General features: G+C 66.0%; 94 protein-coding genes. 47 read left to right on the forward strand and 47 right to left on the reverse strand.

Annotated features, from left to right (window positions below):
- Positions 1 to 33 precede the first annotated feature (33 nt).
- Both UB43_RS05785 and cra read right to left on the reverse strand, forming a co-directional pair.
- Positions 34 to 813 (reverse strand): TatD family hydrolase, encoded by a 780-nt coding sequence (locus UB43_RS05785; RefSeq protein WP_045209507.1) that lies wholly within the window; start codon positions 811 to 813, stop codon positions 34 to 36.
- Positions 814 to 817: 4 nt separating this feature from the next.
- Complete coding sequence (cra, locus tag UB43_RS05790) at positions 818 to 1,810, reverse strand: catabolite repressor/activator (protein ID WP_045209508.1); 993 nt, start codon at positions 1,808 to 1,810, stop codon at positions 818 to 820.
- 203 nt (positions 1,811 to 2,013) lie between these two features.
- On the opposite strand from cra, the gene ptsP reads away from it, so the two are divergent.
- From ptsP to UB43_RS05805, 3 genes are read left to right on the forward strand one after another with little or no spacing between them, the layout of a single operon-like run.
- Positions 2,014 to 4,908, forward strand: coding sequence for a phosphoenolpyruvate--protein phosphotransferase (gene ptsP / locus UB43_RS05795; RefSeq protein ID WP_045209509.1), 2,895 nt, complete (start codon positions 2,014 to 2,016; stop codon positions 4,906 to 4,908).
- Complete coding sequence (gene pfkB / locus UB43_RS05800; RefSeq protein WP_045209510.1) at positions 4,908 to 5,855, forward strand: 1-phosphofructokinase; 948 nt, start codon at positions 4,908 to 4,910, stop codon at positions 5,853 to 5,855. The genes ptsP and pfkB overlap by 1 nt, the downstream gene beginning before the upstream one ends.
- 26 nt (positions 5,856 to 5,881) lie before the next feature.
- Positions 5,882 to 7,636 (forward strand): PTS fructose-like transporter subunit IIB, encoded by a 1,755-nt coding sequence (locus tag UB43_RS05805; protein ID WP_045209511.1) that lies wholly within the window; start codon positions 5,882 to 5,884, stop codon positions 7,634 to 7,636.
- Between the two features lie 99 nt (positions 7,637 to 7,735).
- Here UB43_RS05805 and UB43_RS05810 read toward each other — a convergent pair whose 3' ends face one another.
- Genes UB43_RS05810 through arnB form a run of 8 tightly spaced genes read right to left on the reverse strand, consistent with a single transcriptional unit; the run spans position 7,736 to position 16,621 of the window.
- On the reverse strand, positions 7,736 to 9,118 hold the full coding sequence (locus UB43_RS05810; RefSeq protein WP_045209512.1) for a UDP-glucose/GDP-mannose dehydrogenase family protein: 1,383 nt from the start codon (positions 9,116 to 9,118) through the stop codon (positions 7,736 to 7,738).
- Positions 9,119 to 9,158: 40 nt separating this feature from the next.
- A complete protein-coding gene (gene arnF / locus UB43_RS05815) occupies positions 9,159 to 9,524 on the reverse strand; it encodes a 4-amino-4-deoxy-L-arabinose-phosphoundecaprenol flippase subunit ArnF (protein ID WP_371318963.1) in 366 nt (121 codons plus the stop codon).
- Between the two features lie 59 nt (positions 9,525 to 9,583).
- A complete protein-coding gene (gene arnE / locus UB43_RS05820; protein WP_045209514.1) occupies positions 9,584 to 9,928 on the reverse strand; it encodes a 4-amino-4-deoxy-L-arabinose-phosphoundecaprenol flippase subunit ArnE in 345 nt (114 codons plus the stop codon).
- A complete protein-coding gene (gene arnT / locus UB43_RS05825) occupies positions 9,925 to 11,571 on the reverse strand; it encodes a lipid IV(A) 4-amino-4-deoxy-L-arabinosyltransferase (RefSeq protein ID WP_045209515.1) in 1,647 nt (548 codons plus the stop codon). The genes arnE and arnT overlap by 4 nt, the downstream gene beginning before the upstream one ends.
- Positions 11,568 to 12,452, reverse strand: coding sequence for a 4-deoxy-4-formamido-L-arabinose-phosphoundecaprenol deformylase (gene arnD, locus UB43_RS05830; RefSeq protein WP_045209516.1), 885 nt, complete (start codon positions 12,450 to 12,452; stop codon positions 11,568 to 11,570). Before arnD ends, arnT begins: the two co-directional genes overlap by 4 nt.
- Positions 12,449 to 14,473, reverse strand: coding sequence for a bifunctional UDP-4-amino-4-deoxy-L-arabinose formyltransferase/UDP-glucuronic acid oxidase ArnA (arnA, locus tag UB43_RS05835; RefSeq protein ID WP_045209517.1), 2,025 nt, complete (start codon positions 14,471 to 14,473; stop codon positions 12,449 to 12,451). The genes arnD and arnA overlap by 4 nt, the downstream gene beginning before the upstream one ends.
- A complete protein-coding gene (gene arnC / locus UB43_RS05840; RefSeq protein WP_045209518.1) occupies positions 14,470 to 15,474 on the reverse strand; it encodes an undecaprenyl-phosphate 4-deoxy-4-formamido-L-arabinose transferase in 1,005 nt (334 codons plus the stop codon). Before arnC ends, arnA begins: the two co-directional genes overlap by 4 nt.
- Positions 15,475 to 15,481: 7 nt before the next feature.
- The gene (arnB, locus tag UB43_RS05845; protein WP_045209519.1) at positions 15,482 to 16,621 is read right to left on the reverse strand and encodes a UDP-4-amino-4-deoxy-L-arabinose aminotransferase; all 1,140 of its coding nucleotides are present in this window, start codon (positions 16,619 to 16,621) and stop codon (positions 15,482 to 15,484) included.
- Between the two features lie 279 nt (positions 16,622 to 16,900).
- On the opposite strand from arnB, the gene UB43_RS30185 reads away from it, so the two are divergent.
- From UB43_RS30185 to UB43_RS05865, 4 genes are all read left to right on the forward strand, one after another.
- Positions 16,901 to 18,970, forward strand: a complete 2,070-nt coding sequence (locus UB43_RS30185; protein ID WP_045209520.1) for an aminotransferase class I/II-fold pyridoxal phosphate-dependent enzyme — start codon at positions 16,901 to 16,903, stop codon at positions 18,968 to 18,970.
- A 69-nt stretch (positions 18,971 to 19,039) separates the two neighbouring features.
- A complete protein-coding gene (locus UB43_RS05855) occupies positions 19,040 to 19,825 on the forward strand; it encodes a transporter substrate-binding domain-containing protein (protein WP_045210209.1) in 786 nt (261 codons plus the stop codon).
- A 73-nt stretch (positions 19,826 to 19,898) separates the two neighbouring features.
- Entirely contained in the window at positions 19,899 to 20,609 is a 711-nt protein-coding gene (locus UB43_RS05860; RefSeq protein ID WP_045209521.1) for an ABC transporter permease, read from the forward strand.
- A 13-nt stretch (positions 20,610 to 20,622) separates the two neighbouring features.
- Complete coding sequence (locus UB43_RS05865) at positions 20,623 to 21,372, forward strand: ABC transporter permease (RefSeq protein ID WP_045209522.1); 750 nt, start codon at positions 20,623 to 20,625, stop codon at positions 21,370 to 21,372.
- Positions 21,373 to 21,380: 8 nt separating this feature from the next.
- On the opposite strand, the gene UB43_RS05870 is transcribed toward UB43_RS05865, so the two are convergent.
- Positions 21,381 to 22,004 (reverse strand): TetR/AcrR family transcriptional regulator, encoded by a 624-nt coding sequence (locus tag UB43_RS05870; protein ID WP_045209523.1) that lies wholly within the window; start codon positions 22,002 to 22,004, stop codon positions 21,381 to 21,383.
- Positions 22,005 to 22,134: 130 nt separating this feature from the next.
- Between UB43_RS05870 and UB43_RS05875 the strand changes: the two genes are divergently transcribed.
- On the forward strand, positions 22,135 to 23,148 hold the full coding sequence (locus tag UB43_RS05875) for a succinylglutamate desuccinylase/aspartoacylase family protein (RefSeq protein WP_045209524.1): 1,014 nt from the start codon (positions 22,135 to 22,137) through the stop codon (positions 23,146 to 23,148).
- 93 nt (positions 23,149 to 23,241) lie between these two features.
- Here the strand turns inward: UB43_RS05875 and UB43_RS05880 are convergent, their stop codons facing one another.
- From UB43_RS05880 to UB43_RS05890, 3 genes are all read right to left on the reverse strand, one after another.
- The gene (locus tag UB43_RS05880) at positions 23,242 to 23,685 is read right to left on the reverse strand and encodes a transposase (RefSeq protein ID WP_045209525.1); all 444 of its coding nucleotides are present in this window, start codon (positions 23,683 to 23,685) and stop codon (positions 23,242 to 23,244) included.
- A 180-nt stretch (positions 23,686 to 23,865) separates the two neighbouring features.
- Positions 23,866 to 25,449, reverse strand: coding sequence for a peptide chain release factor 3 (locus UB43_RS05885; RefSeq protein WP_045209526.1), 1,584 nt, complete (start codon positions 25,447 to 25,449; stop codon positions 23,866 to 23,868).
- A gap of 128 nt (positions 25,450 to 25,577) precedes the next feature.
- Positions 25,578 to 26,849 (reverse strand): sodium:proton antiporter, encoded by a 1,272-nt coding sequence (locus UB43_RS05890; RefSeq protein WP_037014467.1) that lies wholly within the window; start codon positions 26,847 to 26,849, stop codon positions 25,578 to 25,580.
- Between the two features lie 449 nt (positions 26,850 to 27,298).
- Here UB43_RS05890 and UB43_RS05895 point away from each other — a divergent pair, with 449 nt between their 5' ends.
- From UB43_RS05895 to UB43_RS05915, 5 genes are all read left to right on the forward strand, one after another.
- Complete coding sequence (locus UB43_RS05895; protein WP_045209527.1) at positions 27,299 to 28,015, forward strand: ABC transporter permease; 717 nt, start codon at positions 27,299 to 27,301, stop codon at positions 28,013 to 28,015.
- Between the two features lie 11 nt (positions 28,016 to 28,026).
- Complete coding sequence (locus UB43_RS05900) at positions 28,027 to 28,962, forward strand: glycine betaine ABC transporter substrate-binding protein (protein WP_045209528.1); 936 nt, start codon at positions 28,027 to 28,029, stop codon at positions 28,960 to 28,962.
- 1 nt (position 28,963) lies between these two features.
- Positions 28,964 to 29,629 carry an ABC transporter permease gene (locus UB43_RS05905; RefSeq protein WP_045209529.1) on the forward strand — a complete coding sequence of 222 codons (666 nt, stop codon included), beginning with the start codon at positions 28,964 to 28,966 and terminating at the stop codon, positions 29,627 to 29,629.
- A gap of 2 nt (positions 29,630 to 29,631) precedes the next feature.
- Positions 29,632 to 30,798, forward strand: coding sequence for a betaine/proline/choline family ABC transporter ATP-binding protein (locus UB43_RS05910; protein ID WP_045209530.1), 1,167 nt, complete (start codon positions 29,632 to 29,634; stop codon positions 30,796 to 30,798).
- Positions 30,799 to 31,319: 521 nt separating this feature from the next.
- Complete coding sequence (locus tag UB43_RS05915) at positions 31,320 to 32,483, forward strand: type III PLP-dependent enzyme (protein ID WP_045209531.1); 1,164 nt, start codon at positions 31,320 to 31,322, stop codon at positions 32,481 to 32,483.
- 485 nt (positions 32,484 to 32,968) lie between these two features.
- On the opposite strand, the gene UB43_RS05920 is transcribed toward UB43_RS05915, so the two are convergent.
- From UB43_RS05920 to UB43_RS05930, 3 genes are all read right to left on the reverse strand, one after another.
- Positions 32,969 to 34,771 (reverse strand): phosphoethanolamine transferase CptA, encoded by a 1,803-nt coding sequence (locus tag UB43_RS05920; RefSeq protein WP_045209532.1) that lies wholly within the window; start codon positions 34,769 to 34,771, stop codon positions 32,969 to 32,971.
- Between the two features lie 97 nt (positions 34,772 to 34,868).
- The gene (locus UB43_RS05925; protein WP_045209533.1) at positions 34,869 to 35,663 is read right to left on the reverse strand and encodes a tetratricopeptide repeat protein; all 795 of its coding nucleotides are present in this window, start codon (positions 35,661 to 35,663) and stop codon (positions 34,869 to 34,871) included.
- 6 nt (positions 35,664 to 35,669) lie between these two features.
- The gene (locus UB43_RS05930; protein ID WP_045209534.1) at positions 35,670 to 36,350 is read right to left on the reverse strand and encodes a Fe2+-dependent dioxygenase; all 681 of its coding nucleotides are present in this window, start codon (positions 36,348 to 36,350) and stop codon (positions 35,670 to 35,672) included.
- A gap of 201 nt (positions 36,351 to 36,551) precedes the next feature.
- Here UB43_RS05930 and UB43_RS05935 point away from each other — a divergent pair, with 201 nt between their 5' ends.
- Positions 36,552 to 38,858 (forward strand): TonB-dependent siderophore receptor, encoded by a 2,307-nt coding sequence (locus UB43_RS05935; protein ID WP_045209535.1) that lies wholly within the window; start codon positions 36,552 to 36,554, stop codon positions 38,856 to 38,858.
- Positions 38,859 to 39,039: 181 nt separating this feature from the next.
- Positions 39,040 to 41,589 carry a sulfite reductase flavoprotein subunit alpha gene (locus UB43_RS05940; protein WP_045209536.1) on the forward strand — a complete coding sequence of 850 codons (2,550 nt, stop codon included), beginning with the start codon at positions 39,040 to 39,042 and terminating at the stop codon, positions 41,587 to 41,589.
- Between the two features lie 238 nt (positions 41,590 to 41,827).
- On the opposite strand, the gene lpxO is transcribed toward UB43_RS05940, so the two are convergent.
- Positions 41,828 to 42,727, reverse strand: coding sequence for a lipid A hydroxylase LpxO (lpxO, locus tag UB43_RS05945; RefSeq protein ID WP_045210210.1), 900 nt, complete (start codon positions 42,725 to 42,727; stop codon positions 41,828 to 41,830).
- 129 nt (positions 42,728 to 42,856) lie between these two features.
- Between lpxO and UB43_RS05950 the strand changes: the two genes are divergently transcribed.
- The 3 genes from UB43_RS05950 to UB43_RS05960 are packed head-to-tail and all read left to right on the forward strand — an operon-like array spanning position 42,857 to position 45,200.
- Complete coding sequence (locus UB43_RS05950; RefSeq protein WP_045209537.1) at positions 42,857 to 43,612, forward strand: 5-oxoprolinase subunit PxpA; 756 nt, start codon at positions 42,857 to 42,859, stop codon at positions 43,610 to 43,612.
- Positions 43,609 to 44,286: a 5-oxoprolinase subunit PxpB gene (pxpB, locus tag UB43_RS05955; RefSeq protein WP_045209538.1), complete on the forward strand. Its 678-nt coding sequence runs from the start codon at positions 43,609 to 43,611 to the stop codon at positions 44,284 to 44,286. The genes UB43_RS05950 and pxpB overlap by 4 nt, the downstream gene beginning before the upstream one ends.
- Positions 44,283 to 45,200, forward strand: a complete 918-nt coding sequence (locus tag UB43_RS05960; protein WP_045209539.1) for a biotin-dependent carboxyltransferase family protein — start codon at positions 44,283 to 44,285, stop codon at positions 45,198 to 45,200. The genes pxpB and UB43_RS05960 overlap by 4 nt, the downstream gene beginning before the upstream one ends.
- Positions 45,201 to 45,202: 2 nt before the next feature.
- Here the strand turns inward: UB43_RS05960 and prfH are convergent, their stop codons facing one another.
- From prfH to UB43_RS05975, 3 genes are all read right to left on the reverse strand, one after another.
- Positions 45,203 to 45,814, reverse strand: coding sequence for a peptide chain release factor H (gene prfH / locus UB43_RS05965; RefSeq protein WP_045210211.1), 612 nt, complete (start codon positions 45,812 to 45,814; stop codon positions 45,203 to 45,205).
- The gene (locus UB43_RS05970) at positions 45,814 to 46,950 is read right to left on the reverse strand and encodes an RNA ligase RtcB family protein (RefSeq protein ID WP_045209540.1); all 1,137 of its coding nucleotides are present in this window, start codon (positions 46,948 to 46,950) and stop codon (positions 45,814 to 45,816) included. Before UB43_RS05970 ends, prfH begins: the two co-directional genes overlap by 1 nt.
- A 209-nt stretch (positions 46,951 to 47,159) precedes the next feature.
- Positions 47,160 to 47,642: an Lrp/AsnC family transcriptional regulator gene (locus UB43_RS05975; RefSeq protein WP_045209541.1), complete on the reverse strand. Its 483-nt coding sequence runs from the start codon at positions 47,640 to 47,642 to the stop codon at positions 47,160 to 47,162.
- A gap of 135 nt (positions 47,643 to 47,777) precedes the next feature.
- Between UB43_RS05975 and UB43_RS05980 the strand changes: the two genes are divergently transcribed.
- Entirely contained in the window at positions 47,778 to 48,404 is a 627-nt protein-coding gene (locus UB43_RS05980; protein WP_082085786.1) for a LysE family translocator, read from the forward strand.
- A 164-nt stretch (positions 48,405 to 48,568) separates the two neighbouring features.
- Here the strand turns inward: UB43_RS05980 and UB43_RS05985 are convergent, their stop codons facing one another.
- The 10 genes from UB43_RS05985 to UB43_RS06025 form a co-directional block, all read right to left on the reverse strand.
- Positions 48,569 to 49,225, reverse strand: a complete 657-nt coding sequence (locus UB43_RS05985) for a hypothetical protein (RefSeq protein WP_045209542.1) — start codon at positions 49,223 to 49,225, stop codon at positions 48,569 to 48,571.
- A 162-nt stretch (positions 49,226 to 49,387) separates the two neighbouring features.
- Positions 49,388 to 50,359: a peptide ABC transporter ATP-binding protein gene (locus tag UB43_RS05990; RefSeq protein ID WP_045209543.1), complete on the reverse strand. Its 972-nt coding sequence runs from the start codon at positions 50,357 to 50,359 to the stop codon at positions 49,388 to 49,390.
- Entirely contained in the window at positions 50,356 to 51,333 is a 978-nt protein-coding gene (locus UB43_RS05995) for an ABC transporter ATP-binding protein (protein ID WP_045209544.1), read from the reverse strand. Before UB43_RS05995 ends, UB43_RS05990 begins: the two co-directional genes overlap by 4 nt.
- The gene (locus UB43_RS30025) at positions 51,330 to 51,455 is read right to left on the reverse strand and encodes a hypothetical protein (protein ID WP_256204902.1); all 126 of its coding nucleotides are present in this window, start codon (positions 51,453 to 51,455) and stop codon (positions 51,330 to 51,332) included. Before UB43_RS30025 ends, UB43_RS05995 begins: the two co-directional genes overlap by 4 nt.
- A gap of 11 nt (positions 51,456 to 51,466) precedes the next feature.
- Positions 51,467 to 52,378, reverse strand: a complete 912-nt coding sequence (locus tag UB43_RS06000) for an ABC transporter permease subunit (RefSeq protein WP_045209545.1) — start codon at positions 52,376 to 52,378, stop codon at positions 51,467 to 51,469.
- A 12-nt stretch (positions 52,379 to 52,390) separates the two neighbouring features.
- Positions 52,391 to 53,401: an ABC transporter permease subunit gene (locus tag UB43_RS06005; RefSeq protein WP_045209546.1), complete on the reverse strand. Its 1,011-nt coding sequence runs from the start codon at positions 53,399 to 53,401 to the stop codon at positions 52,391 to 52,393.
- Positions 53,402 to 53,465: 64 nt separating this feature from the next.
- Positions 53,466 to 55,049, reverse strand: coding sequence for an ABC transporter substrate-binding protein (locus tag UB43_RS06010; protein WP_045209547.1), 1,584 nt, complete (start codon positions 55,047 to 55,049; stop codon positions 53,466 to 53,468).
- A gap of 11 nt (positions 55,050 to 55,060) precedes the next feature.
- Positions 55,061 to 56,434 (reverse strand): OprD family porin, encoded by a 1,374-nt coding sequence (locus UB43_RS06015; protein WP_045209548.1) that lies wholly within the window; start codon positions 56,432 to 56,434, stop codon positions 55,061 to 55,063.
- Positions 56,435 to 56,596: 162 nt separating this feature from the next.
- Complete coding sequence (locus tag UB43_RS06020) at positions 56,597 to 58,204, reverse strand: ABC transporter substrate-binding protein (protein ID WP_156160357.1); 1,608 nt, start codon at positions 58,202 to 58,204, stop codon at positions 56,597 to 56,599.
- Between the two features lie 198 nt (positions 58,205 to 58,402).
- Entirely contained in the window at positions 58,403 to 58,966 is a 564-nt protein-coding gene (locus UB43_RS06025; protein ID WP_045209549.1) for a helix-turn-helix domain-containing protein, read from the reverse strand.
- Between the two features lie 178 nt (positions 58,967 to 59,144).
- Here UB43_RS06025 and UB43_RS06030 point away from each other — a divergent pair, with 178 nt between their 5' ends.
- Entirely contained in the window at positions 59,145 to 60,362 is a 1,218-nt protein-coding gene (locus UB43_RS06030; RefSeq protein WP_045209550.1) for a Xaa-Pro peptidase family protein, read from the forward strand.
- A gap of 56 nt (positions 60,363 to 60,418) precedes the next feature.
- Here UB43_RS06030 and UB43_RS06035 read toward each other — a convergent pair whose 3' ends face one another.
- From UB43_RS06035 to UB43_RS06045, 3 genes are all read right to left on the reverse strand, one after another.
- Positions 60,419 to 62,011: an ABC transporter substrate-binding protein gene (locus tag UB43_RS06035; protein WP_156160358.1), complete on the reverse strand. Its 1,593-nt coding sequence runs from the start codon at positions 62,009 to 62,011 to the stop codon at positions 60,419 to 60,421.
- A gap of 49 nt (positions 62,012 to 62,060) precedes the next feature.
- Positions 62,061 to 63,662 carry an ABC transporter substrate-binding protein gene (locus UB43_RS06040; protein WP_045209551.1) on the reverse strand — a complete coding sequence of 534 codons (1,602 nt, stop codon included), beginning with the start codon at positions 63,660 to 63,662 and terminating at the stop codon, positions 62,061 to 62,063.
- 222 nt (positions 63,663 to 63,884) lie between these two features.
- Positions 63,885 to 64,601, reverse strand: a complete 717-nt coding sequence (locus UB43_RS06045) for an SIMPL domain-containing protein (protein ID WP_045209552.1) — start codon at positions 64,599 to 64,601, stop codon at positions 63,885 to 63,887.
- A gap of 230 nt (positions 64,602 to 64,831) precedes the next feature.
- On the opposite strand from UB43_RS06045, the gene UB43_RS06050 reads away from it, so the two are divergent.
- The 6 genes from UB43_RS06050 (at position 64,832) to UB43_RS06075 (ending at position 70,446) form a co-directional block, all read left to right on the forward strand.
- Entirely contained in the window at positions 64,832 to 66,088 is a 1,257-nt protein-coding gene (locus UB43_RS06050) for an ATP-binding protein (protein WP_045209553.1), read from the forward strand.
- 24 nt (positions 66,089 to 66,112) lie between these two features.
- Positions 66,113 to 66,673: a response regulator transcription factor gene (locus UB43_RS06055; RefSeq protein ID WP_045209554.1), complete on the forward strand. Its 561-nt coding sequence runs from the start codon at positions 66,113 to 66,115 to the stop codon at positions 66,671 to 66,673.
- A 67-nt stretch (positions 66,674 to 66,740) separates the two neighbouring features.
- Positions 66,741 to 68,474, forward strand: coding sequence for an ABC transporter ATP-binding protein/permease (locus tag UB43_RS06060; RefSeq protein WP_045209555.1), 1,734 nt, complete (start codon positions 66,741 to 66,743; stop codon positions 68,472 to 68,474).
- Positions 68,475 to 68,666: 192 nt separating this feature from the next.
- Positions 68,667 to 69,635, forward strand: a complete 969-nt coding sequence (locus UB43_RS06065; protein WP_045209556.1) for a M23 family metallopeptidase — start codon at positions 68,667 to 68,669, stop codon at positions 69,633 to 69,635.
- Between the two features lie 91 nt (positions 69,636 to 69,726).
- Positions 69,727 to 69,993 (forward strand): hypothetical protein, encoded by a 267-nt coding sequence (locus tag UB43_RS06070; protein ID WP_256205098.1) that lies wholly within the window; start codon positions 69,727 to 69,729, stop codon positions 69,991 to 69,993.
- An 18-nt stretch (positions 69,994 to 70,011) separates the two neighbouring features.
- The gene (locus UB43_RS06075; protein ID WP_045209558.1) at positions 70,012 to 70,446 is read left to right on the forward strand and encodes a polymer-forming cytoskeletal protein; all 435 of its coding nucleotides are present in this window, start codon (positions 70,012 to 70,014) and stop codon (positions 70,444 to 70,446) included.
- 6 nt (positions 70,447 to 70,452) lie between these two features.
- Here UB43_RS06075 and pbpC read toward each other — a convergent pair whose 3' ends face one another.
- Complete coding sequence (pbpC, locus tag UB43_RS06080; protein ID WP_045209559.1) at positions 70,453 to 72,753, reverse strand: penicillin-binding protein 1C; 2,301 nt, start codon at positions 72,751 to 72,753, stop codon at positions 70,453 to 70,455.
- 15 nt (positions 72,754 to 72,768) lie between these two features.
- Positions 72,769 to 78,567 carry an alpha-2-macroglobulin gene (locus UB43_RS06085; protein ID WP_045209560.1) on the reverse strand — a complete coding sequence of 1,933 codons (5,799 nt, stop codon included), beginning with the start codon at positions 78,565 to 78,567 and terminating at the stop codon, positions 72,769 to 72,771.
- Positions 78,568 to 78,776: 209 nt separating this feature from the next.
- Here UB43_RS06085 and UB43_RS06090 point away from each other — a divergent pair, with 209 nt between their 5' ends.
- The 7 genes from UB43_RS06090 to UB43_RS06120 all read left to right on the forward strand — a co-directional run bounded on the left by UB43_RS06090 (position 78,777) and on the right by UB43_RS06120 (position 90,137).
- Positions 78,777 to 79,718, forward strand: a complete 942-nt coding sequence (locus UB43_RS06090; RefSeq protein ID WP_045209561.1) for an AEC family transporter — start codon at positions 78,777 to 78,779, stop codon at positions 79,716 to 79,718.
- Between the two features lie 187 nt (positions 79,719 to 79,905).
- A complete protein-coding gene (locus UB43_RS06095) occupies positions 79,906 to 80,700 on the forward strand; it encodes a YfaP family protein (protein ID WP_045210215.1) in 795 nt (264 codons plus the stop codon).
- Between the two features lie 38 nt (positions 80,701 to 80,738).
- On the forward strand, positions 80,739 to 82,490 hold the full coding sequence (locus tag UB43_RS06100) for a DUF2138 domain-containing protein (protein ID WP_045209562.1): 1,752 nt from the start codon (positions 80,739 to 80,741) through the stop codon (positions 82,488 to 82,490).
- Entirely contained in the window at positions 82,454 to 83,119 is a 666-nt protein-coding gene (locus tag UB43_RS06105) for a DUF1175 domain-containing protein (protein ID WP_045209563.1), read from the forward strand. The genes UB43_RS06100 and UB43_RS06105 overlap by 37 nt, the downstream gene beginning before the upstream one ends.
- On the forward strand, positions 83,116 to 87,669 hold the full coding sequence (locus UB43_RS06110; RefSeq protein WP_045209564.1) for an alpha-2-macroglobulin: 4,554 nt from the start codon (positions 83,116 to 83,118) through the stop codon (positions 87,667 to 87,669). The genes UB43_RS06105 and UB43_RS06110 overlap by 4 nt, the downstream gene beginning before the upstream one ends.
- A 3-nt stretch (positions 87,670 to 87,672) precedes the next feature.
- Complete coding sequence (locus UB43_RS06115) at positions 87,673 to 89,316, forward strand: DUF2300 domain-containing protein (protein WP_045209565.1); 1,644 nt, start codon at positions 87,673 to 87,675, stop codon at positions 89,314 to 89,316.
- A 5-nt stretch (positions 89,317 to 89,321) separates the two neighbouring features.
- Positions 89,322 to 90,137, forward strand: coding sequence for a YfaP family protein (locus UB43_RS06120; RefSeq protein ID WP_045210216.1), 816 nt, complete (start codon positions 89,322 to 89,324; stop codon positions 90,135 to 90,137).
- A 100-nt stretch (positions 90,138 to 90,237) separates the two neighbouring features.
- Here the strand turns inward: UB43_RS06120 and UB43_RS06125 are convergent, their stop codons facing one another.
- Genes UB43_RS06125 through gatC form a run of 5 tightly spaced genes read right to left on the reverse strand, consistent with a single transcriptional unit; the run spans position 90,238 to position 94,294 of the window.
- On the reverse strand, positions 90,238 to 90,627 hold the full coding sequence (locus UB43_RS06125; RefSeq protein WP_045209566.1) for a carboxymuconolactone decarboxylase family protein: 390 nt from the start codon (positions 90,625 to 90,627) through the stop codon (positions 90,238 to 90,240).
- 10 nt (positions 90,628 to 90,637) lie between these two features.
- Positions 90,638 to 91,021 carry a septal ring lytic transglycosylase RlpA family protein gene (locus UB43_RS06130; protein WP_045209567.1) on the reverse strand — a complete coding sequence of 128 codons (384 nt, stop codon included), beginning with the start codon at positions 91,019 to 91,021 and terminating at the stop codon, positions 90,638 to 90,640.
- Positions 91,022 to 91,075: 54 nt separating this feature from the next.
- Complete coding sequence (gene gatB / locus UB43_RS06135) at positions 91,076 to 92,521, reverse strand: Asp-tRNA(Asn)/Glu-tRNA(Gln) amidotransferase subunit GatB (RefSeq protein ID WP_045209568.1); 1,446 nt, start codon at positions 92,519 to 92,521, stop codon at positions 91,076 to 91,078.
- A gap of 11 nt (positions 92,522 to 92,532) precedes the next feature.
- Positions 92,533 to 93,987, reverse strand: coding sequence for an Asp-tRNA(Asn)/Glu-tRNA(Gln) amidotransferase subunit GatA (gene gatA / locus UB43_RS06140; RefSeq protein ID WP_156160360.1), 1,455 nt, complete (start codon positions 93,985 to 93,987; stop codon positions 92,533 to 92,535).
- 19 nt (positions 93,988 to 94,006) lie between these two features.
- Positions 94,007 to 94,294, reverse strand: a complete 288-nt coding sequence (gene gatC, locus UB43_RS06145) for an Asp-tRNA(Asn)/Glu-tRNA(Gln) amidotransferase subunit GatC (RefSeq protein ID WP_045209569.1) — start codon at positions 94,292 to 94,294, stop codon at positions 94,007 to 94,009.
- Between the two features lie 238 nt (positions 94,295 to 94,532).
- Between gatC and mreB the strand changes: the two genes are divergently transcribed.
- From mreB to tldD, 8 genes are all read left to right on the forward strand, one after another.
- Positions 94,533 to 95,570 (forward strand): rod shape-determining protein MreB, encoded by a 1,038-nt coding sequence (gene mreB / locus UB43_RS06150; protein ID WP_017518164.1) that lies wholly within the window; start codon positions 94,533 to 94,535, stop codon positions 95,568 to 95,570.
- 93 nt (positions 95,571 to 95,663) lie between these two features.
- Positions 95,664 to 96,725 carry a rod shape-determining protein MreC gene (mreC, locus tag UB43_RS06155; RefSeq protein ID WP_082085787.1) on the forward strand — a complete coding sequence of 354 codons (1,062 nt, stop codon included), beginning with the start codon at positions 95,664 to 95,666 and terminating at the stop codon, positions 96,723 to 96,725.
- Positions 96,725 to 97,213, forward strand: a complete 489-nt coding sequence (gene mreD, locus UB43_RS06160; RefSeq protein ID WP_045209571.1) for a rod shape-determining protein MreD — start codon at positions 96,725 to 96,727, stop codon at positions 97,211 to 97,213. Before mreC ends, mreD begins: the two co-directional genes overlap by 1 nt.
- Before the next feature lie 60 nt (positions 97,214 to 97,273).
- Entirely contained in the window at positions 97,274 to 97,858 is a 585-nt protein-coding gene (locus tag UB43_RS06165; protein ID WP_045209572.1) for a nucleoside triphosphate pyrophosphatase, read from the forward strand.
- A gap of 47 nt (positions 97,859 to 97,905) precedes the next feature.
- Positions 97,906 to 99,363, forward strand: a complete 1,458-nt coding sequence (gene rng, locus UB43_RS06170; RefSeq protein WP_045209573.1) for a ribonuclease G — start codon at positions 97,906 to 97,908, stop codon at positions 99,361 to 99,363.
- Between the two features lie 158 nt (positions 99,364 to 99,521).
- Positions 99,522 to 103,340, forward strand: coding sequence for a YhdP family protein (locus UB43_RS06175; protein ID WP_045209574.1), 3,819 nt, complete (start codon positions 99,522 to 99,524; stop codon positions 103,338 to 103,340).
- Positions 103,341 to 103,394: 54 nt separating this feature from the next.
- Positions 103,395 to 104,243: a carbon-nitrogen hydrolase family protein gene (locus UB43_RS06180; RefSeq protein WP_045209575.1), complete on the forward strand. Its 849-nt coding sequence runs from the start codon at positions 103,395 to 103,397 to the stop codon at positions 104,241 to 104,243.
- Between the two features lie 2 nt (positions 104,244 to 104,245).
- The gene (gene tldD, locus UB43_RS06185; protein ID WP_045209576.1) at positions 104,246 to 105,688 is read left to right on the forward strand and encodes a metalloprotease TldD; all 1,443 of its coding nucleotides are present in this window, start codon (positions 104,246 to 104,248) and stop codon (positions 105,686 to 105,688) included.
- Positions 105,689 to 105,728: 40 nt separating this feature from the next.
- Here tldD and yjgA read toward each other — a convergent pair whose 3' ends face one another.
- Positions 105,729 to 106,253 (reverse strand): ribosome biogenesis factor YjgA, encoded by a 525-nt coding sequence (gene yjgA, locus UB43_RS06190; protein WP_024766553.1) that lies wholly within the window; start codon positions 106,251 to 106,253, stop codon positions 105,729 to 105,731.
- Between the two features lie 116 nt (positions 106,254 to 106,369).
- On the opposite strand from yjgA, the gene pmbA reads away from it, so the two are divergent.
- The 6 genes from pmbA to UB43_RS06220 all read left to right on the forward strand — a co-directional run bounded on the left by pmbA (position 106,370) and on the right by UB43_RS06220 (position 111,674).
- Positions 106,370 to 107,719, forward strand: coding sequence for a metalloprotease PmbA (gene pmbA / locus UB43_RS06195; RefSeq protein ID WP_045209577.1), 1,350 nt, complete (start codon positions 106,370 to 106,372; stop codon positions 107,717 to 107,719).
- A 148-nt stretch (positions 107,720 to 107,867) separates the two neighbouring features.
- Positions 107,868 to 108,251 (forward strand): hypothetical protein, encoded by a 384-nt coding sequence (locus tag UB43_RS06200; RefSeq protein WP_045209578.1) that lies wholly within the window; start codon positions 107,868 to 107,870, stop codon positions 108,249 to 108,251.
- Positions 108,244 to 109,620 (forward strand): class II fumarate hydratase FumC, encoded by a 1,377-nt coding sequence (gene fumC, locus UB43_RS06205; protein WP_045209579.1) that lies wholly within the window; start codon positions 108,244 to 108,246, stop codon positions 109,618 to 109,620. The genes UB43_RS06200 and fumC overlap by 8 nt, the downstream gene beginning before the upstream one ends.
- A 29-nt stretch (positions 109,621 to 109,649) precedes the next feature.
- Entirely contained in the window at positions 109,650 to 110,099 is a 450-nt protein-coding gene (locus tag UB43_RS06210; protein WP_045209580.1) for a tetratricopeptide repeat-containing protein, read from the forward strand.
- A gap of 32 nt (positions 110,100 to 110,131) precedes the next feature.
- A complete protein-coding gene (locus UB43_RS06215; protein ID WP_045209581.1) occupies positions 110,132 to 110,758 on the forward strand; it encodes a superoxide dismutase in 627 nt (208 codons plus the stop codon).
- Between the two features lie 22 nt (positions 110,759 to 110,780).
- On the forward strand, positions 110,781 to 111,674 hold the full coding sequence (locus UB43_RS06220) for a ZIP family metal transporter (RefSeq protein ID WP_371318964.1): 894 nt from the start codon (positions 110,781 to 110,783) through the stop codon (positions 111,672 to 111,674).
- Between the two features lie 16 nt (positions 111,675 to 111,690).
- Here the strand turns inward: UB43_RS06220 and UB43_RS06225 are convergent, their stop codons facing one another.
- From UB43_RS06225 to UB43_RS06245, 5 genes are all read right to left on the reverse strand, one after another.
- Positions 111,691 to 111,963 (reverse strand): HPr family phosphocarrier protein, encoded by a 273-nt coding sequence (locus tag UB43_RS06225; RefSeq protein ID WP_045209583.1) that lies wholly within the window; start codon positions 111,961 to 111,963, stop codon positions 111,691 to 111,693.
- Positions 111,964 to 111,997: 34 nt separating this feature from the next.
- Positions 111,998 to 112,855, reverse strand: a complete 858-nt coding sequence (rapZ, locus tag UB43_RS06230; protein ID WP_045209584.1) for an RNase adapter RapZ — start codon at positions 112,853 to 112,855, stop codon at positions 111,998 to 112,000.
- A 2-nt stretch (positions 112,856 to 112,857) separates the two neighbouring features.
- Complete coding sequence (ptsN, locus tag UB43_RS06235; protein ID WP_037009823.1) at positions 112,858 to 113,325, reverse strand: PTS IIA-like nitrogen regulatory protein PtsN; 468 nt, start codon at positions 113,323 to 113,325, stop codon at positions 112,858 to 112,860.
- A 9-nt stretch (positions 113,326 to 113,334) separates the two neighbouring features.
- Entirely contained in the window at positions 113,335 to 113,643 is a 309-nt protein-coding gene (gene hpf, locus UB43_RS06240) for a ribosome hibernation-promoting factor, HPF/YfiA family (RefSeq protein ID WP_017518151.1), read from the reverse strand.
- Positions 113,644 to 113,721: 78 nt separating this feature from the next.
- Entirely contained in the window at positions 113,722 to 115,224 is a 1,503-nt protein-coding gene (locus UB43_RS06245) for an RNA polymerase factor sigma-54 (RefSeq protein ID WP_082085788.1), read from the reverse strand.
- Positions 115,225 to 115,343: the final 119 nt, after the last annotated feature.

Below are 115,343 nucleotides of genomic sequence, written 5' to 3' on the forward strand. Positions count from 1 at the left end.
TCGCGCCCATGGGGCGCTCCTACACGGTTAGGCTCAGCGCCAGCCGAACAATTCCATCGCGTTGCGCGTGCTGGCGCTGGCCAGATCCTCCGGGCTGATGCCCTTCAGTTCAGCCAGCGCCGTGCAGATCTCCGGCAGATGCTCCGGGCTGTTACGCACGCCGGGGTACATCGACGGCGCCATGTCCGGCGAGTCGGTCTCCAGCACGATGGACTCCAGCGGAATCTCCGGCACCACCTTGCGCAGGCGGTTGGCCTGCGGCCAGGTCGGCGCGCCGCCCAGGCCCAGGCGGAAACCCAGCTTGAGGTATTCGCGGGCTTCCTCGCGGCTGCCGGCGAAGGCGTGGATGATGCCCTGGCGGGCGGGTTTGTAGCGCTTGAGCGTGGCGATCATCGCCGCATGGGCGCGACGTACGTGCAGCAGCACCGGCAGCTCGAAATCGATGGCGATGCGCAGCTGTTCCTCGAAGATGGCCTGCTGGCCATCGCGGTCGAGTTCTTCCAGGTAATAGTCCAGCCCGATCTCGCCCACCGCGCAGAGCTTCGGGTGCCCGGCGAGGCGCTGCAGCCACTCGCGCAGCGCCGTCAGATGTTCCGGCCGGTGCCGCGCCAGGTAGATCGGGTGCAGGCCGAGGGCGGCGTACAGGTCCGGCTCGTTGTCCACCAGCGCCCAGACGTCCTCCCAGTTCTCGCGGAACACTCCCAGCAGCACCTGTCGCTCCACACCCCGCTCGCGGCTGCGTTGCAGCACGGCGGCGCGGTCCTGCTCGAAGTCCGGGCAGTCGAGGTGGTTGTGGGTGTCGATCAGGCGCATCGGCTCACTCCGTGCGCAGCTTGAGGTTGCGCGGGATCGGGTGCACGCCGGGGGTGTAGCTGTTCTGTTCGATGGCGGCCAGCGCCAGGTCCAGCGCGCGCTCGGCGATCAGCGCGTGTTGCTGGGAAATCGCGTTCACCTTCAGCGGGACGAAGTCCAGCAGCTGGGTGTCGCCGAAGGTGGCGATGCGCAGGTCCGCCGGCCAACCGTTGGGCAGCGCCTGGAGCACATCGAAGACGCCTTCGAGCAGCACGTAGGAGGTGGTGATCAGCGCGTCGGGCAACTGCCCCTGGCCGGCCAGCAACTCTTCCATCAGGCGGCGGCCACAGGGGCGGCTGAAAGTCTCGCCGTGTTCGATCAGCACCTGGCCCTGATAGTCGCGCAGGGCGCTGCGGAACCCCGCGGCGCGCTCCTGGGAAATGATCAGCTCCGGCCGCGCGCCGAGCAGGGCGATGCTGCGCGGCGCCGGCTTCAGCAGGCTGGCGGTGAGGCGCTGGCTGGCGTCGCGGTCGTCGCTGACCACCGAGCAGAAGCGTTGCGGGTCGAGCTGGCGGTCCACCGCGATGATCGGCACGCCGTCGGCTTGCAGGCGCGCGTGACTGTCGTCGCCGGCGGGCAGGCAACTGGCGACGATCAGTGCGTCGCAACGTCGCGCGCGGAACAGGTTGAGCACCTGGCGCTCGGTGTCCGGCTCGTCGTCGGAGCAGGCGATCAGCAGCTGGTAGCCACGCGCCCGCGCTCCCTGTTCGAGCAGCTTGGCGAGCTTGGCGTAGCTGGGGTTCTCCAGGTCCGGCAGGACGAAGCCCAGGGTGCGGGTCTGCCCGCGGCGCAGGCTGGCGGCCTGCTGGTCCGGGTGGTAGCCGTGCTCCTCGATCACCGCGCGCACGCGCTCCACCGTGGCGGCGCTGATGCGGCGCTGGACGGCCTTGCCATTGATCACATAGCTGGCGGTGGTGACCGAAACACCGGCCAGGCGGGCGATATCACTGAGTTTCAACGCGGGATGCTGCCGACAATTGGGGGCTTCAAGGATCACGCATTATCGAGTAACGTGCCAGTCTCAAAAGGTGAAACGATTCAGCATTGCGCACGCAGTATTGCCTGAACCCTGTTCCTGCGCCGCAACCTCTAAGCTGATCACCGTACAAGCGGATAACCGCCCCAGCGCCGGCGCGCGCGAACGCCGGTGAGGAGAACGCGATGCTCGAATTCAACGCGCAGCAGGTCCGCATGGGCCAGCGCGCTGCCGACAAGCAGGCCGCCCTGGCCATGCTCGGCTCCGCCCTCGAAGACGACGGCCTGGTTGCTCCGGGCTACCTCGCCGGGATACAGGCCCGCGAGGCGCAGGGCTCCACTTACCTCGGACAGGGCATCGCCATTCCCCACGGCACACCGGAAACCCGGCACCTGGTGCAACGCACCGGCGTGCGCCTGATGCACTTCCCCGAGGGCGTGCACTGGGGCGACGGGCAGACCGTGCACCTGGCAATTGCCATTGCCGCCAAGTCCGACGAACACCTGCGCCTGCTGCAACTGCTGACCCGCGCACTGGGCGACCGTGAAGTGGGGGCGGCGTTGCGTGCAGCGGAGAAACCCGAAGACCTGCTGCAGTTGCTGCAAGGCGGAGCGCCGCAGCCGCTGCTGTTCGACGAGCACCTGGTCGGGCTCGGCGTCGCGGCCGAGGATTTCGACGAACTCGCGCTGGTCGGCGCGCGCCGTCTGAAGAAGGCCAGTTGCGTCGTTCCCGGTTTCGCCGCCGCACTGCACGACCAGGAGGCCCTGCCGTTGGGCGGTGGGCTCTGGTGGCAGGACAGCGAGCAATGCGTCACGCGTCCCGGCCTCGTCTTTGTCACCCCCGCGCGCGAGCTGAGCCACGCCGGCCAGCCGGTGCGCGGCCTGTTCTGCCTGGCCCGCCAGGGCAATGCCCATGAAACGGTGTTTGCGCGCCTGTGCGACCTGCTGGTGGAGGGGCGTGCCGGCGAGCTGGCGAGCGCCACTTCCATTCGCGTGGTACTGGAAGCCCTGGGTGGCGAATTGCCGGTGGACTGGCCGAGCCTCCGTGTTCCGCTGGCCAACCCCCACGGCCTTCACGCGCGCCCGGCGCAGGTACTGATGTTGTTGGCGCGGGACTTCAGCGGGGAAATCCGCGTGCGTATCGCCGAGGGCGACAGCGCCCCGGTGTCGATCCGCAGCCTGAGCAAGCTGCTCAGCCTCGGCGCGCGGCGCGGGCAGATGCTGGAATTCTTCGCCGAGCCGGAGATCGCCGAAGCCGCGCTGGCTGCCGTCCGCCTGGCGGTGGAGCAGGGCCTGGGCGAAGAGGTCGAACCGCTGCCGGAGGTCCCCGAGCCGATCGCCGAAAGCGCTCACCTGGATGAGCAGGAACTGCAGGCCGTGCGGGCCCCGGAAGCCGGGGCTCAGCTTCAGGCCATCCCGGCATCGCCAGGCATTGCCCACGGGCCAGCCTACGTGCAGGTCGCCCGCGCGTTCGAGTTTTCCGCGCGTGGCGAGTCGGCCGAGGCTGAACGCCTGCGCCTGGACGAGGCGCGTACGGGCATCAGCCGGGAGATCGAAACCCTGGTGGAGCGCAGCCAGGTCAAGGCGATCCGTGACATCTTCGTTACCCACCAGGCGCTGCTGGATGACCCCGAATTGCTCGACGAGGTGCAGGCGCGACTGGTCGAAGGCGCCAGCGCCGAAGCGGCCTGGAGCCAGGTGATCGAGCGCGTGGCCGGTGAGCAGGAGGCACTGCGCGATGCGCTGCTGGCCGAGCGCGCGGCGGACCTGCGCGACGTTGGCCGGCGTGTGCTGGCGCGCCTGTGCGGCGTCGAGAGTGCCGTGGAGCCCAGCGAGCCCTACATCCTGGTGATGGATGAAGTCGGCCCCTCGGACGTGGCGCGGCTCGATCCGGAACGCGTGGCAGGTATCGTCACGGCGCGCGGTGGCGCCACCTCGCACAGCGCGATCATCGCCCGCGCGCTGGGCATTCCCGCGCTGGTGGGCGCCGGCGCAAGCGTGCTGGCGCTGGCGTCCGGCACGGCCCTGCTGCTGGATGGCGAGAAGGGCGAGCTGACGATCGCGCCGGACACGCAGACGCTGCACGCCGCCAAAGCCCAGCGCGACCTGCGCCAGCGCCGTGCCGAGCAAGCCGAAGCACGCCGTCATGAACCGGCGGTGACCCGCGACGGCCATGCGGTGGAAGTCTGCGCCAACCTGGGCGACACCGCCGGGGCGGCGAAAGCCGTGGAGCTGGGCGCGGAAGGCGTGGGCCTGCTGCGCACCGAGTTCGTCTTCATGGACAACCCCCAGGCGCCGGACCAGGCGACCCAGGAGATTGAGTACCGCCGCGTCCTCGATGCCCTGGAGGGACGACCGCTGGTGGCCCGTACCCTCGATGTGGGCGGCGACAAGCCGCTGCCCTACTGGCCAATTCCCGAGGAAACCAACCCCTACCTGGGCATTCGCGGCGTGCGCCTGACGCTGCAACGCCCACAGATTTTCCGCACCCAGCTGCGAGCGTTGCTGAGTGCGGCTGCCGGGCGACCGCTGCGCATCATGTTCCCCATGGTCGGCCAGGTGGAGGAATGGCGGCAGGCGCGCGACCTGACCCGTGAACTCTGTGCGGAACTGGGCGGCGAGCATGACCTGCAACTCGGCATCATGGTCGAGGTGCCGTCCGCCGCGCTGCTGGCGCCGGTACTGGCGCGCGAGGTGGACTTCTTCAGCGTCGGCACCAATGACCTGACCCAATACGCACTGGCCATCGACCGTGGCCACCCGAGCCTGTCCGCCCAGGCCGACGGCCTGCACCCGGCGGTGCTGCAACTGATCGACATGACCGTGCGCGCCGCCCATGCCCACGGCAAGTGGGTGGGGGTGTGTGGCGAGCTGGCCGCCGATCCGCTGGCGGTGCCATTGCTGGTTGGATTGGGTGTGGACGAGCTGAGTGTCTCGGCGCGCAGCATTCCCCTGGTGAAGGCGCGGGTCCGCGAGCTGGACCTGCCGACCTCCCGCGAACTGGCGCAAGCCGCCCTGACCCTGTGCTCGGCGGCGGACGTTCGCCAGAGTGTCGCCCTCGCGCTGCCGGAGGTGCACTGATGGCCCGCATCCTGACGCTGACCCTGAACCCCGCGCTGGACCTCACCGTGCGCCTGCCGCAGCTGGAACCCGGCGAGGTGAACCGCAGCGAGTCGGTGATCAGCCAGGCGGCCGGCAAAGGCGTGAACGTCGCCCAGGTGCTGGCTGACCTTGGGCATTCCCTGACCGTTGCCGGCTTCCTCGGCGCGGACAACGCGCAACCTTTCGAGGCGCTGTTCCGCCGTCGCGGCTTCATCGACGCCTTCGTCCGCGTGCCGGGCGAAACCCGCAGCAATATCAAGCTCGCCGAGGGCACCGGGCGTATCACCGATATCAACGGGCCCGGCCCCGAAGTAGGCGAGGCGCAGCAGGACGCGCTGCTGGATCGCCTCGACCTGCTCGTCGCCGACTTCGAGATCGCCGTGGTCGCCGGCAGCCTGCCGCGCGGCGTTGATCCCCAGTGGTTGCGCGAGCTGTTGCGGCGCTTGCAGGGGCATGGCCTGAAGGTCGCTTTCGACAGTAGTGGCGCGGCCCTGCGCGAAGGCATCGAGGCCGCGCCCTGGCTGATCAAGCCCAACGACCAGGAACTGGGCGAGGCCTGTGGACACTTCGCCGGCAGCGCCGAGGAATCGGCCGCCCAAGTCGAATCGCTGCGCGCTCGCGGGATCGAGCAGGTGGTGCTTTCCCAGGGCGCCGAGGGGGTGCGCTGGTTCAGCCCGCAGGGCATCTGGCAGGCGGTGCCGCCGAAGGTGGAGGTGGCCAGTACGGTGGGCGCCGGCGATTCCCTGCTGGCCGGCATGGTCCATGGCCTGCTCGCCGGCTGGCCGGCCGAGCGCGTGTTGCGCCGGGCCACGGCGGTGGCCGCGTTGGCGGTCACTCAGTTTCAGTTCGGCATCGGCGACGCGCAGCGGCTCAAGCGCATCGAAGACGCGGTGCAGGTTCAGGCGCTGGCCCCGAGCCAGGCCTGAGCGATAGAACAGCAAGAGGTATGACGATGAACCTTGCCCTGATCACGGCCTGCCCCAACGGCCAGATTTCCAGCGTGCTCAGCGCCCGCCTGCTGCGGGCGGCAGCCGAGCGCCTGGGCTGGTCGGTGTGTGTCGAGCAATGCGACCCGCAGCATCCGGAGCGCCAGTTGAGCGAACGCCAGATCGCCGCGGCCGACTGGGTGCTGGTGGTCAGTACGCAACCGCTGGAGCTTTCGCGCTTCGCCGGCAAACGCCTGGTCCAGGCCCGGCCTGCCGAAGCGCTGGCCGAGCCCGCGAGCTTCCTGCAGCGAGCGCAGGAAGAGGCGCAGGTCTGGCAGCCCGGGGGGCCTTCGAGCACGCCGGTTGCCGTGGAACGCGCTGCGAAAGTCGTTGCGGTGACGGCCTGCCCGACCGGCGTGGCGCACACCTTCATGGCCGCCGAGGCACTGCAACAGACGGCGCAGCAGATGGGCGTCGAGTTGCGGGTGGAAACCCAGGGCTCGGTGGGCGCGCGCAACCCGCTGACGGCGGAAGAAATCGCGGCCGCCGATGTGGTGCTGCTGGCGGCGGACATCGAGGTCAACCCCGAGCGTTTCGCCGGCAAGCGCATCTTCCGTTGCGGCACTGGCGTTGCGCTGAAGCAACCGCAAGCGACCCTGGAGCGCGCGCTGAAGGACGCGACGGCGGAGTCCGCCTCGTCTGCCGGCCACAGTGCGGCGCCGACGAAGAACGAGGCGCGCGGCGTCTACAAGCACCTGCTCACCGGCGTGTCCTTCATGCTGCCGATGGTGGTGGCCGGCGGCCTGCTGATCGCGCTGTCCTTCGTCTTCGGCATCGAGGCCTTCAAGCAGCAGGGCACCCTGGCGGCGGCGCTGATGCAGATCGGCGGCGATGCGGCGTTCAAGCTGATGGTGCCGATGTTGGCGGGCTATATCGCCTGGTCCATCGCCGACCGTCCGGGCCTGGCGCCGGGGATGATCGGCGGGCTGCTGGCGAGCACGCTGGGCGCGGGCTTCCTCGGCGGCATAGTCGCCGGCCTGCTCGCGGGCTATTCGGCGCGGGCGATTGCCCAGTGGATTCCACTGCCGGCCAGCGTCGCGGCGCTCAAGCCGATCCTGATCATCCCGCTGCTGGCCAGCCTGTTCACCGGGTTGGTGATGATCTACGTGGTGGGGTCGCCGGTGGCGGCGATGATGCGCTCGCTGACCGATTTCCTCGCCGGCATGGGCACCACCAATGCCATCCTGCTCGGCCTGTTGCTGGGCGGGATGATGTGCGTGGACCTGGGCGGGCCGATCAACAAGGCGGCCTATGCGTTCTCGGTGGGACTGCTGGCGTCGCAGAGCTATGCGCCGATGGCGGCGGTAATGGCTGGCGGCATGGTCCCGCCGATTGGCATGGGCATCGCCACGCTGCTGGCGCGGCGCAAGTTCGCCCAGAGCGAGCGCGAGGCCGGCAAGGCAGCGCTGGTGCTGGGGCTGTGCTTCATCTCCGAGGGGGCGATTCCCTTTGCCGCGAAGGACCCGCTGCGGGTGATCCCGGCGAGCATTGCCGGCGGCGCGCTGACCGGTGCGCTGTCGATGCTGTTCGGCTGCAAGCTGCTGGCGCCCCATGGCGGGCTGTTCGTGCTGCTGATCCCCAACGCGATGAACCATGCGCTGCTCTACCTGCTGGCGATTGCCGCGGGCAGCGTGGTGACCGGGGTGCTCTATGCGCTGCTCAAGCGCGGCGAGGCCGCGCCGATGATGGTGATGGGCGAGCAGGCGCCGGGGCGGGGGTGAGCATCTTGGCCTGGTCGGCGTGGGTGGGTTCGCGAGCAAGCTCGCTCCTACGAAGAGCCGTGACCCTCCTGTAGGAGCGAGCTTGCTCGCGAATGCTCTTCAAGCCGTGCGCCGCGGGCGTTGCTCGGCGGCCTGCGCCGGAACTGGCAGGCGGTGCGAGTCGCCGCGGCCCATGGGGAAGTACTCGAAGCCGTAACGGGCCACGCGCTCGGGGTCGAACAGGTTGCGCCCGTCGAAGATCACCGGGGCTTTCAGGCGGCTGGCCAGCAGCTCGAAATCGGGGGCTTTGAACTGTCGCCATTCGGTGCAGATCACCAGCGCGTCCGAGCCGCCGAGGGTGGCTTCCGGGGTGCCCATCAGGGTCAGGCGCTCATCGTGTCCGTAGAGTCGCTGCGCTTCGGGCATGGCTTCGGGGTCGAAGGCGCGGACCTTGGCGCCGGCTTCCCACAGGGCTTCCATCAGGGTGCGGCTGGGAGCGTCGCGCATGTCGTCGGTGTTGGGCTTGAACGACAGGCCCCAGAGCGCGAAGGTGCGTCCCTTGAGCTTGCCGCCGTAGTAGCGGCGGATGCGCTCGAACAGCTTGCTCTTCTGCCGCTGGTTCACCGCTTCCACGGCGCGCAGCAGGTCGCTGGAGCAGTGGGCTTCCTCGGCACTCTGGATCAGGGCCTGGACGTCCTTGGGGAAGCACGAGCCGCCGTAGCCGCAGCCGGGGTAGATGAAGTGGTAGCCGATGCGCGGGTCGGCGCCCATGCCCTGGCGCACCGCCTCGATGTCGGCGCCCAGGTGTTCGGCTAGCTCGGCGATCTGGTTGATGAAGCTGATCTTGGTGGCGAGCATGCAGTTGGCGGCGTACTTGGTCAGTTCCGCGCTGCGCAGGTTCATGGTCAGGATGCGGTCGTGGTTGCGGTTGAACGGCTCGTAGATCTCGCGCATCACGTCCAGCACCTCGGCGCTTTCGCAGCCGATGACGATGCGGTCGGGTTTGCGGCAGTCGGCCAGCGCCGAGCCTTCCTTGAGGAACTCGGGGTTGGAAACGATCTCGAAGTCCAGGCTGCGGCCTTCTTCGGCGAGCACCGCCTGAATCCTGGCCTTCACGCGATCGCCAGTGCCCACCGGCACGGTGGATTTCTCGACGATGATCACCGGCTGGGTGCGGTTGCGGGCGATGCCTTCGGCCACAGCCAGCACAGCGCGCAGGTCGGCCGAGCCATCGGGCAACGGCGGGGTGCCGACGGCGATGAACTGCACCCGGCCATGGGCGGCGGCCTCGGCGACGTCGCTGGTGAAGCGCAGGCGTCCGGCTTCCAGGTTATCCTTCACCAGCTCGGCGAGGCCCGGCTCGAAGATGCTGATCTGGCCGCGCTTGAGCTTGGCGATCTTGTCCTCGTCGATGTCCATGCACAGGACGTCATGACCCACTTCGGCCATGACCGCGGCCTGCACCAGGCCCACATAACCGATTCCGAATACGCTGATTTTCATGTTGTGCTCTCCCGGATAGGAACTCGAAGCGGGATTGGGGTCAGTCGAACTGCGTGCGCTCGGAGCGAGCGTCGCTGGGTTTGATGACGGTTATTCTGTCATGGCGGCGTGGCGAGTTGATCGCGATCACGCCGGCGATCACCAGGGCGACGCCCAGGGTGCGTGGCAGGCTCAGGGGTTCGCCGAGGCCCGGCAGCACGGCGGCGCCGAGGTAGACGAAGGCATAGCTGAGGCTCAGCAGCGAATAGGCGCGGCTCAGCGGCAGGTGTTTGAGGGCGAGCAGCCAGCAGAGCATCGACAGCGCGTAGGCCAGTACCGCGCCGGCCAGTGCCAGCAGGGCGGCAATGTCCAGTTGCGCGAGGTCGAACGGCCAGTGCGATGGCAGGCGCGTCATACTCCAGCGCATGCCCAGCTGTGCGCCGCTCACCAGCAGTACGCTGCCCAGGGCGAAAGCGATGCCGCGCTTCACGAGTGCATCCCCAGCAGGGCGACGCCGCCGACGATCAGTGCCACGCCGAACCAGTGGCGCGCGTCGATATGCTCGCCGAACTGACGGCTCGCCAGGAGCGTCACCAATACGAAATTCAGGCTCAGCATGGGGTAGGCGACGCCCACCTCCAGACGCTGCAGGACCAGTAACCAGAGTAGCAGGCCGAATCCCAGGCAGGCGATGGCCAGCAATAGCCAGGGCGAGAGAAGCTTCGCCGCCACGCTCGAGGGCGTATCGCGCCAGCTTTCCACGGCGAACTTCTGCGCCAGCTGGCCCAGGCAGGTGAGCAGGCAGACACCGGCCAGCAGCAGGGCGGTCATGGCGTGGCCTGCGGAATCAGCAGGACCACCAGGTGGTTCTGCCGGTAGCTGATGGCATCGCTGGGCAGCATGGCCAGTTCGGCTTCGTCGCTGGCACTGTTGACCCGCATGATCACGCCGATGGGGCCTTCGGCGCGGGCGCGCGCGATCCAGGCGTGGATGCCTTCGGGGGCAATGCTGCGGCCCTGGCCCTCGGGATAGCCCAGGCCGAACTTCAGCTCGCCTTCGGTGTTGAACAGCGTGATGTCGCTGCGCCGGGTTCGCCAGGCAAGTGCGGTGGCGGCGCCCAGGTCGTTGCTCAGCAGGCTGCGGGCCTCCTTGAGCTGGTCCAGGTGCTCGGCGATGAACTGGTCGGGCATCTTGCTGTTGACCATCTTGTTCGGCATCGCGTTGGGTACCAGCGCCACCAGCAGCCACGCCGCGAAGGCCGGTGCGGCCCAGTAGCGAGTGGGCCGCAGCAGTTGCAGCAGGCCGGACAGCAGCCAGACGATGCAGACCAGAGCGATCATCAGCACGCTGGGCAGTTCGTCGTGGTACTGCGGGTGCCGTGCCTGCATGAACAGCAGGCCGGCCAGCGCGCTGCTGCCCAGCAGCAGGTTGAGCGCGCCGTTGAGTTTCAGTGCGATCAGCTTGCGCTGCTGCAGCGCGCGGCCGATGGCGTCGGCCATCAGCAGGGCAAGCGGGGCGAAGCAGGGCATGATGTAGGTCGGCAGCTTGCCCTTGGCCAGGCTGAAGAACAGGAAGGGCATGACGAACCACAGCAGCAGGAACAGCAGCTTCGAGTCGCGCCAGCCCTGGATTGCGTTACGCAGCGCCGGGATGATCAGCACCGCCCAGGGCATTGCGCTGGCGAACAGCAGCGGTACGAAGAACCAGATCGGCCGGCCGTGCTGGGCGTCTTCTGCGGCGAAGCGGCGGATGTGCTCGTTCCAGAAGAAGAAGTCCCAGAAGTCCGGCTCGCGGGCGTGGATCAGCAGCACCCAGGGCGCGGCGACCAGTACGGCCACCAGCACCGCCAGCGGCCCGTAGCGCAGCAGCTCGCCGAAGCGCTTCTGCAGCAGGGCATAGGGCAGGCCGACGATCACCGGCAGGAGGAAGGCGAGAAAGCCCTTGGTCATGAAACCGAAGGAGCAGGCCGCGCCCAGCAGACTCCAGGCGGCGAAGCGTCCGCGCGTGGTGCTGGCGTCGAAGGCGAACCACAGGGCGCCGAGGCTGAGGTTCACGCAGAAGGTGAACTGCGGGTCGAGGTTGGCGTAGCCGGCTTGTCCGGCGATCAGCCCGAAGCTCAGGTAGAGCAGGCCCGCGGCCCAGGTGCGGCGCGGGTCGTTCCACAGCCGGCGGGCGACCAGGATGACCAGCAGGGTGCTCAGTGCGGTCACCAGCGCGGAACCGGCGCGCACGCCGAACAGGTTCTGGCCGAACACGGCCTGGCTGGCGGCGGTCAGCCAGTAGCCGCCGGTGGGCTTCTCGAAATAGCGCAGGCCGAGCAGGTGCGGGGAAACCCAGTCGCCACTCTGCAGCATGGACTGGCTGATCTGCGCGTTGCGTGACTCGTCGGGAATCCACAGGCCGTGGAAGGCCATCGGCAGCAGGATGCACAGCACGAAAGCGGCTAGCAGGGTCGGGTAGGCCAGGCGCTTCATGCGTGCTGCACCCCCAGCCAGCCTTCGCGGCCGGCCAGTTCGCCGCGCACGAGGCTGGCGACGGGCAGGGTGGTGGGGTCGTCCGGCAGCAGCCGGCCAAGCGGAACGAAGCGGATGCCGCCGGCCCGTGCCTGGGCCAGCAAGCGTCGGAAGTCGTGGGCCATGAGAATGCCCTCGACCTCGGCGTGGATGGTGTACACGTTCAAGGCGTCCATGTCGAAGCGGGAAAGAATGTAGTCATTGAAGGCGGACGGCGCCACCTGCGGGCCGACGACCTCGTCGAAGGTGGGCATGTCCACCGGGATCTGCGGGGTACCGGCGCGGCCGTCGGCCAGGCGTGGGCGGAACAGCGAGCGGCCGCGGCAATCGCTGTTGTAGCGAAAGCCGAAGCGCTCCTTGGCTTCCACGGTGCGTTCGTCGGCGCGCCAGCCGGCCACGGCCGAGCATTCCACCGGGTTGCCGAGGATGTCGGCGAGGGTGTCCACGCCACGGCAGATCTGCTGCTCCAGTTGCGGCGTGCTCCAGCGGCCGGCGTTGGCCTGCCAGCCATGGTGGTCCCAGGCGTGCAGGCCGACTTCGTGGCCGGCGTCCTGGGCACGCCGCATCAGGTGGCCCAGGTCGCGGCCGATCGGCTTGCCCGGCCAGGCGGTGCCGGCCAGGAGGATGTCCCAGCCGTAGAGCCCGGCGGCGTTGGAACGCAGCATCTTCCACAGGAACTGTGGGCGGATCAGGCGCCACAGGTGCCGGCCCATGTTGTCGGGGCCGACGCTGAAGAAGAAGGTCGCCTTGACGTCGGCTTCCTCGAGCATGTCCAGCAACCGTGGCACGCCATCACGGGTGCCACGGTAGGTATCGACGTCGATGCGCAGTCCCGCTCTCATCCGGCGATGCTTTTCTTCAGCGGGAAGGCGTGGGGTACACCGCCGACGCGTTCAGCCAGGGCTTCGCGGAGGAAGAAGTCCAGGGTCTTGCCGATGGTGGCGGAGAGCTCCACGCTCGGCTGCCAGTCCAGCAGGCGACGGGCATTCTCGATGCTCGGCTTGCGGTGCGACACGTCCTGGTAGCCGTCGCCATAGAAGCTGCGGCTTTCCACTTCGCGGAAGCCGGCGAAGGGCGGGAACTGGTCGCGCAGCGGGTGGGCCTCGAACTGGCGCAGCAGCTCTTCGCCCAACTGGCGGATGCTGGCTTCGTTGTCCGGGTTGCCGATGTTGACGATCTGCCCGTCGCAGCGGCTGCCTTCGTTGTCGATGATGCGCGCCAGCGCCTCGATGCCGTCGTCCACGTCGGTGAAGCAGCGCTTCTGCTCGCCGCCGTCCACCAGGCGGATCGGGGTGCCTTCCACGAGGTGCAGGATCAGCTGGGTAATGGCGCGGGAGCTGCCGATACGCGCCGAGTCCAGGCGGTCCAGGCGCGGGCCCATCCAGTTGAACGGGCGGAACAGGGTGAACTTCAGGCCCTTCTGGCCGTAGGCCCAGATGACGCGGTCGAGCAGTTGCTTGGACACCGAGTAGATCCAGCGCTGCTTGTTGATCGGGCCGACGATGAGGTTGGACTTGTCCTCGTCGAAGTTGGCGTCGGCGCACATGCCGTACACCTCGGAGGTGGACGGGAAGATCACGCGCTTGTTGTACTTCACGCAGTAGCGGACCAGCTTGAGGTTTTCCTCGAAGTCCAGTTCGAACACGCGCAGCGGGTTGCGGGTGTATTCGATCGGCGTGGCGATGGCCACCAGCGGCAGGACCACGTCGCACTTCTTGATGTGGTACTCGATCCACTCGGTGTGGATGCTGATGTCGCCTTCGACGAAGTGGAAGTCCGGGTTGCCCTTCAGGCGCTCGATGGCATCGGAGCCGATGTCCAGGCCGTAGACCTCGTAGTTGCCGTCGCGCAGCAGGCGCTCGGAGAGGTGGTTGCCGATGAAGCCGTTGACGCCGAGGATCAGCACGCGAGTCTTGCGCTTGGGCTTGCCGACTGCGCCGTGCAGGCGCGAGCCGTCCACCAGGCCCATCTCGCGGGCCAGTTGCGGGCCGGCGAGGAACAGGCCGCTGTCGTTCTGCTGGCCGGAGAGGATTTCCAGCGAGTCTTCGCCGCAGGCGATGCGCAGGGGATCGACCGACAGGACCGAACCGGGTGCCATGCCGTTGTTGCCGGCAGCGACGCGCGAACTCCAGACGATCAGCTTGCGATCGCCCACCGGGGCGAAGGCGCCGGGGTAGGGCTGGGTGACGGCGCGGACCAGGTTGTGCAGTTCGCGGGCCGGGCGTTTCCAGTCGAGCTGGCCATCCGCCGGGGTGCGGCGACCGAAGTAGCTGGCGCGGGACTCGTCCTGGGCGACTTCCTGCAGCTCGCCGCGCGCCAGGCGCGGCAGGGCGGAGGCGAGCAGCTCGCGAGTGGCTTCACGGAGCTTGCCGTGCAGCACCAGGGCGGTGTCGTCGGCGCCGATGGCGACGCTCTGCTGGGCGAGGATGCCGCCGGCATCGGCGCGCTTGACCATGCGGTGCAGGGTCACGCCGGTCTCGGTCTCGCCGTTGACCAGTACCCAGTTGGCCGGGGCGCGGCCACGGTAGCGCGGCAGCAGCGAGCCATGCAGGTTGTAGGCGCCCTTGGCGGCGCAGGCCAGCAGCTCTTCGCTGAGCAGGTGGCGGTAATAGAAGGAGAAGATGTACTGCGGCTGCAGCTCGCGGATGCGCGCGACCCACAGCGGGTGGTTGACGTCTTCCGGGGCGTGCACCGGGATGCCCAGGCGAGCGCAGAGCTGCGCTACGGAGCCATAGAAACGGTTTTCCTTGGGATCGTCGGCGTGGGTGAAGACGGCGTCGATCTGGTAACCGGCGGCGAGCAGTGCCTCGATGCCGGCGCAGCCGAAGTCGTGGTAGGCGAAGACGATGGTCTGCTGGGTCATGGCTGGATGGACTCGAAAGTAGGGGAAGAAGTGGTGATCTCGGCGCGCGGTGTCTCGGCGCGGACGATGCGCTCGATGAAGAAGCGGGGGCGGGCGCGCACATCGTTGTACATGCGCCCCAGGTACTCGCCGAGCAGGCCCATGCCGACCAGCTGCACGCCGGTGAACATGAACAGCACGGCGAACAGCACGAACACGCCGTGGCCGGCCCAGGCGGCGCCGAACAGCAGGCGCAGTACCAGCAGCATCAGGGCGAAGGCGAAACCGGCCACCGCCATGCCGCCGCCGACGAAGGACAGCAGGCGCAGCGGCGAAGTGGTCATGCAGGTGACCAGGTCGAACATCAGGTTGATCAGGCGCAGGAAGTCGTACTTCGACTCGCCGTGCTCGCGCTCGGCGTGGGCGACGAGGATCTCGCTGGTGTGGCGGGCGAAGCTGTTGGCCAGAATCGGAATGAAGGTGCTGCGCTCGCGGCAGGCCAGCATCGCCTTGACGATGCTCGAGCGGTACGCGCGCAGCATGCAGCCGTAGTCGTTCATCGCCACGCCGGTGGAGCGCTGCACGGCGAGGTTGATCAGCTTCGACGGCCAGCGGCGCAGGGCGGAGTCCTGGCGTTGCTGGCGCACGCTGCCGACCACGTCATAGCCCTTGGCGGCTTCGGCCACCAGGCGCGGGATTTCTTCCGGCGGGTTCTGCAGGTCGGCGTCGAGGGTGATCACCAGGTCGCCCTGGCACTGCTCGAAGCCGGCCATGATCGCGGCGTGCTGGCCGTAGTTGCGGTTGAGGATCACCGCCACCACGTGGCTGCCCGGCGCCTGCGCGGCTTCCTGCAGCAGGTCGGCGGAGCTGTCGCGGCTGCCGTCGTCGATCAGCACGATCTCGTAGTCGCGGCCCAGCTGTTCGCAGGCGGTGGTGGTGCGGCGCAGCAGCTCGGGCAGGCTGGCCTCTTCGTTGTACACCGGGATGACGATGGACACACGATGGATCGGATAGGGTTTCACGGTGGCGTTACCGAAGCAGGGTTTCGATGGCGTCGACCACACGGTCCTGGTCGGCCTGGGTCATGTCGGGGAACAGCGGGATGGAGACGATCCGCGAGGAGTTCCACTCGGTGTTGGGCAGTTGCACGCGCGGGTAGCGCTGGCGGTAGTAGCTGTGCAGGTGGCTGCCGATGAAGTGGATGCCGCTGCCGATGCCGCGTTGCTGCAGGCCCTGCATGAAGGCGTCGCGGTCGAGGCCGCAGCGCTCCTGGTCGATGCGCAGGACGTAAAGGTGCCAGGCGTGATGTTGCGGGTAGTCCGGCACCGCCAGCGGTTGCACGGACAGGTGCGCCAGGCGCTCGGCGTAGCCGGCGGCCAGCTCGGCGCGGCGGGCGTTGATCGCTTCGAGCTTGGGCAGTTGGACCAGCGCGATGGCGGCGTTGATGTCGGTGAGGTTGTACTTGAAGCCCGGCTCCACCACCTGCGCCTGCGGCTTGCGGCCGTGGGTCAGGCGGTCGTAGGCGTCGACGCCCAGGCCGTGGAACTTCAGGGTGCGCACGCGGTTGGCCAGGACTTCGTCATCGCTGACGAACATGGCGCCCTCGGCGCAGGTGAGGTTCTTGATCGCATGGAAGGAGAAGATCGCGGTGCCGCGCTGGCCTACCGGGCGGCCACGGTAGAAGGTACCGGCAGCGTGGGCGGCGTCCTCGATCACCGGGATGCCGTGGCGCAGGGCGAGCTCGTCGATCGGGTCCATGTCGCAGGCGGCGCCAGCGTAGTGCACCGGGATGATGGCGCGGGTACGCGGGGTGATCGCGGCCTCGATGCGGGCGGCGTCGGTCATCAGGGTGTCACGGTCGACATCGACGAACACCGGGGTGGCGCCCAGCAGGCTGATCATGTTGACGGTGGAGACCCAGGTCTGCGACGGGGTGATCACCTCGTCGCCCGGGCCGATGCCCAGGGCCAGCAGCGCCAGGTGCATGCCACCGGTGGCGGAAGACAGTGCCACGGCGTGGCGGCAGCCGATCGACTGGGCAAAGCGCTGTTCCAGTTCGGCGTTCTTCGGCCCGGTGGTGATCCAGCCCGAACGCAGGACTTCATTGACTGCGTGGATCTCCTCCTCGCCGATACTGGGGCGGGAGAAGGGGAGGAAGGGCATTTCCATGTGGTGTTCCAAAGGCCGTCACGGCTCTGTCAGGGGGTGAGAGAACGCTACGGGGGAGATCGTTAAGAAGCCGTTAAGTGGATGTCGTGATTCCGTTCGTCGGTCGAACATGCGACAGGCAACACCCGAAGAGTGGAAGGATGTGAGTGGAACGGTCTGAAAACGACATGTCTGATGTCGGAAAACGCTGTTGAACACTCGTTCATCCTTGGCTATGGTGGCCCAACGCTCCTGCGGACCCTTCCGCAGGTCATTCCGTCATTCGGATGAGGCCCTTGCATGCGTTATTCGTCGCTTGTGGACAGGATGGTCGGACCCGGCGTTGCCGCCTGGGATATTCACTACGCCGCCATCGCCGCCCAACGCGCCGGCCGCGACGTGATAGTGCTCAGCGTCGGCGACCCCGATTTCGCAACCCCGGACTTCATCACCGATGCCGCCGTTTCCGCGTTGCGCGACGGCGACACCCATTACAGTGATGTAGCCGGCAAACCCGCGCTGCGCCAGGCGATCGCGGCATTGCATGAGCGACGTTTCGGCCAAAAGACAGGGGCCGAAAACGTCATCGTCGTCGCCGGCGCTCAAAACGGCCTGTTTGCCGCCGCGATGTGCCTGCTGGAGAAGGGCGACGAGGTCATCACCTTCGACCCGGTCTACGTCACCTACGAAGCCACGCTGAAAGCCACCGGCGCCGTGCTGGTCGGCGTACCGACCCGCCCGGAAAACGGCTTCCGCCCACTGGCCGCCGATATCGCCGCAGCGATCACCCCGCGCACCAAGGCGATCTTCCTCGCCAACCCGAGCAACCCCACCGGCGTCGTGCTGGACCGCGACGAGCTGTTGGCCATTGCCGCGCTGGCCGAGGCTCGCGACCTCTGGGTGGTGGTCGACGAGGTCTACGAAGGCCTGACCTTCGAGCGCGAACACCAGAGCTTCGCTGCCCTGCCGGGCATGGCCGAGCGCACCCTGAGCATCGGCAGCCTGTCGAAATCCCATGCCATGACCGGCTGGCGTGCCGGCTGGATAGTCGCCAACCCGACCCTGGTCGGGCACCTGGAAAACCTCGCGCTGAACATGTTCTACGGCCTGCCGGGCTTCGTGCAGGAAGCCGCCCTGGCGGCGGTGGAACGTCACGACGAGGTCGTCACGGCGATGCGCGAGATCTACCGCCGCCGCCGCGACCTGGTGGTGGCCGCGCTGAGCGATTGCCCGCGGGTGAAGGTCCTGTCCCCCGAAGCCGGCATGTTCGTCATGGTCGACGTGCGCGACAGCGGTCTCAGCTCGCTGGATTTCTCCTGGCAACTGTTCCACGCCACCGGCGTTTCGGTGCTCGACGCGGCGGCCTTCGGCCCGCAGGCGGAGGGCTTCGTGCGGTTGTCCTTCGGGTTGAGCGACGAGAGCATGGCGGAAGCCTGTGCGCGGATCATCCGCTTCGTCGAATCGCTTCCCGCACGTGCCGAATCAACTGTAGGAGCGAGGGGGGCGCCTCAGCCATTGCTCGCGAACGCTCCTGATGCTTCTGCGGCGGTGGCTGGTTCGCGAGCAAGCTCGCTCCTACAGAAAGCAGAGCAGCCCGCGACCAAACCAGTGATCGAAGTGCGCGATATCCACAAGCGCTTCGGCGACTTCGAGGTGCTCAAGGGCGTATCGCTGTCGGCGCGCGAGGGCGAGGTGATCTCGCTGATCGGCGCCAGTGGCTCGGGCAAGAGCACCCTGCTGCGCTGCATCAACATGCTGGAGATTCCCAACCAGGGCTCGGTCACCGTCAACGGCGAGACCATCCGTCTGAGCCAGAACCGCCACGGTGAGCCGATGGTCGCCGACCAGAAGCAGCTCACGCGCATCCGCTCGCAACTGGGCATGGTGTTCCAGAGCTTCAACCTGTGGCCGCACCGCACTGTGCTGGAGAACCTGATCGAGGCGCCGACCTTTGTCCTCCACGAGAGCAAGGCCGAGGCCCGCGAGCGCGCCGAGGCGCTGCTGGAGCGTGTCGGCCTGGCGGAGAAGCGCCACGAGTACCCGGCCTTCCTTTCCGGTGGCCAGCAGCAGCGCGTGGCCATCGCCCGTGCGCTGGCCGTGCGGCCGAAAGTGATGCTGTTCGACGAGCCGACCTCGGCGCTGGACCCGGAGCTGGTGGGCGAAGTGCTGAAGGTGATCCGCTCGCTGGCGGAGGAGGGGCGGACCATGATCCTGGTTACCCACGAGATGGCATTCGCCCGCGACGTTTCCAGCCATGTGGCGTTCCTCCACAAAGGTTTGATCGAGGAGGAGGGCACCGCCGAGGAGGTGTTCTTGCGGCCGCGCAGCGAGCGCTGCCGGCAGTTCGTCAACGCGCACCAGAATCGCTGACCGATGCCGCGCTGTCGGCGCATCGATGAGCGTGACCCAACACTAAGTAAAACAATGCAGGGGATCACGATGAATAAGAAAGGTCTGTGCAATCTGATGGTGGGTGCGGCGATGCTGGTGGCCGGCGTGGCGAGCGCCCAGGCCGAGACGATCCGCTTCGCCCTGGCCGCCGAGCCCTATCCACCGTTCTCGCAGAAGCAGCCCGACGGCAGCTGGGTCGGCTTCGAGCCGGATCTGATCCACAAGGTCTGCGCCGAGATGAAGGCTACCTGCGAGATCGACGAGGTGGCCTGGGACGGCATCATCCCGGCACTGCTGGCGAAGAAGATCGACGTGATCTTCAACTCCCTGTCGATCACCGATGAGCGCGAGAAGCAGATTGCTTTCAGCCGCCCCTACTACGACACCCCGGTGGCCGTCGCCGCGCCCCAGGCGGTGGACGTGCAGATCAGCCCCGAGGGCCTGAAGGGCAAGACCATCGGCGTGCAGATCTCCACCGTCAGCTCCAACTACCTCAAGCAGTACTACGAGAAGATCGCCGACGTGCGCTACTACGACACCCAGGACTCGGTGAACGCCGACCTGGTGGCCGGGCGCATCGACCTGATGATGGCCGACGGTATTGCCGTGGCGTCCTTCGTCAAGTCGCCGGACGCCCAGGCCGCCGGCATCGTCAACAAGGGCGAGGTGAAGTACGACCCGCTGTTCGGCCGTGGCGTCGGCGCCGGCCTGCGCAAGGGCGACACCGAACTGAAGGCGAAGATGGACGAGGCCATCGGCAAGCTGCTCGCCAGCGACGACTACAAGGCGCTGTCGGAGAAGTACTTCGGCATGAGCGTCGCGCCCAAGCAGTAATCCCGGCGTGAGCTGGACCCGTGCCCGCGGCGGGCACGGGGATGACCCTGAGCCTCCCATCCTGGAGACGGCCATGCAAAGCATCTTCGACCTGATCGGCTTCGGCCCCACCGGCTGGGGCCCGGCCCTGCTCAAGGGGCTGCTGGTCACCCTGCAGATTTCCGTCGGCGCCTTCCTCGTCGGCCTGCTGATCGGCCTGGCCGCGGCCAGCGCCAAGATCGGCGGGCCGCGACCGCTGGCGATGCTCGCGCGCGGCTACACCACGCTGTGCCGGGCGGTGCCGGAGTTGCTGCTGATCCTGCTGCTGTTCTACGTTGGTTCCATGGGCCTGAACCAGTTCTTCGAGTGGCTCGGCTACGGCCAGGTGAAGCTCAACGGCATGATGGTGGCCATCGCCGTGCTCGGCCTGGTGCAGGGCGCCTACGCCTCGGAAATCTTTCGGGGCGCCATCCAGTCGATTCCCTACGGCCAGATCGAGGCGGCGCGCGCCTACGGCATGCACGGCTTCGGCCTGTTCCGCCGGGTGACCCTGCCGATGATGGCGCCCAACGCGCTGGCCGGCATGGCCAACCTGTGGGTCAACCTGATCAAGGACAGCGCGCTGATCAGCGTGGTCGGCACCAACGAGCTGCTCTACACGGCCAAGCAGGCCGCCGGTTCGACCCGTCACTACCTGACCTTCTACCTCACCGCGGCGGCGCTGTACTACGTGCTCACCGTGCTTTCCAACCTGTTCGCGGGCTACCTGGAGCGACGTTTCCGTCGCTGGATTCCGGCGGTCTGAACGAGGCGCGGCGATGAACGAACACTGGCTATTCGTCTACGGTGCCCTGCTGCTCAAGGGCCTGGGCACCACCCTGGTGATCCTGCTGATTTCCGCCATTCTCGGCTTCGCCCTGGCGCTGGTTGTGGCGCTGGCGCGGATGTCGCGCAACTTCCTCATCTCGCGCCTGGCGCTGGCGTACACCAGTCTGATTCGCGGCACCCCGCTGCTGGTGCAGATCTACATCTTCTACTACGGCCTGGGCAGCCTCTTCGCGCAGTTCCCGCTAATCCGCGGCAGCTTCCTCTGGCCCTACCTGCGCGATGGCTTCTGGTACATCGTGATCGCGCTGATCCTCTCGGTCGGCGCCTACGTCGGCGAGGTAGTGCGCGGCGGCCTGAAGGCGGTGCCGCGCGGCGAGCTGGAGGCGGCTTCAGCGTTCGGCATGAACCGCACGCTGGTGCTCTACCGCGTGTGGCTGCCGCGGGCGATCCGCCTGCTGTTGCCGACCCTGGCGGGGGAAAGCGTGATGCTGCTCAAGTCCACCGCGCTGGCTTCCACCATCGCCGTGGTCGACCTGCTGGGCGCCGCCAACGTGGTGCGCGCGCAGACCTTCCAGGTTTACCAGCCGCTGCTGCTGGTGGCGGCGATCTACATCTGCCTGACCTTCATCATCGAGGCGCTGTTCGCCATGCTGGAGCGCGCCACGCCGGTTCGCCGCGAGGCGCAGAAGACAACGCAGCGGAGCTGGCTGGGCAAGCGCAGGCCACGCACCGCCGTGTGAACGATTGATCAGGCATAGGCGCCGCGGCGCAGCCCTTCCACCCAGCAGCGGCTGAGCTCGAGGCCGTCGGCGGCGCTGAAGGTCGAGGGATTCAGGCACCACTCCAGCCACAGTCCGTCGAGCATGGCGGAGAGGCCGATGGCGGCGAGACGCGGGCGCGCCACGCTGAAACCCTCGGCGCCGGCGAGTTCGCTGATGAGCTTTTCCAGGATGGCGAGGTAGCTGTGGTAGCCGCGCTCGTGCGCCTCGTTCACCGGCGGCGAGTGACGGATCAGGCTCCAGAACACGACCCAGGGGCTGAGCAGGTCGGGGTCCAGCACCTGGGGCGAGAAGGAGCCGGTGAGGAAGGCCTCCATGCGCACGGCCGGGTCGTTGCCGACCGCGTCGACCTGCCGGTAGAGCGCCTGGGTCACCTCGCTGGCGAGGGTTTCGTAGGCCTGCGCGACCAGGGCGTCGATGCTGCCGAAATGGTGATTCACCAGGCCCACGGCCACTCCGGCTTCCTTGGCGATGCGACGCACCGAGATGCCCGCGTGGCCGTCGGCGACCAGGCACTTGAGGCAGGCGCGCACGAGGTGGTCGCGGCGCTCCTCGGGTGTGGCGCGCTGGGCTTTCTGGCGGGGGATATCCAAGGGCGGGCGTCCTGTGTTGCGTGGTGCCGGCAAGCGGCGAACGGTTTCGATACTAGGAGGCGACGAGAAAGATTTCCACGGGCCTTTTGGATCGAGAGCAGACAGAGACCAGACGGAGGAGAGAGGACAGATGATCGAGGACGTATCCTTTGCCGTACCCGGTGATTCCGGCGCTGAGCTGCGCGTGCGCGCCTGGCGTATCGACGGCGGCAGACCGGGGCCGAAAGTGCACCTGCAGGCTGGCGTGCACGCCGATGAAATCGCCGGGATGCTGGTGCTTCACGAGCTGCTGCCGCGTCTGCGCGATGCCGCCGAACGGGGTGTGCTCAATGGCAGTGTGACCGTCGTGCCGCAGGCCAATCCCTTCGGTGTCGGGCAGTTCCGCCAGGGACGGATTCTCGGTCGAAACCACGAGGCGACCTCGCGCAATTTCAACCGTGGCTTCATCGCCTCGGCCGCCGCCAGCGGCACCCTGGACAACCTCGCGCAGTGGCAGAAGCGCCTGGCCGAACTGGCCGCGCCGGCGGACATCGTGCTCGACCTGCACACCGACGACGAGGCGCTGCAGTACGTCTACATCCACGAGTGCTTCTGGCCGGCCGCGCAGGACCTGGCCGCCGCGCTGCGCGCGGAGCTGGCGATCCTCTGGGAAGGCGATGGCGATGGGGCGTTCGAGGAGGTGGTGATCGCCCCGTGGCTGGCCGAACAGCGCTTCGAGGGGCGGCTGGTGGCAACCGTCGAACTGCGTGGCCAGGGCGACGTCAGCGACGCGCTGGCGCAGCAGGATGCCGATGGCCTCTACCGCTTCCTCGGTGCCCGTGGCGTGGTCACTGACGCCGGGCCGTTGCCGGAGTGGAAGGGCGTCGCCACACCGATGGGCTTCATGGAAACCGTGTTCGCCCCGGCGGCTGGTGTGCTGGTTTTCGAGCGTGAGTTGGGCGATTTCGTCGAGGCTGGGGAGCGATTCGGTCGCATCGTTTCGCGGCCTGGAGATGCCAGCAGCGAACACATCCTGCGCGCCCCGCAGAGCGGCCTGTTCGCCACCCGCTACCGCGACCGGCTGATTCCCCAGGGCGCCATCGCGGGCAAGTTCACCGGTAGTGCACCCTCCAGCACCTGGACGTCCGGCGCGCTTGATCCGTAACGTGCTGCTTTTCGTAGGAGCGAGCTTGCTCGCGAACCCAGACTCCGCAGCGGAGTTTGTTCGCGAGCAAGCTCGCTCCTACAGGGCCATGCGTCACAGCCAGACGGCGTTCCAGAATGGGTAGTCCCGAAGCGATCTGACCAAGCCGGCGCGCAGAGGATTGGCGACCAGGTAGCGGGCTGCTGCCCTCAGGTCTTCGTCACGGCGTAGGGCGTGGTCATGGAAACCGGACTGCCAGACTTTGCCCGTGCGCTTGAGTGCCTTGTTGAGCGAGATCCCTGTGAGTGATTTCAGCTGTTGCATGAAGCCGCTCAGTGAGTTGCTGTTGAGTTGGACCAGGCAATGCAGATGATCCGGCATCAGCACCCAAGCCAGAACGTCTGTCGATGCGAGTTGGTGAAGCTCCCAGGCGACAGCGCTGGCGCCTGTCCATTGCTGGAAGAAAGGCTGGCGCTGGTGAGTGATAGTTGTGACGAAATAGATTTGCCCTTGAATCGAGCAACGTCCATTTCGCAAATCCTTGCCATGAAATCCCATCGCCAGTTTCCCCTGGAAGCCAGCGCTAAAGGTTGCAGAGGAGGTCAGGCCTGACTGTAGGAGCGAGCTTGCTCGCGAACCTGCGGGGTCCGGTTCGCGAGCAAGCTCGCTCCTACAAATGGCCAAACGGCAAAAACAAAAAAGCCCGCGCGAGGCGGGCGTTTTCGAACAGCGACGAACTCAGTGGTGTTCGCGGGTGGCGCGGAAGGTGATGTCCGGCCAGCGCTCTTCCATCAGGCTCAGGTTGACGCGGGTCGGGGCCAGGTAGGTGAGGTGGCCGCCGCCGTCCACGGAGAGGTTCTCGAAGGCCTTGTCCTTGAACTCCTTGAGCTTCTTCTCGTCCTTGCACTCGATCCAGCGCGCGGACCAGACGTTGATCTGCTCGTAGGCGCACTCGACCTTGTATTCCTCCTTCAGGCGGCTGGCGACGACGTCGAACTGCAGCACGCCGACGGCGCCGAGGATGATGTCGTTGTTGCGCTCGGGGAAGAACACCTGCGTCGCGCCTTCCTCGGCCAGCTCCTGCAAGCCCTGGCGCAGTTGCTTGGACTTGAGCGGGTCCTTCAGGCGTACGCGGCGGAACAGTTCCGGGGCGAAGTGCGGGATGCCGGTGAAGCCCAGCGCCTCGCCTTCGGTGAAGGTGTCGCCGATCTGGATGGTGCCGTGGTTGTGCAGGCCGATGATGTCGCCAGCGAAGGCCTCTTCCAGCTGCTCACGCTCGCTGGAGAAGAAGGTCAGTGCGTCGGCGATCTTCACGTCCTTGCCCAGGCGCACGTGGCGCATCTTCATGCCCTTCTCGTACTTGCCCGAGCAGATGCGCATGAAGGCGATGCGGTCGCGGTGCTTGGGGTCCATGTTCGCCTGGATCTTGAACACGAAGCCGGAGAACTTCTCCTCGGTCGGCGCGACGGTGCGCTCGTGGGCGCCACGTTCCAGCGGCTGCGGGGCCCAGTCGACGATGCAGTCGAGCACCTGGTCGACACCGAAGTTGCCCAGCGCGGTACCGAAGAACACCGGGGTCATCTCGCCCTTGAGGAAGGCGTCCTTGTCGAACTCGTGGCAGGCGCCCTGGACCAGTTCCAGCTCTTCGAGGAAGTTGTCGTAGAGGTCGCCCAGGTGCGCGCGGGCTTCGTCCGAGTCGAGCTTGTCGATGACCCGGGTCTCGATGCGCTCGTGGCCGTGGCCCGGCACGTAGACGATGATCTTGTCCTGGGCGAGGTGGTACACGCCCTTGAAGTCCTTGTAGCAACCGATCGGCCAGGTGATTGGCGCGGCCTTGATCTTCAGGACGGCTTCGATCTCGTCGAGCAGTTCGATGGGGTCGCGGATGTCGCGGTCGAGTTTGTTGATGAAGCTGACGATGGGCGTGTCGCGCAGGCGGCAGACTTCCATCAGCGCGATGGTGCGCGGCTCTACACCCTTGCCGCCGTCGAGGACCATCAGCGCCGAGTCCACCGCGGTCAGGGTGCGGTAGGTGTCTTCGGAGAAGTCTTCGTGGCCGGGGGTGTCGAGCAGGTTGATCATGTGCTCGCGGTAGGGGAACTGCATCACCGAGGTGGTGATGGAGATGCCGCGCTGCTTCTCCATCTCCATCCAGTCGGAGGTGGCGTGGCGGTCGGACTTGCGCGACTTCACGGTACCGGCGACGGCAATCGCCTTGCCCATCAGCAGGAGCTTCTCGGTAATGGTGGTCTTACCGGCGTCGGGGTGGGAAATGATCGCGAACGTGCGGCGCTTCGCGACTTCGGCGGCTTGGATGCTCATGGATGGATGCCTGGTCGATTCGGTGAAGACGGGCAGCGAGCGGCCCGAAAAACGCGGGATTATAGCCTGAATCGAGGCGCCGCCGGCAGACCCGGCGACGCAAGGCTCAAGGACCCTGGAGGGCGCTGTCAGTGGTCGCTGTCGGCGACCGGCTCGGCGCCCTTGTAGATGCGCCGCACCAGCGGGCCGATGGACAGGCCCTGGAGCAGGATCGACACCAGCACCACCACGTAGGTCAGGCTGAGGATCAGGTCGCGCTGCTCGCCCAGCGGCAGGGACAGCGCCAGGGCCACCGAGACGCCGCCACGCAGGCCGCCCCAGACGAGGATGCGGATGGTCCCGGCCGGCACCTGGCGGCGGCCGTTCTCGGTCTGGCGCAGCACGACGATGGCCGGGGCGACGGTGAGCAGGCGCGAGATCAGCACCGCGCCGCCCAGGGTGAACGCCGCCACCACGTGCAGCCAGTTGAATGGCAGCAGGAGCAGCTCCAGGCCGATCAGGGCGAACAGCAGGGCGTTGAGGATCTCGTCGATCAGCTCCCAGAACTTGTCGATGTAGCGCCGCGTCTCGTCGGACATGGCGTAGTGGCGCGCCTGGTTGCCGATGATCAGGCCGGCCACCACCATGGCGATGGGCGCCGACACGTGCAGCCGCGCCGCCAGCGCCGCGCCGCCGATCACCAGGGCCAGGGTGAGCATGACCTCCACCTGGTACTGGTCGATGCCGCGCATCATCAGGAACACTCCGTAGCCCAGCGCCGCGCCGAACAGGATGCCGCCGATGGCTTCCTGCACGAACAGCCAGGCAATCGTCGAGGCAGTGGGCGTTTCGCCGGCCAGCAGGATGCCCAGCAGGATGGTGAAGACCACCACGGCGGTGCCGTCGTTGAACAGCGACTCGCCGACGATGGTGGTGGCCAGCGGCTTGGGCGCGCCAGCGGACTTGAGGATGCCCAGCACCGCGATGGGGTCGGTGGGCGAGATCAGCGCGCCGAACAGCAGGCAGTAGATGAAGTCCACGTGCCAGCCGAAGAGGGCGAAGGTGTAGTAGGCCAGGTAGCCGATCACCGTGGTGGCGATCAGCACGCCGAAGGTCGCCAGCAGGCCGATGGGCCACTTGTAGTTGCGCAGGTCGGCGAGGTTCACGTGCAGGGCGCCGGCGAACAGCAGGGCGGGCAGGAACCAGGTCATCAGCACGTCGGAGAAGTCGATGCGGCTGATGATCTGCTGCATCTCGACTTCCAGCACCGGGTAGCCCAGCAGCGACATGCCCTGGGCGATGAAGGAAAAGATCAGCGCGGTGGCCATGACGCCGATGGTCGGCGGCAGGCGGATGAAGCGGTAGTTGACGTAGGTGAGCAGGGTGGTCAGCGCGATGAACGCCGCGGCCAGATCAAGCATGGCGATGAATCTCCGTGGTAGGCAAGAACGCCGGCCCCGAGTGACCTATCCATGGGTCGGGGGCACGCGAAAGGATCCCGATGATAACCGCTGAGCGAATCTGCGTGCGTTTTCGCCGGGCGCATCCGCCGTTGGGCAAGCGGCGCAGGGTGATGGTTCAGCTCGATCGCGATTTTTTTCGAAAAAAAGTTTGTCCGCCACAGCCCCCGGGCCATGGGGGCTGAAGCCGAATGCGCGGCCGTGCGATGGCACAAGGATGGCAATTTTATTGAACGTAACGGCACGCACGGGGGTCCACCCCTTCGCGACGACAATCCCTGGGCGCTTGCGCAAGTATCTGATTCTCGTCGCGTTTAACCTCCGGTCTCCGATAGATTTTTGGACGGGATCGAGCGTCACTTGAGCGCGGCGATGCCAGTCGCCGCGCACCCGAAGGGAGTCCCCCAACCATGGTGAAGTCCACCACGGGCAAGGCCCTGTTCGGCGTCTGCTTCGCAGTCGTTGTGCTGGCTTTGCTGATCCACTGGATCACCCCCGCCACTCTGTGGCAGTACCGCGAAGACCTGCTGTTCTACCTGCAGGCGCACCTGATCCTGGTGTTCGCGTCCATGTTCGCCGCCATCGTGGTCGGCATCCCCGCCGGCATGCTGCTCAGCCGGCCCGCCCTGCAAGGACAGGCCGAGCGCCTGATGCAGATCTTCAACGTCGGCAACACCATCCCGCCGCTGGCCGTGCTGGCCATCGCCCTGGCGATAGTCGGGATCGGCAACGGCCCGGCGATCCTCGCGCTGTTCCTCGCCTCGTTGCTGCCCATCGTGCGCAACACCTATGAAGGCCTGCGCGCCGTGCCGGCGTCGCTCAAGGAGGCGGCCACCGGCATCGGCATGACGCCGCGCCAGGTTTTGCTGCGCGTCGAACTGCCCAATGCGGTGCCGCTGATCATGGGCGGTGTGCGCATCGCGCTGGCGCTCAACGTCGGTTCCGCGCCGCTGGCCTTCCTGATCGGCGCCAACAGCCTGGGCAGCCTGATCTTCCCCGGCATCGCTCTGGACGACCAGTCCAAGCTGCTGCTCGGCGCCGTGTGCACTGCGCTGCTGGCGCTGGTGCTCGACGGCCTGGTGGTGCTGTTCAGCCGCGGCTTCCTGGAACGGGGGCTGGCGCAATGAAAGGACTGCGTATGAAACCTTTGCTCGGCGCGCTGGGCCTGCTGCTTGCCGCCGCCACCGGCTCCGCCCACGCGGCGGATGTGATCCGCATCGGCGGCAAGCCGTTCACCGAACAGCGCCTGCTCACCGCCATCACCGCGCAGTACCTGCAGAGCAAGGGCTACGAAGTGAAGGTCACCAACGGCCTGGGCAGCACGCTGGCGCGCAGCGCGCAGCAGAGCGGCCAGCTGGACCTGGTCTGGGAGTACACCGGCTCGTCGCTGATCGTCTACAACAAGGTCAAGGACAAGCTCAACGCCGAGCAATCGCTGGCCAAGGTCCGCGAGCTGGACGGCAAGAAGGGGCTGGTCTGGCCCACGCCCGCGCCGTTCAACAACACCTATGCGCTGGCGATGCCCGAGGAGCAGGCCGAACAGCTCGGGGTGCGTACCCTCAGCGACCTGGCCCGGGTGATGAAGGAGCAGGGCGACAAGAAGACCCACCTGTTCGCCATGGACCCGGAGTTCGCCGGCCGCCCGGATGGCCTCGCGCCGATGAGCGAGCTTTACGGCTTGCACTTCACCCGCGACGACGTGCGGCAGATGGATGCCGGGCTCGTCTACACCGCGCTGAAGAATCGCCAGGTGTTCGTCGGCCTCGTCTACACCACCGACGGCCGCCTGAAGGACTTCAAGCTGCGCGTGCTGCAGGACGACAAGCAGTTCTTCCCCTTCTACAACGCCGCCCCGGTGATGCGCGCCGACCTGCTGCAGAAGCATCCGGAGCTGAAGACGCTGTTCGACCCCATCGCCAGGCTGCTCGACGACAAGACCATGCAGGCGCTCAACGCCCAGGTCGATATCCAGCAGGAGCCGGTACAACGTGTGGCGCAGCAGTTCCTGCGCGAGCACCAGCTGATCGGCGACAACGCGCAGACGACTCAGCAGCCTGCCGGGGAGGAGAACTGACATGGACTTCATGACCGTGATTTCCCGCCTGGACTGGACCCAGGTCGGCCAACTGACGCTGCAGCACCTGATGCTGGTGTCCGTCGCCGTGGGCCTGGCCATCGTCGTCGGCGTGCCGCTGGGTGTGCTGATGACGCGCTTCAAGTGGCTGGCCGGCCCGCTGCAGGGCGCCGCCACCGTGGTGCTGACCATCCCCTCCATCGCGCTGTTCGGGTTGATGCTGCCGCTGTACTCGAAGATCGGCCAGGGCCTTGGGCCGCTGCCGGCGATCACTGCAGTGTTCCTCTATTCGCTGTTGCCGATCCTGCGCAACACCTACCTGGCGCTGACCAACGTCGAGCCCGGCATCCGCGAAGCCGGCAAGGGCATCGGCATGACCTTCTGGCAACGCCTGCGGATGGTCGACATCCCCATCGCCGTGCCGGTGATCCTCGCCGGCGTGCGCACCGCCGTGGTGATGAACATCGGCGTGATGACCATCGCCGCGGTGATCGGCGCCGGCGGCCTGGGTGTGCTCATCCTCAATTCCATCAGCCAATCCAACATGCCCATGCTGGTGGTCGGCGCGGTGCTGGTGAGCCTCTTGGCCATCGCCGCCGACCTGCTGCTGCAGTGGCTGCAGCGTGCGCTCACCCCGAAGGGCCTGCGCCCGCAGACAGGAGACTGAACATGATCGAACTCGACCAACTGACCAAGACCTTCACCCTCAAGGACGGCAAGGAATTCCGCGCCGTGGACAAGGTCAGCCTGACCGTGGAGAAGGGCGAGATCTGCGTGTTCCTCGGCCCCTCCGGCTGCGGCAAGACCACCACGCTGAAGATGATCAACCGCATCATCCAGCCCACTTCCGGGCGCGTGCTGATCGACGGCCAGGACACCCGCGAGCTGGACGAAGTGACGCTGCGCCGCCACATCGGCTATGTGATCCAGCAGATCGGCCTGTTCCCCAACATGACCATCGAGGAAAACATCATGGTCGTGCCGCGCCTGCTCGGCTGGGACAAGCAGAAGTGCAAGGACAAGGCGCGCGAGCTGATGGCCATGGTCAAGCTCGAACCCAAGCAGTACCTGTCGCGCTATCCGCGCGAGCTGTCCGGTGGGCAGCAACAGCGTATCGGCGTGATCCGCGCGCTGGCGGCCGACGCGCCGCTGCTGCTGATGGACGAACCGTTCGGCGCGGTGGACCCGATCAACCGCGAGTCGATCCAGAACGAGTTCTTCGAGCTCCAGCGCAAGCTGGGCATGACGGTGATCATGGTCAGCCATGACATCGACGAGGCGATCAAGCTGGGCGACAAGGTGGCGGTGTTCAAGAGCGGCCGCCTGCTTCAGTTCGACCATCCGGACACGCTGCTGGCGCACCCGGCGGACGAGTTCGTCAGTGCCTTCACCGGCCAGGACAGCACGCTCAAGCGCCTGTTGCTGGTGCGCGCCGAGGATGCCGCCGACAGCAGCATCGTCACCGCCAATCCGCAGACCACGGTGGCCGAGGCGCTGGAGAAGATGGAGGAGGACGACCGCCGCTACCTCGTGGTGGTCGATGCCAACGGCAAGGGCCTGGGCTACGTGCGCCGCAAGGACATGCGCCGCAAGGATGGCGTGTGCAGCGACTTCCTCAACGAGTTCCGCGTGACGGCCAGCCACGATGAGCACCTGCGCATCCTCTTGTCGCGCATGTACGAGTTCAACAGCTCGTGGCTACCGGTGCTCGATGCGGACGGGCAGTTCCTCGGCGAGGTGACGCAGGAGTCCATCGCGGACTACCTGAGCTCCGGGCGCTCGCGTGGGCGCAAGACCAATATCGTCTCGCCAGCTGAAGTCGCTCAGGCATCGTAAGGGATTAGCTGTAGGAGCGAGCTTGCTCGCGAACCCGATTCCCTGCTGCGGGGCCAGGTTCGCGAGCAAGCTCGCTCCTACAAAAGCTTCTTTATCCCACTCGTAAACTTTCTCCCGCACCACCCATCCCGAACAGCTGAACTCCCTCCTCTGTCACCGGTCGTTAACTCAGTAGGCCGATGATGCTGAAACCCGTCGAAAGCCCCGTTCTGTGCGGTATTCCGTGCATTTTGTTGAGTATCCAAAACAGTCAACCGGTAGTGCGACAAAGGGATGTAAAAAAGCGGCAATTCAGGGTTGAACTCATGAACTTCAGGTCCTAAAGTTCGCGCCCGAACGTCCATGCTGGAAACGATCCATCCGGCTCAAGTACTGACGACGAGAGGCACCGGCGCCATTGACCGGTACCGGTGATACTCGGCGACATGCCTTGGGAAGTAGGCGAACCAAAGTGGGGAAACGGATTCGACGTTCAGCTTCACCCCTACGAATAACCTGTTCTGCCATTTGGAGTCCCAACCATGTCCATCAAGGTCGAGGATTACTTCGCCCCCGAAACCTTCCAGCGCATGAAGGCGTTTGCCGACAAGCAGGAAACCCCCTTCGTCGTCATCGACAAGCAGACCATCGCCGATGCCTACGACCAGCTGACCGGCTGCTTCCCGTTCGCCAAGATCTACTACGCGGTGAAGGCCAACCCCGCCACCGAGATCACCGAGTTGCTGCGCGACAAGGGCTCGAACTTCGACATCGCCTCCATCTATGAGCTGGACAAGGTGATGAAGACCGGTGTGCGCGCCGAGCAGATCAGCTACGGCAACACCATCAAGAAAGCCCGCGACATTCGCTACTTCTACGAGAAGGGCGTGCGCCTGTTCGCCACCGACTCCGAAGCCGACCTGCGCAACATCGCCAAGGCCGCGCCGGGCTCCAAGGTCTACGTGCGCATCCTCACCGAGGGTTCCACCTCCGCCGACTGGCCGCTGTCGCGCAAGTTCGGCTGCCAGTCCGACATGGCCATGGACCTGCTGGTGCTGGCCCGCGACCTGGGCCTGGTGCCCTACGGCGTGTCCTTCCACGTGGGTTCGCAGCAGCGCGACATCGGCGTGTGGGACGCGGCCATCGCCAAGGTGAAGGTCATCTTCGAGCGCCTGAAGGAAGAAGACGGCATCGAGCTGAAGCTGATCAACATGGGCGGCGGCTTCCCGGCCAACTACATCGCCAAGACCAACAGCCTGGAAACCTACGCGGAAGAGATCATCCGTTTCCTCAAGGAAGACTTCGGCGACGAGCTGCCGGAAATCATCCTGGAGCCGGGCCGCTCGCTGATCGCCAACGCCGGCATCCTGGTCAGTGAAGTCGTGCTGGTGGCGCGCAAGTCGCGTACCGCGGTGGAGCGCTGGGTGTTCACCGACGTGGGCAAGTTCTCCGGCCTGATCGAAACCATGGACGAGTCCATCAAGTTCCCGATCCACGTGGAGAAGGCGGGCGAGCTGGAAGAAGTAGTGATCGCCGGCCCGACCTGCGACAGCGCGGACATCATGTACGAGCACTACAAGTACGGCCTGCCGCTGAACCTGGCCGCTGGCGACCGCCTGTACTGGCTGTCCACCGGCGCCTACACCACCAGCTACAGCGCGGTGGAATTCAACGGCTTCCCGCCGCTGAAGGCGTTCTACCTGTAAGGCTTGCTTCAATGAAAAAGCCCCGCTGATGCGGGGCTTTTTTTTTGACGTGTGTGCAGTGCGGTAACCCCGTCGTAGGAGCGGACTTTGTCCGCGATGTGCCAGCCTCGCACCTTTGTGTCCCGCGTCGTTTCAGCGTGCGCCAGGACCTCGTGTTACGCCCTCTCGGGCGAGACTTCCTGAAAGGGGCACTCCGGAGCGCGCGGATGTTTCTCTGGACGTGTTCAAGATCCAGAGCGCTGCTGAAGCATTCTTCTAGGAGCGAACCTTGTCCGCGAAAACCCTCGCAGCGGAATTCAGAGTCACAGGAGAAAATCGAAGCGCTTTGCCGTCTGTAGGAGCGAGCTTGCTCGCGAACGTCCTGGCCTCGCTGCAGTGGGCGGTTCGCGAGCAAGCTCGCTCCTGCAAAGAGCCTGTGCACTCTCGTCGGACGGAATGAAAAACGCCCCGCAATGCGGGGCGTTTTTCATGGCATCACTGAAGACTCAACCCTCCTTGGGCTGCTTCTCCACCGGTGTCTGCGCCGTGGCCGGCGCCTTGGCGTCGGTGGCGATTTCCTGCTGCGGTGCGGCCTTGTCCTGCGGCAGCTTGTCGAACTCGTGCAGGCCGTCCTTGCGGTACGGGTCGCCGATCCAGCGCGGGGCGGCGGCGAACTGCTCGTTCACCAGGCTCTTGGCCGGTTCGTAACGGTCGTAGCTCAGGCCGGCGAGGTCCGACAGGGTGTGGATCAGGTGCGAGCTGCTGTAGGAGCGATCAGCCACTGCCTGCAGGTCGCGGGGGTGCTCGGCCTGCCAGCTCGGCGAGGTCCAGACCATGAACGGAATGGTGTACATCGGCCGGGTCGGGTCCATCTCGTTGCGGCCCAGGCGGTCGTGGTTGCCCGAGCTGTAGACCTCTTCGCCGTGGTCGGAGAGGTAGAGCATGAAGCCGTTGGCGTTGGCGGCCGAGTAGCGCTTGATCAGGCTCGACACCACGAAGTCGTTGTAGCGCACCGCGTTGTCGTAGAAGTTGTAGGTCTCCACCTGGTCATCCGACAGCGCCGAGGGAGCGCCCTGGCGGTCCTTGAAGTAGGCGAATTCTTCCGGGTAGCGGTAGCGGTAGTCCATGTGCGTGCCCAGCAGGTGGACCACGATGAACTTCTTCTGCGCCGGGTCCTTCAGGGCCTTCTCGAACGGGTCCAGCACCACGCCGTCGTACTGGCTGGCGTTCTGGTTGCGCTGGTTGTTCAGGTACGCCTGCTCGTCCGTCTGCTGGGAGAAGGTGGTGAGCATGGTGTTGCGCTTGGTCATCGTCTGCTGGTTGGTGATCCAGAAGGTCTTGTAGCCCGCCTGTTTCATCAGGTTGATCAGCGACGGATCGGTGAGGAACCTGTCCGGGTTCTGCTCATCGCCGAAGGTGAGGATCTGCTGCATCACCTCGATGGTGTACGGGCGCGGCGCGACCACGTTCTGGAACACGGTCAGGCCCTGGCCGCTGGCGGCGAGGGCGTCGAGGTTCGGCGTGGTGTCGCGGCCGTAGCCGTACAGGTGCATGTGCTGGCGGGTGGTGGATTCGCCCAGCACCAGGACCAGGGTGCGGGGCTCGTTACCGCTGCTGTCCTTGAGGTTCTGCAGGGGCGGCAGCGAGGCGTTCTGCTGCAGCAGCTTCTGCATGTTGTCCAGTTGCTGGCGGTACTGGACGTAGCCGACCACCAACTGCCACGGCACCGCCGGCTCCATGCGCGACTGCACCTTTTCCACCGCCTGGGCGAAGGTGCGTTCCTGGGTGACCATCTGCTTGTAGAAGGGGTAGAACAGGTTCAGCACGACCAGCAGCACGGCCAGCGGCACGCGGGCGTAGGCCGGCATGCTGATCGGGCGGATGCGTTTCCACAGCACCACGGCGACCACGCTGTAGGCCAGCAAGGCCAGGCACAGCCAGAGGCTGAAGTACTGGCTGAAGTACTCGCCGGCTTCGGCGGTGTTCGACTCGAACATCACGAAGATGACGCTCTGCGAGAACTCCTGCTTGTAGATGCCGAAGTAGCTCAGGCCCACCAGCGAGGCGCCCCAGAGCACCAGGCCGATGACGGCGGCGATGCCCTTGGTGAAGCGCGGCAGCAGCAGCGGCGGTGCGAGCCACAGGCTGCTGAGGAAGAACGCGTCACGGAAACCGGCAAAGCCGGTGGTGCCGCTGAACAGGATCAGCGCCTGGGTAACGCCGGAGAAGTACCAGAAGAACAGCAGGAGCCAGCCCAGGGCGGCCCAGTCCACGCGTTTGCGCGCTACGGGGGATGTGGTGTTCGACACTTGCGCCTCGTCGTTACGTGGCGGCTGCCGAACGTTCCGGCAGCCAGGTTAGCCGGCAAAGCTAGCAGGGTTGGCGTGAAAATTACGTCAAGGGGCGTCAGGCGACGCCCATCTGCTCGGCGAGGTGACGCAGGTCCGACTCGTCGCCCAGTTCGGCGGCGCGCTGAAAATAGGCCAGGGTCAGTTCGCCCAGGCTCGGCGGCATGGAGGCGGCGAGCTGCTGGCGGGCCACGCGCAGGAAGTTGAGGTTGCCGCCTTCCAGCGCGCGTTCCAGCCAGATGCGCGCGGCTGGCAGGTCACCGCGCTCGGCGAGCACCGAGGCGTGGCTGAACTGGCCGCGGAAGTCACCGGCCTCGGCCGACCGGCGGTACCACTGGTGCGCCATCTGCAGGTCGCGTGGCACCACCAGGCCCTCCTCGAAAAAGCGCCCGACCAGGTTCATCGACTTGGCGTGGCCCAGCGCCGCCGCGCTCTGGTACAGCGCCAGTGCGTGGGCATCGTCGCGTTCCACGCCACGACCGGTGGAGAGCAGGTTGGCGAGGTTGTACATCGCCCAGTCGAGCTTCTGCTGCGCAGCGATCGTGTAATGACGGGCGGCGCCGGCCTCGTCCTTCGGGCAGCCCCAGCCGTGCTCCAGGCAGCGCCCGAGCATGTTGCGCGCCATGGCGTGGCCGCGCTCGGCGGCGATGCCGAACCAGATCAGGGCGAGGCCGATGTCCTGTTCGATGCCGTGGCCGTCCAGGAGTATCTGCCCGAGCAGTGCCTGGGCCTCCAGGTTCCCTTCGCGGGCGCCGGCCAGGATGAGCCGGGCGGTCTGCCGCGGGTCATCGGCGAGCTGGCCGGTGAGGTCTTCGACGTTGATTTCTTCAGTGCGACGCAGGACGAAGCTCATGGCAGATCAGACATCCACCCAGCGGCGCAGCAGGTTGTGGTAGGTGCCGGTCAGCTCGATCAGCGCCGGATGATCCGGCACGTCGTGGGTCAGCGCCTGGATCGACTGGTCCATCTGGAACAGCAGGGCGCGCTGGCTGTCCTCGCGCACCAGGCTCTGGGTCCAGAAGAACGAGGCGATGCGCGCGCCACGGGTCACCGGGTTGACCTTGTGCAGGCTGGTGGCGGGGTAGAGCACCAGGTCGCCGGCCGGCAGCTTCACCTGCTGGGTGCCGTAGGTGTCCTGGATCACCAGTTCGCCGCCGTCGTAGTCGTCGGGGTCGCTGAAGAACAGCGTCGAGGACACGTCGGTGCGCACGCGCTCGCGGCCACCCTGGGTGTCGCGCACGGCGTTGTCGATGTGGAAGTCGAAGGAACCGCCGCCGGTGTAGCAGTTGAACAGCGGCGGGAAGACCTTGCTCGGCAGCGCGGCGGACTGGAACAGCGGGTTGCTCCACAGGCGCTGCAGCATGGCCTCGCCGATCTCGCGGGCCAGCGGGTGGTCCTGCGGCAGTTGCAGGTTGTGCTTGGCGCGGGACGACTGGTAGCCGGCGGTGACCTTGCCGTCGGCCCACTCGGCCTGTTCCAGGGCGGCGCGGATGCGCGTCACCTCATCGCGGGTGAAGACGCCAGGAATGTGCAGCAGCATGGGCCGGTTCCATCAGGTTCGATAATTTGCCAATGATAATGATTTGCAACATATCGGTACAACCGGCATACCCCTACTTACGACAGGGAGAAAGTGTAAAAGTTGTAAATCATGTGCGTATGATAATGAATGTGAATTGATACAAATTCTCAGTTGCAATAAATTGCGCGGCCTTCATGAACCCCTGGGGAGGGAGTTTCGATGTCGCGTCAATCCACCGAGTTCGCCGGCAGCAAGCCGCGCCTTCTAGTCAGCGCTGTCGGCGTGGCGATCACCGCCATGTCCGGTACTCATCTGGCCCACGCCGCCGAAGCTTCGTCGAAGAAGTCCAGCCAGGACGTGCTGTCCCTGGACGCCGACACCGTCGTCGGCACCCAGCAGCAGGACCCGACCACCTACAACGTCGAGAAGTCCGCTTCGAAGAAGTACACCGCGCCGCTGCTGGACACGCCGCGTTCGGTGACCGTGGTGCCGCAGCAGGTGATCAAGGACACCGGCGCGCTGACCCTGCAGGACGCGCTGCGTACCGTGCCGGGCATTACCTTCGGCGCCGGCGAGGGTGGCAACCCGACGGGTGACCGCCCGTTCATCCGTGGCTTCGACGCGCAGAGCGACACCTACGTCGACGGCGTCCGCGACACCGGCGCGCAATCCCGCGAGGTCTTCAACCTCGAGCAGATCGAAGTCAGCAAGGGCCCGAACTCGGCCTTCGGTGGCCGCGGCTCGGCCGGTGGCAGCCTGAACCTGATCAGCAAGCAGGCCAAGGCCGGCAACTTCACCGACGGCAGCTTCACCTACGGCTCCGACCAGACCCGTCGCTACACCCTCGACACCAACCAGGAGTTCCTCGACGGCAACGCCGCCTTCCGCCTGAACCTGATGACCCACGACCAGAACGTCGCCGGTCGCCAGGCGGTGGACGCCAGCCGCTGGGGTATCGCGCCGTCCCTGAGCTTCGGCCTCAACGGCCCGACCCGCGTCACCGTCAGCCATTACCACCTGGAAAGCGACGACACCCCGGACTCGGGCATCCCGTACGCCAAGAGCGCCGACCGCAGCAAGCACAACCCCGACAAGCCGGTGAACGTCGACCGCGACAACTACTACGGCCTCGAGGATCGCGACTTCCAGAAGAGCCGCATCGACACCAGCACCATCACCTTCGAACACGATTTCAACGATGCCCTGAGCCTGCGCAACACCACGCGCTACGGCACCGCGCACCAGGACTACATCTGGACCCAGCCCGACGACAGCCAGGGCAACATCAACAACGGGACCGTCTGGCGCCGCAACAACAACCGCATCAGCACCACCACCACCGCGACCAACCAGACCGACCTGTTCGGCGAGTTCTACCTGGCCGGCTTCAAGAACAGCTTCACCACCGGCCTGGAATTCACCCGCGAGGACAGCAAGCGCGACGGCTACACGGTGAACACCAACACCGGCTCCAGCGCGGGCGCCAACAAGTGCCGCCCGGCCATCGTCGGCGCGCCCAGCGGCTACAACTGCACCAGCCTGGAAAACCCGAACCCGCACGACCCGTGGAACGGCAGCATCGTCCGCAACTACAAGCCGCTGAACACCGTGGCCACCACCAAGGCGATCTACGGCTTCGACACCATCGACCTCAACGAGCAATGGCAGGTCAACGTCGGCGCGCGCTTCGACAGCTTCGAGACCACCGCGAAGAACCATGGCGTGAGCCCGACCACCAAGTTCGAAGACAGCTCCAGCTTCTGGAACTGGCAGGCCGGCGTGGTCTACAAGCCGGCGCCCAACGGCAGCATCTATGCGTCCTACGCCACCTCGGCGACCCCGCCGGGTTCGATGCTGGACAACGGTGACACCGGCAACGCCGTGGACACCTTCGCGGTGAAGAACAACCTGGAGCCGGAAGAAACCACCAACTACGAAATCGGCACCAAGTGGAACTTCCTCGACGAGCGCCTGGAGCTGACCGCGGCGATCTTCCGCACCGACAAGGACAACGCGCGCGTACTGGTCTCCAACCAGACCTACGACAACGCCGGCCAGTCCCGCGTCGACGGCATCGAGCTGTCCGCCAGCGGCAAGATCACCGACAAGTGGAAGGTCTTCGCCGGTTACAGCTACCTCGACAGCGAGCTGGTCAAGGCGGGCAAGTCCGGTCGTAGCGGCGCGGTGAACGCCACCGCTCCGTCCAACGACGGCAACCAGATGCCCAACACCCCGGAAAACAGCTTCAGCCTGTGGACCACCTACGACGTACTGCCCAACGCCACCATCGGCGGCGGCACCTTCTACGTCGACAAGGTCTACGGCGACGTGGCCAACACCATGTACGTGCCGGACTACTGGCGCTACGACGCGATGGCCGCCTACAAGCTGAGCAAGAACGTCGACTTCCAGCTCAACGTGCAGAACGTCTTCGACAAGCAGTACTTCGACAAGGCCTACGCCTCGCACTACGCGTCGCAGGCGGCCGGCCGCACCGTGCTGCTGTCCACCAACTTCCACTTCTAAGGGCGCGCACCTCTGGCGACCCGCCCCGGCCGATGCTCCTCGGCCGGGGCTTTTCTTTGTCCGGGCCGCCAGTGCCGAAGGTAAGGCCAGGGTAAAGATTGTTAAAACGGCTGCGTTTGCGAGCCATTCTCATTAAAATGCCCGCCCTGCGTGATGGGTGTCCGAAGGTGAAGCCGCGGTGTTGAAGAAAGTCCTTTTCCAGTTGCATTGGCTGTTCGGTATCAGCGCAGGACTTGTGCTGGCGCTGATGGGGATCACCGGGGCGATGCTGTCGTTCCAGGATGAAATCCTGCGGGCCATCAACCCCGAGAGCCTGGTGGTGGAAAAGCGCGCCGAAGCGGTGCTGCCGATGGACGAACTGATCCGCCGGGTGGAAAGCGCCGAACCAGGCAAGAAGGTCGCCTTCTTCTGGCTCAAGACCGAGGGCGTGGAGTCCGCGCGCATCTTCTTCACCCCGCCACCGGGCCAGCGCCGTGGCGAATCCCTGTACGTCGATCCCTACACCGCGCAAGCCCTGCCCGCTCCAGTGGGCGAGGGCGCCTTCATGTTCATCATGCAGCTGCACCGCTTCCTCGCCGCCGGCGAAGTCGGCCAGCGGATCACTGCCGCCTGCACCCTGATCCTGATTTTCTTCTGCCTCTCCGGCCTGTACCTGCGCTGGCCGCGCAAGGCGCTGAACTGGCGCACCTGGCTGACCTTCGACTGGCGCAAGAAAGGCCGCGCCTTCAACTGGGACCTGCACGCCGTGGCCGGCACCTGGTGCCTGGTGTTCTATCTCCTGGCCTCGCTGACCGGCCTGTACTGGTCCTACGAGTGGTACCGCAACGGCCTGTTCAAGCTGCTCGACGACGCCCCCGCCGGCCAGGCCAAGGGCGGCCAGCGCGGTGGCGGCAAGCGCGGTCCGGCGCCCGAGGGCCCGCCGCCGGTAGTCGATGCCACCGCGATCTGGAACACCATCCAGCAGACCGGCGGCTCCGCCATGACTGCCTACAACCTGCGCCTGCCGCCGGTGAAGGGCCAGCCGGCCACCGTCTTCTACCTTCTCGATGACGCCGCCCACGAGCGCGCCTTCAACGAGATGACCATCGACCCGGCCAGCGGCAAGCTGCTCAAGGACCGCCGCTACAACGACAGCAGCACCGGCAAGCAACTGCTCACCAGCGTCTACGCCCTGCATGTGGGCAGCTACTTTGGCCTCACCGGGCGCATCCTGATGATGCTCGCCAGCCTGGCCATGCCGCTGTTCTTCATCACCGGCTGGCTGCTCTACCTCGACCGCCGCCGCAAGAAGCGCGCGGCCCTGGCCGCCCGCGGCGAGCTGGGCACTACGGCAGGTGGCGCCGACTCCTGGTTGATCGGCTACGCCAGCCAGAGCGGCTTCGCCGAGCAATTGGCCTGGCAGAGCGCCGGCCAGCTGCAGGCTGCCGGCCTGCCGGTTCGCGTCGAACCGCTGGGCAAGCTGGACCGCGCGCAGCTGGAGCAGACTCGCAACGCGCTGTTCGTGGTCAGCACCTTTGGTGAGGGCGAGGCGCCCGATGGCGCCCGTGGCTTCGAGCGCCAGATGCTCGGCCAGACCCTCGGCCTCAACGACCTGCGCTTTGCCGTGCTCGCCCTGGGCGACCGTCAGTACGAGCAATTCTGTGGTTTCGCCCGGCGCCTGCAGGGCTGGTTGCAAGGCCAGGGCGCGCGCCCGTTGTTCGACGGCGTGGAAGTCGACAACGGCGACGCCGCCGCACTGCATGATTGGCAGGTGCGCTTGGCCGAACTCTCCGGCGCCGCGCCGCAAGTGGCCTTCACCGCGCCGGCCTTCGAGGTCTGGACGCTGAGTGGCCGTGAACACCTGAACCCCGGCAGCCAGGGCGAATCCACCTGGCTGCTGCGCCTTGCTGCGCCGAACGATTCGCAGATCGACTGGGCCGCCGGCGACCTGGTGGAAATCGTCCCGCGCCAACCGGAGTTCCTCGTCGCCCGCTGGCTCGAACGCCTCGGCCTCGACGGCGCGGCCAAGGTACAGGTGGATGGCCTGGCCATGCCGCTGAAGGACGCCCTGGCCGGCTGCCTGCTGCCGGGTAACCTGGAACACCTGGTCGGCCAGCATGGCCAGGCGGTCCATGACGCGCTGATCAAGCTCTCCGTGCGCCAGTACTCCATCGCCTCGCTGCGCAGCGCAGGCGCCCTGGAACTGATTGTGCGCCAGGAGCAGCACGCCGACGGCTCGCTGGGCATTTGTTCCGGCTGGCTGACCGAGTACCTGCCCGAAGGCGGCAGCCTGCTGCTGCGCCTGCGCCGCAACCGCAGCTTCCACCTGACCGAGGAAGATCGCCCGCTGATCCTGATCGGCAACGGCACCGGGATCGCCGGCCTGCGCGCATTACTACAGGCGAGCGTGGCCGAGGGCCGCTCACGCAACTGGTTGCTGTTCGGCGAACGCAACATCGCCCACGACTTCTACTGCCGCGAGGAGCTCGAAGGCCTGCTGGCGCGCGGCGAGCTGCAGCGCCTGGACGTCGCCTTCTCCCGCGATCAGGCGGAAAAGGTCTACGTGCAGGACCGCCTGCGCGCCAGTGGCGAAGTCCTTGCCCAGTGGCTCGACGAGGGGGCGGCGATCTACGTTTGCGGCAGCCTGCAAGGCATGGCCGAGGGCGTCGACCGCGCCCTGCGCGAGATGCTTGGCGATGCCGAGGTCGAGGCGCTGCTGGAGAGTGGGCGGTATCGGCGCGACGTGTATTGAGCAGGTGTTGGGCGTAGCCCATCGCGGACGGAGTCCGCTCCCACGCTCAGCGTGACTGGCTTTTCGTAGGAGCGAGCTTGCTCGCGAACGGATTTTCCGGCGGCTCCGGCGCGGGGGGGGTTCGCGAGCAAGCTCGCTCCTACAGGGGAGCAACGCACTGCGTTGTCGGCGGCGCAAGCAAAAAGGCCCCCGCGAATGCGGAGGCCTTTTTGATATCGGGGCGCTTGAATCCAGTCGCTCAGATCCACAAGAACAGCGCCAGCACCGCCGCGAAGAACCCCCACTTCTGCAGGTAGTACAGCTTGCGGTTGCGCTTCTTCAGCGCCTTGCCGTGCAGGCGGATCTTGTACAGCGAAGCGAAGGCGCGGTTGATCCCACCGGTCTTGTCGCCCGCGTCGTTGGGCGAGGCCGCCGCGGCCATCACGTTGCGGCTGAACCAGCGGTTGAACGCCGTCACCCAGCCGTATTTCAGCGGCCGCTCGATGTCGCAGAAGAGGATCACCCGGTCGTGGTCCGTGGTGTTCTCGGCGTAGTGGATGTAGGTCTCGTCGAACACCACCGCTTCGCCGTCGCGCCAGTGATAGCGCTCGCCGTCGACCTCGATGAAGCAGCCTGGATCGTTCGGCGTCAGCAGGCCCAAGTGGTAACGCAGCGAACCGGCGTAGGGGTCGCGGTGGCGCACCAGGCGTGAGCCCGGCGGCAGTTCGGCGAACATCGCCGCCTTCACCGACGGAATCTGCCGCAGCAGCTCGGTGGTCTTCGGGCACAGGGCGTCGGCGGAGGGGTGGCTATCGTCGTACCATTTCAGGTAGAAGCGCTTCCAGCCGGTCTTGAAGAAAGAGTTGAAACCCACGTCGTTGAGCTGGTCGGAACGCTTGATGCTGCCGGCATCGCGCAGGTGCAGCGCTTCGCTGCGGATGGCTTCCCAGTTCTCGGTCAACAGGCGCATTTCCGGGAACTGCTCGGTCGCCAGGTACGGGCGGCTGGGTACCTTGGAGAACAGGTACATCAGGCAGTTGATCGGCGCCAGGAAGCTGGAGTGGTCGCTCAGCTGGCGCGTGAACTTGTGGCGCACCCGTCCACGCAGGTGGACATAGACGATGCTCAGGCCGAAGGCGGCCAGGATGGCGGCTTTGATCATTCGGGGAGGTATCCGCTACTACAGACCGGGGATAGTACTCCTCCTGAACGTGACTGAGTATTCTCCGAAGGCCAAAGGCCATGGTCTGCTTTACCCTGTAGGAAACCTGGAAGGATGGCGACACCGATGACCGAGAGCACGACGCGAATCCTGCTCAACTGCGACATGGGCGAAAGCTTCGGCGCCTGGCGCATGGGCGACGATACCCATGCCATGCCGCTGATCGACCAGGCCAACCTCGCCTGTGGCTACCATGCCGGCGACCCGCTGACCATGCAGCGCACCGTGCGCCTGGCGGTGGAGCAGGGCGTCAGCATCGGTGCCCACCCGGCCTACCCGGACCTCGCCGGCTTCGGCCGCCGGCACATGAACTGCTCGCCCGAGGAGGTCCACGCCCTGGTGCTGTACCAGATCGGCGCGCTGGATGCCTTCTGCCGCGCCGCCGGCACCCAGGTGGCCTACGTGAAGCCTCATGGCGCGCTGTACAACGACCTGGTGCGCGACGATGCGCTGCTCTCCGCCGTGCTCGACGCCTGCGCCGCCTACCGCAAGCGCCTGCCGCTGATGGTGCTGGCGCTGGCCGACAACCAGCGCGAGCTGCAGCTGGCTGACGCCGCCGACGTGCCGCTGATGTTCGAAGCCTTTGCCGATCGTGCCTACCTTTCCGATGGCCAGCTTGCCCCGCGCCGGCTGCCCAACGCGGTGCACCACGAGCCTCAGCGCATCCTCGACCAGGCCCTGGCCATCGCCCGCGGCGAGCCCTTCCCGGATATCGACGGCAACCCGCTGCGCCTGCGTGCCGACAGCCTCTGCGTGCATGGCGACAACCCCGAATCCCTGGCGGTGCTGCGGCGCCTGCGTGGCCTGCTGGACCAGGCATGATCCGCGTCGAAGCCTTCGGCGCCACGGCGCTGCTGATCACCCTCGCGGAGCAGCCCGACGATACGCTGCCGCTGCGCATCGCCCGACTGGCCGAACGCCTGCGCACCGAGCTGGGCGTGGCGCTGACGGATTGCGTGCCAGGCTGGACCACGCTGTTGCTGCACTACGACCTGCTGCGCATCGACCTCCCGCAATTGCAAAGCCGCGTGCAGGCCGCGCTGGCGGACTGGCCCGGTGACTCCCAGGTGAATGTCGCCGGGCGCCGGCATGAAATCGCCGTGTGGTATGCCGGCGAAGACCTCAGCGAAGTCGCCCGGCTGTGCGGGCTCACTTGCGTCCAGGTGATCGACCTGCACGCCGGCCGTGACTATCGCGTCGGTGCCATCGGCTTCTCTCCCGGCTTCGCCTACCTCGGCGAGCTGGACGAACGCCTCGCCCTGCCGCGGCGTGCCACGCCGCGCACGCACGTGCCGGCCGGCAGCCTGGCGATTGCCGAGCGGCAGACGGCGGTTTATCCACAGGCCTCGCCCGGCGGCTGGCATCTGCTGGGGCGCACTGCGCAACGCCTGTTCGATCCGCAACGGCAGCCGCCTTGTCCGCTGGCCGTGGGTGATCTTGTACGTTTCCTGCCCATCGATGAGGCGACCTATCGCGCGGCCGGAGGCGAGCCATGAGCCTGAAAGTCATCGCCTGCGGCCCGCTGTGTCTGCTGCAGGATGGCGGCCGGCAAGGCTGGCAGCACCTGGGCGTTTCTCCTGGCGGCCCTGTGGATAAACAGGCGGCGGCCTGGGCCAATCGCCTGCTCGGCAACACGCCGGGCGTGCCGTTGCTGGAAATCGCGCTGGGCGGTGTGGAGCTGGAAGTGCAGGCGGACACCTGGCTGGCGCTGACGGGGGCGGACGTGCCGGCCACCCTGGATGGCGAGCCGCTGCCGGGCTGGTCGCGCTTTCGCGCAGGGGTAGGGCAACGCCTGAAACTGGGCTTCGCCCGTGCCGGTCAGCGCGCCTATCTCGCCACTGCCGGGGGCTTCCATGCGCCGTCGATTCTGGGCAGCGTTGCGACCCAGACGCGGGAAAAGCTCGGGGGGCTTGCCGGCAATGGCCAGCCGCTCGCCGCTGACGATCTGCTGGAATGCGCAGCCTGCGGCGAACGCTTCACCCGCGGAGCCAGCGTGCCCTGGCCTTATCGACCGGACTACCGCGAGACCCCGACACTGCGTGTGTTGCCGGGCCCGGATGCTTTCAGCGAGGAACAACGGCAGGCCTTCTTCGAACAGCGCTGGCAGGTCAGCCCGCAATCCGATCGCATGGGCGTGCGACTGCGCGGCGAAGCGCTGAGCGCGCCTCGCCGGCAATGGTCGCTGGGGATAGTCGAGGGCGCCATCCAGGTACCGCCGGACGGCCAGCCGATTGTCCTGCTGGCCGACCGCCAGAGCATGGGCGGCTACCCGCTGTTGGGCGTGCTGCACCCGCTGGACATCGGCCGCCTGGCGCAATGCCCGGCGCACAGCGAAGTGCGTTTTGCCCAGGCCCACGTGGAACAGGCGCAGGCGGACCTGCGCGCGTTCCGGCGCTTCTTCTCCGGCTGACCTCAGCCCTCGAAGCGCTCGCCGCGAAACACCCGGCGTGGATTGCCGCGTTCCAGATGGTGATGCACCAGGCGACGTTCGGCACGCAGCTCGCTGCTCGCCTGCTCCGCGCGTTCCTCCAGCTTGCGGGCGATCAGCAGCAGCGCCAGGCGCTTGTTGGCGTGCTGGCTGCGCTCGCTCTGGACCTTCACGCTCAGGCCGCTGGCAAGGTGGGTGGCGCGCACCGCTGAATCGGTGGTGTTGACGTGCTGGCCGCCGGGGCCGGAGGAGCGCAGGGTTTCGAAGCGTACTTCGCCTTCGAGACTGGCCGGCGGCGCGTTGAATCGCGCGCCGCCGAAGTACCAGTTCTTGCGCCCGTGGTTGGGCCGGTAAGGGCTGGCGCAGACCCATTGCAGGGTGCCGCTCCAGTCCTCGGCCAGGGTTGCCGCAAAGTCGCCGTCCAGCGCCAGCAGCACCGAGAGCAGGGTGCCCCGGCGCGGGCCGGCTTCTTCCTCGATCACGCGCACCTCGGCGCCGAAAGTCTCGGCTTCGCGCAGCAGTCGCTGCAGGGCCTTGGCCACGGCCAGCGCGCACTCGTCCGGCCCCTGGGCCGCGGACAATTGCAGGAGGATCATCAGCAGCACTCCCCGCGGGTCTTGTAGGTCAGCACCGGCCTGAGTCGCGCCAGTACCCGCAGCAGCCCCGCTTCGCGCAGCGCGCCGACCACCGAGTCGATGGCCTTGTAGGCTTCCGGCGCTTCCTCGTAGATCAGCCCGCGATCACCGCAGATCACCCGGCTGCCCAGCGCGGTGCGGGCCAGTTGCTCGACGCGGTAGCGCGCCGAGAGACGGTCCTTGCACTCGCTGCGCATCCACTTGCGCCCCGCGCCATGGGCGAGGGAGAACAGGCTGCGCGGATCGGCGACCGGTTCCACCAGGTAGCTGTAATCACCGCGCGAGCCGGGGATGACCATCACCCCGCAATCCGCCGGCGTCGCTCCCTTGCGGTGCAGCCAGCCGTCGACGCCTTCGACCTGCGCCGGGCTGACGAGGTTGTGGTTCACGTCCAGCACCTGCGCACCGCCCGCACGCAGGCGATCGAGCATGCGCAGGGCGATCAGTTGGCGGTTGGCTTCGGCGAAACGCAGGGCGCCGTCGTGGCGAGCCAGGTAGTGCGCGCAGTCGTCGGTGCCTTGTTCCAGGCCCTGGTGGCTGAAGCGATCCACCTGCTCGCGCAGGATGGCTTCACCCAGGCCGCGCGAACCGCTGTGTACCAGCAGGAGCAGGTGACGGCGGTCGATTCCCAGCGCTGCCACGGCTTGCTCATCGTAAAGCTGATCGAGCTGCTGCAACTCGGCGAAGTGATTACCGCCGCCGATGGTGCCCAGCGAGTGCTCGTGGCCGCACGGCGACAGAGCGAAGCTGGCGATGCGCTCGCTCCAGTCTTCGTCCAGCGGGCCGTCGAGATTGCCCAGGCGCTTTTCCAGCTTGTCCAGGTTCAGCTTGGCGGTGGCGATGTCGGTGCGCCACAGCGCCATGCCGCAGCCAATGTCGTTGCCCACCAGCGCCGGATACAGGCGGCCGGTGGAGAAGAACGCCGCGCCGATCGGATAGCCGCGACCAGGGTGCAGGTCCGGCATGCCGGCGACCTGCTGCATGCCCGGCAGACGGGCGGTGGTTTCCAGTTGCTGGATCGCTTTGCCTTCGATCCAGGTGTCGTCCGCGGCGATCAGGGTGATGCCGTCGGACAGATTTTTGATGCAATTGCCCATTGTCCAATCCCATGAGGAATGAAACGAAAAAGAGGATGGGGGCAGGCCGGAGCCGGGCAATGCGATGCCGCCAAAGGGGCGGCGGGGAAGCGATTACGCCAGACGCGACCTGCAAAGGGTGATCAGTGCTTGCATGATGTCTCTCCTTTGCTGTCGGTGGATGGAAGGTGGCGAATGATAGGCGCGCGGCCGCCGGCGCGCAATCCTCGCTATTTCGGCAAGTGCCGCAGCGGCAGGGGCGCTGATTCCTTCACGGTCTGGATGGCGAAGTTGCTGCGGATGTCGCTGACGCCCGGCAGCTTGAGCAGGGTGCCGGTGAGGAATTGTTCGTAGGCGCGCAGGTCGGGTAGCACCACTTGCAGGAGGAAGTCCGATTCGCCGCTGACCAGGTGGACCGAGATGACCTCCGGCAGGTCGATCACGGCCTGGCGAAAGGCGGCGGCGCTGGTATCGCTGTGGCGTTCGACCTTCACGCCGACAAACACCGTCAGCCCCAGGCCGACTTCGTCGCGACCCAGTTCGGCGTGGTAGCCACGGATCATGCCGGCCTCTTCGAGGAGGCGGACGCGGCGCAGGCAAGGAGAGGGCGACAGGCCGATCTCCTCGGCGAGCTGCACGTTGGTCAGGCGGCCGTCGCGCTGCAGGGCGGCGAGGATGCGGTGGTCGTAGGCGTCCAGTTTGGGATTTGGCATATATGGATGCTCATCTGGCCTGGGGTTGGCAGGGTATGCCAGATACTGTCGTCAGGCTGGCTGAATACGCAAGCACCTGCCTCGGCCTTCAGGCATAGAATCCCTATCCGCAATGACTGCTTCGGAGTGGCTCCTGTGGATATCGGCGTCTTCCTGCTGGCCCTGGCGATGGTCTACCTGCTGCCGGGGCCGGACATGATTCTCCTGCTGCACACCGGCGCCCGCGACGGCTGCCGCGCGGCTCTGGCAACGGCGCTGGGGCTGGGCGTGGCCCGTGGCTGCCACGTCGCCCTGGCGGCAACCGGGCTGGCGCTGCTGTTTCGCACCGCGCCCTGGACCTTCGATGTCGTGCGCATCGGCGGCGGCCTCTACCTGGCGTGGATCGGCCTGCAACTGCTGCGCGCGCCGGCGGGTTTGCCGGTGGCAACGGGAGTGGCCGGGTTATCCACAGTCAGCTACCGGCGTGCATTCCGCCGGGGCCTGCTGACCAATCTGCTCAACCCCAAGGCTCTGTTGTTCTGCTCGGTGCTGTTGCCGCAGTTCATTCATCCGCAGAACGGCCCGCTGGCACTGCAATTCGCGCTGCTGGGCGGCGTGCTGGTGGTGGTCGGGCTGGGTTTCGACAGCTTCTACGCGGTCAGCGGCGAGCGCATGGGCCGCTGGCTGGCGCGGCACAGGACGATGCAGCGGGTGCAGCAGTGGGGCTTCGGCGGAATCCTGCTGGGGTTCGGCGTGCGCCTGGCAGTGATCCGCGATCTTTGAGCGGGCCTTTTCGTAGAAGCGCAGCCGGACGTGCCGGCGCAGGATTGCAGGAGCGGACTCCGTCCGCGAAAGATATCCGGCAGCTGAGCTGGCCTGTTGCACATCGCGGGCAAAGCCCGCTCCTGCGAGAGCCGGACATGACCGTGCAAGGTTGCAGGCAGAGATCACAGGTCGCCCGGCTGGATTTTCCACAGCCGCGCCACGGACGGCTTCTGCGGATTGCGCGCGACCACCAGCAGGCCCAGTTCCTTGCCGCGCAACTCACTCAGCAACTGCGCGCCCTTGCGCTGTTGCAGGCTCTCGGCGAGATGCCCGAGGGCGATGGCCGCCGCGGCCGGGTGGGTGGCGACCGGCACGTAGCTGCCGCCGTCCATGTCCAGCACCACATGCTTTTCGCCGGGTTCCGGAGCGGGGATGTGCAGGCTGGTCTTGAGCAGTTGCGCCATGGCTTCGTCGCGCTGGGCGGCCGTCAGTTGTCCCGGTGGCAGTGCCCGTTCCAGGGCGAGGAATTCGTCCTTGGGCGCGACTTTCGGTTTGGCCTCGGCCGGCGGCTGGGTGGGAGCCTTGGCGCGAATCGGCGCCGGCGGCGGCTTTGGCGCTGGCGCTGGCGGCGCGCTGAAGTTCGGCTCTTCCTGGTCGACGCCGTCCCAGTCGATCTCGTCGAAGTCGAACTCCTCGACTGCTTTCTTCCTCGGCGCCGGCTTCCTCTGTGACTTCGCGGCCGCGCGCACGTCCATCCGCCGCTGACGCTTCCACTGGTGCAGCTGGACGTTGGCGACGATGGCGGTGACGAGGATCAGCAGGAGGAAGAACAGCAGCATGCGGAATGTGGCCCTGTGGATAACGGCCACTGCGGTGCAGGTCAGTGGCGGGACGCCACCCTAGCGGGACGCTCTGGATCAGGCCGTAGGCCAATTCCGGCTGCGCTGTAGGACGCAGCTGTTTCCGAAAGAGGGGCCGGCCTATGACCGGCCCGTTTCGGTTCAGTTCAGGAACTGCTCCGCATGGTGGCAGGCCACCTGGCGCTCATCGAGCAGGCGCAACTCCGGCACCTCGGACTTGCAGCGCTCGGTCGCGTAGGGGCAGCGCTTGTGGAAGGCGCAGCCGGTGGGCGGGTTGAGCGGGTTGGGGAGTTCGCCCTGGATCTTGATCTTGGGCTTGTCCGGATCAGGGTGGATGGCCGGGGTCGCCGACAGCAGCGCCTGGGTGTAGGGGTGCAGCGGGCGTTCGTAGAGCTTGTCTGCCGGGCCCATTTCCGCCGGGCGACCGAGGTACATCACCAGCACGTCGTCGGCCACGTGGCGGACCACGGCGAGGTTGTGGGAGATGAACACGTAGGCGGTGCCGAACTCCTGCTGCAGGTCCATGAACAGGTTGAGCACCTGGGCCTGGATCGACACGTCCAGCGCCGAGGTCGGTTCGTCCGCCACCAGCACCTTGGGCCGCAGCATCATGGCGCGGGCCAGGGCGATGCGCTGGCGCTGGCCGCCGGAGAACATGTGCGGGTAGCGCTGGTAGTGCTCGGGGCGCAGGCCGACCTGCTTCATCATCGCCTGCACGCGCTCGCGGCGTTCGACACGGGACAGGCTGGTGTTGATCAGCAGCGGCTCGGCCAGCTGGTCACCGATCTTCTGCCGCGGGTTCAGCGAGGCGTAGGGGTTCTGGAAGACCATCTGCACGTCGCGGCGCAACTGCTTGCGCTGCTCGTGGTTGGCGCCTTTTACCTCCTGGCCGGCGATCTGCAGCGAGCCGGAGGTGGGCTCCTCGATCAGGGTCAGCGCGCGCGCGAGGGTGGACTTGCCGCAGCCGGATTCGCCGACCACGGCCAGGGTCTTGCCGGCCTGCAGGTCGAAGGACACGCCGTTCAGGGCGCGAACCAGGGCGTGGGGCTTGAACAGGCCCTGGGAGATTTCGTAGTGACGGGTCAGGTCGCGGGCGGTCAGGACGGCGCTCATCGGGCCACCTCGGTGTTCAGGTTGAGCGGGTAGAAGCAGCGCACGGCGCCGCGCTCATGGGCTTCCAGGGCCGGGCGTACGCTGCGGCAGTTGTCCTGGACGTAGGGGCAGCGCGGTGACAGCAGGCAACCCTGTGGACGGTCGTACTTGCCGGGGACGATGCCGGGCAGGGTGGCCAGGCGTTCCTCGCCGGCGCTGTGCTCGGGGATCGCCTTGAGCAGCGCTTCGGTGTACGGGTGGGTCGGCAGGTCGAACAGCGCCGGCACCTCGCCGATCTCCACCGCCTGACCCGCGTACATCACGCAGACGCGCTGGGCGGTCTCGGCGACCACGGCGAGGTCGTGGGTGATCAGGATCAGCGCCATGCCCTGGTCGCGCTGCAGGTTCAGCAGCAGCTCCATGATTTGCGCCTGGATGGTCACGTCCAGCGCGGTGGTGGGCTCGTCGGCGATCAGCAGCTTGGGCTCGCCGGCGATCGCCATGGCGATCGCGACGCGCTGGCTCATGCCGCCGGACAACTGGTGCGGGTAAGCCTCCAGGCGCTGCGCGGCACCGGGGATTTCCACCCGCTCGAGCAGTTCCAGGGCGCGCTGGCGCAGCGCCTTGCCGCGCAGGCCGAGGTGCAGCTTGAGCACTTCCTCGATCTGGTAGCCGACGGTGAAGCTGGGGTTGAGGGCGGTCATCGGGTCCTGGAAGACCATGGCGATGTCCTTGCCGACGATGCGCCGCCGCTCGCGGCCCTTCAGGCGCAGCATGTCGGTGCCGTCGAACTGCATGGTGTCGGCGGTGATGATGCCGGGGGCGTCGATCAGGCCCATCAGGGCCATCATGGTCACCGACTTGCCGGAGCCGGATTCGCCGACGATGGCCAGGACTTCGCCCTTGTCCACCGAGAGGTCGAGGCCGTCCACCACCGGGATGGCGTTGCGGTCGCCGAAGCGGACCGAAAGATTGCGCAGGTCGAGGAGGCTCATACGGCGGTCTCCATCAGGCTTTTGTTCTTCTTGTGAGAGCGAGCTTGCTCGCGAACGGGGGACGCGGAGGAGTGCAGGTTCGCGAGCAAGCTCGCTCCTACAGCGGCGGTCAGGTTCTGCATGGCTGATGTCCTCACGCCGCGTTCTTCAGCTTCGGGTCCAGCGCATCGCGCAGGCCGTCGCCCATCAGGTTGATCGCCAGTACGCTGAGCAGGATGGTCAGGCCGGGCAGCGAGACGACCCACCAGGCGCGCTCGATATAGTCGCGCGCGGAGGCCAGCATGGTGCCCCACTCGGGCGTCGGCGGTTGCACGCCGAGGCCGAGGAAGCCCAGCGCGGCGGCGTCGAGGATGGCCGAGGAGAAGCTCAGGGTGGCCTGCACGATCAGCGGCGCCATGCAGTTGGGCAGCACGGTGACGAACATCAGGCGCAGGGTGCCGGCGCCGGCCAGGCGCGAGGCGGTGACGTAGTCGCGGTTCAGCTCGCCCATCACGGCGGCGCGGGTCAGGCGCACGTAGGCCGGCAGCGAGACGATGGCGATGGCGATCACGGTGTTGATCAGGCCTGGGCCGAGGATGGCGACGATGGCCACCGCCAGCAGCAGCGAGGGCAAGGCCAGCATGATGTCCATCAGGCGCATGATCACCGGGCCCAGGCGGGTCGGCGAGAAGCCGGCGAGCAGGCCGAGGAAGATGCCGGGGATCATCGAGATCAGCACGGAAGTCAGGCCGATCATCAGCGACAGGCGCGCGCCGTGCATCAGGCGCGAGAGCAGGTCGCGGCCCAGTTCGTCGGTGCCCAGCAGGAACTGCGCGTTGCCGCCTTCGAGCCAGAGCGGCGGGGTGAGCAGGAAATCGCGGAACTGCTCGCTCGGGTCATGGGGCGCAACCCAGGGGGCGAACAGCGCGCAGAACACGATGACCAGCATGAACAGCAGGCCGCCGACCGCGCCCTTGTTGCGCGAGAAGGCATGCCAGAATTCTTTCAGCGGGGAGGGGTAGACCAGGCTCGGGTCGCTGGCGGGAGCTTTGCTTGCGATGCTCATGTCGTCGACTCCTCAGCGTTGGTGGCGGATGCGCGGGTTGGCGAGGCCGTAGAGGATGTCCACGATGAAGTTCACCAGAATCACCAGGGTCGCCACCAGCAGGATGCCGTTCTGCACCACCGGGTAGTCGCGGCGGCCGATGGCGTCGATCAGCCATTTGCCGATGCCGGGCCAGGAGAAGATGGTTTCGGTCAGTACCGCACCGGCCAGCAGCGTGCCGACCTGCAGGCCGAACACGGTGAGCACCGGGATCATGGCGTTGCGCAGGGCATGCACGAACACCACGCGCGCCGGCGACAGACCCTTGGCGCGGGCGGTGCGCACGTAGTCCTCGCGCAGCACTTCGAGCATCGAGGAACGGGTCATCCGCGCGATCACCGCCAGCGGGATGGTGCCCAGCACGATGGCCGGCAGGATCAGGTGGCGCACGGCGTCCATGAAGGCGCCTTCTTCATCCGACAGCAGCGTGTCGATGAGCATGAAGCCGGTCTTCGGCTCGATGTCGTAGAGCAGGTCCAGGCGCCCGGAAACCGGCGTCCAGCCCAGGGACACGGAGAACAGCATGATGAGGATCAGGCCCCACCAGAAGATCGGCATGGAGTAGCCGGCCAGGGAGATGGTCATCACCCCGTGGTCGAACAGCGAGCCTCGCTTCAAGGCGGCTATCACCCCGGCGAGCAGGCCGAAGACGCCGGCGAACAACAGGGCGGCCAGGGACAGTTCGAGGGTGGCGGGGAACAGGGTGAGGAACTCGTGCCAGACGCTGTCGCGGGTGGTCAGCGATTCACCGAGGTTGCCCTGGGCGAGGTTGCCGACGTAGTCGAGGTACTGCTGGTAGAGGGGCTTGTCGAGCCCCAGGCGGTGCATGGCCTCGGCATGCATCTGCGGATCGACGCGGCGTTCACCCATCATCACTTCCACGGGGTCGCCCGGAATCAGGCGGATCAGCGCGAAGGTGAGCAGGGTGACGCCGAAGAAGGTCGGGATCAGCAGACCGAATCGGCGTGCGATGAAACTCAGCATGGTGGTCGGGGACTCCTCATCGAGCGGCTACCCGTCGGGGGTAACGACGGGCGCCGGTTTCTTATTACTTCACGTCGATATCGGCGAAGTTGTTGTTCGTCATCGGGTTGATGGTGTAACCCGAGATATTGCTGCGGCGCACATTGAACAGCTTAGGATGCGCCAGGGGAATCCATGGGGATTGCTCGTGGAATATGGATGTCGCCTTTCTATAAAGTTCCGCCCGTTTTGTAGGGTCATTCGTCTGACGACCTTCCTGAATCAGTGCTTCGAAGTCCTGATTGCACCAGAAAGCCTGGTTTTCGCCGCTCTTTGCCGCCGCACAGCTCAGGTTCGGGCTGACGAAGTTGTCCGGGTCGCCGTTGTCGCCGGCCCAGCCCAGCAGCGACAGGTCGTGTTCCCCGGCCTTCGAGCGCTTGAGCAGCTCGCCCCACTCCAGGGAGCGGATCTGCAGGTCGATGCCAGCCTTGGCCAGATCGGCCTGCATCATCTGTGCCGCCAGTGCCGGATTGGGAATGGTCGGCGAGCTGCCATTGCGGATGAAGATCGTCAGCTTGAGGTTTTCCGCCCCGGCCTCCTTGAGCAGCGCCCTGGCTCGTTCGGGGTCGTGCGGCCAGTCCTGGAGGTCCTTGTTGTAGCCGAGCAGCGTCGACGGGTAAGGATTGATCGCAGGGCTGGCGGCGTTAGCGCCGAACACGGCGTCGATCAGCGCATTCTTGTCGATGGCGAGGTTGATCGCCTGGCGCACGCGCACGTCGTCCAGCGGCTTGTGCCGGGTGTTGATGGCGACGTAGGTGGTCATCAGCGCGTCGATGCTGTCCACCGCCAGGTTCTTGTCCTGCTGCAGCGCTGGTACGTCCGAGGGCTTGGGATAGAGGGTGACCTGGCACTCGTTGCGCCGGACTTTCTGCATCCGTACGTTCGGGTCGAGGGTGATGGCGAACACCAGGTTGTCGATCTTCGGCTTGCCGCCGAAGTAGTCCGGGTTGGCGCGGTAGCGCACCTGGGCATCCTTGGCGTAGCGGTTGAACACGAAGGGGCCGGTGCCGATGGGCAGGTTGTTGATCTGGCCCTGCTTGCCGGCGGCGAGCAACTGGTCGCCGTATTCGGCGGAATAGATCGAGGCGAAGCCCATGGCCATGTCGGCGAGGAACGGGGCTTCGGGATGGTTCAGGGTGAAGCGCACCGTGAGGTCGTCGACCTTGTCCACGGACTTGATCAGCTCGCGCATGCCCATGGCGTCGAAGTAGGCGTAGCCGCGGTTGGCCGTCTCGTGCCACGGGTGCTTGGGGTCCAGCGCGCGCTGGAAGGTCCAGAGCACGTCGTCGGCGTTGAAGGTGCGGCTCGGCTTGAAGTAGTCGGTGGAATGGAATTTCACCTCCGGACGCAGGTGGAAGGTGTAGGTCAGCCCGTCTGGGCTGACCTCCCAGCTCTGCGCCAGGGACGGCACCAGCTCGGTGGTACCGGGACGGAAGCCCACCAGCCGGTTGAAGAGGGTCTCCGAGGTGGCGTCGTTGGTGACCGCGCCGGTGTACTGGACTACATCGAAGCCTTCCGGGCTTGCTTCGGTGCAGACCACCAGGTTTTGCGCCAGGGCAGTGCCGCTGCCCAGCGCCAGCACGAGTGGAATCAGACGCGAGATGTGCATGCCGGTTCTCCTTACAGCAGGTTGAAGGGGAAATTGCTGACCAGGCGGATTTCGTTGACGCTGCCGTCGACCTGGTTCTGGCTGGCCAGGTGCTTCATGTAGCTCAGGCGGAAGTTGCTGCTCTTGAGCGGGCCGTCCTGCAGGGTGTAGCCGGCGGAAAGGCCCAGCTCGTGATGTCTCTCGTCGTCCTGGTTGCGCACTTCGGCGTAGTTGCCGTAGGCACCGTTGCGGTCGCCGTCGTAGTGAGTGCCGTCGATGCCCCAGCCCTTGGCGTACCACACCATGCTGGTCAGGCCCGGCACGCCGAAGCCCGCCCAGTCGGTGGAGTAGCGCAGCTGCAGGGACTTCTCGTTGGGGCCGTTGTAGTCGGAGAGTAGCGAGTTGGCCAGGTAAATGGCCGAGGTCTCGTGGACGTAGTCGAAGTACTCGTCGCCGCGGATTTGCTGCCAACCCAGCAGCACGGCGTGGGCGCCGCGGGTCAGGGTGAAGGCCAGGCTGTAGGCGTCGTTGTCGATATAGCCGGCCTTGCGCGAGCCGGTGTCGCCCGTGTGGTAGTAGTTCAGGCTGGTATTGAGCGCGAGGCTGGCCGGGTCGCCCAGGTCGTGGGAGGCGCCGAAGTAGTACTGGTTCCAGACGTCCTCGAACTGGCCGCCATAGGCCGTGACCTTGAGCTTGTCGCTGATTGCGTAGCTGCCGCCCAGGTAGCTGTAGCGATCGGCACGCACTTCGCGTGTGCCGTATTCGGTGGTGAAGTGCTCGCGGTCGGAACCGGTGCGCGGGCTGGCGCGGGTGAAGGTACCGCCCTGCAGGTCGAGACCGCTGACCTCGTTGCTGGCCAGGCTCAGGCCGTCGAAGCTGGAAGGCAGCGCGCGGTTGTCGATGGGGTTGAACACCGGTGTTTCCGGTTGCTGGCGCCCGGCGCGCAGGACGGTATTGGAAGTACGCAGCTTCAGGCTGGCGAGGCCGATCTTCGACCACTCGGCGACGGCGTCGCCGTCGCTGTCGGCCAGGGTGCGGTTGCCGCCACCGGCTATCCGGCCATGCCCGCGCTCCAGGTTGATCGCCTGGAAGCCCGCCACGTCCAGGCCCACGCCAATGGTGCCCTGGGTGTAGCCCGATGCGTATTTGAGCTGGCTGCCCTGGACCCAGGTATAGCGGCTGTGGGTCGGCTCGGTGTAGCCGTCCTTCTTGATGTTGAAGTGGAAGCTGTCCTTCATCTGCTCGCGGGAGGCGAAGTTGCGAGTGGTGAAGGTGAGGCTCTGGTCCTCGATGAATCCCTTGGCGCCGGCCTGGCCGGCTGGTTCGTCGGCGGCCAGGACATGACCCGTGGTCGCCGCGCAGATGGCCAGTGCGAGAAGGGATCGGGTGATGGCTTGATACTGCATGGTTGCTCCTTCTTGTTGTCGGTTTTCCTAGCAACGAATGCATCCCCTCCACCCATCGGAGAGATGGGGGAGCCGGCAGGCGGAGGGGAAGGCGGGATGTGCCGCCCGGTCTGTGCCGGGCTGGCGTTCAGGCGGCCTTGGCCGCCGGTGTCGGGGCGGCGATCAGGGCTGGTTGGCCACGCCGTAGAAAGAGTTGCGCCCGAAGGGACTGATCAGGAAACCCTGCACCGATTTGCGCATGGGCTGGTAGACGGTGGAGTGAGCGATCGGGCTGATGGGCAGCTGCTGGGCGAGGAGCTGCTGGGCCTTCTGATAGAGGGCGACGCGCTGGTCGTGGTCGGTGGTGGTCTTGGCCTGGCGAACCAGCTTGTCGTAGTCGGCGTCGCACCACTTGGAGACGTTGTTGCCGTTAACCGAGTCGCAACCATAGAGCGTGCCCAGCCAGTTGTCCGGATCACCGTTGTCACCGGTCCAACCGAACAGCATGGCGTCGTGCTCGCCGGCGTGGGCACGCTTGATGTACTCGCCCCACTCGTAGGTGACGATCTTCGCCTGGATGCCGACCTTGGCCCAGTCGGCCTGGATCATCTCGGCCATCAACTTGGCGTTGGGGTTGTACGGGCGTTGCACGGGCATCGCCCACAGGGTGATCTGGGTGCCTTCGGCGACGCCGGCTTTCTTCAGCAGCGCCCTGGCCTGCTCCGGGTCGTAGGCCTGGCCCTTGATCGATTCGTCATAGGACCACTGCGTCGGCGGCATGGCGTTCACCGCCAGCTGGCCGGCGCCCTGGTAGATCGCGTCGATGATCGCCTGCTTGTTCAGCGCCATGTCCAGCGCGCGGCGTACATCGGTCTTGTCCAGCGGGGCGTGGGTGACGTTGTAGGCGAGGTAGCCGAGGTTGAAGCCCGGCTGCGACGGCATGTTCAGGTTCGGGGCCTGCCTCAGCGCCTCGAGGTCCGCCGGGCGCGGGTTCAGGGTGATCTGGCATTCGCCGGCCTTGAGCTTCTGCATGCGCACCGAGGCATCGGTGTTGATCGCGAAGACCAGGTTGTCGACCTTCACGTCATCGGGCTTCCAGTAATCCTTGTTGCCCTTGAAGCGGATCATCGCGTCCTTCTGGTAGCGGCTGAACACGAAGGGACCGGTGCCGATGGGCTTCTGGTTGATCTCGCCGGGCTTGCCCTGCTGGAGCAACTGGTCGGCGTACTCGGCGGACTGGATCACTGCGAAGTTCATCGCCAGGTTCTGCACGAAGGCCGCGTCGACCTCGTTCAGGGTGAAGGTCACGGTGTGCTCGTCGACCTTGCTGACCCCGGCGATGTTGCGATCCAGGCCCATGTCGGTGAAGTACGGGAATTCGGTGGGGTACGCCTGGCGGAACGGCTGCTGCTTGTCGAGCATGCGGTTGAAGGTGAACAGCACGTCGTCGGCGTTGAATTCGCGGGTCGGCTTGAAGTAGTCGGTGGTGTGGAACTTCACGCCTGGGCGCAGGTGGAAGGTCCAGGTCTTGCCATCGGCGGAGGTTTCCCAGCTCTGCGCCAGGGCCGGTTGGGCTTCGGTGCCGCCGCGCTGGAACTGCACGAGGCGGTTGAACAGGGTTTCCGAGGTGGCGTCGTAATCGGTGCCGGTGGTGTATTGGCCGGGGTCGAAACCCGCCGGGCTGCCTTCGGAGCAGTACACCAGGCTGGTGGCGGCCTGGGCCGCGGAGCCAGCGAGCAGCAGCCCGCCGAAGGCGAGTGCGTGCAGGGGATTACGTCGCATCTTGCGCATTGCCTGACCTCATTCTTGTTTTTCTGAGGGGGCCGGCGAACCGATGGGGTTTGCAGCCGGCCTGGTCGGACTGGTCCGGATAAGGCCTATCCATTCATGGTCGGGCTGTGCCCGGCCACGCCGCGCCGAAGTTAAGTCAGGCTGAAATCAAGTTCAACTTAAAATTCAGTGGCACTGAAAATTTTGCTGGTCTGTGAATCAGGTGGCGGGATGTTCGCCGAACAGCGGAAGGGTGGTGACGGTGAGCATTTCCGCCACGCTGTCACCGATATTGCGCAGGCAGTGACGCTTGCCGGAGTCGAAGTGGACGGAGTCGCCGGGGCCCAGCGGATAGGTGTGGCCATCGATGTCGTAGGCGATGCGCCCGGTGAGGACGTAGGCGAATTCCGAGCCGTCGTGGGTGATCAGTTCGGATTCGTAACCCACCGGGACCGTCACCTTCACCGCGTTCAACTGGTTGCCGGGGAAGCTGCTGGACAGCCGCTCGTAGCTCAGTGGCTGGCCTTCGATGGTGTAGCGCACGCGCTCGCCCTGGTGCGAGTCCGGCGGAATCTGCTGCGGAGAGTCGAAGAGGGCGTTGAGCGGCACGTCCAGCGCCTTGGCGATGCTGGCCAGGGAGGACAGTGATACGCCAGTGAGGTTGCGCTCGGCCTGGGACAGGAAGCTGGCGGTCAGGCCCGATTCGGCGGCCACCTGGTTCAGGGTCTTCTTCGCTGCGCGCCGATAACGGCGCAGGCGTTCTCCGATACGATCTGCGGACATTGGCAAGGCTCTTGTGGGACGCCGGCAGCATACCAGTGTCGTCGACGGGTGAGAGCATCGAGCCATCAGCGGATGAAAAATCACCCACCAGGATACCGAACACCGAAAAGCCTTTGACCGGAATTTTCAGTGCTGCTTAAATTTCGTGTCGTTTCATTCCATTCCTCGGGAGAGCCACATGACATTGGGAGTTGGGGGCATGAGCCCCGAGCAGGCGCTGGCGAAATTGCAGGTCATGACGGCCGGCGCTCGGCCCATTGCGCTCGAGGAGTACCAGGCTCGGATCGGTCGGCTGCAGCAACTGATGCAGGCTCGGGAGATCTCGGCCGTGTTCATCGACGCCGGCAGCTCGCTGGTCTATTTCACCGGCCTGAAGTGGAGCCCCAGCGAACGGCTGGTGGGGGCGTTGGTTCCGGCGCGGGGTGAGGTGCGTTTCATCGCGCCGGCCTTCGAGGAAGGCACGGTGCGCGATCTGCAGGTGCTGCCCGGCAGCATCAGTGTGTGGGCCGAGCATGAAAGCCCGTTCACCCTGCTGGCTGGGATGCTGGCTGAGATCGAGGTGCGCGAGGGCGCGCGGGTCGGTCTTTCCCACAGCCTGCCGTTCGGCATGTACGAGCGTTTGCGCCAGGCGACGGGCACGCTGCAACTGGTGGACGCCGGCTCATTGATCGAGCAGTGCCGTCGCTGCAAATCGCTGGCGGAGCTGGCGCTGATGCAGCGGGCGAAGGACATGACCCTGGAAGTGCACAAGGCCGCTGCGAGCATCCTCCGCGAGGGCATCAGCACCACCGAGGTAACGCGCTTCATCGAGGCGGCGCACCGGCGGGTCGGCGCACCGGGTTCGACCTTCTGCATCGTGCTGTTCGGCGAAGACAGCGCCTTCCCCCATGGCGTGCGCCAACCGCGCCCGCTGCGTGACGGTGACATGGTGCTGATCGACACGGGTTGCCAGCTGTTCGGCTACCACTCGGATATCACCCGCAGCTATGTGTTCGGCTCGCCCAGCGCACGCCAGCGCGAGCTGTGGAACCTGGAGAAGGCCGCGCAGCTGGCCGCTTTCGGCGCCGCCGTACTGGGTGAACCCTGCGAGCAGGTGGACGCCGCCGCCCGCCGTTGCCTGGAGGCGGGTGGCCTCGGGCCGGATTACGCATTGCCGGGCCTGCCGCATCGCACTGGCCACGGTATCGGCCTGGATATCCACGAAGGTCCGTACCTGGTGCGTGGCGACAGAACGCCGCTGGACGTCGGCATGTGCTTCAGCAACGAGCCGATGATCTGTGTGCCGGGGGAGTTCGGTATCCGTCTGGAGGACCACTTCTACATGACGGCCCAAGGCCCGCGCTGGTTCACCCAGCCGAGTCATTCGGTGGACGATCCCTTCGCCCTGGATGCCTGAATGCTCTCGTAGGAGCGGGCCATGCCCGCGATCGCGCGCATGGCCCGCTCCTACAGTCAGGGTGCCAGTTCAACCCGCGAGAAGTTGTTCGACCCCAGCGGGCTCAGGGTGAAGCCGCTCACGCCTGGCCGCACCACGGCGAACTGCTTCGGGTACGCCAGGGCGATCCACGGCGCTTCGCGCTGGTAAATCGCCAGCGCCTGGCGGTAGAGGCCGGCACGGGCTTCCTGATCGGTAATGGCGCGGGCCTGGCGCAGCAGTTCGTCGAACTCTGCGTTGCACCAGCCCGCCTGGTTCTCGCCACTCCTGGCGGCGGCGCAGGACAGGTTCGGTGTCAGGAAGTTGTCCGGGTCACCGTTGTCGCCGGCCCAGCCCATGAAGATCAGGTCGTGCTCGCCCTGCTTGGCGCGCTTGATCAGCTCACCCCATTCGAACACGCGGATATCGGCCTGGATGCCGATCTTGCCCAGGTCATCCTGCAGCATCTGTGCGCCGATGCCGGGGTTGGGGTTGGTCGGACCGCCGCCGGGGCGGGTCCAGATCGACAGTTTCAGGCCGGGCCTGATGCCGGCTTCTTCGAGCAATTGCTTGGCGCGCGCCGGGTCATGGGGCCAGACCTTGAGCTGCGGATCGGAGCCCCACAGTGTCGGCGGATAGGGCGCCACAGCCAGCGTCGCGGCGCCTTCGCCGAACTGTGCGCGCAGGTAGGCGTCGCGGTCGAAGGCGAGGTTGATCGCCTGGCGCACGCGCACGTCGTCCAGCGGCTTGTGCCGGGTATTGATCCCGACATAGGCGACCAGCAGCGAGTCCAGTTCCTCGATGGTCAGTTTCGGATCCTGGCGCAATGCGGGGATGTCGGTGGGCTTGGGGTAGACGGCTATCTGGCAGTCGCCGGCCTTGACCTTCTGGATACGCACGTTCGGATCGGGGGTGATCGCCAGCAGCAGGCGCTCGATCTTCGGCTTGCCGCCCCAGTAGTCCGGATTGGCGGTGAAGCGCACCTGGGCGTCCTTCTGGTAGCGCTGGAAGATGAAGGGCCCGGTGCCGATGGGCAGGTTGTTCAACTGGTCGGCCTTTTCGGCAGACAGCAGCAGGTCGCCGTACTCGGCGGAATAGATAGAGGCGAAGCCCATCGCCAGGTCGGCGAGGAAGGGCGCCTCGGGGTGCCTGAGAGTGAAGCGCACGCGGTGGTCGTCGAGCTTTTCCACCGCGCTGATCAGGCCGGGCAGGCCCATCGCCTCGGCGTAGGGGAAACCGCGCGGGGCGAGCTTGTTCCACGGGTGCTTCGGGTCGAGCTGGCGCTGGAAGCTCCAGAGCACGTCGTCGGCGTCGAACTCGCGGGTCGGGGTGAAGTAGTCGGTGCTGTGGAATTTCACGCCCTGACGCAGGGCGAAGGTGTACTGCAGGCCGTCGTCGCTGATCGCCCAGCTTTCTGCCAGCGCGGGCACCACGCGGATGCTGCCGGGGGCGAACTGCACCAGGCGCTCGAAGACCGTCTCGGCGGAGGCATCGGCGGTGGTGGCGGCGGTGTACTGGGTGATGTCGAACCCTTCCGGGCTGGCCTCGGTACACACCACCAGGGATTGGCCGAATGCCGGTGCGCAGCCGAGCAGGCTGGCCAGGGTCAGGCGGATGAGCGCTTTGCGCACGGCGGTTGCCGAAAGAAAGGGCCGCCGGGACACCCGGCGGCCGCTGGCCTTACTTGCCTACGCTGACGCCGTAGAACGAGTTCAGCGCGAACGGGCTGATCTTGAAGTCCTGCACCGTCTTGCGCATCGGCTGGTACACGGTGGAGTGGGCGATCGGGGTGATCGGCACCTGCTCCTTGAGGATGTGCTGGGCCTGCTTGTACAGCTCGGTGCGCTTGGCCTGGTCCGGGGTGCGCTTGGCATCCTTGATCAGCTTGTCGTAGGCCGGGTCGCACCATTTGGAGAAGTTGTTGCCGTCCACGGCGTCGCAGCCGTAGAGGGTGCCCAGCCAGTTGTCCGGGTCACCGTTGTCGCCGCTCCAGCCGATCAGCATGGCGTCGTGCTCGCCGCCCTTGGCGCGCTTGATGTACTCGCCCCATTCGTAGGTGACGATCTTCGCCTTGATGCCGACCTTGGCCCAGTCGGACTGCAGCATCTCGGCCATCAGCTTGGCATTGGGGTTGTACGGGCGCTGCACCGGCATGGCCCACAGGGTGATCTCGGTGCCTTCGGCGACGCCGGCCTTCTTCAGCAGTTCCTTGGCCTTCTCCGGGTTGTAGCCGGCATCCTTGATGCTGTCGTCGTAGGACCATTGGGTCGGCGGCATGCCGTTCACGGCGAGCTGGCCGGCGCCCTGGTAAACGGCGTCGATGATCGCCTTCTTGTTCACCGCCATGTCCAGCGCCTCGCGCACTTCGAGCTTGTCGAACGGCTTGTGGGTGACGTTGTAGGCGATGTAGCCAAGGTTGAAGCCCGGCTGCGACGGCATGTTCAGGTTCGCGTCCTTCTTCAGCGACTCCAGGTCGGCGGGGCGCGGGAAGAGGGTGACCTGGCACTCGTTGGCCTTGAGCTTCTGCATGCGCACCGAGGCGTCGGTGTTGATGGCGAAGATCAGGTTGTCGATCTTCACCTCGCCCTTGTTCCAGTAGTCCGGGTTGGCCTTGAAGCGGATCATCGCGTCCTTCTGGTAGCGACTGAACACGAACGGGCCGGTGCCGATGGGCTTCTGGTTGATGTCGGCGGCCTTGCCCTGCTTGAGCAACTGGTCGGCGTATTCGGCGGACTGGATCGAGGCGAAGCTCATGGCCAGGTTCTGGATGAACGCGGCGTCGACTTCGTTGAGGCTGAACTTGACGGTGTGGTCATCGACCTTCTCCACCTTGGCAATGTTCGCGTCCATGCCCATGTCGGTGAAGTAGGGGAATTCGGTCTGGTACGCCTTACGGAACGGATGGTTCTTGTCGAGCATGCGGTTGAAGGTGAACAGCACGTCGTCGGCGTTGAACTCGCGGGTCGGCTTGAAGTAGTCGGTGGTGTGGAACTTCACGCCTGGGCGCAGGTGGAAGGTGTAGGTCTTGCCGTCATCGGATACGTCCCACTTTTCCGCCAGACCGGGGATGACCTGGGTGCCGCCGCGCTCGAACTGGGTGAGGCGGTTGAAGACCGTCTCGGCCGAGGCGTCGAAGTCGGTGCCGGTGGTGTACTGGCCGGGATCGAAGCCCGCGGGGCTGCCTTCGGAGCAGTAGACCAGGTTGTTGGCGGCGTGGGCGAGCGGGGCGCTGGCGATCAGCCCAGCGGCAATCATGGAGCGGATGACGGCGTTCTTACGCATACGGACCTCTGTTTATTCTGGTTGTCATCGAGGGGCAGCCTCGTGAGCTGCGTTGCGTGAAACTATGCACGGCACATGCCGGGCGCAAGCTGCTGGCGGGGATGAGTGTAGAAGTTGTGACGCGGGTGCAAGGGAATGTCGCAATTTCGACAATGGGAACCGTGCAGTCGGGTGGCGGCGCCCCGGTCCCCGGAAGCGCCGCGCTGGTAGATGCCGCAGGTGTTACGGCATCTGCACCTCGATCGTGCCGTCGGCGCTGACGGTGACCTGGCTGGTGCCGGCTTCGATTTCCTGCGCCGGTGCCGAATCCATGGAGGCGAACTTGGCGGCGGCCATGCGCATCACCGGCATCGGACGTGGCGCGCCGGAGGTGTTCAGGTTCAGGCTGACCAGTTTGTAGCCCTTGCCGCCGAGCGCGTCGGTGAGTACCTGGGCGCGAGCCTTGAAGGCATCCACGGCGCCTTTCATCATCGCGTCCTCGTTCTTCGCGCGAGTGGCGTCGGCGATGCTGAAGTCCATGCTGCCCATCTTCAGCTTGCCCAGCAGGTCGGCGGTGAGTTGCGAGAGGGCGGCGAAGTCGGTGCTCTCCAGGCGAATTTCCGCGCGCTCGCGCCAGGCCGTGATCTTCTGGCCCTTGTCGTCATACACCGGGTAGCTGTTGCGGCTGCCCAGGCTGACGGTCACGCCTTTCACCTTGCGTGCCTGTTCCACTGCAGCGTTCAGCGCGGTGGTGGTCTCGGCGGCCAGCTTGGCCGGGTCGGTGCCCTGGCCTTCGTTGAACAGGGTCACGTGCATCAGGTCGTGGGCGACTTCCTGGCTGACCTCGGCGCGCAGCGAAACCTGGTTGTAGCGAGGTTCGTCTGCCAGGGCTCCCAGGCTGGTGGCGCACAGGGCGATGGCGGCGGCGATGGCGGTGAAGGGTTTCTTCAGTACAGACATGGATGACTCCTTGCTCCAGAAAATGTCCGGGCCACAGCTTAGTAGAGGCAGTGGCGAGGACTGTCAGACCCTTTGACGAGGATTGGTTCGAGTCCGGGTTAATGACCGATGTCACTAATTGTTTCGGGCCGGGGCGGCCGCCACAGGGCCTGCTGGAGTATGCTGTGGCGCTATGCCGCATTAAGGGGAGGGGGCTCTTGGCTATACTCGCGCAAATTCCGGAATTCACCATGCGCCCACCGGTTTTCCAGCTGTCCGCCAGTCGTCAGAACCTTCTGCATCTGACGCTCATCCGTATTCTCGTCCTTGCCGCCCAGGCCGGTTCCGTCGGGCTCGCCTACAAGGCCCAACTGATCCAGCTGCCCTGGCTTGCGCTCGGCGTGACCATCGGCGTCTCCCTCGTGTTGTGCCTGGGTACCGCGCTGCGCCTGCGTGGCCCGTGGCCGGTGACCGAACTGGAGTACGCCGTCCAGCTCGCCTGCGACCTGGTCATCCACAGTGTGCTGCTCTACTACTCGGGTGGCTCGAGCAACCCCTTCGTCTCCTATTACCTGGTGCCGCTGACCATCGCCGCGGCGACCCTGCCGTGGCTGTACACCATCGCCCTGGCCGGCCTCGCGCTGGCCAGCTATACGGTGCTGCTGGTGTGGTTCCACCCGTTGGAGATGGCCGCCGGGCAACGCGACAACCTGCTGATCTACGGCATGTGGCTGAGCTTCGCGCTCGCCGCCGCGCTGATCACCTTCTTCGTCGCCCGCATGTCCGAGTCGCTGCGCCGACAGGAACAGTTGCAGGCTCAGCGGCGCGAGGAAGGCATGCGCGACCAGCAACTGCTGGCCGTCGCCACCCAGGCCGCCGGCGCTGCCCATGAGCTGGGCACACCGCTGGCGACTATGAGCGTACTGCTCAAGGAATTGCGCCAGACCAATGCGGACCAGCCGATGTTGCAGGAAGATCTCGCTCTGCTGCAGGAGCAGGTCAAGCTCTGCAAGACCACCCTGCAGCACCTGGTGCGCGCCGCCGAGGCGGATCGTCGCCAGGCGGTGGAAGAGCAGGGCGCCAATGAATGGGTCGAATCGGTGTTGCGTCGCTGGCACCTGATGCGCCCCGAGGCGAGCTATCGCTACCAGACGCTGGGCAAGGGCAAGGCGCCGCGGATGACTCCGCCGACCGACCTGAGCCAGGCGCTGCTGAATTTGCTCAATAACGCGACGGACGCCTGTCCGGACGACCTGGACATCCGCCTGGACTGGGATGCCGGTGAAATCTGCCTGAGCATCCGCGACCAGGGCCCGGGCGTGCCGCTGGCCATTGCCGAACAGCTCGGCAAGCCGTTCTTCACCACCAAGGGCAAGGGGTTCGGCCTGGGGTTGTTCCTCAGCCAGGCCAGCGTGACCCGCGCGGGTGGAACGGTGAAGTTGTATAACCATGAAGATGGCGGCACTCTGACCGAGTTGCGTCTGCCCAGAAGCTATGGCGTGGCCTGATCGCCGCGCCCGCGAGGAAGTACCATGAGCGAAGAGATCCTGTTCGAAGGCGAAGAACAGCCCCACCTGCTGCTGGTGGACGACGATGCCACCTTTACCCGCGTCATGGCCCGGGCCATGACCCGTCGCGGGTTGCGGGTGTCGGTCGCCGGCTCCGCCGAGGAAGGCCTGGCCATGGCCAAGGAAGATCTGCCCGACTACGCCGTGCTGGACCTGAAGATGGACGGCGACTCCGGCCTGGTCCTGCTGCCCAAGCTGCTCGAGCTCGACGCCGAGATGCGTGTGGTGATCCTCACCGGCTATTCCAGCATCGCCACCGCGGTGGAGGCGATCAAGCGCGGCGCCACCAACTACCTGTGCAAACCAGCCGATGCCGACGATGTGCTCACTGCACTGCTGTCGCAACATGCCGACCTGGAATCCCTGGTGCCGGACAACCCCATGTCGGTCGACCGCCTGCAGTGGGAACATATCCAGCGCGTGCTTGCCGAACATGACGGCAACATCTCCGCGACCGCCCGAGCGCTGGGTATGCACCGGCGCACATTGCAACGTAAGCTGCAGAAGCGCCCGGTGAGGCGTTAAGCGATCGATAAGACAAAGGAGCGCCAATGAGCGCTCCTTTTTATTTCCAGCCGTGCGAGCCGACCCCATGACCGACAGCGCCGAGTACCGGGCTGCGAACGACGCCGTTCGCAGCCGTTTCTTCCACCGAGTCTGGCAACTCACCGTGCCCTACTGGCGCAGCGAAGAGAAGGGCATGGCCTGGCTGCTGCTGATCGTGGTGATCGCCCTGTCGCTGGTCGGCGTGGCCCTCAGCGTCTGGCTCAACAGCTGGTACCGCGACTTCTACAACGCCCTGCAGAACAAGGACCTGAAGAGCTTCATCCACCTGATGCTGATGTTCTGCGGCATCGCCGCGGTGTTCATCCTTACGGCGGTGTACCGGCTGTACCTCACGCAGATGCTCACCATCCGCTGGCGCCGCTGGCTCACGGAGAAGCACTTCGCCGCCTGGCTGGGCGACAAGAACTACTACCGGCTGGAGCAGCGCGGGCACACCGACAACCCCGACCAGCGTCTTTCCGAAGACCTCAACAGCTTCACCGACACCACCCTGACCCTCGGCCTGGGACTGATCCGCAACATCGTCAGCCTGGTGTCCTTCTCGGTCATTCTCTGGGGGGTGTCCGGCAGCATCGAGCTCTTCGGTCTCAGCATTCCCGGCTACATGTTCTGGGCGGCGCTGCTCTACGCTGCGGTCGGCAGCTGGCTGACCCACCTCATCGCACGCCGCCTGATCGGCCTGAACAACCGCCAGCAACGCTACGAGGCGGACCTGCGTTTCGGCCTGGTGCGGGTGCGCGAGAACGCCGAAAGCATCGCCCTGTACAACGGCGAGGCCAACGAAAGCAACCGGCTGATGGGGCGCTTCCGCAACGTCTGGGGAAACTTCTGGGAACTGATGAAGGTGCAGAAGCGCCTGACTTTCTTCAGCTCCGGCTATGCCCAGATCGCCACTGTATTCCCCTTCATTGTCGCCGCGCCGCGCTACTTCTCCGGACAGATCCAGTTGGGCGAACTCATGCAGATCAACTCCGCTTTCGGCAACGTGCAGGACGGCCTGAGCTGGTTCATCGACGCCTACGCCAGCCTCGCCAGCTGGCGCGCCACCTGCGACCGTCTGCTGAGCTTCCGTGAGACCATGGACGAGACTGCCCACGAGTCCGCCAATATCGACGTGCGCAAGACCGGCGACAACCTGCAACTGCACAACCTGACCCTGAGCCTGGGCAGCGGCCGCGAACTGCTGCAGCCCACCAGCCTGGCGCTGAACCCCGGCGAACACGTGCTGATCGGCGGCCCTTCCGGCGGCGGCAAGAGCACCCTGCTGCGCGCCATGAGTGGCTTGTGGCGCTACGGCAGCGGCGTGGTGCAAATGCCCGACGCGCGCAGCCTGTTCGTCCCGCAGAAACCCTACCTGCCCATCGGTACCCTGGCCGAGGCGCTTTGCTATCCGGAGGCGGGCGACCGTCATGACCCCGAACAGATGAAACAGGTGCTGCATCTGTGCCGCCTGGATTCGCTGGCGCCGCGCCTGGATGAAGCCGATCACTGGCAGCGCGTGCTCTCCCCGGGCGAGCAGCAGCGCCTGGCCATCGCCCGCGCGCTGCTCTACGCACCGCAGTGGCTGTTCCTCGACGAAGCCACCTCCGCGCTGGACGAAACCGACGAGGCCGCGCTCTATCAGGTACTGCTCGACCAGTTGCCAGGCGTGACCCTGGTCAGCATTGGCCACCGGGTCAGCCTGAAGCGATTCCACCCGCGCCAACTGCGCCTGGAAGAGCATCGTTTGCAGGAGATCGAGTCCGTTTTGCCGGCGTAGTGGCAGTTTGATTCACTGGGATTGTGTGATCGGGTTAGTGGGAAACATCTGAAAGTCTTCTCAGACATGATGATTTCTTCTTATTTATTTACATTTTTCAGTGTTTAGCCGCTGCGAAGTTTTCAAGAACAGGTACCCTGTGCAGCCCGGTCCGAGCAGGATCGGGTTTCGTAAGATTCAACGGTACCTCGCATGAGCTTCCTTTCCCCTACCCGGCAGGCATTGACCCGTTCGGACCTGCAGCTGATCGATCGGCGCCGGTTCCTGCTGGTGGCCGGCTGCACCGCGCTGCTGTTCGCCGTGGTGGCCTTCGTGGTCGGAATCTGGGTGGGGCGGGCCAACGTCGAGCCGCTACCGGTGCCCGTCGTCGCGAGTGCCCCCGACTCCTCGGAGGAGGATTCCGCTGAGCGCTTCGCAGCGGAGCGGATAGGGGAGTTGGCCGGTCGCCTGCAAGTGCTGGAGAAAGACGCCACCTACCTGCTCAAGGCCGTCGACAGCCACGAGGAAATCGCGCGCAAACTGTCCAAGGTCGACCCTGAGCTCGCGCCAAAGCCCCAGGAGACGCCCGCCAAGGGCAAAGGTGGAATCCTGCTGCCGCCGCGCCCCTGTGCCGAACCGTTGCCCGCCTCCGGCGTCGATCTGGAGCGAAGCGAGCGCTCGGCAAAATGCCTGCGTCGGGTATTCGACCTGCTGATGGACCAGGTGGCGCGGCGCAACGCCGACTTCATGGCCATTCCCGCCCGTCGCCCGATGGAGCAGGCGCGCCTGGGGTCGCCTTTCGGCAACCGGGTCGACCCCTTCAATCACCATCTGGCGTTCCACTCCGGCCAGGACTTCTCGGCGCCGACCGGCAGCCCGATCCATGCGGCAGCTGGTGGGCGCGTCATTGTCGCAGGGCCGAATCCTTCCTATGGCAATCGCGTGGAGATTGACCATGGCAACGGCCTGGTCACGCGCTATGCCCACGCCTCGAAACTGCTGGTGAAAGTGGGCGACGTGGTGCTGCCGGGGCAGGAGATTGCCAAGGTCGGCTCCACCGGGCGCTCCACCGGGCCGCACCTGCATTTCGAAGTGCTTTACCACGGCGAATTCGTCGACCCACAGAACTTCCTCTCTCTGGGAGGCATGGAGATCGATAGCGATGGTATGGCCTCGGACTAGGAAACCCTCCACCCGCGACCTGCTGCGCGCCGAGCACCGCCCCCATGTTCCTCGTGGTTCCGCGACGTTGGGCCGTGCGGCCTTGCTCCTGGTGCTCTTGCTGGCAGTGGCGCTGGCGGGCGTCTGGTTGATGCGTCACCAGGATGATGTGGCGGGGCGCGAGCAGGCCGATGAGCTCCAGGTGCTGCATGCGCAGCTCGAGCAATTGACCGCCGAACTGGAGGACAAGCGCCTGCAGGGCGACGAGGACCGCGCCAATCGTGAACAACTGATGCAGCGGATCGACGCGATGTCCGCCGAAATCAAGAAACTCAAGACTGAGCTGGCCTTCTACCGCCAGCAGAAACCTGGCAAGTAGTACGCGCGAGGAAGTGCGATGTTCAGCAACAGCAAGAAGAAAGGCCCGCAGGTGTCGGTGGACAAGTTCTCCAGCCTGCTCTCGGGCAATGTCGATCTGGTCGGCGATATGCAATTCCAGGACGGCCTGAAGATTCTCGGCACGGTGAAAGGCAATGTCTGCCACAAACCCGGCGCGGCCAGCCTGCTGGCGCTCAGCGCGGAAGGGCGGATCGAGGGTAACGTCAGCAGCTACGACGCCCTGATCGACGGCACCATCATTGGTGACCTCTATGTGGAACACCTGCTGGAGCTGCACTCCAATGCCCGCGTGGTCGGCAACATCCAGTACCGCCAGCTGAGCATGGAAAACGGCGCGACGGTGGACGGCAAGTTGACTCGCCTGGCCGACGGCGAGGCGCCCAGGCCGCTGGAGCTGCCGGCCCCAGTGCGTGAAGAAGAAGCCGAAGCCTGATCTTCTTCAGGGCAGGAATTCGACCTTGACCAGGCGCTCGCTGCTGCGGCCACGGTCATCGGTCACTCGCAGATGATAGTCGCCGGAGCGCGGCGGGCGCCAGTTGCTGCCATCCTGTGGGGCATTCTGCGCCACCAGGCTTTGCTCGGCGAACCAGTAGAGCCGACGCGCATCGCCGGCTGCCGTGGCTGCCAGCGGAATGCTGTCCTCCGGATGAGAAAGGCGAAGGCTGTAGGCAACTTGCTGCAGAGGTGAGCGAATTCGCGGGCCTTCTTCGACCTGCACCGAGCTGGCCAGACAGTCTCGTGCTCCCTTGGGCAAGGGGCGGCGTGGCAGGCCGGCGGCGCGAAACAGCCGCTGCAGGTCGCTTGGCCAGAACTCATAAACCTCCTCGTGCCGGTACTTCGGATCGAGCTCGCCACACACGGCGCGCCCGGTACGGCTGTCGATCTGTACCGGGCGGTGCAGGTCGGACACCTTGATCGGTGATACGCCGGGGATGTACCACGTCTTGCGGGTTTGCGGGCACCAGCGGTTGGGCAGGTCGCCGGAGGCTTGGCACACCTGGATGCGGGCAACTCCGGCTGGCGGTTTGTCCATCGGGTCCCGCTCATTCGGCAGCGCCAGTGGTAACGCATCGGCGATGCGGAAGAACAGCGGAGCCGCGGTCTTCACGCCGACGAAGGCCGGATTGCCCCGTCCGTCGAAATTTCCCACCCACACCACCAGTACGTACGGCCCCACAAGCCCACTGCTCCAGGCATCGCGAAAGCCCCAGGAGGTGCCCGTCTTCCAGGCGCTACGCCATTGCCGGCCTCGGCCCTCCTGCGGCAGGCCGTCGGGGCGTGGGTTGTGGCGGAGCATGTCGCGCACCAAGAATGCCGCCTGGGGGCTGAGCAGGGCCTCTCCGCTACCCTGGGGCGTTTCGAGCAGGTAGCGCAACTGACGCAGCCGCCCGTCGCCGCCCAGTGCCAGGTAAAGCCGGCCGAGGTCTTCGGGCGTGACTTCCCCCGCGCCCAGCGTCAGCGCCAGGCCATAGTGCGACTCGGCACGCAGGCCCTGTACGCCGGAACGCTTGAGTAAGCCGTAGAGCGTCGGCGCGTGCAGTTGGCCAGCCAGGGTCACGGCGGGAATATTGCGGCTGCGCACCAGCGCGTCCTGGGCGCTGATCGGGCCGACGAAGCGCCCGTCGTAGTTTTCCGGCTGGAAGTAACCATAGGCGCTGGGCGCATCCTTAAGAACGCTCATGGGATGGATCAGCCCCTGGTCGATGGCCAGGCCGTAGAGGAACGGTTTGAGTGTCGATCCCGGCGAGCGCCGCGAGGTGATACCGTTGACCTGTCCATGGATGGATTTGGAGGCGTAATCCGCCGAGCCCACCAACGCCTTGACGGACTGATCGCGCCGGTCGATCAGCAGGGCGACGGCGTTTTCCACGCCTTGTGGTCGCTGTTCGCTGATGTATTGTTCGATCAGTCGTTCCAGTAGTTGCTGCAGTGGCAGGTTCAGCGTGGTTCGCAACTCTCGCTGGGGATAGCGCTGGAGCAATTGTTCGCTGAGATGCGGCGCCAGGAATGGCAGCTGCGCTCGCGTGCGCGCTTGTAGTGGTAGCTCCAGCGGCCCGTCGTTGCGCGGATCATCCGGATAGTTCTCGCGCCAATTGGCGAGCAGGCGCAGGCGTGCGGCCTCCAGCGCGTCGCCGAAACGTGCGCGGCGCCCTGGTTGTTGAGGAATTACCGCCAGGGCCAGAGCTTCGGCAAGGGACAGTTGTTCGGCGGGCTTGCCGAAATAAATGCGGCTGGCTGCTTCGGCCCCTTCGATGTTGCCGCCCATGGGCGCCAGATTGAGATAGGCCTCAAGGATCTCGTGCTTGCTGTATCGCGCTTCCAGCCAAAGGGCCAGGGCCAGCTGCTGAACCTTGCCGGGAACCTGGCGGGTATTCAGCTCATAGATGCGGCGAGCCAGTTGCATCGTCAGGGTCGAACCGCCCTGACGCATGCCGCCGCTGTAGGTGGACTGCATGGCACGCAGCAACGCCAAGGGATTGATGCCAGGGTGCCAATGGAAGCGCCGATCTTCTTTCAGCTGGATCGCTTGCACCAGTGCCGGTGCCATGCGCTCCAGTGGAATCCATAGTCGATACTGCCCGTCGTTGGCGAGGGTCAGGCGCAGTAGCTCGCCGTGTTCGGCGAGTACTACGCGAGAGGAGGGCGCTACCGATTGCAGCGGAGCATGCGGCCAGAGCCGCAAGCTCGCCAGCAGGGCACAGGCCAGCACCGCGCCCAGGACGAGAGGGCGCCCTCTCATGCGGCGCCCTCTGCATCAAGGTGCTTCGATTTCAAGCTGTCCTGCCTGGCTGCGGCCTTGCAACTGGGTGTCGTAGAGCCCTTCGGCGTAGGCACCGGGCGTGATGAAGTGTCCAGCGTTGGTCGCCCGCACGCGGTAGACGAACGACCGCACATCCCGGCTCACGTCGCCGTAGAGCACGATGCGGTCGTCGCGCACATCGACGAAGTCGGGCTTCCAATCGCTCAGCCGGTTGGTGCCCAACGGCGACTGCCAGGAGCTGTCCTCCTCCCCGTCGTCGTCTTCATCGCCGCTGTTGCGCCTGGGTGGCGATGGTGCCTGGGTTACCGGTTCGACGCCGCCGGGCAGAAGATCGACCATGGCCACCTGCGGGATATGGTTGCGCTCGACAGCGCGCAAGCGCAGGCGCACCAGGAACTCATCACCGACGCGGACTTTCTGTAGTGGCTGGCCACTTTCGTCGAGGAATTCGTGGGTGACTTCCAGGCCCTGGCGCAGCGCGTTGTTACTGCCCGTGCGGTCGAACCCGGCCTCGCTGAGTAGATAGAAGGCCGGCGTGTCACCCTGTTTACTCAGCTCCAGTGCGCTGACGCCCAGCGGGACCGCGCTGCGCGGAGGTTTTCCGGCGAGGGTGAGCAATTCGCTGCGCTCACCCAGCAGCGCTTTGGCTTGCAGCGACATGTTCGCCCCGGCGCGCTGGCCGTAGTCGTCCAGTGCACGCAGCAGCAATGCAGCCGAGAAGGAGTTGTAACGCTGCTGGTTCAGCCACTTGCCCAGGTTGTCGAACAGCTCGACGGGCACATCCTCCAATTGCTCGGGGAAGTGCCGGGCCAGCAGATGAAGGTGCTCGGCATCCTGTACCAGCGGATCGTAGTACAGACCGTCACTGCTCCAGGTATTGTCCAGGCTGCTCCAGGGCATGCTGCGAATCAACCGATCTGCCTGCTTGTCCTGTCGGCTCAGCTTGTAGCTGGCGGCGAGGTAGGCGCTGCCAAGGTCCTTTTCCCACTGTTTGGGGAAGTAGGTCTCGTAGCGCTCGCGGATGTCCGACAGCGCGCTGCCCACCTGGATTCCCTGTCGGCTCAACAGGTAGCTGGCATAGGCGCGATTGCGCAGCTCGCCCAGGCCGTTGCTGGGCGAATTGGCCAGCGTGCCCAGGTACATGTTGGCGCGCTCGAGTAGATCGGTCGGCACCTTGAAGCCGTGTTCCCTGGCCTGGATCAGGAAGTCGGTTGCGTAGAGGCTTGCGTACGACGCCGTTTCCGGTGAAACCGCCCACAGGCCGAAGCCGCCGCTCTGGTTCTGCCGCTGGCGCAGGATGGAAATGGCGCCGTCCACCTCGCGCTGTGCATCGGCGTTGGTGGAATCGCTCCACACCAGCGTAGGCATGCGTTTGGACACCAACTGCTCGGTGCAACTGTAGCCATAGTCGTCCAGGTAATTGCGCAGACCTTCGGCCCATACCAGAGGCGAGGCATCGAGGCCGACGTTCACCTTGCGCAACTGGCCGAACAGGTCGCGGCTGAGCGGCAGCTTGTGGGTCTTCTCATCGAAGCGGCCGAGGCTGAGCTGGATGCGGTGCTGCGAGGCGGGCCGGATGGAAATGGTCTCTCCGATCTGCACGCGCTTGCCGTCGGCCAGCTCCGCGACCAGCTTGAGGTCGGCCGAGCCCAGGCGCTCCAGAGACTTGAGGCGGAACTCAGCGGCGCCTTCACGGTTGGGCTCGATCTGCAGTTGCGGGTGGAGATTCTCCACCAGTTGCAGACCCACGCCGGTCTCCAGTTGCACCTTCACCACGGCTGCGCCCGGCAGATTGTTGAAGACTCCAGCGCTGATGCTGAATTCGTCTCCCGGCGCGACGAAGGCCGGTACGTTGGGCGTCAGCACCAGCGCTCCGCGAACCTCGCTGCTGCCCTCGGCGACACCGATGCTGTTGTCGTCGACCGCCACCGCGAACAGGTGCAGTTTGCCATTGAAGCTGTCCGGCACTTTGTAATGCAGCGTCGTATCGCCGGCTGGCAGGTCGATCAGGCCTGACCACCAGGCCACCGGCGGCTGGCGTTTGCGCTTGAACGGATTGAGATGGCTGGCCAGCGCGGCGTCGGCGTCACCACCCGGTGCAGCCGCACTCATCAGGCGGCTGAACTCCGGCAGGATCAGATCGAGAATCTGGCTGGTGCTGACTTCCAGGGCGCGTTTCTGGAAGAACAGGCCAAGGGGGTCGGGTGCCTGGTAGCGTGCTACCTGCAGGATGCCTTCGTCCACGGCGTAGACCACAGCACGGGCGGGCCGCGCGCTGTTGACGTGGATGTCCAGTGTCTGGCCTGGCTCCAGCTTCTCCACGCTGTCGAGCTTGAGCGTCAGGCGCCGTGCATCGAGGTTGATGCTGAAGGGCTGGACGCCGTAGGACAACGGGCTCATGTAGACCTCTGGCGACTGCGGGTCACGGACGAACTGCACGTTGACGTAGGCGTTGCCTTCCATCCCTTCCGGTATCCGGATGTGCTGGACGCTGCTGGTGCTGTCGGCCTTGAACCATTGTTGGGCGTAGACCTTGTCACGCTCGATGGTGATAAGGCCGGCGCCGGCGTAGGGCGCACGGATGCTCACGGTAATCTCGTCGCCGCTGGCGTAGCTGCGCTTGTCCAGCTTGAGTTGCAGTTCGGCGTTGCGCTCCAGCGAGCGCGAGGTATTGGCCAGTCCCTGGACCTCGTAGTCGACCTGGTTGAGCAGCTTGTCGTTGGCATCCTTGAGGCGCAGGGTGAAGCTGCCGGGGTTGCTGGTGTCCAGCATTTGCATGGCCTGGCCATCCTGCAGCACGAGCGGTTGCGCGGCGGCGACAAGGTCCTTGACCCGCGAGACGTAGCGGTATGTGCCGTCGGATTGCTTGACCAGCACCGAGACGTAGCGGTGTTCCACCAGTTCGGTATGCAGCCCGTCGACCGTCACCGGTTCGAGCTGTGGGTCGACTGCCTGCCAGTGCACCTCACGCTTGGCGCCCTTGGCGATGTAGTCCAGCGGGTCACTGCTCTTGACGCCCACCAGGTAGGTCGCCGGAGAGACCAGCAGGGTGCTCTGTGCCGCGACGTTGCGACCGCCCTCGGCCTCGTAGACCTGCGCCAGAACCTGCAGTTGATAAGTACTGTCGGCGAAGCGCTTGAGGCCCAGATCGAGCGTGGCCTGCCCTTGGGCATCGGTCTTGCTCTCGGCGAGATCCTCCTGGTTGGCCTCGCTGAGGCTGTCGGCGATCAGGAAGCGGTAGTCGGCGTAGCGCGGGAAGCTGACGTAGGTTGGCGACAGGACCATCCGCCCGGTGATGCGACGGTCGGAGGCGGGCGCGCCGAACAGATGCAACGCCTTGAGTCTGGCTGCGACTTGCTGCGGAGCGAGCCAGCCGGCAACCGGGACGTCGGACAGGCTGAGGCTGACCTTCATGCGATCCGGCTCGAAGTCGCGGACCTTGAAGCTGGTACTACCCAGAGCAATGCGCCGCTGGTCCTGGCCAATCAGGCTGAGATTGGCGGTGTAGTCACCCGCCGGGGCGACTTCGCTGCTGGCAAAGTCGTACGTCTCGAAGCCGCTGGCGGACAGGGTGAGGCGTTGCCGCACTATGGTCATGCCTCGTGGGTCGGTGATCTGTAGTTCCAGAGGCAGGCCTTGCAGCTGCCCTTTCCAGTCGCTCTGGCGGACGATCATGCCAAGATGCGCGGTTTCGCCCGGTCGGTAGAGGCCACGATCAGAGAACAGATAGGCGGCCAGTCGCGTGCTGTCCCCCGCATCCTGCTTGCCACCGACATCGAAGCGCGACAGGTCCAGACGGTGGCTGTTCTGGTTGATCGGCAGGAAAGACTGATCGTTGCCACGACTGACGACGTACATCAGGGGCGTCTTTTCGCGGCGCAGTTCGTCGAGCTTGGCGAAGTGAGCACGGCCTTGCGCATCGGTTTTACCATTGGCGACCGGCAGGCCATTGCGGCCGATGATCTCGACCTCGGCTTCGGCGACGGGCTCGCCACTGGCAAGCGACTGGACGAAGACGTCGTGGCTGCCGTCGGCCCAGCGTTTGGCGATGATGCCCAGGTCAGTCACCACGATGAAGCGCAGATCGCGGGCGTCGTTGCTCCCGTAATCATCGAAGGTGAGCTTGCTCGGGGCATCGCCGGGGCTCAGCTTGAGCACGAAGATGCCCTTGCGGCCGCCGTTGGCGCTCAGGTACTGGGTGAGGTCGACGTTGTCGTAAAGGGTTTTCGCCGGATCGCCTGCCGCTAGCGGAACGTCCAGTGTCATGCGCTCCACCAGACGGTCGAAATACTCGTTGGAGAAGCTGGGGCGGGCAAAGTTGCCGTAGTTCTGGTCCACCAGATGATGAAGCTGGTTGGGCAACAGACGGGCGATTTCCACATGGGCGCCCTTTACCCCGCGGGCCATAATGCCCAAACGGCGTTCGCCGTTCAGGCTGAGCAATGCGCCGTCGGAGAGGAAGCGCAGCGTGCGTGGGTAGGCCGGCATGGTCAGCAGGCTATAGGTTGGATCCCTGCCCAGATAGCCGCCCACGGCCTCGATCTTGCCCGCCACTTCGACATACAACTGGCGCTTGGGTTGTCCGCGGAACTTGAAAGCATGGCTGCTGTTGAGCGGCTCCGCGCTGGGCACCTGGGTGAGCGTGACGGGCTCGGAGCGCTTGAGCATCGCCTCGTCGACTTCGCTCTGCGACCAGTTGCTCCAGCCGTTACTGCTCTCGGGCAGCAGCCAGGCCTTGACCTTTCCAGCCAGCGCTTCGTCGCTGACGGCACTGGAACTGCTGAACAGCAGCACCGGCTCCGGTTCCCCGCGATCATTGTCGGCGAAGGCGATGCTGGCGTGGCTGAAGCTTAGCTGGTAGCGACCAGGAACTGTCACAGAGGCCCTGAGGGAGCGTTCGGTACCCTTGCCGCCGGCTTTGGCGTGTACCCCGTCGGCCAGTGTCAGGTCGATCTGGCTGGCTTCCAGCGGCATGGTCAACGGTGCGGAGTGAACATAGGCGCTGAGGTGGGTCTCGTCGAAGCTGATTTGCGGTGTGATGCCGGCCTGGGGGTCGCGGTAGCTCAGCCCCTTTCCGAGGTTGATGGCTACGCTTTCGCGCAGGCTTGCCTCATCGACGGGATGACTGAAAGTCAGGGCGACTACCATCGTCTTCAGGCGGCTGTCGGTCGGGTCCTGGTAAAGCTCCTGGCGGCTCACGCGCCCGGAGAAGGCTGCGGTGGAAAACTCGCTCTGGTACTGATCCAGCAGCACGCCGCCGGCCAGCAGGTCCTTTCTGCCAAGCGTTACTTCGTACTGCTGGCCGATGGGCCAATCTGCGGAAGGGGTGAACTGCAGGGTGCGATCGCTTGCCCAGTGCCAGGCACCAGCGACTTCGGGGCTGAGGCTCACGCCTTTTTCCACCGGCTTGCCGATCAGCTCCAGCGGCGCTACGGATTCTGCGAACACCACCCGCAGCGGATTGATCTGCGGGCCTTCCTTGCGGTAGTTGGTTACCGGCGGCGCCTGCACGCTGTACGAGACCTTGTGTGGTTGCGGTAGGTGGCTGTACCAGTACCAGCCATAAACGCCCGCGCCAACCAGGACCAGCAGCACGCCGAGAACGCCGGCCGAGTGGGCGGGGCGGGCGGCCATCGAGCGCCCCCAGGGCTGCAGCAGGTGACCGAGGCCACTCAGCCAGGCAGGTGCCTGCCAGCTGACGCCGAGCAGATGGCGAAGCAGCCAGCGCAAGATACGTAATGGCAGAAGCAACAGGGCGACGAGCAGGCTGAGGAAGCGACGTAGCTGCGACATTGGGGTATCCGTCCGTTGGATCAGCGAAACAAGTGGGGCGCAATTCTGACGTCTGAAGTTGGCCGGAAGAATGAGATATGTCTGAGCAAAATGTGGCTTTGATCGCAATGTTTAGGCAGGCGATTGCCGAACTCGCATTGCAAACCGGCGTGCTTGTGCGGCGCAAGCCTTGATATCATCGCGGCCCCACTGCTCTTGCCGCCGCGCCCATGCTAGTCCTGCTGCTCCAGACACTCAGCATCACCGCTCCGGTGTTCGCCATGCTGTTCCTCGGGGTGCTGCTGCGCCGCGTGGGGGCGATCAACCCGGAATTCATCCAGACCGCCTCGGCACTGGTGTTCAACGCCACCATGCCGGCGATGCTGTTCCTCGGCATCTACCACTCCGACCTGCACAGCGCGGCGCGCCCGGAAGTGCTGTTGTACTTCTGCGCGGCGACCCTGGTGGGTTTCCTGCTGGCCTGGGGCTGGGCGGCGTGGCGGGTGCCGCGTGAGGAGCGCGGCGTCTACGTGCAGGGCTCGTTCCGCGGCAACAACGGCATCATCGGTCTGGCGCTGGCCACCAGCCTCTATGGTGACCATGGCCTGGCGCTCGGCTCGGTCCTCGCCGCCCTGGTGATCCTTTGCTACAACACGCTGTCCTCGGTGGTGCTGGCGATCTACAGCCCGAGCATGAAGTCCGACCCGCTGAGCATCGCCCGCAACGTCATCTGCAATCCGCTGATCATCAGTGTGCTGGCCGCGCTGCCGTTTTCCTGGTTCGGCATCGGCCTGCCGAAGTGGCTGCTGACCTCCGCCGACTACTTCGCCCAGATGACCCTGCCGCTGGCGCTGGTGTGCATCGGCGGCACCCTGTCGCTGGCCTCGCTGCGCGAGAGCGGCGGGCTGGCGATCAGCGCGAGCCTGATGAAGATGGTCTGGCTGCCGCTGATCTGCACCTCAGTCGCCTGGGCATTGGGCTTCCGCGGCGCCGAACTGGGCGTGCTGTTCCTCTATTTCGCCAGTCCCACGGCGGCCGCCAGCTACGTCATGGCCCGTGCGGCCAACGGCAACCACGAGCTGGCGGCGTCGATCATCGTCATCACCACCCTGGTGGCGGCGCTGACCACCAACATCGGCATCTTCGTCCTGCAGTGGGGCGGCTGGATGTGACTTGGGGGAAGTCGAGATCCTTCCAATTGGTGTTGCGCAAAAGGCTATTCAGTTTGTAGGACATTTCTGAAAGATCGCCCTGAGTCGCAACGCCGCGCGAACGCCGTTCCGCGCGTCGACAAGACCGGTTACATTTGGCTCCCCCGCCATGCACGATCAAGGAATGTTCATGCAGCTCACGCGTCGGATGGTTCGTGCCGTCTTTATTCTGTCAGCCAGTCTCCTGGCTGCGACGGTCGCTGCCGAACCGGGTGCGGAGCTTTCCAGCCCCACTGCCGGCTGGCGTTATTCCGGCCTGACCGATGATCCCAGCGTCCCGCGCGTGGCCTATCCCACGCCTCCCATCGACCGTGGTGACGTTCGTGGCCGCAGCCTGATCGAAGGGCACCTGCGCGAAGTCTCCGGCGTCGACCGTGCCCAGCGCCTGGTGGTCAACGGCAATCCCCTCCCGCTCTACACCGATGCCGAAGGAAAATTCGTTCGCCCCTACAACTTCGGTGCGGGTAGCAACAGCGTTGCGGTCAGCAGCGACCAGGGCAAATCCCTCAAGCGCGTGCAGTTCTATGAAGCCAACCATGGCCGCATCCCGCCGCGCATCCGCCTGGCCCTGGGCTGGAACGACCCCAAGGCCGAACTCGACCTGCATATCGTCACGCCCGATGGGCAGCATGCCTTCTGGGCGCAGCCGCGCCTGAGCAACGGCGGCGGCCTGGACCCGGATGGCGTCGACGGCCCCGGCCCGGAAATGTTCACCATGGCCGCGCCGCTGCACGGCACCTACCTGGTCTACGTGAACTACTGGGGCAACTACAACGCCAGCCAGGGTTACAACTTCCAGGAAGGCAATCACGAGCAGGACGTGATCACCGCCGAGATCAACCTGGTGTTCAACGAAAATACCGTCAACGAGAAGCGCGAGACCTTCGTGGTGCCCATGCGGACCATCGGTGATCTGGTGCTGGTGAAGACCTTCAACTACTGAATTCGCCCCTCGCAGGGATGACACGGGACAAGCGATCCATGAGCGACAATACGCCCTCCAGCAGCCAAGACAGCACCCCTTCGCCGACGCCGGCCCAGGCCCCGAGCCGTGGCCCGCTGATCGCCATCGGCGCGCTCGCCGCCGCGCTGGTCGCCGGTGGCCTGGCCCTGGCCTTTGGCCTGATTCCCGCCTTCCATTCGGCGCCGGTAGGCACTCTGGAGGCACCGGAAAACCCGGAAGTGGCCCGCGACCTCAAGCGCCCGGACGCGCTGATCGAGAGCGCCTCCCTCAGCCAACTGCCCAAGGCGGTGCTGGAAGTGCCGCTGCTGCGCGACGTGCTGACCGAGGACTTCGTCTTCTACTACGAGAACAACGCCGACCGCCTGGGCCTGACCGGTACGCTGCGGCGCATCGTCTACGAGCATGACCTGACCCTGAAGGACAGCGTGATCGAGGAGCTGCTCGACCAGCCGGCCCAGGTCGCCCTGTGGCGCGGTGCCGATGGCCGTCTGCGCGACTTCATGGTGGTGCTCAAGCGCGGCGGCCTGGCCAAGGTGCTGGAGCCGCTGGCCAAGGTCGCAGCCGATGACACCCAACTGAAGAAGGTTGCGGACATCCAGGTGAAGGGCAGTGCCACGCCCGTCTACAGCCTGCGTTACGGCGCCGAGAAAACCTTGCTGTTCGTCTCCCGTGGCGACCAGATGCTGGTGCTGTCCAATCCGAAGATGCTCTTCCCCAACCCGGACTACGACAATCTGGGCGAGCCCGATGCTGCCATCGCCAAGGACCTGGGCAGCGCGCTGGAAGGTGAGCCGCTGTTCGCCAGGGACTTAGCCCTGGAGCCGCGCGGCGAGCTGAAGCAGCGCATCACCCTGAGCGCCGGCGTGCTCGCCATGGGCTACCAGCGCTTGATCCCGACCTTCGCCGGTGTGCGCTTCGAACAGGGCAAGGACGGTTGGCACAGCTACCTGGCGCTCAATGAAGTGGCACGTCAGCCGGACCTGGATTTCACCCCCGTCTGGCAGGCCATGCCCATGGGCGCCAGTGCCTGCGTCGCGCTGCCGGTTACGCCGGGGCTGTACGACAACATGCTGGTGAAGCTGGGCGCCGAGCAGAAGATGGCCGCGGCCTTCTCCGAGCACCTTTCCGGTGCTGCCGGCCTCTGCTGGTACCCGGAGTCGCGCCTGCACTCGCCGCTGCTCGCAGTGAAGCTCGACGCACCCGCCAGCCCCGAGCTGGACGATCAACTGGGCAAGCTGTTCGGCAGCATGATCGGCGCCTACGAGGCCAATGTGGAGGCGGGCGCCTTCGAGGTGGAAAGTCGTGCCGAAGGCGATGGTCGCCTCTGGCAGCGCCAGGTCAGCTCGCGCTTCGGCCAGTACCCGGCCAGCGAGGCGGAGAATCCCGACCAGGTCAGCGGCAACGGCTTCTTCCGTGTCAGCCTGCTGCGCGATGGCAACACCCTGCTGTTCTCCATCGACGACAAGCTGCTCGACAAGGCGCGCAATACCCTGGCCAAGCGCTACCCGCCGCTGGCCGACGTGCTGCCCAAGGATGCAGTGGTGCCGGCCTACCTGGCGCCCACGACGCTGTCCGAGCTGCTCAAGCGCGAAACCCTCGACAGCCTGCCGCAGGACCTCGAGCCGGTGTTCCGCAACGCCGCCGATACGCTGCTCCTGCCGCGCCTGAAGACGCTCGCTGGCAACGGCTCCTACGCCCTGACCCTGCCGGCCGGCAGCGAGCCGAGCGGCGAATGGGAGTGGCTGCCGCTGGACTGGAAGGCGCTGTGATCCGCAAACCCCTCACACTGCTTGCCGGTCTGCTTGTCGCCACGCTGGCGCACGCAACGGAGCCGGCGCTGGATGCACAGCAGACCCAGGTGTTCCGCGCCTGGTTCGTGCGCATCGCCGAGGAGCAGCTGCGCCGTGGGCCGAACCCGCGCTGGTATCAGCAGGACTGCGCCGGTCTCGTGCGCTTCGCCGCCAACGAGGCGCTGAAGGTGCACGACGCCAAGTGGCTGCGCGCCAACGGTATGTCCAACCGCTACCTGCCGCCGGAACTGGAACTGTCCGACGCGCAGCGCAATCTCGCGCAGACCTGGCAGCAGGGCGGCGGCAAGACCGGCCCCTACGTCAACGCGATCAAACTCGTTCAGTACAACAGCCAGTTCGTTGGCCGCGACCTCAATCAGGCGCGTCCCGGCGATCTGATGTTCTTCGACCAGGGCGATGACCAGCATCTGATGATCTGGATGGGCCGCGACATCGCTTATCACACCGGCACTCGTACGGCGACCGACAACGGCATGCGCTCGGTCAGCCTGCAACAACTCATGACATGGAAGGACACCCGATGGATACCCGACGAATCCAATCCCAACTTTATCGGCGTCTATCGCTTGTCCTTCCTGACCCGATGAACGCGCTGCGCGGCATTGCCGCTGCCCTGGCCTGCGCCGGCCTGTTCGCCGCCGCGCCCGCGATCGTGCAGGCGGACGACGACGTCCCTGCGAGCAACTACACGCCCATGGCCGGCGAGTCGTTCTTCCTGCTGGCCGACTCCAGCTTCGCTTCCGACGAAGTGGCCAAGGTGCGCCTGGAAGCGCCGGGCCGCGATTACCGCCGCTATCGCATGGAGCCTTACGGTGGCGCGGACATCCGCGTCTACCGCATCGACCAGCCGCTGGACTTCCTCAAGCGCCAGAAGAACCTGCACCGTGTGCTGTCCGAAGGGCAGTTCAAGGGCGAGGGCCTCTCCAACACCCTGGCCTACCTGTGGGACAACTGGTACCGCAAGTCGCGTCGGGTGATGCAGCGGACCTTCTCCTACGAGTCGCGCCAGCAGGTCACCGAAGTGGTGCCCGAGCTGAGGATGGGCAATACCATGCGTGCCCCGACGCCGTATGACCCACAGCCGCAGTACGCGCCGATCCCCGGCTTGCCGATGGTCAGCCAGTTCCGCTACCCGCTGTGGGACGCCAAGCCGATCCAGCCGCCCAAGGAAGTCACCCTGGCCGGCTCCTCCAGCGAATTCATCAACGTCGCTCCCGGCAACGTCTACGTGCCGCTGGGCAAGTTGAAGCCCGGCCTGTATCTGGTCGAAGCGCTGGTTGGCAAATACCGCGCCACCACCGTGGTGTTTGTTTCCAACAGCGTCGCGGTGAGCAAGATCGCCGGTAACGAGCTGCTGGTCTGGACCGCGCGCAAGCATGAAGGCACGCCGGTGGGCGGCGCCAAGGTGCTGTGGACCGACGGCCTGGGCGTGATGAGCAGCGGCAGCAGCGACGCCGATGGCCTGCTGCGCCTGCAGCACGTCAGCCCCGAGCGCTCCTTCGTGATCGGCGAGGACGAGGAGGGCGGTGTCTTCGTCTCCGAGAACTTCTATTACGACAGCGAAATCTACGACACCAAGCTCTACGCCTTCACCGACCGCCCGCTGTACCGTCCGGGTGACTGGGTGTCGCTGAAGATTGTCGGTCGTGAGTTCAAGAACTCCCGCGAATCGCAGGCTCCGCAGGCTGCCCCGCTGCGCCTGTCGGTGATCGACGCCGCCGGTACCACGCTGCAGACGCTGGACCTCAAGTACGACGCGAAAAGCGGCACCAACGGCCGCTTCCAGCTGCCGGCCAATGCCGTCGCCGGCGGTTACGAGCTGCGTTTCGATTACCGCGACCAGACCTACAGCAGTGCCTTCCGCGTTGCCGAGTACATCAAGCCGCATTTCGAGATTTCCCTCGACCTGGCCAAGCCTGACTTCAAGACAGGCGAGCCGGTGAAGGGCAACCTGATCCTGCTCTACCCCGACGGCAAGCCTGTGGCCAACGCGCGCCTGGAGCTGAGCCTGCGCGCCCAGCAGCTGTCCATGGTGGACAACGAACTGCAGTATCTCGGCCAGTTCCCCGTGGAGCTGTCCAGCGCGCAGATCACCACCGACGCCCAGGGCCGCGCCGCGCTGGACCTGCCGGCGGCGGAGAAACCCAGTCGCTACATGCTCACTGTGTTCGCCAGCGATGGTGCTGCGTACCGCGTGAAGACCAGCAAGGAAATCCTCATCGAGCGTGGCGCCGCGCGCTATCGCGTGAGCGCGCCGCAGCGCTTCAGCGCCGCTGGCGACAAGGTCGAATTCAGCTACGCCGCCGAACAACAGACGCAGATTTTGCCGACCGCCTACCGCTGGCTGCGCCTGGAAGACCGCAGCAGCGGCGACGGCGCGGTGGCCGACGGCAAGTTCGCCATCACCTTCGACAAGCCCGGCACCTATAGCGTCGAGCTGCGCGACAAGGCCGGCCAATTGCTCGGCGGTACTGGCCACTCGGTCAGCGGCGATGGCGTGAAGGCCGTGCCGGGCACGGTGGAAATCGTCCTCGACAAGGCCGAGTACAAGGCCGGTGAAGAAGCGCTGGCGCTGATCACCTTCCCCGAACCGGTGGACGACGCGCTGCTGTCGCTGGAGCGCGACAAGGTCGAGGCCACCGCGCTGCTGTCCAAGGGCGGCGACTGGCTGAAGCTGGAGAAGCTCAACCCGACCCAGTATCGCGCGCGCATTCCGGTGAAGGCCGAGTTCTCACCGAACCTGACCTTCTCCGTGCTCTACACCCGCAGCGGCGACTACAGCTTCCAGAACGCCGGCATCAAGGTCGCGGTGCCGCAGGTGGAAATCGCCGTCAGCACCGACAAGGAACGCTACGAGCCGGGCGAGACGGTCACCGTCAACCTCGACACCACCTATGCCGGCAAGCCCGTCTCCAGCCACCTCACCGTGAGCGTGGTGGACGAGATGATCTACGCGCTGCAGCCGGAGATCGCGCCGGGCATCGACCAGTTCTTCTACCACCCGCGCCGCAACAACGTGCGCACCAGCGCCAGCCTCGCGTTCATCAGCTATGACGTGGCATTGCCGGGCACGCCCAGCGCCCCCGGCCGCGCCAACCGCAGCGAGCGTGGCGTGAAGGTGCTGGAGCGCCCGCGCCGCGAGGAAGTGGACACCGCCGCCTGGGAACCCGAGCTGGTCACCGACGCCAACGGCAAGGCCCAGTTCAAGTTCCGCATGCCGGATTCCCTGACCCGCTGGCGCATCACCGCCCGTGCCATGGATGACGAAGGCCAGGTTGGCCAGAAGAAACAGTTCATCCGCTCGGAGAAACCGCTGTACCTGAAGTGGAGCGGCCCGAAGCGCTTCCGCACAGGCGATGCGCCGGACCTTGGTCTGTTCGTCTTCAACCAGGGAGAGCAGGACACCAAGGCCGAACTGCTGGTCCGCGCCAATGGCGAGGAGAAGACCCAGGCGCTGGAGCTCAAGCGCGGCGTCAACTACATCGCCCTGCCCAAGCAGCCGCTCAGCGACGGCGACTGGAGTGTGGAACTGCGCCAGGACGGCCAGGTGCGCGACAGCCTTGGCGTGCACTTCAGTCTCGTGGCGGACAGCTGGCAGGTGCTGCAGTCCAAACCGTTGCAGGTCAACGCGCAGAACACGCCGCTGCAGCTGCCGGCGGATGCTCGCGATGTGAGCCTGCGCCTGGATGACAGCGCCCAGGCGCTGCTGCGCGGCAATCTGGATTCGCTGCTCGACTATCCGTGGGGTGGCGTCGAGCAGACCGCCAGCCAACTGCTGCCGCTGAGCGTCGCCTACCCGATGCTGGCCAGTGGCGAGCCGCGTGTACGTGATCGCCTGCGCCTGATCCTGCAGACCAGCCGCCTGCGCCTGGTGCAGATGGCTGGCCCGGACGCCTACTTCACCTGGTGGGGCGGCGAAGACAACGACGCCTTCCTCACTGCGTATGCCTACTACGCCGACTGGCACGCCAGCCGCGCGCTGGAAATCCAGCTGCCGCCGGACCACTGGCAGCGTGTGCTGGAACTCTACTCCGCGCGCGCCAGCGCAACGCCGCTGCTACAGCGTGCGCTGATCCTGGCCTTTGCCCGCGACATGCAACTGCCGGTGCAGACCCTGGTCAGCGGCCTGCTCACCGACCTGGAAAACGCCGGCAACGGCGAGGCAGCGAAGTCCGTGAACGACTTCGACAGCGACGACAGCCTGGTCATGGGCCAGCCGGACTCCGAGCTGGGGCTGGCGGTGGCTCGCGTGCTGACCGCCAGCCTGGCCGAGCAGAACAAGGTCGCGCTGCCGCCGGGCTTCGCCAAGCAACTGGATGGCGCACGCCTGAAGCTGAACACCAGCGACCAGCCGTTCGCCCGCGCCGTGCAGCTCTACAGCGGTAGCGTGGACGCCAGCCGCGCTCGCGCACTGCTGCTGAGCCTGGCGCCGCAGCAGTCCACCGTCGAACGCGCCCTGGCGCTGACCTGGATGCAGCGCGCCGTGGCCGAGGCCCCGGCCGCCGAATTGCCCAAGCCGGTGGTGGACTGGAAGGAAGGCCACAGCACCACGGGTGACGCCTTCTGGCAATGGCAGGGCAAGGAGGTGCCAGCGCAGCTGGACCTGAGCGCCGCGCCGTCGCGTCCGCTCAATGCTTCCGTGACCTTCCGCAGCGCCGAAGCGCCGGCCAGCCCGTTGCCGGTGACCATCAAGCGCCGCCTGCTGCGCCTGGTGCCCGGCGAAGACGCCTTCGCCTTCAAGGCCGAGGAGCTGGGTGACAAACCGCTGTCCAGCGACGAGCTGTACCTGGACGAAGTAACCCTGACCACCGACCAGGCGCAAGCCCTGCGCTACGGCATGCTGGAAGTACCGCTGCCGCCGGGCGCGGACGTCGAGCGCACCACCTGGGGCCTGCAGATCAGTGGCCTGGGCGGCGTCGAGGCGACCAGCCTGGAGCGCGCGCGCAACGAGCCGGGCGACCTGTTCTACGGCGTGCCGGTGGATACCCTGGGCGGCGAGCTGCGCTTCCGGCATCTGGTCCGTTTCTCGCAGAAGGGCGAGTTCGTCCTGCCGCCGGCGCGTTACCAGCGCCTCTATGCGCCGCAGGAGCAGGCGCTGGAGCAGCAGCCGGCCCTGGCGAAGATCAAGGTCCAGTAATCCATGCGCGCGCGCCTTGCCGGGCTGATCCTGCTGTTGCCGCTGAGCGCCCTCGCGGCGCCCGGGTCGCAAGAGCCGGCGCAGCTGGCCTGGCGCACTGCGCAGGGTGATGAGCTGCTGCGGCTCGGGCCGCAGCAGGTACTCGATCGCCAGCCCTTGCCGGCTGAGCTGAAAGCGCCGCTGGGCAGCCTGTGGAAGCTGTTTGTCTATGCCTGGCTGAACGACACCCATCAGCAGGAGCCGGCCTATCAGTGCCGAGGCGAGAGCAAGGAAGAAGTCTATTGCTGCGCGGCCGGGCAGAGCATCGAGCGCGACGCCGCGCTGGTGAAGTCCTGCGGCCTGTACTTCCAGCCGCAGCGCCTGGGCATCGCGGGTTCGGTCTGGCAGCAATACTGGCAGGCGCGCCATGCGCCGGAATGGATCGTCCGGTTGGACAAGCTGGCGCCGCAAACCGAAGTGCCGGTCGCCGAGTTACTCGATCAACTTCAACATCTGCCGGCCCAGGAGCAGGCGCGAAAGGTCTTGCTCGATGTCAGCCTTGCCGCCGATGACGGCCGCGCCCCCGCCGTTCTGGGTGGACGCCTGCGGGTGAAGACCTGGAGCTGGGATGAGAACGGCAGGCGCGAAGGCGGCTTTGCCGGTTGGCTGGTGGACGGCACGCCGCTCTGGGCGCGCGGACCGGGCACCAGCAAGACGGTGCTGGCGACGTACGGCACTGCCATCGGTGCCGCACTGCCGGCCCCGTGGCCAAGCGATCCGGGCCGTTGCGTCGAGGTCGGGCTGTTCAGCCGCTATCCGCTGAAGGAGGTCTACGACGCGCGCAATCAACCTGCCGCCGAGGGCTTGCTGGCAGGCCGGCAGAACGTACTGTTCGCCAACGGGGTTCGCCTCGACGTGGACAGCCGCGGCGATCTGTTCCTCGAACGCAGCCCCCAGGGGCCGCGCCTGACTGCCCGTCTTTCCCGCGAGGAATACGTTGCACGAGTGCTGGATCGCGAGGCATCGGCCACGCCGCCGGAAGCCGCCAAGGCGCTGGCGGTGACCATCCGCACCTACCTGTTGCAGAACGGCGCCCCGCGCGGCGACTGCCTGAGCATCGACGACAGCAGCCAGCGCCAGCGCGTGGCGCCGCGACCGGCCAGCGAGGCGGCGCGCGGCATCGCCGCCTGGACCGCCGATCTGGTATTGGCTGGCGGTACTGTCACTTATCACTCGGACGAGGCAGGGCAGTCGAAACTCTCCTGGCGCGACGCCCAGGGGCAGGCCGCCAAGGGCCTGCGCTATGACGCGATCCTCGCCCGCGCATTCCCGCGCACCAGCCTGAGCCGCTGGAGCAACCCGACCGCGGCCTGCCAGCCGCTGCCGGAGGCCGAGCGCTGGCTGCAGGCGCAGCGCCGCGAATGGCGTCCGCGCCTGGAAACCGAGGCGGGCTACGAGGAATTGCAGTCCTTCGCCGTGTGTCGCCTGAGCAGCGGCCGGCCCTACGTCGACCGCGAACGCCAGCGCATCTTCGTGCGTGGCCTGTATTCCCAGCAGGACCGCCTCGACCTGGCTCACGAATACCTGCACCTGGCCTTCCAGGCGCACCCCAATGGACAAGACGAGGGCTACGTGGAAAGCCTGGCCCGTCGCCTGATACTGGAATGATCGACATGAAACTTGCCCATGCGCTCCGCCTGTCTCTGCTCGCCAGCCTGATACCGCTGGGCGTGCAGGCCGCCGAATCGCCGATCCGCCTGGATACTCCGCTGGGCGGCTGGCGTGCGGGCGACGGCGACAAGGCCGACTTCCGGCAGACGGTGAACTACCCGGCGTCCTCGGTGAACGCGCGGGACGACCAGTCCGATACCGCGCGCATCCGTGGCGAAATCCGTGGGTTGCCCAAGGACAGCAAGGAGCCGGCGCGTCTGGTGGTCAACGGCGTGGCCATGCCGATGCGGGTCGAGAACGATGGCAGGTTCGACCGTCCCTTTGCCTTCCCGGCCGGTTCCAACAGTGTCGAGGTCATCAGCCCGGACGGCCAGCAGCACAAGCGCGTGCAGTTCTACCACGGCGGCGGTGGCGGCGAGGTAGCGGCGAAGCTGCGGGTCTTGCTGTCCTGGGACTCGGACAACACCGACCTCGACCTGCACCTGGTGACGCCCGATGGCGGACACGTCTGGTACGGCAACCGCTCACTGCCCAACGGCGCGGCCCAGGACGTCGACGTGACCACCGGCTACGGCCCGGAAATCATCGCCAGCCCGACGCCGCTCAGGGGGCAGTATCTGGTCTATGTGAACTATTACGGCGGCGGCTGGAGCTCGGATGAAAGCTCCGGCGACGTGAACGCGGCCAAGCCGTTGACCACGGCGCAGGTGACCATCGTCACGGAGGAGGGCACGGTGAACGAGAAGCAGGAGTCCTTCCTGATCCCGATGCGCCAGCCGGGTGAGCTGACCCTGGTGAAGCGGTTCAGTTATCCGTAACGGAAGCTGAACACCGCGTAGGAGCGGACTCTGTCCGCGATGGCATCCGGCGCGATGCGTACCTATCGCGGACGAAGTCCGCTCCTACCTAGAGGTCGAGTCAGGCTTTCTGATCCGCCAGCCAGGCATCGATCACTTCCTGTGCCGCGCGGAAGGCGTCGATGGCCGCCGGGACGCCGGCGTAGACCGCGCAGTGCAGCAACGCCTCGCGAATCTCTTCCACGGTGCAGCCGTTGTTCAGGGCGCCACGCACGTGGCCTTTGAGCTCCTGCGGGCATTTCAGCGCGGTCAGCGCCGCCAGGGTGATCAGGCTGCGGGTCTTGCGCGGCAGGCCTTCTCGGTTCCAGACGCCGCCCCAGGCGTGCTCGTTGACGAAGTCCTGCAGCGGTTGGGTGAACTCGGTGGCATTGCCCAGGGCGCGGTCGACGAAGGCGTCGCCCATCACTTCGCGGCGAACCTGCTCGCCGGCCTTGCGGTTGTCGTTGCTCATTCTGACTCCTTCAGAGACCTTCCAGGCGCACCGGCGCGGTGCCGGAGCGCAGCATGTTGAGTTGTTCGGCAGCGGCCTTGGAGACATCGATGATGCGGCCACGACCGAACGGCCCGCGGTCGTTGATGCGCACCACGACGCTGCGGCCGTTGTCGAGGTTGGTCACTCGCACCCGCGTGCCGAAGGGCAGGGTGCGATGCGCGGCGGTCAGGGCGTTCTGGTTGAAGCGCTCGCCACTGGCGGTGCGCTTGCCATGGTGGGCCTTGCCGTAATAGGACGCGGTGCCTTCGGCGCGGTAGCCGCGGCCGGAGACTTCCGAGTCGCTGTCATAAGACGGGGTGCTACAGCCGGCCAGCAGGGCCAGGCAGCCGACGAGGGCCATGGGTCGCAGCATCGAACCTCCGGACGAAAAAACGCCGGGCAAGCCCGGCGTCGTTGAAGTGTGGGCTCAGGCTTCGAGCTTCTTCTTCAGCAGTTCGTTCACTTGTGCCGGGTTGGCCTTGCCCTTGGCGGCCTTCATGGCCTGGCCGACGAAGAAGCCGAACATCTTGCCACGCTTGGCTTCGTCGCTGGCGCGGTACTGTTCGACCTGCTCGGCGTTGGCCGCCAGCACGTCGTCCAGCAGCTTCTCGACGGCGCCGCTGTCGGTGTTCTGCACCAGGTCCTTGGCCTTGATGATCTCGTCGGGCGAGCCTTCACCCTCGGCCAGGGCAGCGAACACGGTCTTGGCGGCCTTGCCGTTGATGGTGCCGTCCTTCAGGCGCAGGATCATCTGGCCCAGGTGCTCGGCAGAAACCGGCGATTGCTCGATTTCCAGGCCGTCCTTGTTGAGCAGGCTGGAGAGCTCGCCCATCACCCAGTTGGCGGCCAGCTTGGCGTCGCCGCAGATGGTCTGGACCTGTTCGAAATAATCGGCCATCTCGCGGCTGGCGGACAGCACGCTGGCGTCATAGGCGGACAGGCCGTACTGGCTCTCGAAACGCTCGCGCTTCTGGTCCGGCAGTTCCGGCAGCTGGCCGCGCAGTTCTTCGAGGAAGGCGCGCTCGATTACCACCGGCAGCAGGTCCGGGCAGGGGAAGTAACGGTAGTCGTTGGCTTCTTCCTTGCTGCGCATGGAGCGCGTTTCGTCCTTGTTCGGATCGTACAGGCGGGTTTCCTGCACGACCTTGCCGCCGTCCTCGATCAGCTCGATCTGGCGTTGCACTTCGTGGTTGATCGCCTTCTCGATGAAGCGGAACGAGTTCACGTTCTTGATCTCGGCACGGGTGCCGAACTCGGCCTGGCCCTTCGGACGTACCGAGACGTTGCAGTCGCAACGCAGCGAGCCTTCGGCCATGTTGCCGTCGCAGATGCCCAGGTAGCGCACCATGGCGTGGATCGCCTTGACGTAGGCCACGGCTTCCTTGGCGCTGCGGATGTCCGGCTCGGAGACGATCTCCAGCAGCGGAGTACCGGCGCGGTTCAGGTCGATGCCGCTCATGCCGTGGAAGTCTTCGTGCAGGCTCTTGCCGGCGTCCTCTTCCAGGTGCGCGCGGGTGATGCCGACGCGCTTGACGGTACCGTCCTCCAGGGTGATATCCAGGTGGCCCTTGCCGACGATGGGGTGATCCATCTGGCTGGTCTGGTAGCCCTTGGGCAGGTCCGGGTAGAAGTAGTTCTTGCGGGCGAAGACGTTGCGCTCGGCGATCTCGGCGTTGATCGCCAGGCCGAACTGGCAGGCCATGCGCACGGCTTCCTGGTTCAGCACCGGCAGGGTGCCGGGCATCGCCAGGTCGATCAGGCTGGCCTGGGTGTTCGGGGCGGCGCCGAAGGTGGTGGCGCTACCGGAAAAGATCTTCGATTGGGTGGAGAGCTGTGCGTGGATTTCCAGCCCGATCACGGTTTCCCATTGCATGTGTGTCGTCCTCAGAATCCAGCCGGTGCTTGTTTGTGCCAGTCGGTCGCCAGTTGGTATTGGTGCGCGACGTTGAGCAGGCGGCCTTCCTGGAAGTATGGCGCGAGCAACTGGACACCCACCGGCAGGCCGTCGACGAAGCCAGCGGGCATGGACAGGCCCGGAATGCCGGCGAGGTTGGCGGTGATGGTGTAGATGTCTTCCAGGTACTGGGCGACCGGGTCGTTGTTCTTCTCGCCCAGTTTCCAGGCCGGGTTCGGCGTGGTCGGGCCGAGGATCACGTCGACTTCGGCGAAGGCGCTGGTGAAATCGTTCTTGATCAGGCGGCGAATTTTCTGAGCCTTCAGGTAATACGCGTCGTAGTAACCAGCGGAAAGCGCGTAGGTGCCGACCATGATGCGGTTCTTCACTTCAGCGCCGAAGCCTTCGGCGCGGGAGCGCTTGTACAGGTCCTGGAGGTCCTTCGGGTCTTCGCAGCGGTAGCCGTAGCGCACGCCGTCGAAGCGCGACAGGTTGGAGCTGGCTTCTGCGGGCGCGATCACATAATAGGCAGGGATCGCGTGCTGCATGTTCGGCAGGGAGATCTCCTTGACCACCGCGCCGAGCTGCTTGAGCTGCTCGACCACCTTCATCACCGCGTCGGCGATGCGGCTGTCCAGGCCGGCGCCGAAGTACTCCTTCGGCAGGCCGATGCGCAGGCCGGTCAGCGGCTTGGCCAGGGCGGCCAGGTAGTCGTCCACCGGCTGGTCGACGCAGGTGGAATCCTTCGGATCGAAGCCGGCCATGGCGCCGAGCATCAGCGCGCAGTCCTCGGCGGTGCGGGCCAGCGGGCCGCCCTGATCGAGGCTGGAGGCGTAAGCGATCATGCCCCAGCGGGACACGCGGCCGTAGGTCGGCTTGATGCCGGTGAGGTTGGTCAGCGCGGCCGGCTGGCGGATCGAGCCGCCGGTGTCGGTGCCGGTGGCGGCCGGGATCAGGCGCGCGGCCACGGCGGCGGCGGAACCGCCGGAGGAGCCGCCCGGCACGCGGGAGGTGTCCCAGGGGTTCTTCACCGGGCCGTAGTGGCTGGATTCATTGGCCGAGCCCATGGCGAACTCGTCCATGTTCAGCTTGCCCAGGCTCACGGTGCCGGCATCCGCCAGGCGCTCGACGACGGTGGCGTCGTAGGGCGAGACGAAAGCGTCGAGGATCTTCGAGCCGCAGCTGGTGCGCACGCCCTGGGTGCAGAACAGGTCCTTGTGGGCGATCGGTGCGCCGAGCAGGGCGCCGGTTTCACCTTTGGCGCGCCGCTCGTCGGCCGCCTTGGCCTGGGCCAGGGCGTTTTCCTCGGTGACGGTGATGAAACTGTTCAGCTGCGGGTCGAGCTGCTGGATGCGCGCGAGCAGGGCAGTGGCCAGTTCCTGGGCGGAGAATTGCTTGTCGGCGAGTCCGCGGGCGACTTCGGCGAGGGTCAATTGATGCAGCATATGTCCGTGTCCTTCTCGCTTACTCGATGACTTTCGGGACGAGGTAGAGGCCGTCTTCCACGGCCGGCGCGATGGCCTGGTAGGCTTCGCGGCGGTTCTCCTCGGTGACTGCGTCGGCACGCAGGCGCTGCGTGGCTTCCAGCGGGTGGGCCAGGGGCTCCACGCCGTCGGTGTCGACCGCCTGCATGGCGTCGATCAGGCCGAGAATGTTGTTCAGGGTGTCGGTGGTACGCGAAATGTCGGCTTCCGCAACGCCCAGGCGGGCGAGGTGGGCGATCTTTTCCACGTCGGAGCGTTCAAGCGCCATCGGGATCTCCAGCTAGAGCGGCCCGGTTCGAACTGGACCTGGCCGGAAGGAATGAGGGGGCGGGGAACAGAACCCGCGGCAGACGGTCGAAGGCCGCTGGGAAGGGCCTGCAGGCCCGAAAAACGAGGAATCTAGCATAAATTGCCGCCTTGCCCAAAACCCCCGTCATTGTTAGAGTTTGCCGCACTTTTTTACCCGCGCACTTTTCACCCACGCGCCACCTATGGGTTTCTTTCCAATGTTCAAAAAACTGCGTGGCATGTTCTCCAGTGATCTGTCGATCGACCTGGGCACTGCCAATACCCTTATTTATGTGCGCGAGCGCGGCATCGTCCTGAACGAACCGTCCGTGGTCGCCATCCGTAGCCATGGCAGCCAGAAAAGCGTGGTTGCCGTCGGTACCGAAGCCAAGCGCATGCTGGGCCGTACTCCGGGCAACATTGCCGCCATTCGTCCGATGAAGGACGGCGTGATCGCCGACTTCAGCGTCTGCGAGAAGATGCTGCAGTACTTCATCAACAAGGTTCACGAGAACAGCTTCCTGCAGCCCAGCCCGCGTGTGCTGATCTGCGTGCCGTGCAAGTCCACCCAGGTGGAACGCCGCGCGATTCGTGAATCGGCCCTGGGCGCTGGCGCCCGTGAGGTCTACCTGATCGAAGAACCGATGGCCGCGGCCATCGGTGCCGGCCTGCCGGTGGAAGAGGCCCGTGGTTCCATGGTCGTCGATATCGGCGGCGGCACCACCGAGATCGCCCTGATCTCCCTCAACGGCGTGGTCTACGCCGAATCCGTCCGCGTCGGCGGCGACCGCTTCGACGAAGCCATCGTCACCTACGTGCGCCGCAACTACGGCAGCCTGATCGGCGAATCCACCGCCGAGCGCATCAAGCAGGAAATCGGCACCGCCTTCCCGGGCGGCGAAGTCCGCGAAGTCGACGTCCGTGGCCGCAACCTGGCCGAAGGCGTACCGCGCAGCTTCACCCTGAACTCCAACGAAGTGCTCGAAGCGCTGCAGGAATCCCTGGCGACCATCGTCCAGGCGGTCAAGAGCGCCCTGGAGCAGTCCCCGCCGGAACTGGCTTCCGACATCGCCGAGCGCGGCCTGGTGCTGACCGGTGGTGGCGCACTGCTGCGCGACCTGGACAAGCTGCTGGCCCAGGAAACCGGCCTGCCGGTGATCGTCGCCGAGGACCCGCTGACCTGCGTGGCCCGTGGCGGCGGCAAGGCGCTGGAAATGATGGACCGTCATTCGATGGACCTGCTTTCCACCGAATAAGGTAGGAAAGCCCTGTAAAGGTCGGTTAACGTTTCGCCCACGCTGGTGAATCCTCAACCGACCTTGCACAGCTAGGAGCCGGTCATCAAACCGATATTCTCCAAAGGGCCCTCGCTGGGCGCGCGCCTGCTGGTGCTCGCCGTCCTGTCGGTCGCCTTGATGGTGGTCGATGCCCGCTTCGATTATCTGAAACCGGTACGCAGCCAGATGGGCCTCGTGCTGAGTCCCTTCTATGGCATCGCCGATATCCCGGTTCGAGCCTGGGAAGGCGTGCGTGACCAGTTCACCAGCCGCAGCGAGCTGCTGGCCGAGAACGAGCGCCTGAAGGCCGAGCAACTGCTGATGCAGCGCCGCCTGCAGAAGCTGGCCACCCTCACCGAACAGAACGTGCGCCTGCGCGAGTTGCTCAACTCTTCCGCGCTGGTCGATGACAAGGTGCTGGTGGGCGAGCTGATCGGTGTCGACCCGAACCCCTTCACCCAACGCATCCTGATCGACAAGGGTGAGAAGGACGGCGTGTTCCAGGGCCAGCCGGTGCTCGATGCCAGCGGTCTGATGGGCCAGGTGGTCGAGGTCATGCCCTACACCGCGCGCGTCCTGCTGCTGACCGATACCACCCACAGCATTCCGGTGCAGGTGAACCGCAATGGCCTGCGCGCCATCGCCGTGGGCACCGGCAACCCGGAGCGTCTGGAACTGCGCTACGTCGCCGATACGGCTGACATCAAGGAAGGCGACCTGCTGGTCAGCTCCGGCCTTGGCCAGCGTTTCCCGGCCGGTTATCCGGTGGCCGTGGTGAAGGAAGTGCTGCATGACACCGGCGGGCCTTTCGCCACCATTCGCGCCGTGCCGACCGCCAAGATGAACCGCAGCCGCTATGTGCTGCTGGTGTTCAGCGACAGCCGCACCCCCGAACAGCGCGCCACCGATGCCGCCGAGGCCCAGGCCGAGGCCGACCGCAAGGCCGCCGAGTCCGGCACGCCGGCACAGCCTGCACCGGGCACCCCCGCAGCCCAGCCGCATGACGGCGCGCAGCCTGCCGCTCCCGCCGCTCCCGCCGCGCAGCCGGCGCACCCGGCCGGCACCAACGGTACGGCGCCTGCCGTGCCGGCCGCTGGCCCGGCATCGCACCCGGATGCAAGGACCCGTCACTGATGGCGGCGCAGGGCTCGAACAACGGCTGGGCCATCTGGCTCACCCTGCTGGCGGCGCTGCTGCTGTCGGTGGCGCCGATGCCCAGCTTCATGGAGATCGGCCGCCCGCTGTGGCTGGCGATGTTCCTCACCTACTGGGTGCTCTACCTGCCACACAAGGTCGGCATGCTGACCGCCTGGGTGTTCGGCGTCGCCGAGGACGTGCTCTACGGCAGCCTGCTGGGGCAGAACGCCCTGATCCTGAGCCTGATCATCTGCCTGGTGCTGTCGCTGCATCAGCGCCTGCGCATGTTCCCCATCTGGCAGCAATGCCTGGTTTTGCTGGTGGTCTACGGTCTTGCCCAACTGGTCCAGTTGTGGATCAGCGCCCTGACCGGCAACCGCCCGCCGACCCTGGTCTTCCTCCTGCCGGCACTGGTCAGTGCCTTGCTCTGGCCCTGGGTCTACACACTGATGCGGGCCCTGCGGCTGCGCCTGAACATCAACTGATCGCCCCCTTGCGGGGGAATCGCCGGGCCCGCGTTGCGCGGGCCCGCTTCGGAGTCCCTGATGGCCCAGCTGTACCTCGCCTCCAGTTCGCCGCGTCGCCGCGAACTGCTCACCCAGATCGGCCTGCCGTTCCATATAGTGCCCGCGTCCATCGATGAAACGCCCGAGTCTGGCGAGTCGGCGCATGCCTATGTCGAGCGCCTGGCGCGCGGCAAGGCGCAGGCCGGGCTGAACTTCCTCGCCCAGCGCGCCGACGTCTGCGTGCTGGGCGCCGATACCGCCGTGGTGCTGGATGGCCGCATCCTCGGCAAGCCGGTCGATCGCGACGACGCCCTGGCTATGCTGCGAGCCCTGTCCGGCCGCGAGCACGAAGTGCTGACCGCCGTGGCGGTCGCCGACCGGGAGCACTGCGAAGCGCGCGTGGTCAGCAGCCGCGTGGCCTTCCGCGAGATTTCCGCCGAGGAAGCCGAGCGCTACTGGGAAACCGGCGAGCCGCAGGATAAAGCCGGTGGCTATGCTATCCAGGGGCTGGCGGCGGTCTTCGTCAGCCGCGTCGAGGGCAGCTACAGCGCCGTGGTCGGCCTGCCTCTTTGCGAAACCTCGGCATTGCTGGCTGACTTCTCCATCCCTAGCTGGCAGTCTTGATCGGAAAGTAGCGCTGGCACGACTCCGGGCGCGATAAGGAAGGGCGCATGAGCGAAGAGATCCTGATCAATATCACGCCGATGGAATCGCGCGTGGCGGTGGTGGAGAACGGCGTCCTGCAGGAGGTCCATGTCGAGCGCACGCTGCGCCGCGGGATCGTCGGCAATATCTACAAGGGCAAGGTCGTGCGCGTGCTCCCCGGCATGCAGGCGGCCTTCGTCGACGTCGGCCTGGAACGCGCGGCCTTCATCCACGCTGCGGAGATTTCCACCCGCGAGGGCAGTGCCGTGGAAAGCATCGGCGCGCTGGTCCACGAAGGGCAGAGCCTGGTGGTGCAGGTCACCAAGGACCCCATCGGCACCAAGGGCGCACGGCTGACCACGCACCTGTCGATCCCTTCGCGCTACCTGGTCTACATGCCGCGCACCAGTCATGTCGGGATTTCCCTGAAGATCGAGGACGAGCACGAGCGCGAGCGCCTCAAGCAGGTGGTCGCCAAGTGCGTCGAGGCCGAGGGTATCGTCGAGCGCGGCGGGTTCATCCTGCGTACCGCGGCCGAGGGCGCGGGTGAGGACGAGATCCTCGCCGATATCCGTTACCTGCGCCGCCTCTGGGACCAGATCGACGCACAGATCCAGACCGTCGGCGCGCCGACGATGATCTACGAAGACCTTTCCCTGGCCCTGCGCACCCTGCGCGACCTGGTGAACCCGCGCATCGAGAAGATCCGCGTCGATTCCCGGGAGAACTTCCAGAAGATCACGCAGTTCGTCGAGGAACTGATGCCGGAAATCGCCGACCGCCTGGAGCATTACCCCGGCGAGCGGCCGATCTTCGACCTCTACGGGGTCGAGGACGAGGTGCAGAAGGCGCTGGAGCGCAAGGTGCTGCTCAAGTCCGGCGGCTACCTGATCATCGACCCGACCGAGGCGATGACCACCATCGACGTGAACACCGGCGCCTTCGTCGGCCATCGCAACCTCGAAGAGACCATCTTCAAGACCAACCTCGAGGCTGCGACCGCCATCGCCCGCCAGCTGCGCCTGCGCAACCTGGGCGGGATCATCATCATCGACTTCATCGACATGGAAGACGAGGAGCACCGGCGCCAGGTCCTGCGGACCCTGGAGAAGCAGCTCGAACGCGATCATGCCAAGACCAACATCATCGGCATCACCGAGCTGGGCCTGGTGCAGATGACCCGCAAGCGCACCCGCGAAAGCCTGGTGCAGGTGCTCTGCGAGCCCTGCCCGAGCTGCCAGGGGCGCGGCATGCTGAAGACTGCCGAAACCATCTGCTACGAGATATTCCGCGAGATCCTTCGCGAGGCCCGGGCCTACCAGGCCAATTCCTATCTGGTGCTGGCCAACCAGAAAGTGGTGGATCGCCTGCTCGACGAGGAGTCGGGCAACGTCGCTGACTTGGAGCTGTTCATCGGCCGCCCCATCAAGTTCCAGGTCGAGGCCATGTATTCCCAGGAGCAGTACGACGTGGTCCTGCTTTGAGCGGCGGATCGCACAACCTGGGATTCCGGCAGGAGGCCGTCGTGCAATGGGGTTTTTTGGAGCTTTGCCTGACGCACACTGTCAGACTTGGTTCGACATTGCCTGGCTGGGAGGCCGCTCGATGACCCTTCGCTTCATTTCACAGGCAGCCGGCTGACATGGAGCGTGCCGGCCGGCTGTTCGCCACTTCCCTGCGCATCATCCTGGGCCTCCTGGCGCTGGGGTTGGTGCTGCTTGCGCTGTATGTCAGCCTCGGCCGGCAGTTGGTGCCGCTGGTGGCGGAGTACCGCGACGACCTGGCGCACAAAGCCAGCGAGCAACTGGGCCTGCCGGTGACCATTGGCGCGCTGGAGGGGCACTGGCGTGCTTTCAGCCCGATCATCGTGGTGCGCGATATCCAGTTGGGCGAGGGCAATGACTCCCTGCGCCTGGAACGGGTGCGGCTGACTCCGGACATCCTCGGCAGCGTCATGGCACGCCAGCCGCGCATCGACAGCCTGGAACTGGAAGGCCTGCACCTGACCCTGCGCGAGGACGAGGACGGCAAGTGGCACGCCGACGGCCTGCCCAGCCGTGGCGGCGACACCGATCCGCGCAAGCTCATCGACCTGCTGCTCACCCCGCGTCGCCTGTCGCTGATGGACAGCCAACTGACCGTGCTGCCGCAGCAGGCCAACCCGCTGTCGCTGACCTACGTCGGCATGACCCTGCGCAGCGGTAGCCGCCAGCGCCTGGAAGCACGCCTCAGCCTGCCCGGCGGCGAGCCCCTGGCGGCGCGGCTGGAAACCCGCCTGAACCGTGATGACTGGGCCAAGAGTTCGGCCCAGCTGTACCTCAGCCTGCCGCAGGCTGACTGGGCCAAGTGGCTGCCCGAGCGCCTCACCGGCGCCTGGAAGCTGTCCCAGGCCAAGGCCGGCGGTGAGTTCTGGGCGACCATCGACAAGGGCATGCCGGTGTCCGCGGCAGCGCGCCTGAACGCGCCGAGGATCAAAGCCGCGCTGGGCGACCGCAAGCCGGTGAACCTGAGTGACCTGGGCGTCAGTCTGTTCTTCCAGCGTAATGGCGACGATTTCGACCTGCGCGTCGCCGATCTGGCGGCGAACCTCGGCGAAACCCGCTGGGGCGAAGTGGAGCTGGAGCTGGCTCGCCGCATGAAGGGCGAGGAACACTGGCAACTGCGCGCCGACCGCCTCGACCTGACTCCGCTGGGGCCGACCATCACCGCCCTGGCGCCATTGCCGGACAAGGTCATCGAATGGCTTGACGGCCTGAAGCCGCAGGGCGTGCTGCACAACCTCAACTTCGACTACTGGCCGCAGCGCGAGGGTGCCGAGCGCGTTGCCTATGCCACCAACCTGGAGAAGGTCGGCGTCAGCGCCTTCCATGACGTGCCCGCCGTGGCCAACGTCGATGGAACTCTGCGCGGCAATCTGGAAGGCGGCACGCTGGATGCCAACGCCCAGGACTTCATGCTTCACCTGGCTACCCTCTTCCCGGAGCCCTGGCACTACCGCAGCGCGCACACGCGCATGTTCTTCAAGCTCAACGACGAGGCCTTCACCCTTGGCAGCCACCTGATGCAGGTGGAAGGCGAGGAGGGCACCATTGCCGGTGACATGCTGATCCGCCTGATGCGCGACCCGGCGCTGGAGGACTACATGGACCTGCGTGTCGGCATGAGCAATGGCGACGCGCGCTACACCGGCAAGTACCTGCCGACCGTCATCCCGCAGATGAGCAAGGACCTGGCCGCCTGGCTCAAGGGCTCGATCAAGAGCGGTCGCATCGAGCAGGGCTATTTCCTCTGGCAGGGCTCGCTGCAGAAGGGCTCGGCGCCCGAAGCCCACGCCATGAGCCTGTACTTCAAGGTCCACGACGGCGTGCTCGACTACCAGCCGGGCTGGCCCGGCCTGAGCAAGGCCGAGGGCGAGGTGCGGGTCGAGGACACCGGTGTCAGCATCAACGCAACCCGCGGGCAGATCCTCAACAGCCAGGTGCGCGATGTGTCGGTGGAGATTCCCCACTCGAATCCGGGCGAAGTCGCCCACCTGCACGTGAATGGCGACATCGACAGCAACCTCGTCGATGGCCTGAAGATCCTCCAGGATTCGCCCATCGGTGCGACGCACACCTTCGCCGGCTGGGAAGGCAAGGGCGACCTCAACGGCCACCTCAACCTCGACATTCCCCTGGCCAAGGGTGAGGCGAGCAAGGCGCGGGTGATCGTCGATTTCGACACCGACAAGGCACAGCTGAAGATCGCCAAACCCGAGCTGAACCTCGAACAGGTCAAGGGCAAGTTCCGCTACGACACCGACAGCGGCTTGAGTGGGCAGAACATCGCGGCCCAGGTGCTGGGCGCTCGTGTCACCGGCAGCATTCGCGCCGAAGGCCGTAACGGCGTCCCGCGCACGAGGGTGCTGGTGGGTGGCCAGGTGCCGGTCAAGTCCCTGCTCGACTGGGGTAAGGTGCAGAAGCAGTTGCCGGTGGACGGGCGCATTCCGTTCCAGCTCAACCTGCTGCTCGACGGCAAGGACAGTCAGTTGCAGGTCGCCTCGAACCTGCAGGGCGTCACCATCGACCTGCCGGCGCCACTGGGCAAGGCCGCGCAGGAAACCCGCGAGAGCGAATGGCGCATGACGCTGGACGGCGCCGAGCGGCGTTACTGGGCGACCTATGGCGACCGCGCCAGCCTGGCCTACGCCGCGCCGGTGGAGCAGCCGCTGGCCGGGCGTGGCGTACTGCGCCTGGGCGGCGATCCGGCCGTGCTGCCCAACTGGAGCGGCGTGCAGGTGCGCGGCAAGATCGACGAGGTTGACGCCGACGCCTGGATGGCCGTCGCGAAGAAGTACTCCAACACCGGGGTCGAAGGCGCGGCTGGCCTGTTGCGCGGCGCGGACCTGCAGATCGGTCGCTTCAAGGGCTTCGGCCAGACCCTGGAAAACCTCACGCTGGATCTGGCGCGCGTCGACAGCAGCTGGCAGGTCGGGCTGGTCAGCTCGCTGGTGTCCGGCAAGGTCACCCTGCCGGACAGCAAGGTGAAGCCGATCCAGATCGCCCTGGACCGCATCGACCTGCCCAAGGGCGAGGCCATCGACTCCGAGAAGGCGGTGGTAGCGCCGGACCCGCTGGCGAAGATCGACCCGCGAACCCTGCCACCGATGGATGTGACCATTCGCCAGGTGCTCAAGGCTGGCAAGCCGGTCGGCGCCTGGAGCTTCAACGTGCGTCCGACACCCACCGGCGTTGGCTTCAACGACGTGAACCTGGACCTGCGTGGCCTGTCGGTGAAGGGCAACCTGCGCTGGGACGGCATGGAGGCCAGCGCGCGCAGTACCTTCCAGGGCCAGCTCGAAGGCAAGAACCTGGGCGATGTACTCAAGGCCTGGGACTTCGCGCCCAGCGTGACCAGCGAGCGCTTCCGCGTGGACATCAACGGCAACTGGCCAGGCTCCCCGGCGGCGCTGAACCTGCGGCGTTTCGGCGGCACCCTGGACGCCAGCCTGCGCAAGGGCCAGTTCGTCGAAGTGGAGGGCGGCGCCAATGCCCTGCGCGTATTCGGCCTGCTCAACTTCAACGCCATCAACCGCCGCCTGCGCCTGGACTTCTCCGACCTGCTCGGCAAGGGCCTGAGCTACGACCGTGTGAAGGGCGTGCTCACCGCCACCGACGGCGTCTTCTTCACCCGAGAGCCGCTGCGCCTGGACGGTCCGTCGAGCAACCTGGAACTCAACGGCACGCTGGACCTCGCCCACGATCAGATTGACGCCAAGCTGCTGGTGACCCTGCCGGTGACCAACAACCTGCCACTGGCAGCGCTGATCGTCGGTGCGCCTGCCATCGGCGGTGCGTTGTTCGTGGTGGACAAGCTGCTGGGCGACAAGGTCGCGCGTTTTGCCAGCGTGCAGTACAGCGTGCAGGGCCCATGGCAGAGCCCGGCGATCACCTTCGAGAAACCCTTCGAAAAACCCCATTGAGCAGACTGTCCGGGCATCGGTTAGCATGAAACCCAGGCATTACCGGAGCTAGCCATGTCCATTGCCGTCATCCAGATGGTCAGCCAGGACGATGTCCTGGCCAATCTCGCCGCCGCCCGTCGCCTGCTCGAACAGGCCGCCGAGGGTGGCGCACGCCTCGCCGTACTTCCGGAAAACTTCGCCGCCATGGGCCGCCGCGATCTCGCGGACATCGGGCGCGCCGAAGCCCTGGGCGTCGGGCCGATCCTGCCCTGGTTGAAAACCACTGCCCGCGACCTCAGGTTGTGGATAGTCGCCGGCACCCTGCCGCTGCCGCCCGAAGGCCAACCGGAAGCCAAGGCCAATGCCTGTTCGTTGCTGGTCGACGAGCGCGGCGAAGTGGCGGCGCGCTATGACAAGCTGCACCTGTTCGACGTGGACGTCGCCGACGCCCGTGGCCGTTATCGCGAGTCGGATGACTACGCCTTCGGCCAGCGCGTGGTGGTAGCGGATACGCCGGTCGGGCGCCTGGGAATGACGGTCTGCTACGACCTGCGCTTCCCCGAACTCTACACCGCGCTGCGTGAAGCCGGCGCGGAGCTGATCAGTGCCCCGGCGGCCTTCACTGCGGTGACCGGCGCGGCCCACTGGGAAATCCTCGTCCGCGCCCGCGCCATTGAAACCCAGTGCTACCTGCTGGCGGCCGGGCAGGGCGGTACCCACCCCAAAGGACGGGAAACCTGGGGGCAGTCGGCCATCGTCGACCCCTGGGGGCGTATCCTGGCCGAGCAGGCCAAGGGCGAGGCCGTGCTGCTGGCCGAGCGCGACAGCGAGGAACAGGCGGCGGTGCGGCAGCGCATGCCGATTGCCCGGCACAGAAGATTTTTCCCGCCGGTCGAACCACGACCGGCGCGTACGGAGTGAATATGAGCGAACTGTTGTCATCCGTCAGCCAGCACCTGCTGGCCCCCGGTGGTCTGGATATCGACCAGCTGTCGCCGATCCTGCACGAGCTGAGCGGCCCCGGCATCGACGCCGCCGACCTGTACTTCCAGAGCCAGGTCTCCGAGTCCTGGATGCTGGAGGACGGCATCGTCAAGGAAGGCAGCTTCCACATGGACCAGGGCGTCGGCGTGCGCGCACAGTCCGGTGAGAAGACCGGCTTCGCCTACAGCAATGCAATCAACCACGAAGCGCTGATCCAGGCTGCTCGCGCCGCCCGCTCGATCTCCCGAGCCGGGCAGAATGGCAAGGTACAGGCGTTCAAGGCCGTGGTGCCGACCCGCCTGTATGCCGGCGAGAACCCGCTGGACGTGATGAGCCGCGCCGAGAAGGTGGAGCTGCTGCAGAAGATCGACGCCGCCACCCGCGCCCTTGATCCGCGCATCCAGCAGGTCACCGTCAGCCTCGCCGGTGTCTGGGACCAGGTACTGATCGCTGCGGCGGACGGTTCGCTGGCCGCGGACATCCGCCCGCTGGTGCGTTTCAACGTCAGCGTCATCGTCGAGCAGAACGGCCGCCGCGAGCGCGGCGGTCATGGCGGCGGCGGCCGCACGGATTACAAGTACTTCCTGCAGGAAGATCGCGCCATGAGCTACGCCCGCGAGGCGCTGCGCCAGGCGCTGGTCAACCTCGAAGCCGTTCCCGCGCCGGCTGGCAGCCTGCCGGTGGTGATGGGCGCCGGTTGGTCCGGCGTGCTGCTGCACGAGGCCGTGGGCCACGGCCTGGAAGGCGACTTCAACCGCAAGGGCAGCTCGAACTACAGCGGTCGCATCGGCGAGAAGGTCGCTTCCAGCCTGTGCACCATCGTCGACGACGGCACCATCGCCGGTCGCCGCGGTTCGCTGTCGGTGGACGACGAAGGTACGCCGACCAACTGCAACGTGCTGATCGAGAACGGTATCCTCAAGGGCTACATGCAGGACAAGCTCAACGCCCGCTTGATGGGCGTGGCGCGTACCGGCAACGGTCGCCGCGAGTCCTATGCGCACCTGCCGATGCCGCGCATGACCAACACCTACATGCTGGCCGGGCAGAGCGATCCGCAGGAAATCATCGCCAGCGTCGAGCGCGGCATCTACTGCGCCAACCTCGGCGGCGGCCAGGTGGACATCACCAGCGGCAAGTTCGTCTTCGCCACCAGCGAGGCCTACCTGATCGAGAACGGCAAGATCACCCGCCCGGTGAAGGGCGCGACCCTGATCGGCAACGGTCCGGAAGTGATGAGCCGGGTGTCCATGGTCGGCAACGACCTGGCACTGGACAGCGGCGTGGGCACCTGCGGCAAGGACGGCCAGTCCGTGCCGGTCGGTGTCGGTCAGCCGACCCTGAAGATCGACGCGATCACCGTCGGCGGCACGGGCGCCTGAGGCCGTTGCCGGTGGGGCTGGAAGGGAAGGGCGCGGCCGCTCAGCGCAGGCCGCGTTTGAGCTCGTCCAGCTCGCGGATGTACTTGAAGATCTTTCGCGCCGCGGCCGGAGGCTTGTTGTGAGCGGCCTCGTGCTGGGCGTGGCGGATCAGCTGGAGCAGGTGCTGGCGGTCGCTTTCCGGGTATTCGCCGAAGAACGCCGACAGCGCTGCGTCACCGCCGGTGATCAGGTGGTCGCGCCAGCGCTCCAGAGCGTGGAAGCGTTCGTTGTACTGGCGGGTCGAGGTATCCACCTGTTCCAGCAGGGCGAGGATGGCCTCGACGTCCTGGTCGCGCATCAGCTTGCCGATGAACTGCCGATGGCGCTTCTTGGCGGCGTTGGCCTTGTGCTTGGGTGCTTCTTCCAGCGCGCGGCGCAGCGGGTCGGTCAGCGGCATGCGGTCGAGCATGTCGGCCTTGAGCGTGGTCAGGCGCTCGCCGAGCTCCTGCAGCGCGTGCATTTCGCGTTTTACTTGCGACTTGCTCTTCTCATCGAAGGACGAGTCGTCATCGTGAATTTCAGCCATGGCGGGGGTCTCTTTGAAAACGCCGCCATGATAACGAGTCAGGGGCCGCTTGTCCGGCCCGCGCCGGTTGCCGCCGCCTGATGGCGGGGCCGGACCATGAACAGGAGAGGCATGCAATGAGCGAACACAACCCGGCAGTGAGCCCGGAGGTCCTTCCCGAACTGCGCGAGCAGGTCGAGCGGATCATTGCCGAGGCTTCCCGGCAGGGCGCCAGCGCCTGCGAGGTGGCGGTGTCGGTGGAGCAGGGGCTGTCGACCTCGGTGCGCCAGGGCGAAGTCGAGACCGTCGAATTCAACCGCGACCAGGGCTTTGGCATCACCCTCTACGTCGGCCAGCGCAAGGGCTCGGCGAGCACCTCGGCGACCGGCGCGGACGCGATCCGCGAAACCGTGGCGGCAGCGCTGGCGATTGCCAAGCATGCCTCCGAAGACGACTGCGCGGGCCTGGCTGATCCAGCGCTGATGGCCCGCGACCTGCCGGACCTGGACCTGTACCACGGCTGGTCGATCACCCCCGACCAGGCCATCGAGCGCGCGCTGGCCTGCGAGGCTGCCGCTTTCGCCACCGACAAGCGCGTCACCAAGGCCGACGGCACGACGCTGAATACCCACCAGGGCTGCCGCGTCTACGGCAACAGCCACGGTTTCGTCGGCGGCTACGCCAGCACCCGCCACAGCTTGAGCTGCGTGATGATCGCCGAGCTGGAAGGGCAGATGCAGCGCGACTACTGGTACGACGTGAACCGTCGTGGCGAGCTGCTGGCCACCCCGGAGTCCATCGGCCGTCGCGCCGCCGAGCGTGCCGCCAGCCGCCTGGGCGCGCGCCCGGTGCCGACCGCCGAGGTGCCGGTGCTGTTCGCCCCGGAAGTCGCGGTCGGCCTGTTCGGCCACTTCCTCGGCGCCATCTCCGGCGGCAGCCTGTACCGCAAGTCGTCCTTCCTCGAGGGCGCGCTGGGCCAGCGGCTGTTCCCGGAATGGCTGACCCTGGACGAGCGCCCGCTGCTGCGCGGCGCGCTGGGCAGCGCCTCGTTCGACAACGATGGCCTGGCGACCTACGCCAAGCCCTTCGTCGAGGGCGGCGAGCTGGTGTCCTACGTGCTGGGCACCTACTCCGGGCGCAAGCTGGGCATGCCCAGCACGGCCAACTCCGGCGGCGTGCACAACCTGTTCGTCAGCCATGGCGACGAGGACCAGGCCGCCCTGATCCGCCGCATGGGCCGCGGCCTGCTGGTCACCGAACTGATGGGGCAGGGCGTCAACCTGGTGACCGGCGACTACTCCCGTGGCGCTGGCGGTTACTGGGTAGAGAATGGCGAGATCCAGTTCCCGGTGCAGGAAGTCACCATCGCCGCCAACCTGCGCGACCTGTTCCGCAATATCGTCGCCATCGGCAACGATGTGGAGTATCGCGGCAACCTGCATACCGGCTCCGTGCTCATCGAAAAGATGATGGTCGCCGGCAACTGATCCACCCGCCGCGGCCTTGCTGGCCGCGGCTTTCAGTCCTTCTCGAAGCCCTTCTCCAGACAGGCCGTCCAGCGCATTGCGTTCGGGCGGCTTGTTTTTTTGTCTTTCGGAAACAATAATCAATCTCATTGTCGATTGAGAGATTGCCATGTTCGCCGAAATCGACAGCTCGATCACCGACCGCTGGTATCGCCTGGGCACGCGTATTCGCTGTGCGCTGGAGCCGAACGAACCGCGTCTGGTCGAGCAGTACCTAGGCGAGGCGCGCTACCTGGCGGCCTGGGAACCGGTGCCCGCCTGGCGCCTCTTCGAGAAGTGCTTCGGGCTGCTGCTCGACAGCAGCCGTGACATCGCGCTGCCCTGGCATTGGCGCGTGCTCTGCCTGGACCATGCCTATCTCCCCCTGCGTGAACTGCAACGCCTGGCGACTTCGACCGCCCAGCGCCAACGCCTGTGCCTGCTGGCCCGGCGCATGGCGCAGCAGGAGATGGCGCCTTCCCTGAGACTGCAAGAAGGAATCGAGAATGACTGACAGCCGTATCGAACGCGACAGCATGGGCGAACTGGAGGTGCCGGCGGCGGCGCTCTACGGCGCCCAGACGCAGCGGGCGGTGAACAACTTCCCGGTGAGCGGCCAGCGCATGCCGCGTCCGTTCATCCGCGCGCTGTTGCTGGCCAAGGCTGCGGCGGCGCGCGCGAATGTCAGCCTGGGACAGCTGGATGCGGAAACCGGCGCCGCCATCGTCGCCGCCTGCGAAGAGTTGCTGGCGGGAGACGTGCAGCGTCACTTCCCGGTGGACGTGTTCCAGACCGGCTCGGGCACCAGCTCGAACATGAACGCCAACGAGGTGGTTGCGACCCTCGCCAGCCGCCACCTGGGCAAGCCGGTCAACGCCAACGACCAGGTCAACTGCGGGCAGAGCAGCAACGACATCATCCCCTCGACCATCCACATCAGCGCGGCGCTGGAAATCCACCAGCACCTGCTGCCGGCCCTGGACCACCTGCACGCGACCCAGGTGAAGAAAGCCCAGGCCGTGCACCAGCATGTGAAGACCGGCCGCACCCACCTGATGGACGCCATGCCGGTGCGCCTGAGCCAGGTGCTCGGTGGTTGGGCCCAGCAGGTACGCCAGGCATCGCAAGGTATCGAGGCGCAACTGCCGGCGCTGCAGCAGCTCGCGCAGGGCGGCACGGCGGTCGGTACCGGGGTGAATGCCCATCCGCAGTTCTCTGCGCGCTTCTGCGAGGAACTCAATGGGCTGACCGGCCTGACGTTCCGCCCCGGCGTTGATTTCTTTGCGCTGATCGGCGCCCAGGACATCGCCGTGGCCACTTCCGGCCAGCTCAAGGCCCTCGCCGTGGCGCTGATGAAGATCGCCAACGACCTGCGCTGGATGAACTCCGGTCCGCTCGCCGGCCTTGCCGAGATCGAGCTGGAAGCGCTGCAGCCGGGTTCCTCGATCATGCCGGGCAAGGTCAACCCGGTGATCCCGGAAGCCACCGCCATGGTCGCCGCCCAGGTGATGGGCAACGACACCACCATTGCCGTCGCCGGGCAGTCCGGCAACTTCGAGCTCAACGTGATGCTGCCGGTGATCGCCGACAACCTGCTGCACAGCATCCACCTGCTGGCCAACGTCAGCCGCCTGCTGGCGGACAAGGCCATCGCCAGCTTCAGGGTCAACGAGTCGAGCCTGCGCGAAGCGCTGTCGCGCAACCCGATCCTGGTCACCGCGCTGAACCCGATCATCGGCTACCAGAAGGCTGCCGAGATCGCCAAGCAGGCCTACCGCGACGGTCGGCCGATCTTCGACGTCGCGCTGGAAAACACGGACCTCGACCGTGCCCGCCTCGAGCAACTGCTCGATCCCGAGAAGCTCACCGCCGGCGGACTCTGAGTCCGCCCTACCCGCTGGAGGAACCTGCCATGCGCCATTGGCAACGCACCATCGAACTGGGCAACCGCTGCTTCATTCGCAACGAGTTGATCGATGCCCGTGAGCACTACCTCCATGCGCTGGCGCTGGCCCAGGTCCTGCTGGATCGCTGGCACGACCCGGAGGAAGCCGTGATGGCGTTTGTCATCTCCCACCACAACCTCGGCGACCTGCACCTGCAACTGGGCCAGCCGGAGGAAACCGCCGAGTACCTGTGCGCCTGCCACGAGCGCCTGCTGGTGCTGGGCGAAGACCTGCGCAAATGCGCGGATCTGCGCGCCGCCGCGGTGCAGCACAGCCGCCGTACCTACGTCGAACTGCTCAACTTCATCGGCGAGCACGGTACCTATCCGCGCACCCAGCGCCTGCTGCGCCGCCAGGGCGCGGTGGAGCTGCGCCCTGGGCTGTTCACCGCCGTGCACTCGATGCGTTACCACTAGTCGATGCGCTACCACTGAAAGAAGGTTTGAAGATGCCTCACGTCCTGCCCGCCTTGCCCTACGCCTACGATGCCCTAGAGCCGCACATCGATGCGCAGACCATGGAGATCCACCACAGCAAGCACCACCAGACCTACATCAATAACCTCAACGCGGCGCTGGAAGGCACGGAGTTCGCGGAGATGCCGGTGGAGCAACTGCTGCAGCAACTCGACAGTCTTCCCGCCGCGTTGCGCGGGCCGGTGATCAACAACGGCGGCGGCCACGCCAACCATTCACTGTTCTGGACCGTCATGGCGCCGGGCGGCGGCGGTCAGCCCCAGGAAGAGCTGGGCCAGGCCATCAATGCCGAACTGGGGGGCTACGACGCCTTCTGCCAGGCCTTCACCAAGGCCGCGCTGACTCGCTTCGGCAGCGGCTGGGCGTGGCTGAGCGTCGATCCGCAGGGCAGGCTGGTCGTCGAGAGCAGCGGAAACCAGGACAGCCCGCTGATGCAGGGCAACCTGCCGATCCTGGGCCTGGATGTCTGGGAGCACGCCTATTACCTGCGCTACCAGAACCGCCGGCCGGAATACATCGCGGCTTTCTACAACGTGGTCGCCTGGCCGGAGGTGCTGCGTCGCTACCGTGTGGCCTTGCAGGCACGGGGCAACGGATGAAATCGAAGGCCGCAGCATGCGTCTGACCATGCAGAGTCTGCGTGAAAGCGGAGGGCGCAATTTGCGTTGGTTGCTAGGGCTGAGCATCGTCCTCGGTGGCGGAGTGCTCGTGGTCCAGCACCTGATGCTGTTGGCGCGATTGTCGCTGTCTCCGCCGATGTACCTGGCCCTCCAGGGCGGCATGCTTTGCGCGCTCGGGACCGCCCTGGGCGCGCTGCCCGTGCTGCTGGTGCGCAGCATGCCGGCGCGTATCGCCGACGCAATGCTCGGATTCGGCGCCGGCGTGATGCTGGCGGCCACCGCCTTCTCGCTGCTGCTCCCCGCGCTGGAGGCGGCGGAAGCTTCAGGGCGCCCGACCTGGCTGGCCTCGCTGCTGGTCAGTCTTGGCCTGGCGCTGGGAGCCTTTGGCCTCGCGGTGTTCGGGCGGGTGCTCGAAGAGGCCCAGGCGAATATCCAGGGCGCTGCCGAGGGCAAGGTGCCCGCGCGTATCTTGCTGTTCGTCGCTGCCATCGTTCTGCACAACATTCCCGAAGGCATGGCCGTGGGCGTTGCCGCCGGCGGAGAGGTGTCTGGCGCGAGCGGCCTGGCGCTGGGGATCGCGCTGCAGGATGTGCCCGAGGGGCTGGCGATTGCACTGGTGCTGGCCGGGGCGGGCGTTTCGCGCGGCAAGGCGGCACTGGCGGGGGCGGCTTCCGGGCTGGTGGAGCCGCTGTTCGCGGTGCTCTGTGCCCGGCTGATAGGCATCTCGCGGATGTTCCTGCCCTGGGGGCTGGCCGCGGCGGCGGGTGCGATGCTCTACGTGGTGGTGCGCGAGATCATCCCCGAATCACAGCGGCGCGGCCATGCGGCGCAGGCCACCCAGGGACTGATCATCGGCTTCTGTCTGATGATGGTGCTGGATACGTCGCTGGGCTGATCGAAGGCCCGGCGCGTCACTCGCCTTCGTCGAAGTAGTTGTTGATCAGGTCGACCAGCGCCTTGAGCGCCTCGTCGTCCTGCTCACCCTCGGCGGCGAGGTGCAGATTGGTGCCCTTGCCGGCGGCCAGCATCATCACGGCCATGATGCTCTTGCCGTCCACCGTACTCTCCGGATTGCGACCCACGCGAACCTGGCAGGGGAAGCGCCCTGCTACGCCGACGAATTTGGCCGCCGCACGGGCGTGCAGGCCAAGCTTGTTGATGATGGTGACTTCGAGGGCGGGCATCGCGAGGGGCTGTCCTTTTGTTGTCTGTCGCTGCTTAGCTCAGGTCGCGGTGGCGAATCTGTACGTTGGTGAGGGTTTCCTTGAGGGCCTGACCAATGCGCTCGGCAATGTAGGTCGAGCGGTGCTGGCCACCGGTGCAGCCGATGGCGATGGTCACGTAGGCCCGGTTGCTCGCGGCGAAGCGAGGCAGCCATTTGTTCAGGTAGGCGAGGATATCCTGGTACATCTCCTCGACGTCCGGTTGCGCCGCCAGGTACTCCTGGACTTCCGTTTCCAGCCCGGTGTGCTCGCGCAGTTCGGGTTTCCAGTACGGATTGGGCAGGCAGCGCACGTCGAACACCAGGTCCGCGTCCACCGGCATGCCGCGCTTGAAGCCGAAGGATTCGACCAGGAAGGCGGTGCCCAGTTCGGGCTTGTTCAGCAGGCGCAGCTTGAGCACGTCGCGCAGCTGGTAGAGGTTCAGGTTGGTGGTGTTGAGCTTGAGATCGGCCAGGTCGGCGATCGGCGCCAGCAGGTTCGACTCGTCGCTGATGGCCTCGGCCAGGGAGCGGGTGTCGGTGGTCAGCGGGTGGCGCCGGCGAGTCTCGGAGAAGCGTTTGAGCAGCGTCTCATCATCGGCATCGAGGTACAGCACGTCGCACTGGATATGCTTGTCGCGGGCTTCCTGCAGCAGCTCGGGGAAACGCTGCAGCTGGCTGGGCAGGTTGCGCGCGTCGATGGACACCGCCACCTGCGGGTGCAGCAACTCGGTGTGCAGCAGCGCGCGCTGGGCCAGGTCAGGGAGGAGGCTGGCCGGCAGGTTGTCGATGCAGTAGAAGCCGTTGTCCTCGAGCACATTGAGCGCGGTGCTCTTGCCCGAGCCGGATCTCCCACTGATGATGATCAGGCGCATGATCAGTGCCCGTTGTTCTGGAAGTCCACGACGATCCGGTACAGGTCCTCGCCGTTGGCGGCGTGACGCAGGCGGTCGCGGACGTCGGAGCGGTCGAGCATGGAGGCGATCTGCCGCAGCAGTTCCAGGTGTTCCTCGGTGGCCGCTTCCGGCACCAGCAGCACGAACACCAGGTCGACCGGCGCGCCGTCGAGGGCGTCGAAGTCTACCGGATGATCAAGGTGCAGGATGGCGCTGATCGGCGACTGGCAGCCGGGGAGGCGGCAGTGCGGAATGGCGATGCCATTGCCGAAGCCGGTGGAGCCCAGGCGTTCCCGGGCCACCAGGCTGTCGAAGATGTCTTGGGAATCGAAACCCGGCAGCTCGCGAGCCACCAGGTTGGCGATTTGTTCGAGGACACGTTTTTTGCTGCCGCCCGGCACGTTCACGAGGGAACGGCCGGGGGTCAGGATTTGCTCAAGTCGGATCATAGAGAGGGGTTAACGGACGCCAACACCTTGCTGGCGTTCGAGGTATTTTTCCTTGTGCTTGATCAGTTGGCGGTCGAGCTTGTCGGTGAGCAGGTCGATGGCCGCGTACATGTCTTCATGTTCGGCGCAGGCCACCACTTCGCCACCGGCGATGTGGAGGGTGGCTTCAATTTTCTGCTTCAGCTTCTCGACCTCCATGATGACCTGAACATTGGTGATCTTGTCGAAGTGGCGCTCCAGTCGGCCAAGTTTCTCGCCGACATAGTCGCGCAGGGCGTCGGTCACATCCAGTTGATGTCCACTGATGTTGACTTGCATACCGCTTTCTCCTTGTTGCCCGTGTGTAAGTGGCAGGTTAGGGGGCCTGCCGCCGGAACACCTTGGCGTGGATCAACGTCACACCAGCCGCTTGCGCTCGCTCGAGGGAGAGATTCCTAGGGACTCCCGGTACTTGGCGACGGTACGACGTGCCACTTGAATGCCCTGTGCCTCCAGTAAACCAGCGATCTTGCTGTCACTCAATGGCTTTTTCGGACTTTCCGCCGCGACCAGTTTCTTGATGATCGCGCGGATCGCGGTGGACGAGCACTCGCCGCCCTCGGAGGTGCTGACGTGGCTGGAGAAGAAGTACTTCAGCTCGAAGATGCCACGGGGCGTGTGCATGAACTTCTGCGTGGTGACGCGGGAGATGGTCGATTCGTGCATGCCCACCGCTTCGGCGATGTCATGCAGGACCAGCGGCTTCATCGCCTCTTCGCCGTATTCGAGGAAGCCGCGCTGGTGCTCGACGATCTGCGTCGCCACCTTCATCAGCGTCTCGTTGCGGCTCTGCAGGCTCTTGATGAACCAGCGCGCTTCCTGCAGCTGGTTGCGCATGAAGGTATTGTCGGCGCTGGAGTCGGCACGGCGCACGAGACCCGCGTACTGCGAGTTCACGCGCAGACGCGGCACCGCTTCCTGGTTCAGTTCCACCAGCCAGCGGTCGTTGTTCTTCCGAACGATGACATCCGGGACGACGTACTCGGCTTCGCCGGACTCGATCTGCGAGCCGGGGCGCGGGTGCAGCGACTGGATCAGCTCGATGGTCTCGCGCAGCTCGTCTTCCTTGAGCTTCATGCGCCGCATCAGCTGGCTGTAATCGCGGCTGCCAAGCAGGTCCAGGTGATCGCTGACCAGACGGATGGCCTCGGCCAGCAGGTAGGTCTTGGTTGGCATCTGACGCAATTGCAGGAGCAGGCATTCGCGCAGGTTGCGCGCACCGACGCCAGCGGGTTCGAGCTGCTGCACGCGGCGCAGGACGACTTCCACTTCATCCATCTCCACGCCCAGTTCCGGGTCGATGGAGGCGAGGATGTCGTCGAGGGACTCGTCGAGGTAACCGTCATCCGTGATGCCGTCGATGATGCTCAGGGCGATCAGGCGGTCGGTGTCGGACATCGGCAGGAGGTTGAGCTGCCACAGCAGATGGCTCTGCAGGCTTTCGCCGGCGGAGGTGCGGGAGGTGAAGTCCCACTCGTCGTCATCGTTGCTGGGCAGGCTGCTGGCGCTGGTCTGGTAGATGTCTTCCCAGGCGGTATCGACCGGCAGCTCGTTGGGGATGCGCTCGGCCCACTGGTCCTCGTCAAGGCTGTCGACGCTGGGTGTGGTGCTTTCCTGGAAATTGTCCTGGGAACTGCTGCTGGTGCCGTTGGCGCCAGACTCGGCACCGTCCGCCATGGGATCGCTGTTGTCGAAATCCTCGCCTTCTTCCTGGCGCTCCAGCATCGGGTTGGACTCCAGGGCTTCCTGGATTTCCTGTTGGAGGTCCAGCGTGGAGAGCTGGAGCAGTCGGATGGCCTGTTGCAGCTGCGGAGTCATCGTCAGCTGCTGGCCCATCTTGAGGACTAGCGATGGTTTCATGGCTGGAACTAGGCACCTTGTTCGCTGGCGCGAAGCGCGCCATATCCACGACTACGGACACCGGGGTGCCGCGAGGAAGCAAATTATATGCCTGAGTTTGGACGCTTTGCCTAGGGGCT

The organism is Pseudomonas sp. 21 (assembly GCF_000955805.1).
GTDB lineage: Bacteria > Pseudomonadota > Gammaproteobacteria > Pseudomonadales > Pseudomonadaceae > Pseudomonas.

Bases quoted from the DNA above. Each gene is read 5' to 3' on its own strand.
- UB43_RS05785 (WP_045209507.1), bottom strand. From the start codon at position 813: ATGCGCCTGATCGACACCCACAACCACCTCGACTGCCCGGACTTCGAG.
- ptsP (WP_045209509.1), top strand. From the start codon at position 2,014: ATGCTCGAATTCAACGCGCAGCAGGTCCGCATGGGCCAGCGCGCTGCC.
- pfkB (WP_045209510.1), top strand. From the start codon at position 4,908: ATGGCCCGCATCCTGACGCTGACCCTGAACCCCGCGCTGGACCTCACC.
- UB43_RS05805 (WP_045209511.1), top strand. From the start codon at position 5,882: ATGAACCTTGCCCTGATCACGGCCTGCCCCAACGGCCAGATTTCCAGC.
- UB43_RS05810 (WP_045209512.1), bottom strand. From the start codon at position 9,118: ATGAAAATCAGCGTATTCGGAATCGGTTATGTGGGCCTGGTGCAGGCC.
- arnF (WP_371318963.1), bottom strand. From the start codon at position 9,524: ATGCGCTGGAGTATGACGCGCCTGCCATCGCACTGGCCGTTCGACCTC.
- arnE (WP_045209514.1), bottom strand. From the start codon at position 9,928: ATGACCGCCCTGCTGCTGGCCGGTGTCTGCCTGCTCACCTGCCTGGGC.
- arnT (WP_045209515.1), bottom strand. From the start codon at position 11,571: ATGAAGCGCCTGGCCTACCCGACCCTGCTAGCCGCTTTCGTGCTGTGC.
- arnD (WP_045209516.1), bottom strand. From the start codon at position 12,452: ATGAGAGCGGGACTGCGCATCGACGTCGATACCTACCGTGGCACCCGT.
- arnA (WP_045209517.1), bottom strand. From the start codon at position 14,473: ATGACCCAGCAGACCATCGTCTTCGCCTACCACGACTTCGGCTGCGCC.
- arnB (WP_045209519.1), bottom strand. From the start codon at position 16,621: ATGGAAATGCCCTTCCTCCCCTTCTCCCGCCCCAGTATCGGCGAGGAG.
- UB43_RS30185 (WP_045209520.1), top strand. From the start codon at position 16,901: ATGCGTTATTCGTCGCTTGTGGACAGGATGGTCGGACCCGGCGTTGCC.
- UB43_RS05855 (WP_045210209.1), top strand. From the start codon at position 19,040: ATGAATAAGAAAGGTCTGTGCAATCTGATGGTGGGTGCGGCGATGCTG.
- UB43_RS05860 (WP_045209521.1), top strand. From the start codon at position 19,899: ATGCAAAGCATCTTCGACCTGATCGGCTTCGGCCCCACCGGCTGGGGC.
- UB43_RS05865 (WP_045209522.1), top strand. From the start codon at position 20,623: ATGAACGAACACTGGCTATTCGTCTACGGTGCCCTGCTGCTCAAGGGC.
- UB43_RS05875 (WP_045209524.1), top strand. From the start codon at position 22,135: ATGATCGAGGACGTATCCTTTGCCGTACCCGGTGATTCCGGCGCTGAG.
- UB43_RS05880 (WP_045209525.1), bottom strand. From the start codon at position 23,685: ATGGGATTTCATGGCAAGGATTTGCGAAATGGACGTTGCTCGATTCAA.
- UB43_RS05885 (WP_045209526.1), bottom strand. From the start codon at position 25,449: ATGAGCATCCAAGCCGCCGAAGTCGCGAAGCGCCGCACGTTCGCGATC.
- UB43_RS05890 (WP_037014467.1), bottom strand. From the start codon at position 26,849: ATGCTTGATCTGGCCGCGGCGTTCATCGCGCTGACCACCCTGCTCACC.
- UB43_RS05895 (WP_045209527.1), top strand. From the start codon at position 27,299: ATGGTGAAGTCCACCACGGGCAAGGCCCTGTTCGGCGTCTGCTTCGCA.
- UB43_RS05900 (WP_045209528.1), top strand. From the start codon at position 28,027: ATGAAACCTTTGCTCGGCGCGCTGGGCCTGCTGCTTGCCGCCGCCACC.
- UB43_RS05905 (WP_045209529.1), top strand. From the start codon at position 28,964: ATGGACTTCATGACCGTGATTTCCCGCCTGGACTGGACCCAGGTCGGC.
- UB43_RS05910 (WP_045209530.1), top strand. From the start codon at position 29,632: ATGATCGAACTCGACCAACTGACCAAGACCTTCACCCTCAAGGACGGC.
- UB43_RS05915 (WP_045209531.1), top strand. From the start codon at position 31,320: ATGTCCATCAAGGTCGAGGATTACTTCGCCCCCGAAACCTTCCAGCGC.
- UB43_RS05925 (WP_045209533.1), bottom strand. From the start codon at position 35,663: ATGAGCTTCGTCCTGCGTCGCACTGAAGAAATCAACGTCGAAGACCTC.
- UB43_RS05930 (WP_045209534.1), bottom strand. From the start codon at position 36,350: ATGCTGCTGCACATTCCTGGCGTCTTCACCCGCGATGAGGTGACGCGC.
- UB43_RS05935 (WP_045209535.1), top strand. From the start codon at position 36,552: ATGTCGCGTCAATCCACCGAGTTCGCCGGCAGCAAGCCGCGCCTTCTA.
- UB43_RS05950 (WP_045209537.1), top strand. From the start codon at position 42,857: ATGACCGAGAGCACGACGCGAATCCTGCTCAACTGCGACATGGGCGAA.
- pxpB (WP_045209538.1), top strand. From the start codon at position 43,609: ATGATCCGCGTCGAAGCCTTCGGCGCCACGGCGCTGCTGATCACCCTC.
- UB43_RS05960 (WP_045209539.1), top strand. From the start codon at position 44,283: ATGAGCCTGAAAGTCATCGCCTGCGGCCCGCTGTGTCTGCTGCAGGAT.
- prfH (WP_045210211.1), bottom strand. From the start codon at position 45,814: ATGATCCTCCTGCAATTGTCCGCGGCCCAGGGGCCGGACGAGTGCGCG.
- UB43_RS05970 (WP_045209540.1), bottom strand. From the start codon at position 46,950: ATGGGCAATTGCATCAAAAATCTGTCCGACGGCATCACCCTGATCGCC.
- UB43_RS05975 (WP_045209541.1), bottom strand. From the start codon at position 47,642: ATGCCAAATCCCAAACTGGACGCCTACGACCACCGCATCCTCGCCGCC.
- UB43_RS05985 (WP_045209542.1), bottom strand. From the start codon at position 49,225: ATGCTGCTGTTCTTCCTCCTGCTGATCCTCGTCACCGCCATCGTCGCC.
- UB43_RS05990 (WP_045209543.1), bottom strand. From the start codon at position 50,359: ATGAGCGCCGTCCTGACCGCCCGCGACCTGACCCGTCACTACGAAATC.
- UB43_RS05995 (WP_045209544.1), bottom strand. From the start codon at position 51,333: ATGAGCCTCCTCGACCTGCGCAATCTTTCGGTCCGCTTCGGCGACCGC.
- UB43_RS30025 (WP_256204902.1), bottom strand. From the start codon at position 51,455: ATGCAGAACCTGACCGCCGCTGTAGGAGCGAGCTTGCTCGCGAACCTG.
- UB43_RS06000 (WP_045209545.1), bottom strand. From the start codon at position 52,378: ATGAGCATCGCAAGCAAAGCTCCCGCCAGCGACCCGAGCCTGGTCTAC.
- UB43_RS06005 (WP_045209546.1), bottom strand. From the start codon at position 53,401: ATGCTGAGTTTCATCGCACGCCGATTCGGTCTGCTGATCCCGACCTTC.
- UB43_RS06010 (WP_045209547.1), bottom strand. From the start codon at position 55,049: ATGCACATCTCGCGTCTGATTCCACTCGTGCTGGCGCTGGGCAGCGGC.
- UB43_RS06015 (WP_045209548.1), bottom strand. From the start codon at position 56,434: ATGCAGTATCAAGCCATCACCCGATCCCTTCTCGCACTGGCCATCTGC.
- UB43_RS06020 (WP_156160357.1), bottom strand. From the start codon at position 58,204: ATGCGCAAGATGCGACGTAATCCCCTGCACGCACTCGCCTTCGGCGGG.
- UB43_RS06025 (WP_045209549.1), bottom strand. From the start codon at position 58,966: ATGTCCGCAGATCGTATCGGAGAACGCCTGCGCCGTTATCGGCGCGCA.
- UB43_RS06030 (WP_045209550.1), top strand. From the start codon at position 59,145: ATGACATTGGGAGTTGGGGGCATGAGCCCCGAGCAGGCGCTGGCGAAA.
- UB43_RS06040 (WP_045209551.1), bottom strand. From the start codon at position 63,662: ATGCGTAAGAACGCCGTCATCCGCTCCATGATTGCCGCTGGGCTGATC.
- UB43_RS06045 (WP_045209552.1), bottom strand. From the start codon at position 64,601: ATGTCTGTACTGAAGAAACCCTTCACCGCCATCGCCGCCGCCATCGCC.
- UB43_RS06050 (WP_045209553.1), top strand. From the start codon at position 64,832: ATGCGCCCACCGGTTTTCCAGCTGTCCGCCAGTCGTCAGAACCTTCTG.
- UB43_RS06055 (WP_045209554.1), top strand. From the start codon at position 66,113: ATGAGCGAAGAGATCCTGTTCGAAGGCGAAGAACAGCCCCACCTGCTG.
- UB43_RS06060 (WP_045209555.1), top strand. From the start codon at position 66,741: ATGACCGACAGCGCCGAGTACCGGGCTGCGAACGACGCCGTTCGCAGC.
- UB43_RS06065 (WP_045209556.1), top strand. From the start codon at position 68,667: ATGAGCTTCCTTTCCCCTACCCGGCAGGCATTGACCCGTTCGGACCTG.
- UB43_RS06075 (WP_045209558.1), top strand. From the start codon at position 70,012: ATGTTCAGCAACAGCAAGAAGAAAGGCCCGCAGGTGTCGGTGGACAAG.
- pbpC (WP_045209559.1), bottom strand. From the start codon at position 72,753: ATGAGAGGGCGCCCTCTCGTCCTGGGCGCGGTGCTGGCCTGTGCCCTG.
- UB43_RS06085 (WP_045209560.1), bottom strand. From the start codon at position 78,567: ATGTCGCAGCTACGTCGCTTCCTCAGCCTGCTCGTCGCCCTGTTGCTT.
- UB43_RS06090 (WP_045209561.1), top strand. From the start codon at position 78,777: ATGCTAGTCCTGCTGCTCCAGACACTCAGCATCACCGCTCCGGTGTTC.
- UB43_RS06095 (WP_045210215.1), top strand. From the start codon at position 79,906: ATGGTTCGTGCCGTCTTTATTCTGTCAGCCAGTCTCCTGGCTGCGACG.
- UB43_RS06100 (WP_045209562.1), top strand. From the start codon at position 80,739: ATGAGCGACAATACGCCCTCCAGCAGCCAAGACAGCACCCCTTCGCCG.
- UB43_RS06105 (WP_045209563.1), top strand. From the start codon at position 82,454: ATGGGAGTGGCTGCCGCTGGACTGGAAGGCGCTGTGATCCGCAAACCC.
- UB43_RS06110 (WP_045209564.1), top strand. From the start codon at position 83,116: ATGAACGCGCTGCGCGGCATTGCCGCTGCCCTGGCCTGCGCCGGCCTG.
- UB43_RS06115 (WP_045209565.1), top strand. From the start codon at position 87,673: ATGCGCGCGCGCCTTGCCGGGCTGATCCTGCTGTTGCCGCTGAGCGCC.
- UB43_RS06120 (WP_045210216.1), top strand. From the start codon at position 89,322: ATGAAACTTGCCCATGCGCTCCGCCTGTCTCTGCTCGCCAGCCTGATA.
- UB43_RS06125 (WP_045209566.1), bottom strand. From the start codon at position 90,627: ATGAGCAACGACAACCGCAAGGCCGGCGAGCAGGTTCGCCGCGAAGTG.
- UB43_RS06130 (WP_045209567.1), bottom strand. From the start codon at position 91,021: ATGCTGCGACCCATGGCCCTCGTCGGCTGCCTGGCCCTGCTGGCCGGC.
- gatB (WP_045209568.1), bottom strand. From the start codon at position 92,521: ATGCAATGGGAAACCGTGATCGGGCTGGAAATCCACGCACAGCTCTCC.
- gatA (WP_156160360.1), bottom strand. From the start codon at position 93,987: ATGCTGCATCAATTGACCCTCGCCGAAGTCGCCCGCGGACTCGCCGAC.
- gatC (WP_045209569.1), bottom strand. From the start codon at position 94,294: ATGGCGCTTGAACGCTCCGACGTGGAAAAGATCGCCCACCTCGCCCGC.
- mreB (WP_017518164.1), top strand. From the start codon at position 94,533: ATGTTCAAAAAACTGCGTGGCATGTTCTCCAGTGATCTGTCGATCGAC.
- mreD (WP_045209571.1), top strand. From the start codon at position 96,725: ATGGCGGCGCAGGGCTCGAACAACGGCTGGGCCATCTGGCTCACCCTG.
- UB43_RS06165 (WP_045209572.1), top strand. From the start codon at position 97,274: ATGGCCCAGCTGTACCTCGCCTCCAGTTCGCCGCGTCGCCGCGAACTG.
- rng (WP_045209573.1), top strand. From the start codon at position 97,906: ATGAGCGAAGAGATCCTGATCAATATCACGCCGATGGAATCGCGCGTG.
- UB43_RS06175 (WP_045209574.1), top strand. From the start codon at position 99,522: ATGGAGCGTGCCGGCCGGCTGTTCGCCACTTCCCTGCGCATCATCCTG.
- UB43_RS06180 (WP_045209575.1), top strand. From the start codon at position 103,395: ATGTCCATTGCCGTCATCCAGATGGTCAGCCAGGACGATGTCCTGGCC.
- tldD (WP_045209576.1), top strand. From the start codon at position 104,246: ATGAGCGAACTGTTGTCATCCGTCAGCCAGCACCTGCTGGCCCCCGGT.
- yjgA (WP_024766553.1), bottom strand. From the start codon at position 106,253: ATGGCTGAAATTCACGATGACGACTCGTCCTTCGATGAGAAGAGCAAG.
- pmbA (WP_045209577.1), top strand. From the start codon at position 106,370: ATGAGCGAACACAACCCGGCAGTGAGCCCGGAGGTCCTTCCCGAACTG.
- UB43_RS06200 (WP_045209578.1), top strand. From the start codon at position 107,868: ATGTTCGCCGAAATCGACAGCTCGATCACCGACCGCTGGTATCGCCTG.
- fumC (WP_045209579.1), top strand. From the start codon at position 108,244: ATGACTGACAGCCGTATCGAACGCGACAGCATGGGCGAACTGGAGGTG.
- UB43_RS06210 (WP_045209580.1), top strand. From the start codon at position 109,650: ATGCGCCATTGGCAACGCACCATCGAACTGGGCAACCGCTGCTTCATT.
- UB43_RS06215 (WP_045209581.1), top strand. From the start codon at position 110,132: ATGCCTCACGTCCTGCCCGCCTTGCCCTACGCCTACGATGCCCTAGAG.
- UB43_RS06225 (WP_045209583.1), bottom strand. From the start codon at position 111,963: ATGCCCGCCCTCGAAGTCACCATCATCAACAAGCTTGGCCTGCACGCC.
- rapZ (WP_045209584.1), bottom strand. From the start codon at position 112,855: ATGCGCCTGATCATCATCAGTGGGAGATCCGGCTCGGGCAAGAGCACC.
- ptsN (WP_037009823.1), bottom strand. From the start codon at position 113,325: ATGATCCGACTTGAGCAAATCCTGACCCCCGGCCGTTCCCTCGTGAAC.
- hpf (WP_017518151.1), bottom strand. From the start codon at position 113,643: ATGCAAGTCAACATCAGTGGACATCAACTGGATGTGACCGACGCCCTG.
- UB43_RS06245 (WP_082085788.1), bottom strand. From the start codon at position 115,224: ATGAAACCATCGCTAGTCCTCAAGATGGGCCAGCAGCTGACGATGACT.